The sequence below is a fragment of the Pseudomonas fluorescens group sp. genome (genome assembly GCF_020093335.1).
Taxonomy (GTDB): Bacteria; Pseudomonadota; Gammaproteobacteria; order Pseudomonadales; family Pseudomonadaceae; genus Aquipseudomonas; species Aquipseudomonas petroselini.
In genome coordinates this window covers 1-112479 of record NZ_JAIOKW010000006.1, presented here as the reverse complement: position 1 = coordinate 112479, position 112479 = coordinate 1, and the positions used below count along the sequence as shown (strand labels likewise).

Genomic DNA, 112479 nt, shown 5'->3' with positions numbered 1-112479 from the left:
GCATCATCTCACGCTTGGGCAAACAAGTTGAACGATGGCGCAGGGCGGTTTCTCTAAACCTGTGTAGACCCTTTGAGGTGAACCATCATGTCTGAATACAACCAGCCACCGCCCGGTACCCCGAACCCTGACCGCACACCCGGTGAGGAGGAGCGCGACAACGATGCGTTGCGTCCCAACGACCCGGCGGAGCGTCAGGACGACGACGTAGAACGCGTAGAGGAAGACCTGGAAAACCTCCACGACAAAGCCCGCCCGCTTTAAACAAGGCCCGTCCGTTTCTTATAAGGAGAGCACCGTGATTGATACTCCGAAAGGCCCGTCTTCAGACGAGCATTCCAGCGGTAAGGATGAGTTGGGTTTTGACCCGGATTCGCCGGACGTGGCGGATCCGCAGGTTGATCCTATCGGCCCGGCTATTGCGCCGTTGGATCAGGACAAGAAAGACAAGGATGAAAAGAAGCCGGCCTATGATCCGTTGGGCGACTTGAAGCCATAAAACCAGCGTTGTGGTGAGGGAGCTTGCTCCCTCACCACAGGTGGTGTTGCATTCTTTCCTTCTTCGTCTAGCGACATCTGATTACTTCGGCGCAACCCACGTCACTTCAGTAATCCCAAACTTCTCAGCCCACGGCCGAGTCGTTTTCTTCACCTGCTCGTGCCCCACGCGGCCCACGCGACTCACGTGAGCAATATCGGCATCGACCGCCGCCCAGTGCCAGGCCTCGGCGTTGTTCATCACTTCGGCACGCACCACAAAGGACTTCGGTTTGCCATGCAGTTGGTAGTGGATGGTGTAGATTTTTGCGGTACTCATGTTGCCTCCCTGTGTTGTTATAGATGGATACGGGAGCGTTCAAAAAGGTTCATTCAAAATGACAATCTGCATGCTGGCGCGGCATAGTGACGTCTTCATCTCGCGCCCAAGGATTGCGCCATGCCTCTGCTGACTCATAGCCGCCTGTATCTGCAACGCCTGGGCTATGACGCGCCGCCAGCGCCGACCCTGCAGACGTTGCAGGCTCTGCAACTGCGCCATGTGTGCACCTTTGCTTTCGAAAGCCTGTCGACGTTGATGCGCCAGCCGGTGCCGATCGACCTGCCCAGTGTCGAGCAAAAAGTGCTGCTGGAGGGACGGGGTGGTTATTGCTATGAGCTGAACCAGATGTTCCTGGCGCTGTTGCAGGAACTCGGCTTTGATGCACGCGGCATTACCGGCCGGGTGGTGATGGGAGGGCCGCCGGATGCGCACACGGCGCGCACCCATCGCTTGAGCCTGGTGACCCTGGACGGCGTGCGTTATATCAGCGATGTCGGCTTTGGCGGCATGGTGCCCAGCAGCCCGTTGCAGTTGGACACTGAAGCGCTGCAGGTCACGGCGCATGAACCTTATCGCCTGACCTTCGACGGGCAGGGCAGTTACACGCTGTGGGCGCAAGTGGCCGGGGAGTGGCGCGGCTTGTATGTGTTCGATCTGCAAGTACAGGCGGGCATCGACTATGAAATCGGCAACTGGTACGTCTCCACGCACCCGGGTTCGCCCTTTGTGGGCCAGCTGAAAGTCGCACGCTTGGCGCCGGGTAAACGCTATACGTTGAACAACGCCAGCTACGCGGTTCATTACCTGGATCGGCCGAGCGAAAAACGCACGCTTGGCAGTGCCGATGAGCTGCTGGATGTGCTGGGCAGGACCTTTGACATTCAAGTGCCGGTCTCGGCGTCGCTTCGCCAGATCCTTGATAGCCTCGTAGTGGCTGTTTCTTGAGAGTATTGATCCAGAGCCTTCGCTGAACCGTTTTACCTTCAAATCGGTGCAAATTAATTCGAACCTTTCGCGCCAGCAAGGGTTCGAAGCGGTTCCTGAATAATTTGCTCACCAGACAAGGAGATGTAAAACGATGTCCAAGCTATTCGGAAAATTCCTCAAGGGTTCCTCGCTGCTGGCGCTGGTCGCTGCGCCTGCCGCGGTGTTCGCCGCACCGTCCACCGACCCGATTTCCACCTTCGGGATCCTGGGCAGCTACAACGACTTCAAATTCGAAGGCGGCAGCCAAAGCGACAAGAGCCACATGCCGGAAGCGGGCCTGTTCTACAACTTTGGCAACAAGCTCACCGCCGAATCCGGTTTCATCTACCAAGCCGGTATCGAAGCCAAGTACGGCGAAAAGAGCGACAACAAACTCAAGGAAGGCCAGGCCGACCTGGATCTCGGCTGGCGCGCCGCGCTGGATGCGCGCAACTTTGTCGACGTGATCGTGGGCGGTGGCTACAGCTGGACCCGCTACGAGCCGGAAATCAACAACCTTGATGTGAAGCTCACCAATAAATCACCGTTCGCCAAGGCGGCCCTGGGCTACAACCACCAGTTCGATGACATGACCCTGCGCGTCGAAGCCGGCGCCCGTCGCACTATCGATGGCCGCACCAAGCTCAAGGTGGATGATGTTGGCAGCGACACCGTGGACCTCAAGGACCGCACCAACCCATACGCCGAAGTCAGCCTGCTGATGAATCAGAAAGGCGACTTGCCGGTGATGGCAGGCCTGTACTACACCCGCACCGAATACAAGCTCGACGGTGATTCCGACGTGGCCGACAACACCAAGCTCAAGCGTGATGAGTACGGGTTCAAGGTCGGTATCGCATTCTGACGCCGTTGTAATGGAAAACGCCCCGAATGTTCGGGGCGTTTTTATTGGGGTCATTGCAGGTCAACCCAACGCCGCAAGTTGTGCCACGGTCTCGGGAAAACGCGCCACCAGGCGAATCAGGGTGGCGGCCTGGGCATTAGGTTTGGCCCGGCCTTGCTCCCAGTTTTCCAGCGTACGCGTGTTGGTGCGCAGGTACATGGCGAAGACGGCACGGGAGAGGTTGAGCTGTTGACGCACGGCGACCACTTCCTCTGCGGTGAGCGGCTCCAGGTTGTTGAGATGAACCTTGTGGGTCCGCAGGGTGACTTTGCCTTGGCGTTCGTTTGCCAGGGCGTCGAAGCCTTCGACCAGTTCGGAAAAGATTTCACGTTTCATGATGTGTTCTCGCTTTGATTTCCCTGTCCAGCATGTGTTTTAGGGCTTTTTTGTGCTGTGGCGTCAGGTCGTCCTGTTCATGTTTGCCGTACAGGGTGAATAACCAGAATTGCGTGCCGCCCGACCACCAGTAGTCAATGACCCGCAGGCCACCGCGCTTGCCTTTGTTGCGTCGTTCGTCGACAAAGCGAACCTTGCGTAAACCGCCTGTTCCCTCGATCACGTCTCCCGCTTCCGGGTTCTTCATCAACGCCTGTTGGAAACCGTGGAAAAGCTCGTCACTCAGATAGTCCTTGCGATGCCGCTCGAAGGCCGGCAGTTCGATAAATAGAGCATCCATGTTCTGTACGTAGCCTGCGTATAGTTTGGTGTTCCACCCGCCTTGGGTCAAGTGACCCTGCTGTGGGAACTTTCCTAAAACGCAAACACCATACGGCGGCCCTCATCGGGTAGATGCCAGATAAGGAGGCAGGTGGAGGAGGAAATTTCCCTGAGTAGAGGAGGGTAAAAGCACCGGCCCCAGAAACGCAAAACGGCGCCCGAAGGCGCCGTTTTGTTTACTGCATCCCGCTAAGCGATCAAACGCCCAGCACCGCGTGCTGCACCAGGGTGAGCAACGGTTGTGGGTAAACACCCAGGAAGAACGCGAGCAGGGCGATGGCCAGCAGCATCACGCCGCCTGCCTTCTGTTCCCAATGCAGCTCGGCATCCACACGACGCAGGTTTGGCTCGATCAGGTACAGGGTGACCATCACGCGCAGGTAGTAGAACACGCCGATGGCGCTGCCCAGGACCAGCGAGGCAACCAGCCACCACTCGTGCGCTTCAACGCCGGTGGCGACGATGTAGAACTTGCCGATAAAGCCAGCAGTCAGCGGGATACCGGCCAGGGACAGCATCATCACAGTCAGTACGGCGGTCAGGTACGGACGGCGCCAGAAAAGGCCGCGGTATTCGTACAGGGCGTCGGCGTCACGGCCTTTGAACGGCGAGGACATCAGCGTGATCACGCCGAACGCGCCGAGGCTGGTGATCACGTAGGTGACCAGATACACGCCCATGGCTTCCACGGCCAGGCCTTTGCTCGCCACCAGGGCGATCAGCAGGTAGCCGAAGTGAGCGATGGACGAGTAACCCAGCAGACGCTTGAGATTGTTCTGCGTCAGGGCCAGCAGGTTGCCGAACAGGATCGACGCGATGGCGATCACGGTCAGTACGGTGCTCAGCACACCGGTGTTGGCGGCAGGGGAGATCTGGAACAGACGCACCATCACCGCAAACACAGCCACTTTCGACGCGGTGGCCAGGAACGCAGCCACCGGCGCCGGGGCGCCTTCGTACACGTCCGGGGTCCACAAGTGGAAGGGCACCAGCGACAGCTTGAACGCCAGGCCGATCAGCATCATGGCCAGGCCCAACTGGGCAATCGGCGCAGGCATGCTGGTGGCCGCCAGGGCGTGACCGATACCGGTGAAGCTCAGGTTGCCGGCTTCGGCGTAGAGCAGGGCCATACCGAACAACAGGAACGCGGAACCGGCCGCCGACAGCACCATGTACTTGATGCCGGCTTCCAGGGAGCGCTTGTTGAAGAAGGCATAGGCCACCAGGCCGTAGGTTGGGATCGACAGCAGTTCCAGGCCGATGAACAAGCCCGCCAGGTGCTGCGCGCTGACCAGCACGATGCCACCGGCCGCAGCCAGCAGGATCAGCAGGTACAGCTCTTCGCGGTTGCCTGGGTAGCCAGTGCCGCCTTCGCCGAGGTAGGCGTGGGCGAGGGTGACGCAAGCCAGGGTCGCGACCAGGATCAGCGCGATGTACAGCAACGCGAAGTCATCGACCATCATCAATGGCGTGACCGCCAGTGGTGCGACCTTGAGGGCCGGGATGATCGAGAGCAGGGCCAGGTTCAAACCGGCACAGGACAGCAGGAACGTTTGCGAGTGATTGCGGCGCCAGGCGATCGCCAGCATCACCACCACGATGGTGAGGCTGGTGATCAGCAGCGGCGCAAGCGCGATAAAGTGTTGGATCGTGAATTCCATAGCGCTCTTACCGGGCCGAAGCGAGTTGAGAGAAGGCGGTGCCGAACCACTGCTGCACGCCATGCATCGTTGCGGCAGAAGTGTCCAGGAACGGTTGCGGGTACACGCCGATGTAGATCAGCAGTACCGCCAGGCCGAGCACCATGATCAGTTCGCGCGCATCCATCCCTTGCAGGACGGTGTCGGACTTGGCCGGGCCGAAGTAGGCGCGGTGGATCATGATCAGCGAGTAGACCGAACCAAACACCAGGCCGGAGGTAGCAATCGCACTGATCCACGGCGTCTGCACGAAGGCACCCATCAGGATCAGGAACTCGCCGATGAAGTTACCGGTCCCCGGCAAGCCCAGGGATGCAGCAGCGAAGAACAGGCTGATCGCCGGCAGGTACGCGATGCGCGACCACACGCCACCCATTTCACGCATGTCACGAGTATGCAGGCGCTCGTACAGCTGACCGCTCAGGATAAACAGTGCAGCGGCCGAAACACCGTGGGCCAACATCTGGATCACCGCGCCTTGCAGCGCCAGTTGGCTGCCGGAGTAGATGCCGATCAGTACGAAACCCATGTGGGAAACGGACGAGAAGGCGATCAGACGCTTGATGTCGGTTTGTGCGAAGGCCAGGAACGCGCCGTAGAAAATCCCGATCAGACCCAGGGTCATGGCGATCGGCGCGAACTCGGCCGAAGCATTCGGGAACAGCGGCAAGGCGAAACGCAGCAGGCCGTAGGCAGCGGTTTTCAGCAGGATACCGGCCAGGTCCACGGAACCGGCGGTCGGCGCCTGGGCGTGAGCGTCAGGCAACCAGGAGTGGAACGGCACCACCGGCAGCTTCACCGCGAAGGCGATGAAGAAGCCCAGCATCAGGATGTACTCGGTGGTCAGGGACATCTTGGTCTTTAACAGGTCGGCGTAGTTGAAGGTAATCACGCCCGTGCTGTTGAAGTTGACCAGTACCAGGCCCAGGATCGCCACCAACATGATCAGGCCGGAAGCCTGGGTGAAGATGAAGAACTTGGTTGCCGCGTAGATCCGGGTTTTCTTGCCGTCCGAAGAACTGTGACCCCAGAGCGCGATGAGGAAGTACATCGGCACCAGCATCATTTCCCAGAAGAAGAAGAACATGAACAGGTCGAGGGCGAGGAACACGCCGACCACGCCGCCCAGGATCCACATCAGGTTCAGGTGGAAGAAGCCCACGTGACGCTGGATCTCTTTCCAGGAGCAGAGTACCGAGAGGATACCCAGCAGGCCGGTCAGCAGGATCATCAACAGCGACAGGCCGTCGAGGGCCAGGTGCACATTGATGCCGAAGCGCTGGATCCACACGTGCTTGAATTCAAGCGCGAAGGTCGGATCGACACCCGGTGCCGGAGCAAATGAATAGTCGCCATGGGCCCACAGCCAGAGGCCGAGTGCGAGTTCCAGGGACATGGTCAGCAACGCAATCCAGCGGGGGAGGGTGGCGCCGAAGCGTTCACCCATCCAGCAGAGCAGGCCGCCGATAAAGGGGATCAGGATTAGCCAGGGCAGAATCATGACGGGCTCGTTTCCTTTCGCAAGTTCGCAAAGTTCATAGTCATACCGCCACCACCACGATGGCGCCGATCACCAGCACGGCACCGGCCGCCATGGAAGCTGCATACCAACGCAATTGGCCGGTTTCGCTGCGGCTCAGGGCGGTGTGACCGGCCTTGGCGGCACGCGGGATCAAACCGATGGTCTGGTCGAGCGGGTCTTTACGCAGCATGTGGCTGATGGCGAGGTAGGGCTTGACGAACAGTTTGTCGTAGATCCAATCGAAGCCCCAGGCGGCGAACCACCAGGCTGACAGGAAGCGGCCAATGCCACTGTTGGCAACGGCTGTCACGAAGCGACGCTTGCCGAGGAACAGCAGGGCCGCGAGCAGGATACCGGCGATGGCGATGGCGCCCGAGGCGATTTCCAGGCTGTGCTTGGCGGCGCCACCGGCATGGCCGGCGCTTTCCGGCAGTACACCGGCCAATGGCGGGGTGATCAGCGCGCCGATGAAGGTCGACAGGATGATCAGCACCGACAATGGCAGCCAATGCGAGATGCCGTGGCCTGCGTGTGCTTCGGTCTTGGCTTCACCGTGGAAGGTGATGAAGATCAGGCGGAAGGTGTACAGCGAGGTCATGAACGCACCCACCAGGCCTGCGTACAGCAGGTTCTGGTTACCGCTGGCAAAGGCTTCCCAGAGTATTTCGTCCTTGGAGTAGAAACCGGCGGTCACCAGCGGCAGGGCTGCGAGTGCGGCGCCACCGACGATGAAGCTGGCGTAGGCCAGTGGCAGCTTCTTCCACAGGCCGCCCATCTTGAAGATGTTCTGCTCGTGGTGGCAGGCAACGATCACCGCACCGGAGGCAAGGAACAGCAAGGCCTTGAAGAAGGCGTGGGTCATCAGGTGGAAAATCGCCGCGTCCCAGGCGCCAACGCCCAGGGCCAGGAACATGTAGCCGATCTGGCTCATGGTCGAATAGGCGAGGATCCGCTTGATATCGGTCTGCACCAGCGCGGCGAAACCGGCGAGTACCAGGGTCACGCCACCGACGATGCCTACAAGATGCAGGATATCCGGTGCCAGGGTGAACAGGCCATGAGTACGGGCGATCAGGTAGACACCGGCAGTGACCATGGTTGCCGCGTGGATCAGTGCGGAAACCGGGGTAGGGCCCGCCATCGCGTCCGCCAGCCAGGTTTGCAGGGGCAGTTGCGCGGATTTACCCACGGCGCCGCCCAGCAGCATCAGGGTGGCCAGGGTGATCCAGAAGTCGCCGACCTGGAATTTCTGCGGTGCCAGCACCAGCAGTTCCTGGATGTTCAGCGTGCCCACCTGTTGGAACAGGATGAAAAGGCCGATGGCCATGAACACGTCGCCGATCCGGGTGACGATAAAGGCTTTAAGTGCCGCGTTACCGTTGTTGCGGTTGCTGTAGTAGAAACCGATCAACAGGTACGAGCACAGGCCCACGCCTTCCCAACCGAAGTACAGGAACAACAGGTTATCGCCGAGCACCAGGAACAGCATGCTGGCGATAAACAGGTTGGTGTACGAGAAGAAGCGCGAGTAACCCGCTTCACCGCGCATGTACCAGGACGCGAACAGGTGGATCAGGAAGCCCACGCCGACAACCACGCCGAGCATGGTGATCGACAGGCCGTCGACGTAGAGGGCGAAGTTAGGCTTGAAGCCTTCCACCGACATCCACTGCCACAGTACCAGGGTGTAGTGACCGCCTTCCGGCGGCGCCACGTTGAATTGCCAGATGACATAGGCGGCAACGATGGCCGACAAGCCAATGGAACCCACGCCCACCAGGGCCGAGAGGTTTTCCGACCAGCGTCCACGGGAGAACGACAGCAGCAGGAAACCGATCAGGGGGAATACGAAAGTCAGAAAGATCATGTTCATCCGCGCATCTCACTGGCAGCGTCGATATCAAGCGTGTGGAAGCGACGATACAGTTGCAGCAGGATCGCCAGGCCAATACTGGCCTCGGCGGCTGCCAGGCTGATCACCAGGATGAACATGACTTGTCCATCCGGCTGGCCCCAACGTGCACCCGCAACGATGAACGCCAGTGCGGCGGCGTTCATCATGATTTCCAGGCTCATCAACACGAACAGAATGTTACGGCGGACCATCAGGCCGACCAGGCCAAGGCAGAACAGGATGCCGGCGACCGCCAGACCATGCTCCAAAGGGATAGCAGGCATCGTCATTGCTCCTTGGCTTCGTTGCGGCCCAAGTGGAAGGCAGTGATGGCTGCGGCGAGCAGCAGCATCGACGCCAGTTCGACCACCAGCAGGTACGGGCCGAACAGGCTGATGCCCACGGCTTTCGCGTCTACGGTGGTGTGGCCGATGGCCTGGCCGCTCTGGTGAGCGAACAGCACATACAGCAGTTCACCCAGCAGCAGGGCTGCGAGGACAACCGGGCCGAGCCAGATGCCGGGCTTGAGCCAGACGCGCTCCTGGGCGACCGAAGCCGGCCCCAGGTTGAGCATCATCACCACAAACACGAACAGCACCATGATGGCGCCGGCGTAGGCGATCACTTCCAGCACACCGGCGAACGGTGCGCCGAGGCTGAAGAAGGTCATGGCCACGGCGATCAGTGAAATGATCAGGTAGAGCAGGGCGTGCACAGGGTTGGTGTTGGTGATCACGCGAAGCGTGGACACAACCGCGATACCCGATGCGAAATAGAAAGCGAATTCCATCTTTCTTCCTTAAGGCAGCAAGCTCTTCACGTTGATCGGCTCGGCTTCGTTTTGTGCGGCGCCTTTCGGCTTACCGGCAACGGCCATACCTGCAACACGATAGAAGTTGTAATCAGGGTTTTTACCGGGACCAGAGATCAGCAGATCTTCTTTCTCGTACACCAGGTCCTGACGTTTGAACTCGGCCATCTCGAAATCCGGTGTGAGCTGGATCGCGGTGGTCGGGCAAGCTTCCTCGCAGAGGCCGCAGAAAATGCAGCGCGAGAAGTTGATGCGGAAGAAGTCCGGGTACCAGCGACCGTCTTCGGTTTCAGCTTTCTGCAGGGAGATGCAACCCACCGGGCACGCCACGGCGCACAGGTTGCAGGCTACGCAACGCTCTTCGCCATCGGGGTCGCGCGTCAGCACGATGCGGCCGCGATAGCGCGGCGGCAGGTACACCGCTTCTTCCGGGTATTGCAGGGTGTCGCGTTTGCGGAAGCCGTGACCGAACACCATCACCAGGCTTCGCAACTGGGTACCGGTACCCTTAACGATGTCGCCAATATATTTGAACATGGGTCAAATCCTCACTGAACCGCGGCCGCTGGCGTGTTCAACAACACAACGGCAGCAGTCACCAGCAAATTGATCAGGGTCAGTGGCAGGCAGAAGCGCCAGCTGAAATCCATCACCTGGTCGTACCGTGGACGCGGAATGGAAGCGCGCAGCAGGATAAACAACATGATGAAGAACGCGGTCTTCAGGAAGAACCAGAAGAACGCCAACTGCGGCAGGATGCCGAATGGACCGTGCCAGCCGCCGAAGAACAGTGTGACCAGCAGGGCCGAGATCAAGATGATGCCGATGTATTCACCGACGAAGAACATGCCCCATTTCATACCGGCATATTCAATGTGGTAACCGTCGGCCAGTTCCTGTTCCGCTTCCGGCTGGTCGAACGGGTGACGGTGAGTCACGGCGACGCCAGCGATGAAGAAGGTACAGAAGCCGAAGAACTGCGGAATGATGAACCACAGGTTCTGCGCTTGGTACTCAACGATGTCGCGCATGTTGAACGAGCCGACCTGCACCACGATGCCCATCAGCGCGAGGCCCATGAACACTTCGTAGGACACGGTCTGGGCCGAGGCCCGCAAGCTGCCCAGCAGGGCGAACTTGTTGTTACTCGACCAACCGGCGAACAGCACCGCGTAGACCGACAGACCGGCCATGGCGAAGAAGAACAGCAAGCCGATGTTCAGGTCCGCCACGCCCCAGGTCGGGGTGATCGGGATAACGGCGAAGGCGATCAGCAAGGCGCTCATGGCCACGACCGGTGCCAGGGTGAAGATCACCTTGTCGGCAAACGGTGGGGTCCAGTCTTCCTTGAAGAACATTTTCAGCATGTCGGCAGCGATCTGGAACATGCCGAATGGGCCAACGCGGTTCGGACCGTAACGGTCCTGCCACCAGCCCAGCAGGCGACGTTCGACGAAGCTGAGCAGGGCGCCCGCGACGACCACGGCCAACAGGATCACGATGGCCTTGACGACCGAGATGATCACGTCGATCACTTCAGGGGTGAACCAGGTCATTGCGCTGCCTCCTGCAGACCGTCAACGGTTTTGCCAAAGATCGCCGGTGGAATGCCGGCGAGGCCTTTAGGCAGTGCAACCAAGCCGGCACCCAATGCTTCGTTGATGCGCAGCGGCAGACGCAAGGTCTGGCCGGCCACGTTCAGGCTGAGCAGGGCACCGTCGTTGACGCCCAGGCGGTCGGCTTCGGACTTGGCCAGGGACACGTAGGCTTCTGGAATGCGCTCTTGTACCGGCGCGGCTTTCGAAGAGTTCTCTTCGCTGCCGAACAGGTGGAAGAACGGCACAACCTGCCAGGTGCCCTGGGCCGGGTTGAACGGACGCGGTACGGCAGCGAACCAGTTCAGCGAGTCGCCCTGGGTCTCGATCAGGCGGGTGCCTGGGTCGCCAGCGCGGATATGACCCCCGACTTCGTCCTGGAACTTGTTCCAGGCCTGTGGCGAGTTCCAGCCCGGCGACCAGGCAAACGGCACCTGCTGACGGGGCTCGACCGAACCCGAGTAACCCTCCATGGAGAAGGCGAACGCGGTGTCGTTGTCTTGCGGGGTACGCGGTTCATGCACGCTGATGTCAGCGCGCATGGCGGTACGACCGGAGTAACGCAGCGGCTCACGGGCGAGTTTCATGCCCTTGATGCGGAACGCGGCGGACGGTGCGGCGTCGACGATCCGTGCCAGCTGCGGCGCGCTTGCGGCGGCGGCGGCGGTGACGTGGTCGAGCTGAGTCCAGTCGATTGGCTGGTTCAGCAAGGTGGCGCGCAGGGCATGCAGCCAGCGCCAGCCTTCATGGACCAGGATGCTGGCGTCCATGTACTTCGGATCGAACACCTGGAAGAAGCGCTGGGCGCGGCCTTCCTGGCTGACCAGGGTACCGTCGCCTTCGGCGAAGGTGGCGGCCGGCAGCACCAGGTCGGCGCGCTCGCTGGTGGCGGTTTTCTGGTGGTCGGCGACGATCAGGACTTTGGCGGCGTTCAGCGCAGCGTCAACCTTGGCGGCATCGGTGCGGGTGTACAGGTCGTTTTCCAGCACCACGATGGCGTCGGCGTTGCCGTCGGTCACCGCTTGCAGCGCGGCGTCCAGCGACTCGCCACCGAGCATGGCCAGGCCGAGGCTGTTGGCTTCCGGCACGACCAGGCTGATGGAACCGTTCTTGTCGCGCAGCTTCAAGGCCTTGGCGATGTTGGCGGCGGCTTCGATCAGCGCCTTGGAACCCAAGGAGGTGCCGGCAATGATCAATGGGCGCTTGGCGGCCAACAGGGCGTCGGCGATGCGCTGGGCCAGTTCACCGGCTTCAGCGTCCAGGCCTTCGACGGCCGGTGCGCTGGCGTCCAGGGCGTGGGCCACGGCAAAACCGATGCGCGCCAGGTCATCTGGAGCCGCATGGACGCATTCTTCAGCGATATCGTCGAGCTTGGTTTCAGCGAGGCTTGCGATAAACAGCGGGTTCAGCGCGTGCTGGCCGATGTTTTTCACGGCGGCATCGAGCCAAGGCTGGACGCGCATGGCGTCGGCCATGTCTTCGGCCTTGCCTTTCACCGACTGGCGCAGCGACAGCGCGATACGCGCGGCGGTCTGGGTCAGGTCTTCACCGAGCACGAAGATCGCATCGTGATCTTCGATGTCGCGCATGTTCGGAACGGGCAGCGGGCTGTCGTTCAGCACTTGCAGGACCAGGCGGATGCGCTCCAGCTCACCGGCTTCGATACCGGAGTAGAAGTGCTCGGCGCCCACCAGCTCACGCAACGCGTAGTTGCTTTCGAGGCTGGCACGCGGCGAACCGATACCGACAATGTTACGGCCGCGCAGCAGGTCGGCGGCTTTATCCAGCGCCGCGTCGAGGCTCAGCTTGCCGCCATCGGCCAGCAGCGGCTGGCGTGGGCGGTCTTCGCGGTTGACGTAGCCATAGCCGAAACGGCCCCGGTCGCACAGGAAGTACTGGTTGACCGAGCCGTTGAAGCGGTTTTCGATGCGACGCAGTTCGCCGTAGCGCTCGCCTGGGGAGATGTTGCAACCGCTGGAGCAGCCATGGCAGATGCTCGGCGAGAATTGCATGTCCCACTTACGGTTGTAGCGCTCGGAGTGAGTCTTGTCGGTGAACACACCGGTCGGGCAGACCTCGGTGAGGTTGCCGGAGAACTCGCTTTCAAGCACGCCGTCTTCAACGCGACCGAAGTACACGTTGTCGTGGGCGCCGAATACGCCGAGGTCGGTGCCGCCGGCGTAGTCCTTATAGAAGCGCACGCAGCGATAGCAGGCGATGCAGCGGTTCATTTCGTGGGAAATGAACGGGCCCAGTTGCTGGTTCTGGTGGGTACGCTTGGTGAAGCGATAGCGGCGCTCGTTGTGGCCGGTCATCACCGTCATGTCTTGCAGGTGGCAGTGACCGCCTTCCTCACAGACCGGGCAGTCGTGGGGGTGGTTGGTCATCAGCCATTCGACGACACTGGCGCGGAACGCCTTGGATTCTTCATCGTCGATGGAGATCCAGGTGTTGTCGGTGGCTGGGGTCATGCAGGACATGACGATACGACCACGCGTGTCGTTCTCGTCGGTGTACTGCTTGACCGCGCACTGGCGACAGGCACCGACGCTACCAAGCGCGGGGTGCCAGCAGAAATACGGGATGTCGAGGCCGAGTGAGAGACATGCCTGTAACAGGTTGTCCGCCCCATCGACTTCGAGCGCTTTGCCGTCTACGTGGATAGTGGCCATGGTTCAAAGTTCTTCGTTGGCCCGTTGTCAGCGGGCGTGGCTAATGGAATCTTGTTATTCATGGGCATCAACACAGCCTTTACGGCGTCAGCCCATGAGCAGGTGAAGGGCACGGACCCTTCGCCTGTTTTAAGCGTTACGCGCCGACTACGATCGGCCTCGCCAGAGGCGGGACGGCGGCGCTGGTAGGCGCGATGCCGGCTTCGAACTCCGAGCGGAAGTATTTGATTGCGCTGCCCAATGGCTCCACGGCGCCCGGTGCGTGAGCACAGAAGGTCTTGCCTGGGCCGAGGAAACCGACCAGGCCCAGCAGGGTCTCGATGTCACCCTCGCGGCCTTCGCCGTTTTCCAGGGCCATCAGCAGCTTGACGCTCCATGGCAGACCGTCGCGGCAGGGGGTGCAGAAGCCGCAGGATTCGCGGGCGAAGAACTGCTCCATGTTGCGCAGCAACGAGACCATGTTCACGGTGTTGTCGACCGCCATCGCCAGGCCGGTACCCATCCGGGTGCCCACCTTGCCGATGCCGCCGGCATACATTTGTGCGTCGAGGTGCTCGGGCAGCAGGAAACCGGTACCGGCGCCGCCTGGTTGCCAGGCCTTCAAGGTGTAGCCGTCGCGCATGCCGCCGGCGTAGTCCTCGAACAGCTCGCGGGCGGTCACGCCGAAAGGCAGCTCCCACAGGCCAGGGTTCTTGACCTTGCCGGAGAAGCCCATGAGCTTGGTGCCCATGTCTTCGCTGCCTTCGCGGGCCAACGATTTGTACCAGTCCACGCCGTCGGCGATGATCGCCGGCACGTTGCACAAGGTTTCAACGTTGTTCACGCAGGTCGGCTTGCCCCACACGCCCACGGCGGCGGGGAAGGGCGGCTTGGAGCGCGGGTTGGCGCGGCGGCCTTCGAGGGAGTTGATCAGTGCGGTTTCTTCACCGCAGATATAACGCCCGGCGCCGGTGTGCACGAACAGTTCGAAGTCAAAGCCCGAACCGAGGATGTTCTTGCCCAAGAGGCCGGCTGCCTTGGCTTCTTCCACGGCACGGTTGAGGTGCTTGGCGGCGGTGGTGTATTCGCCACGCAGGAAGATGTAGCCCCGGTAGGTTTTCAGCGCGCGGGCGCTGATCAGCATGCCTTCGATCAGCAGATGGGGCAGTTGCTCCATCAGCATGCGGTCTTTCCAGGTATTGGGCTCCATTTCATCCGCGTTGCACAGCAGGTAGCGGATGTTGATGGATTCGTCCTTGGGCATCAGGCCCCACTTCACGCCCGTGGGGAAGCCTGCACCGCCGCGGCCTTTGAGGCCGGCGTCTTTCACGGTCTGGACGATGTCGTCCTGGGCCATGTCGGCGAAGGCTTTGCGCGCAGCGGCGTAGCCGTTCTTGGCCTGGTACTCGTCGAGCCACACGGGCTCGGCATCGTCACGCAGGCGCCAGGTCAGCGGGTGGGTCTCAGGCGAACGCTTGATCAGGTTGGCCGGGCCGAAAGAAGTCAGGGTCATGGGTAGCCCTCGAGCAATTGGGTCACGCCAGCGGGCTGCACGTCACCGAATGTGTCGTCGTCGATCATCAACGCCGGCGCCTTGTCGCAGTTGCCCAGGCAGCACACCGGCAGCAGCGTGAAGCGGCCGTCCGGAGTGGTCTGGCCGAGGCCGATGCCCAGCTTGTTCTGGATCTCGCTGACCACGGACTCGTGGCCACCGATGTAGCAGACCATGCTGTCGCACACGCGAATGATGTGGCGACCCACCGGCTGGCGGAAGATCTGGCTGTAGAACGTGGCCACGCCTTCAACGTCGCTCGCGGGGATGCCGAGGATCTCGCCGATGGCGTAGAGGGCGCCGTCGGGCACCCAGCCACGTTCCTTCTGGACGATCTTCAGCGCCTCGATCGACGCCGCGCGCGGGTCTTCGTAGTGATGCAGCTCGTGCTCGATGGCCGAGCGCTCGGTTTCACTCAGGGTGAAACGGTCTGTCTGGATAAGCGTGCTGTTCATGCTTAGCGGTCCACGTCGGCCATAACGAAATCGATACTACCCAGGTACGCAATCAAGTCCGCGACCATCTCGCCTTTGATCACCGAAGGGATCTGCTGCAAGTGCGGGAAGCTTGGCGTACGAATCCGGGTGCGGTAGCTCATGGTGCCGCCATCGCTCGTCAGGTAATAACTGTTGATACCCTTGGTCGCTTCGATCATCTGGAAGGACTCGTTGGCCGGCATCACCGGGCCCCACGAAACCTGCAGGAAGTGCGTGATCAGGGTTTCGATGTGCTGCAGCGTGCGCTCTTTCGGCGGCGGCGTGGTCAGCGGGTGATCCGCCTTGTACGGGCCGGCCGGCATGTTGCGCATGCACTGCTCGATGATCTTCAGGCTCTGGCGCATTTCTTCGACGCGCACGATGCAACGGTCGTAGGCATCGCCATTGGCCGCCAGCGGCACTTCGAACTCGAAGTTCTCGTAGCCCGAGTACGGGCGCGCCTTACGCAGGTCGAAATCGCAGCCAGTCGAGCGCAGGCCGGCACCGGTGACGCCCCATTCCAGGGCCTCTTTGGTGTTGTAGGCGGCGACGCCGATGGTGCGGCCCTTGAGGATGCTGTTGTCCAACGCAGCCTTTTGGTACTCGTCCAGACGCTTGGGCATCCAGTCGATGAATTCCTTGACCAGGCGCTCCCAGCCATTCGGCAGGTCGTGGGCCACGCCGCCAATGCGGTACCAGGCCGGGTGCAGGCGGAAACCGGTGATGGCTTCGATGACCTTGTAGGCGCGCTGACGGTCGGTGAAGGTGAAGAACACCGGGGTCATGGCGCCGACGTCCTGGATATAGGTACCCAGGAACAGCAGGTGGCTGGTGATCCGGAAGAACTCGGCCATCATGATGCGGATGGTGTCGACGCGGTCCGGTACCTTGATGCCAGCCAGCTTCTCGACCGAGAGCACGTACGGCAGGTTGTTCATCACGCCGCCGAGGTAGTCGATACGGTCGGTGTACGGGATGAAGCTGTGCCACGACTGACGTTCCGCCATCTTCTCGGCACCACGGTGGTGGTAGCCGATGTCCGGTACGCAGTCGACGATTTCTTCGCCGTCCAGTTGCAGGATGATACGGAAGGCACCGTGAGCCGAAGGGTGGTTCGGGCCCAGGTTGAGGAACATGTAGTCCTCGTTGGTGCCGGAGCGCTTCATGCCCCAGTCTTCCGGACGGAAGCGCGCAGCTTCTTCTTCAAGCTGCTGCTTGGCGAGGTTGAGGCTGAAGGGGTCGAATTCGGTGGCGCGCGCAGGGAAATCCTTGCGCAGCGGGTGACCTTCCCAGGTCGGCGGCATCATGATGCGCGTCAGGTGCGGGTGGCCCGGGAAGTCGATCCCGAACATGTCCCAGACTTCGCGTTCATACCAGCTGGCGTTCGGCCAGATACCGGTGACGGTCGGCACGCTCAGATCGCTCTCGGACAGGGCGACCTTGATCATCACGTCGCTGTTACGCTCGATCGACAGCAGGTGGTAGAACACGGTGAAATCGGCGCCGCTCGGCAGCCCCTGGCGCTTGGTGCGCAGACGCTCGTCCACGCCATGCAGGTCATAGAGCATGACGTACGGCTTGGGCAGGTTGCGCAGGAAGGTCAGGACTTCGACAAGCTTGGCACGCGCCACCCACAGCACCGGCATACCGGTGCGTGTGGCCTGGGCGGTGAAGGCGTCAGGGCCAAAACGGTTATTGAGTTCGACGACCACATCCTGGTCGTCTGCCTTATAAGGCGGGATGTACAGAGCACTGCCTGTAGTCATGGTTTTTTATCGCTTTCGGTCAACGTAAAGAATGAAGCCAGGTTTTCGTTCTATAAAAGAAGCGGTGCTGGATCAGACTTCGTCGGGGCTGCGCAGGTTGGTGACTGCGATTCGCTGTTCGCGGCGTTGTTCCTTTTGCGAAGGCATCTCGGCGCGGTACACGCCTTGATCGCCGACGACCCAGGAAAGCGGGCGACGCTCCTTGCCAATCGATTCCTGCAATAGCATCAAGCCTTGCAGGAAAGCTTCAGGGCGGGGCGGGCAGCCAGGCACGTAGACGTCCACGGGCAGGAACTTGTCCACCCCTTGAACGACGGAGTAGATGTCGTACATGCCACCGGAGTTGGCGCACGAACCCATGGAGATAACCCACTTTGGCTCGAGCATTTGCTCGTAGAGACGCTGAATGATCGGCGCCATCTTGATAAAGCAGGTACCGGCGATAACCATGAAATCCGCCTGGCGCGGCGATGCCCGGATAACTTCGGCGCCAAAGCGCGCGATGTCGTGGGGCGCCGTGAAGGCGGTGGTCATTTCCACGTAGCAGCAGGACAGACCGAAGTTGTACGGCCACAGGGAGTTTTTACGCCCCCAGTTGACCGCGCCACTCAGCACGTCTTCCAGCTTGCCCATGTAGATGTTTTTGTGGACTTGGTCTTCTAACGGATCGGAGACGGTTTCCCGTTCGCCGATAGGGTACTGATCGTTAGGAGCATCCGGGTCGATCCTGGTGAGATTGTATTGCATCGCCAAAGCCTCATTGTTTCAGCTTCGCTTGCCGCTTACGACGAGCTTCCGGAGCCCAATCAAGGGCGCCCACTCGGAATAGGTAGACAAGGCCTGCCAACAGAATTGCTATGAAAACGAGAGCTTCGACGAATCCGGTCCAGCCGCTTTCGCGGACGGACACAGACCAGGCAAAGAGAAAAAGGGCTTCGATATCGAAGATTACGAAGAGCATCGCGACCAGATAGAATTTGGCTGAGAGCCGCAAGCGGGCGCCACCTGTAGGCAGCATGCCGGACTCGAACGGTTCATTTTTGCTGCGGCCCCAGGCTTTTGACCCGAGGAGGCTGGAGACACCAAGCATGAAGGCGCAAAGGCCGACAACACCGAGAAGGAAAATGGCAAAGCCCCAGTTGTGGGCCATGAGTCCTGTCGCTTCGGTCATGCTGGAAATCCTTAACAGAGAGCAAAGGTCTCTGAGCTCGAAAAAGTAACGATGCAGTGACGATATGTCGCACTGCAATCAATCGCGGTGATTTTATGGCTAAACACCGGGCAAGTAAAATTCCTATAGCGAAATTATTCGATGGAATAAGCACATAGTGCACCTTCTTGGGGCTGTAGCCCTTATGGGGCGGGCATTAGCGGGCATTTAATCAAATGTGTTTTGTTTAACCGGTAACGAAGTTTTCATGCTCCAAATGATAATGAATATTGTTTGCGTGGGGTTTAAGCGATTGTTTCTCATGCAGCGAGGGAAGTTGCCGTTACTTGCTTGATTACCGCTTAGTTGCTGACGCGGATCTTTTAACCGATTTATCCGACGCAAATACCGCTCTGGATCAATATTTTGCCCAAAATCTCCAGGCCGCATGCGTTCCCACAGTTGGATTCTCATTGGCACGGAGCAGATCGCTCAGGCAAAAAAAACGCCCCGAACCAGTCGGGGCGTGATTGTTGTGCGGCACTGCGGTTAGGTCTTCCTTGCGGCCGCAGTGGCCGTGTACGCGGTGCTTAGTGGAACTGCTCTTCTTCGGTCGAACCGGTCAGCGCGGTCACGGACGAGGTGCCGCCCTGGATCACGGTGGTCATGTCGTCGAAGTAGCCGGTGCCCACTTCCTGCTGGTGCGCCACGAAGGTGTAACCCTTGGCGGCGTCAGCGAACTCTTGCTCCTGCAGCTTCACGTAGGCGGTCATGTCGTTGCGGGCGTAGTCGTGCGCCAGGTTGAACATGCTGTGCCACATGTTGTGAATGCCGGCCAGGGTGATGAACTGATGCTTGTAGCCCATGGCTGACAGTTCGCGCTGGAACTTGGCGATGGTTGCGTCGTCCAGGTTCTTCTTCCAGTTGAAGGAAGGCGAGCAGTTGTAGGACAGCAGTTGGTCCGGGTATTCCTTTTTGATCGCTTCGGCGAAGCGACGGGCTTCGTCCAGGTCCGGTTTGGCGGTTTCGCACCAGATCAGGTCGGCGTACGGCGCATAGGCCAGGCCGCGGGCGATGGCCTGGTCGAGACCGGCGCGCACTTTATAGAAGCCTTCCTGGGTGCGTTCGCCCGTTACGAACGGCTGGTCGTACGGGTCGCAGTCCGAGGTCAGCAGGTCAGCGGCGTTAGCATCGGTACGGGCCAGGATGATGGTCGGTGTGCCGGCAACGTCAGCGGCCAGGCGGGCAGCGGTCAGCTTCTGTACAGCTTCCTGGGTCGGAACCAATACCTTGCCGCCCATGTGGCCGCATTTCTTCACCGACGCCAGTTGGTCTTCGAAGTGCACGCCGGCAGCGCCGGCCTCGATCATGCTCTTCATCAGTTCGTAGGCGTTCAGTACGCCGCCGAAACCGGCTTCAGCGTCCGCCACGATCGGCGCGAAGTAGTCGATGTAGCCTTCATCGCCCGGGCCTTTACCGGCTTTCCACTGGATCTGGTCGGCGCGGCGGAACGAGTTGTTGATGCGCTTGACCACGGTCGGCACCGAGTCCACCGGGTACAGCGATTGGTCGGGGTACATGGATTCAGCGGAGTTGTTGTCCGCTGCCACTTGCCAGCCGGACAGGTAGATCGCCTGGATACCGGCTTTTACCTGTTGGACTGCCTGGCCGCCAGTGAGGGCGCCCATGCAGTTGACGAAATCTTTCTCGGGGCGGAAGGACGGCTTGGCACCCTGGGTGACCAGCTTCCACAGTTTTTCGGCGCCGAGTTTTGCAAAGGTGTGCTCAGGTTGAACCGAGCCACGCAGGCGGACGACGTCAGCAGCGGAATAAGCGCGGGTCACGCCTTTCCAGCGTGGGTTTTCAGCCCAGTCTTTCTCGAGGGCTGCAATTTGCTGTTCGCGTGTCAGTGCCATGGGAAAAAACCTCGTCGCGTCTTGTTTGAAGTATCCGTTTGCCAGCCACGCATTCATTGCGTGGGCAGGGCTGCTCGCTGACCAGAAGCTTAGGTGGTCAAGTCAGGTTCGGCGGGGAATGCGACGGGATGAACGATGGCTCAAGGGAGAGTTGAGCAGGTAAGGGCGAACTGCGAACGGTCTTCGGGCGTCGTGGGCCTTTGTACGATCCATCAGTGTGTAGCCGGGTTACCTGGTTAGCTTCCGTCCCTCGGGACAACTTCGTTCCAGTCGCAACCTCGTCAAACACACCTTGTGGGCGGTACAGACACGAATCGGCTCAGGTGGGTAACTTGGAGCGACGATCCGAAGGCCCTTGCCAGGGCCCCTGATTAGCGGGAGCGAGGCCATCATGCCCATGCTTTTTTGGATCGTCAAATGTTTTGTAGTGCTTTTTTTCAAGCACTACATCTTTAGTCTAAGACGACTCATCAGTCAGTTTTTGGTGCTTCAGTTCAAGGTGTCGACTTTAACCCGTACCGTCAGGTCATCGCGACCCTGAGTAGAGTAGCTGCGGGTTGTAGAGGATTTGTCGGCCTGGGTCTCGCGATTGATGCCAGCCAGGGAGATCCACTCGCCCAGCCGCCCACTGACGGTTGTGTCGGTGCTTTGCACGTTCACTACATCGGGACGTTCCTGGCTCATGCGGTCACGGTTGGTGCTGATCGCTAGATGAACGGTCTCGCCGGTGACGCTGGCGGTCACGTAGAAACCCTGGGTCACGTTGCGATACTGAGTCTGGTTTTGCAGTCGGCCGTAGCTGTCCTGCTGGGTGGTGGTCAGCGGCACGCTCTGGCCGACCTGGATCAGTGCGGGTACGCCTTCGCTGGCCTGGATCTGCTGGATGCCGCCATCGCGGCTGGTGGTGCCGTAGCTGATGATGCGGGTTTGGCTATCGCCGCTGTTCTGCTGGTTGTTTTCGTTGGTGTCGACGGTGATCAGCAGGCGTTTGGCGGGTGTGTCGAGTTGAGAAAGCAGGGCACGCAGGTCCTGGATCTTGGCGGGGGCGGCATTCACGATCAACTGGTTGCCGTAAGCGCTGACGGTGCCGTCCTTACCGATGAAGTTCTGTGCCACGGGGAGCAGATCGGCGCTGGTGCGGTTGCTCAGGTTGACGACTTCGGTGTCGGCCACGGCCGAGACGCTGGCGGTCAGGAGGAGGGCGGTGAGCAGGGTGCGTAGGGACATGTCCGTTATCTCTGCGAGTCAAAGGCTGGATAGTGCCAGTTTGTCGGCCTGGCAGGTCGCAAATTGAATCGTAGACGGCAAAATGCCCTGGCATGGCAGGGCATTGTTGGTGTTGCTGAAATGGCTATCGGGGGCAAGCCCCCTCCCACTTTTTGACCGAGTAAGTCCTTTGGAATGCGGCCAAGTGTGGGAGGGGGCTTGCCCCCGATGGCAGCGACGCGGTCTCGGATCAGGCCCCGCGCACCATATCCACATGCGGAATCCCGACTTCAAGAAACTCATCGCTGACGATCTTGAAGCCCAGCCGCTCATAAAACGGCGCCGCATACACCTGCGCACTCAGGAACTGCTTGGCCTGGCCGCGCTGCTCGGCTACACCAATCACCGCAGCCATCAGCTTGTCGCCGACCTTCAGCCCGCGCCAGTCCTTGAGTACCGACACGCGGCCGATCTCGCCGCTGGGCAGCAGGCGCGCGGTGCCAATCGGAAAATCGCCTTCAAATGCGAGGAAATGCACCGCGCCGGCGTCGTCCGCGTCCCACTCCAGCTCCGGTGGGACCGATTGTTCAGCGATAAAGACCGCTTCACGAATGCGCCGAATCTCGGCGATATCCTTTTGCCAATCCGCGACACTGACGTGAATCTTATTCATCGGCAAATCCCAGGCTTCCTTGCTTGACCAGTTCGCACAGCAGATCGCGGCCGTCTTCATCCGCCAGCCATTCGCCGAGGTTCTCGCTGTGCAGCGCATCGGCCGAGCACACCAGCTTCAGCAGCTCACGCAGCTTGCCGGGCAGGTAACGGCTCTGGCCGCTGGCGAACAGCAGCACGTCGTCGTCGACTTCGGACCAGGCCAGGCGCGCGCTTGGGTTGCGCACCAGGATCGCGCCATCTTGCAGGCTGCTGATGAAGTCTTCTTCACCCAGTTCTTCACCGGCCACCAGTTCCGGGTAGCGCGGTTCGGTCATGAACTGGCCGAACCAGGTCAGCAGCATGCGCTCGTCGCTCATGTGCTCGGCCAGCAGGCTCTTGAGGCGGTCCAGCGCGTCGCTCTGGATCTGGTGGGGGTCGCTGACCGGCTGGGCGTCGGCGTCGGTGTAGCGCTCTTCGTCAGTCAGGTACTGGCTGAGGAAGTCGGTGAAGTGGGTCAGCACTTCGGCGGCGCTCGGTGCGCGGAAACCCACGGAGTAGGTCATGCAGTCGTCTTCGGCAATGCCGAAGTGCGCCAGGCGCGGTGGCAGGTAGAGCATGTCGCCCGGTTCCAGCACCCATTCGGCGCTTTCTTCGAATTCGGCGAGGATGCGCAAGTCGGCGTGCTGCAGCAGCGGGCTCTCGGAGCTGCACATTTGGCCGATCTTCCAGTTGCGCTTGCCCTGGGCTTGCAGCAGGAACACGTCGTAGTTGTCGAAGTGCGGGCCGACGCTGCCGCCGGGTGCGGCGAAGCTGATCATCACGTCGTCAATGCGCCAGCTGGGCAGGAAGCGGAACTGCTCCAGCAGCTCGGCCACTTCCGGCACGAACTGGTCGACCGCCTGCACCAGCAGGGTCCACTCGCGCTCAGGCAGGGTGCTGAAGGCATCTTCGGCGAACGGGCCGCGACGCAATTCCCACGGACGCTCGCCGTGTTCAATCACCAGGCGCGACTCGACTTCTTCTTCCAGCGCCAGGCCGGCGAGTTCGTCGGCGTCGATCGGGCTTTCGAAATCAGGGATGGCCTGACGGATCAGCAGCGGCTTTTTCTGCCAGTAGTCGCGCAGGAATTCCCGTGCCGTGATGCCGCCCAGAAGTTGAAGAGGGATATCAGGATTCATGTGTAACCTATTGAAAAAAAGCACTTTTCAGACTGGAATAAAAACGCCCGGCGCGGCCGGGCGTCTCAAAGGGGCTTGCGTGGATCAGATGCGCTTGGCTTGCTCTACAGCGTTGCCGATGTAGTTGGCCGGGGTGAGCAGTTTCAGCTCAGCCTTGGCCGCGGCTGGCATGTCCAGGCCGTCGATGAAAGTTTGCAGTGCTTCAGGGCTGATGCCCTTGCCACGGGTCAACTCTTTCAGCTTCTCGTAGGGGTTTTCGATGTTGTAGCGGCGCATCACGGTCTGGATCGGCTCAGCCAATACTTCCCAGCACGCGTCCAGGTCAGCGGCGATCTTCTGCTCATTGAGCTCAAGCTTGCTGATGCCTTTGAGGCTGGCTTCGTACGCGATCACGCTATGGGCAAAGCCCACGCCGAGGTTGCGCAGTACGGTGGAGTCGGTCAGGTCGCGCTGCCAGCGGGAGATCGGCAACTTGCTGGCCAGGTGCTGGAAGAGGGCGTTGGCGATACCGAGGTTGCCTTCGGAGTTTTCGAAGTCGATCGGGTTGACCTTGTGCGGCATGGTCGACGAGCCGATTTCACCGGCAATGGTGCGCTGCTTGAAGTAGCCCAGGGAGATGTAGCCCCAGATATCGCGATCGAAGTCGATCAGGATGGTGTTGAAGCGTGCAATGGCGTCGAACAGCTCGGCGATGTAGTCGTGCGGTTCGATCTGCGTGGTGTACGGGTTGAAGCCCAGGCCCAGCTCGTCTTCGATGAAGGCGCGGGCGTTGGCTTCCCAGTCGATCTCCGGGTAGGCCGACAGGTGGGCGTTGTAGTTGCCTACGGCGCCGTTGATCTTGCCCAGCAGCGGTACGGCGGCGACTTGAGCGATCTGGCGTTCCAGGCGGTACACCACGTTGGCCAGTTCTTTGCCCAAGGTGGTCGGCGAGGCCGGCTGGCCGTGGGTGCGCGACAGCATCGGCACCGCAGCGAAGCGAATCGCCAGTTCGCGGATGGCTTCGGCGGTCTGGCGCATCAGTGGCAGCATGACGTCATCACGGCCTTCACGCAGCATCAGGGCGTGGGACAGGTTGTTGATGTCCTCACTGGTGCAGGCAAAGTGGATGAACTCGCTGACCTGGGCCAGTTCCGGCAGCTTGGCCGCTTGCTCTTTGAGCAGGTACTCGATGGCTTTGACGTCGTGGTTGGTGGTGCGCTCAATCTCTTTCACACGCTCGGCGTGCTCCAGGGAGAAGTTTTCCGCCAGGGTGTTGAGCACAGCGTTGGCTTGCGCGGAAAACGCCGGCACTTCGCTGATGGCGGGGTGAGCGGCCAGGCGCTGGAGCCAGCGCACTTCAACCAGCACGCGAGCACGGATCAGGCCGTATTCGCTGAAAATAGGGCGCAGGGCCTGGGTTTTGCCGGCGTAGCGGCCGTCAACAGGGGAAACCGCAGTGAGCGAAGAGAGCTGCATGGGGTGTTCTCGGACAGTCGGGCAACGAAATGGGGCGCGTATCATACATGAAAAAATCCGCCGGTCCGTTGCCAACTGACCGGCGTATTACGCGTAACGGCTTGAAAAAGGCCTGCTGGTGCGACTTATTCGTTGCGCATCAACGGGTAAAGCTCTTTGAGTAATTTGCGTCGGCTGATCACCAGTTGCCAACGATGTCCGCCCAACTGGCGCCACAACCGTGCCGAGCGAATACCGGCCAGGAGCAGGGCGCGGATTTTCGAGGCGTTGTTCGGTTGCTGCAGGTTGCGCATGTCGCCGTGGACCTGGATCCGCTGGCGCAAGGTGCTCAAGGTGTCCTGGTACAGCGCACCGCAGGCGGCAACCACGTTTTCGTGGGCCGGGCCGAAGTGTTCCACTTGGGATTGGATTTGCGGCAGGCGCTTGCCGATGACCTCCAGCATGTCCTCGCGCTTGGCCAGTTGACGCTCCAGGCCGAGCATCGACAGGGCATAGCGCAACGGCTCGCGCTGCAGGGTGCTGGGGTCGCGCTCCAGGGCGCCGATCAGTGCGCGGTAGCCTTCACGCAGCGCCAGGTCGTCGCCCCCGTAGACTTCCAGGGTGTCCTTGGGGTCGCGGATCAACAGGCTGCCGAGCATGCAGGTCAAGCCTGCCTCGGTGACCTGGCCGGTCTTGGCGATCTTGTCCACCAGCACGGCGGCAAGGAAAACCCCGCCGAGTGCCGTCAATTGCTCCTGGGTCGGGCTCATGCCGGGTTGCTCCAGGCTTCGGCGACTTCAATCACGCCGCCGCCCAGGCAGATTTCGCCGTCATAGAACACCACGGACTGGCCCGGGGTGACCGCGCGTTGCGGGTCATCGAAGGTGGCACGGTAGCCGGTGGCGGTTTTTTCCAGGGTGCAAGGCTGGTCGCCCTGGCGATAGCGCACTTTGGCGGTCAGGCGGCGTGGCGTGCTCAGGTCGATCGGGTTGACCCAATAGATCTCGGAAGCCAGCAGCGCGCCGGAGAACAGCAGCGGGTGTTCGTTGCCCTGGCCGACGATCAACACGTTATTGTCCAGGTCCTTGACCAGCACGTACCACGGCTCTTCACCGGCGTCTTTCAGGCCACCGATGCCCAGGCCCTGACGCTGGCCGATGGTGTGGTACATCAGGCCGTGGTGGCGGCCGATCACTTCACCGTCGGTGGTCTTGATTTCACCCGGCTGCGCCGGCAGGTACTGCTTGAGGAAGTCGCTGAAGCGGCGTTCGCCGATAAAGCAGATCCCGGTGGAATCCTTCTTCTTGGCGGTGGCCAGGCCATGTTTCTCGGCAATCTTGCGCACTTCGGGTTTTTCCAGTTCGCCCACCGGGAACAGGGTCTTGGCGATCTGTTCACCGCCGACGGCGTGCAGGAAGTAGCTCTGGTCCTTGTTCGGGTCCAGGCCCTTGAGCAGTTCGGTGCGGCCATCGATATCGCGGCGGCGCACGTAGTGGCCAGTGGCAATCAGGTCGGCGCCGAGCATCATGGCGTAGTCGAGGAATGCCTTGAACTTGATTTCACGGTTGCACAGGATGTCCGGGTTCGGCGTGCGGCCGGCCTTGTATTCGGCCAGGAAGTGCTCGAACACATTGTCCCAGTACTCGGCGGCGAAGTTGGCGGTGTGCAGCTTGATGCCAATCTTGTCGCACACGGCCTGGGCGTCCGCCAGGTCGTCCATGGCGGTGCAGTATTCCGTTCCATCGTCTTCTTCCCAGTTCTTCATGAACAGGCCTTCCACCTCATAACCCTGCTCCATGAGCAGAACGGCGGAAACGGAAGAATCCACGCCGCCGGACATGCCGACGATAACGCGCTTCTTTTGTGTGTCAGAAGGGGCTGGATCACGCATAGGGTTTCAACGGGTGTCTTGAAAAAGGACGCGATTCTAGCAGGCCTGGGCCCGCAAGGCTAAAGAGAAGGGCGGATCAATTCCAGGCTGTGGCGCTGGCCGGCCAGATAATCATCGATACAGCGGATGATCAGCTCGCTGCGCCAGTCGTCGCGCAGTGCCATCAGCTCGTCACGGGTCAGCCAGCGGGCGCGCAGGATGCCTTCGTCGAGTTGATAGTCCGGGTGGTGCTTCAGGGCTTTGGCGGTGAAGCAGACCCGCTGGTAGGTCACGCCATTGCTGGGGGCGGTGTAGAGGTAGATGCCGACGATACCGGTGGCTTCGACGTCCCAGCCGGTTTCCTCGAGGGTTTCGCGAACCGCGGCTTGGATGAGGGTTTCATCCGGGTCGAGGTGGCCGGCAGGCTGGTTGAGCACGGCGCGACCGCCCTTGAGTTCCTCGACCATCAGGAAGCGGCCGTTGTCTTCGACGAGGGTGGCGACAGTAATGTGGGGTTGCCAGGTCATGGTTGCCTCTGGATTTAAGATGCGGTGCTGTCCTGGAACAGGATAACCGTCAGTGTGGGAGGGGGCTTGCCCCCGATGAGGGCGTGTCAGTTGATCTATCTGTGCCTGACCCACCGCTATCGGGGGCAAGCCCCCTCCCACATTTTGATTAGGTTTTTTCAGCAAAAAAGCACATAAAACAGAAACCCCGGCACAGGGCCGGGGCTTCTTTGCATCCTTACAACCTTACTTCAACTTGGCAATCGCCGCGTTGAGGGTGTTGCTTGGGCGCATGGCCTTGCTGGTCAGCTCTGGGTTCGGCGCGTAGTAGCCGCCGATGTCCACTGGCTTGCCCTGTACGGCGTTGAGCTCGGCCACGATGGTGGCTTCGTTCGCGGCCAGGGTCTTGGCCAGTTCGCCGAACTGCGCTTGCAGGGCAGTGTCTTCGGTCTGGGCGGCCAGGGCTTGAGCCCAGTACAGCGCCAGGTAGAAGTGGCTGCCGCGGTTGTCGATGTTGCCGACTTTGCGCGATGGCGACTTGTTGTTGTCAAGGAACTGGCCAGTGGCCTGGTCCAGGGTCTTGGACAGTACCAGGGCTTTCGGGTTGTTGTACGTCACACCCAAATGCTCAAGGGAGGCGGCCAGGGCCAGGAACTCACCCAGGGAGTCCCAGCGCAGGAAGTTTTCTTCCAGCAGCTGCTGCACGTGCTTCGGAGCCGAACCGCCGGCGCCGGTTTCAAACAGGCCACCGCCGTTCATCAGCGGCACGATCGACAGCATCTTGGCGCTTGTGCCCAGTTCCATGATCGGGAACAGGTCGGTCAGGTAGTCACGCAGTACGTTACCGGTCACCGAGATGGTGTCCAGGCCCTTGCGGGTACGCTCCAGGGTGAACTTCATCGCGTCGACCGGCGACATGATGCGGATGTCCAGGCCTTCGGTGTTGTGGTCTTTCAGGTAGGCCTGAACTTTCTCGACCACGACGCCATCGTGTGCACGCTTAGGGTCCAGCCAGAAAATGGCCGGGGTGTTGCTGGCGCGGGCACGGTTGACGGCCAGTTTGACCCAGTCCTGGATCGGCGCGTCTTGGGTCTGGCACATGCGGAAGATGTCGCCAGCCTCGACTTTCTGTTCCATCAGCAGGTTGCCCTTGCTGTCGGTCACGCGGACGACGCCGTCAGCCTTGACCTGGAAGGTCTTGTCGTGGGAGCCGTACTCTTCAGCTTTTTTCGCCATCAGGCCAACGTTTGGCACGCTGCCCATGGTGGTAGGGTCGAAAGCGCCGTTGGCTTTGCACTCTTCGATCACCGCCTGGTAGATGGTGGCGTAGCAGCGATCCGGGATCACGGCCTTGGTGTCGTGCAGTTGGCCGTCGGTGCCCCACATTTTGCCGGAGTCACGGATCATGGCCGGCATCGAGGCGTCGACGATGACGTCGCTCGGTACGTGCAGGTTGGTGATGCCTTTGTCGGAGTTGACCATCGCCAGGGAAGGGCGAGCGGCGTAGACCGCTTGAATGTCAGCTTCGATCTGCGCTTGCTGATCACTAGGCAAGGCCTTGATGCGCGCGTACAGGTCGCCGATGCCGTTGTTCAGGTTGAAGCCGATCTGTGCCAGCACGTCGGCGTGCTTGGCCAGGGCGTCTTTATAGAACTCGGCAACGATCTGGCCGAACATGATCGGGTCGGAGACCTTCATCATGGTGGCTTTCAGGTGAACCGACAGCAGTACGCCTTGCTTCTTGGCGTCTTCGATTTCAGCGGCGATGAAGCTGCGCAGGGCTTTTTTGCTCAGCACGGCGCTGTCGATGATTTCGCCGGCCTTGACCGTGGTCTTTTCTTTCAGGACGGTGGTAGTGCCGTCTTGAGCGACCAGCTCGATTTTGACAGCGTCAGCGGCTTCGATCTGTACGGATTTTTCGCTGCCGTAGAAGTCGCCGCTGCTCATGTGGGCAACGTGGGATTTGGAGTCGGCAGCCCAGGCGCCCATTTTGTGCGGGTGCTTGCGTGCATAGTTCTTGACCGACAGCGGAGCGCGACGGTCGGAGTTGCCTTCGCGCAGTACCGGGTTCACGGCGCTGCCCTTGACCTTGTCGTAACGTGCACGGGTTTCTTTTTCCGCGTCGGTGGTTACGGTTTCCGGGTAGTCCGGCAGGGCGTAGCCCTGGGCCTGCAATTCCTTGATCGCGGCTTGCAGCTGCGGGGTCGAGGCGCTGATGTTAGGCAGCTTGATGATGTTGGCTTCAGGTGTAACGGCCAGGTCGCCCAGTTCGGCGAGGTGGTCCGGGATAGCCTTGGTGCCCAGTTGCTCGGGGAAGCTTGCGAGGATGCGCCCTGCGAGGGAGATGTCGCGGGTTTCCACGGCAATATCAGCGGAAGCGGTGAAGGCCTCTACGATAGGCAGCAGTGAATAGGTGGCGAGGGCTGGGGCTTCGTCGGTGAAGGTATAGATGATCTTCGAGCGGGTGGGCATATTCGGATTAACTCTCTTCTTTGCTGAAAGCGTGCGCAGAAACTCGAGATGCGCCGGGTGGAGCGCGTTCGTTCAAAGTCATCCATGAGCGAAATGTCGAGGTTTCTTCGCGGTGATGTTGGGTTGCATCAGTCGAGCGTCAAGCGGGTGGACTATTGTATTAGCCCTGCTTTGTAGCGGAAGGCACTGTTCTAGAGCGGTCCGCCGTCGTGACTCTTTGGTCAGCGGCGGCATTATACATAGGTCGCTATGCTTACGCCGAGCCTTCATACAAAAGGTGTGTCGTCCATTGGTCTAAAGGTCGCAGGTGCCGGGTTACGCCTAAAGTCGCACGATGTGCTCAAGATTGGCGCTTTTCCCTTTGCTTTCAGGCTTGTAGGCGACAATTTATGCTGTTTTCGATGCAAATGAGCATGGCGCGAGGTTTCAGTCGCCATTTATCTGGAGTAGGCTCGAACGCAGCCAGATGTTCAATCCATAGATGGAGTTCAGCATGGGATACAAGAAGATTCAGGTTCCGGCAGTCGGCGACAAAATCACCGTCAATGCAGACCATTCTCTCAATGTTCCTGACCAACCGATCATCCCTTACATCGAAGGTGACGGTATTGGCGCCGACATCAGCCCGGTGATGATCAAGGTGGTCGACGCAGCTGTTGAAAAGGCCTACGGCGGCAAGCGCAAAATCTCGTGGATGGAGGTTTACGCCGGTGAGAAGGCGACCCAAGTCTACGACCAGGACACCTGGCTGCCCCAGGAAACCCTGGATGCGGTCAAGGATTACGTGGTGTCCATCAAGGGGCCGCTGACCACGCCGGTCGGTGGCGGCATCCGTTCGCTGAACGTGGCCCTGCGTCAGCAACTCGACCTGTACGTATGCCTGCGGCCGGTGCGCTGGTTCGAAGGCGTGCCCAGCCCGGTCAAGAAGCCAGGCGATGTGGACATGACCATCTTCCGCGAGAACTCCGAAGACATTTACGCCGGGATCGAATGGAAGGCCGGTTCGCCGGAGGCCACCAAGGTCATCAAGTTCCTCAAGGAAGAAATGGGCGTCACCAAGATCCGTTTCGACCAGGATTGCGGGATCGGCATCAAGCCGGTATCGCTGGAGGGCACCAAGCGTCTGGCGCGCAAGGCCCTGCAATATGTGGTGGATAATGACCGCGATTCGCTGACTATCGTGCACAAAGGCAACATCATGAAGTTCACCGAAGGGGCCTTCAAGGAGTGGGCCTACGAAGTGGCGGCGGAAGAGTTCGGCGCGACGCTGCTCGATGGTGGGCCGTGGATGCAGTTCAAGAACCCGAAGACCGGCAAGAATGTAGTGGTCAAGGATGCGATTGCCGACGCGATGCTCCAGCAAATCCTGCTGCGTCCGGCTGAGTATGACGTGATCGCCACCCTCAACCTGAACGGTGACTACCTGTCTGATGCCCTGGCGGCGGAAGTGGGCGGTATCGGTATCGCGCCGGGGGCTAACTTGTCCGACACCGTGGCGATGTTCGAGGCAACCCATGGTACTGCGCCTAAATATGCAGGCAAGGACCAGGTCAACCCTGGTTCGTTGATTCTGTCGGCAGAGATGATGTTGCGCCATATGGGCTGGACCGAGGCGGCTGACTTGATTATCAAGGGCACCAACGGTGCGATTTCGGCCAAGACCGTGACCTACGACTTCGAACGCCTGATGGAGGGCGCGAAACTGGTGTCGTCGTCGGGCTTTGGTGATGCGTTGATTTCGCATATGTAATCGCGCGGGCATAAAAAACGGCCATCCCGAGTTGATTGGGGTGGCCGTTTTTTTATCGCAAGCTACACGCTCGGCGGCGGGTCAGGCCGTTTGTTTCTTTTCTGCTTCGCTCGCACGTGCTGCTGGGCTCGCAATGACTTCTTTCACTGTGTCGATATTCACGGCGTGCAGTCCTTTAGGACCTTGAATGATCTCAAAGCTGACTGCTTGTCCCGCTTTCAGCGTTTTGTATCCGTCCATGATGATCGCTGAAAAGTGCGCAAACAGGTCCTCGGATTTACCGTCTTCAATGATAAAACCGTACCCCTTGGCATTGTTAAACCATTTGACCTTGCCACTGATCTTGACGCCAGACATACCCATATCCCTCTGCACCAGACTCCATCACTGGAGTATCATCCAGTTTATCCGTCCTAACCCGAATAAATAAGGTTGACTGCGCGGACCTTTTTTACCCACTGTGGGTTCTATTGGTTGTAACACCGTTTCGCCGATAGTCAAGGCGACCGATCGGTCAGCAGTTGAAATTCTGACAGGTCGCCCCCACCACTGTATTTGAACCACTGACGAACCTTTCTTTCCATGCATGCAATCAGCCAGATTCGACTAACATTCAATCAGGATCGACCGGATCACGAACACGATGACGACGGTTCTGCAGGCATTGCTGTTCAGGAGGCCAAGCCTGCTTTACAGGCGCCGCCGATGTACAAGGTGGTTTTGTTCAATGATGACTACACACCGATGGATTTCGTGGTCGAAGTGCTCGAGGTGTTTTTTAACCTGAACCGCGAGTTGGCGACCAAGGTAATGCTGGCCGTTCACACAGAAGGACGGGCAGTATGTGGAGTGTTTACCCGCGACATCGCCGAGACAAAGGCCATGCAGGTCAACCAGTACGCCAGGGAAAGCCAGCATCCGCTACTCTGTGAAATCGAGAAGGACGGTTAACGCCGACCACTTGGGTATGAGGTGAAGCTATGTTAAACCGCGAGCTCGAAGTCACCCTCAATCTTGCCTTCAAGGAGGCCCGTTCGAAGCGTCATGAATTCATGACCGTCGAACACCTGCTGCTGGCACTTTTGGATAACGAAGCTGCCGCCACCGTTCTACGTGCGTGCGGCGCCAACCTCGACAAACTCAAGCACGACCTGCAGGAGTTTATCGACTCCACCACGCCACTGATCCCCGTGCACGACGAGGACCGTGAAACCCAGCCAACCCTGGGCTTTCAGCGGGTATTGCAGCGCGCTGTTTTCCACGTTCAGAGCTCCGGTAAGCGTGAAGTCACGGGCGCCAATGTGCTTGTGGCCATTTTCAGCGAACAGGAAAGCCAGGCAGTGTTCCTGCTCAAACAGCAGAGCGTTGCCCGTATTGATGTCGTCAATTACATCGCCCACGGTATCTCCAAAGTGCCTGGGCACGGCGATCATTCCGAGGGTGAGCAGGAAATGCAGGACGACGAGGGCGGTGAGTCTTCTTCTTCGGGCAATCCACTGGATGCCTATGCCAGCAACCTCAACGAACTGGCGCGCCAGGGGCGGATCGATCCGCTGGTGGGGCGCGAGCTTGAGGTTGAGCGTGTAGCGCAGATCCTCGCGCGTCGTCGCAAGAACAACCCGTTGCTGGTGGGTGAGGCGGGCGTGGGTAAAACCGCGATTGCCGAAGGCCTGGCCAAGCGCATCGTCGATAACCAGGTGCCGGACCTGCTGGCAAACAGCGTCGTCTACTCCCTGGACCTGGGCGCCTTGCTCGCCGGGACCAAATACCGTGGCGATTTCGAGAAACGCTTCAAGGCGTTGCTGGGTGAACTGAAAAAACGCCCTCAGGCGATTTTGTTCATCGACGAGATCCACACCATCATCGGTGCCGGTGCGGCGTCCGGCGGGGTAATGGATGCCTCCAACCTGCTCAAACCGCTGCTCTCGTCGGGTGATATCCGCTGCATCGGTTCGACCACGTTCCAGGAATTCCGTGGCATCTTTGAGAAAGACCGTGCCTTGGCGCGTCGCTTCCAGAAGGTCGACGTGTCCGAGCCTTCAGTCGAAGACACCATCGGTATCCTGCGCGGGCTCAAGGGGCGTTTCGAAGCGCACCATGGCATCGAGTACACCGATGAGGCTCTGCGTGCGGCTGCTGAGCTCGCATCGCGCTACATCAATGACCGGCACATGCCGGACAAAGCCATCGATGTGATCGACGAGGCGGGCGCCTACCAGCGCCTGCAGCCGGTCGAGAAGCGTGTGAAGCGCATCGACGTTGCTCAGGTCGAGGACATCGTGGCCAAGATCGCGCGGATTCCGCCTAAACACGTCAACAGTTCCGATAAGGAGCTGCTGCGTAACCTGGAGCGCGACCTGAAACTCACCGTATTCGGCCAGGATGCAGCCATCGACGCGCTGTCCACCGCGATCAAGCTGTCGCGTGCGGGCCTCAAGTCGCCGGACAAGCCTGTCGGTTCGTTCCTGTTCGCAGGCCCGACCGGCGTCGGCAAGACCGAAGCGGCACGGCAGTTGGCCAAGGCCATGGGTATTGAGCTGGTGCGGTTCGACATGTCCGAGTACATGGAGCGCCACACGGTATCGCGCCTGATCGGTGCGCCTCCGGGTTATGTCGGTTTCGATCAGGGCGGCCTGTTGACCGAAGCGATCACCAAGCAGCCGCACTGCGTATTGCTGCTCGATGAAATCGAGAAGGCTCACCCCGAAGTCTTCAACCTGCTGCTGCAGGTGATGGACCACGGCACCCTGACCGACAACAACGGGCGCAAGGCGGACTTCCGCAATGTGATCGTGATCATGACCACCAACGCCGGTGCCGAAACGGCTGCGCGGGCTTCGATCGGCTTCAGTCATCAAGATCACTCTTCCGATGCCATGGAAGTGATCAAGAAGAGCTTCACGCCGGAGTTCCGCAACCGCCTGGATACCATTATCCAGTTTGGTCGCCTCAGCCATGAGGTCATCAAAAGCGTGGTGGACAAGTTCCTCACCGAGCTTCAGGCGCAGTTGGAAGACAAGCGCGTGCAACTGGAAGTCTCCGAAGCGGCGCGCAGTTGGATCGCCGAGGGTGGCTACGACGCGGCAATGGGCGCACGTCCAATGGCACGTCTGATCCAGGACAAGATCAAGCGGCCATTGGCCGAAGAGATCCTGTTCGGCGAGCTCTCCGACCATGGTGGCGTGGTGCACATCGACCTCAAGGATGGCGAGCTGACCTTCGAGTTCGAAACCACAGCTGAAATGGCCTGATCGATAGCTGCGGGCGCCAATGTGGGAGGGGGCTTGCTCCCGATAGCGGTAGATCAGTCACTCATGTAGCGACTGAAACACTGCTATCGGGAGTAAGCCCTCTCCCACATTTTGTTTTGGCGCTTGGTAAATAGCACGCACACAAAAACGCCCGGCATAACCGGGCGTCTTGTATTGACTTGCTTAGCGAGCGCGGTAAGTGATGCGCCCTTTGCTCAAGTCATAGGGCGTCAGCTCGACGCGCACTTTGTCACCGGTAAGAATACGAATGTAGTTCTTGCGCATCTTGCCGGAGATATGCGCGGTTACGACGTGCCCATTTTCCAACTCCACACGAAACATGGTGTTGGGCAGGGTGTCGACGACAGTGCCTTCCATTTCGAAGCTGTCTTCTTTCGACATGCAGTAAAGCCCTCGGTATCCAGTGAATGGCCCGGTGCAACTGCGCCAGGCAAAAGCGGCGTGCATTGTGCCCGAAAAAGGGTGTTTAAGCCAAGGGGTTCTAGTTAAGTGTTACCCATCTTTGATTAATCAGCAGTTCAATAGGCCGATATTGGGTCTTGTAATTCATCTTTTTGCAGTTCTTGATCCAGTATCCGAGGTACACCGCCTCCAGTTCCTGGCGCAGTGCCTCACCGATTTGCCAGAGGATCGCAAAGCGTCCCAGGCTGCGGCGTTCTTCGGCCGGCTCGTAGAAGGTGTAGACCGCTGACAGGCCGTTAGGCAGCAAATCGGTCACGGCAACGGCCACCAGTCGGCCGTCTGCGCGGAACTCGTAGAAGCGCGAGAAGGGCAGGTCGCGCACCAGGAAGGTAGAGAACTGGTCGCGGCTGGGTGGGAACATATCGCCATCGGCGTGTCGCTCCTCGATATAGCGCTGGTAAAGGTCGAAGTATTCTTCGGTAAACCGAGGCTTGGCCGGCATCACTGTGAGGTCGGCGTTGCGCTTGAGGATGCGTTTCTGGTTGCGGTCCGGCAGAAACTGCGCCACGGGGATGCGTGCCGGTACACAGGCATTGCAGTTCTGGCAGTGAGGCCGGTACAGATGATCGCCGCTGCGCCGAAAACCCATCTCCGACAGGTCGGCATACACATGCACGTCCATAGGCTGGCTGGGGTCGAGGAACAGCGTGGTGGCCTGCTCGTCGGGCAGATAGCTGCAAGAGTGGGGTTGAGTGGCATAAAACTTCAAACGCGCCAACTCGGTCATGATCAACCCTCGGATAAGCTTTCAAATAAGTGTAAGCCAGGAGCGCGCAAGTCGCCTAAGAAACCCACGGTCCAGTGTTGGGTTGGTCCAGATGGTCGCGCAGGAAACCTGCGAAGTCGCTGCGGGAGATGGCGCGGGCACCCAGGCTGTGCAGGTGGTCATTGGGCATCTGGCAGTCGATCAGTACAAAACCCCAGGCCTGCAATTGGCGGGTCAGGGTGGCGAAGCCGAATTTTGAGGCGTTGTCGGCGCGGCTGAACATGGATTCGCCGAAAAACAGCTGGCCCATCGCCAGGCCATACAGGCCGCCCACCAGTTCACCGTTGTCCCAAACCTCCACCGAATGCGCATAGCCGCGCTGGTGCAGTGCCAAGTAGGCGTTCTGGATGCTCTGGGTGATCCAGGTGCCGTCGGCATAGGCGCGCGGTGCTGCGCACGCTTGAATGACGGCAGCGAAGTCTTGGTCGAAGGTCACGGTGTAGCGCTGCTGGCGCAACAATTTGCCCAGGCTGCGCGATATATGCAGCTCGTCGGGGAATATCACCGTGCGGGGATCGGGCGACCACCAGAGGATCGGCTGGCCCTGCGAAAACCACGGGAAACAACCGTGGCGGTAGGCTTGGATCAGTCGCTCGGCCGATAAATCGCCACCGGCCGCGAGCAGGCCATTGGGTTCGCGCATGGCTTTGGCCAGCGGGGGGAAAGTCAGTGAGTCGCGTTGTAACCAGGTCAGCATGGCATCCAGGCTTACGGAAGGGGAGGGGAGTGGGCAGCGATGGTGTCTGCCCCAAGGGTTGATTATTGTCGACACAGCGCTCTGGGGCCAGTCCGAATCGGCCATTGACGCGCATTAGCGTGAGCGGGTGTTTCTGCAACTCTCTGCATAAGGCGTGGTCGTAATCGGGTCTGGCCCATGCAGGCATTTTGCCAAGCTTGCCTGGATTAGTAAAAACAGCTCATAAGCCTTTGTCAGCAAAGACAATGCATGCTCAAATTGGGCCTCTTGTGAGATGTCATTGGCCAGGCTGTTTGAAGAACGCCAAGCGGCGTGGCATCAGGCACACAAACCCGTACAATGCGGCCATTGTGGCGCTGCTGCCATTTCATCCAGCAATCGCCCGGTGTTAAAAGTAGATTCAACTACGCTCGTTCATTTTTCAGCTGCTCGGATTGGGCAGTATTTGCAGTCATTCAACAGATGGACGCGCTAAAGGCGCAGGAAAAGACCCGTTTTGAAGAAATCCGCCGCAACACCTAAAGCAGCAGTCGTGCCCGCTTGGCGCCAGCACCTGCATTATCGCCTCAAGGAAGGTGCGTTGATCGCCATCGGCGCGCTGTGCCTGTTCCTGATGATGGCCTTGCTGACGTACGGCAAGGACGATCCGGGCTGGAGCCATAACAGCAAGATCGAAGACGTGCAGAACTTCGGTGGGCCTGCCGGCTCCTACAGCGCCGATATCCTGTTCATGGTGCTGGGTTACTTCGCCTATATCTTCCCATTGCTGCTGGCGATCAAGACCTGGCAGATCTTCCGCCAGCGTCACGAGCCGTGGCAGTGGAGCGGCTGGCTGTTCTCCTGGCGGCTGATCGGCCTGGTGTTCCTAGTGTTGTCCGGGGCGGCATTGGCGCACATTCATTTCCATGCACCCACCGGCCTGCCGGCGGGCGCGGGCGGGGCGCTGGGCGAAAGCCTCGGCGACCTGGCGCGCAAGACCCTGAATATCCAGGGCAGCACCCTGATGTTCATCGCGCTGTTCCTGTTCGGCCTCACCGTGTTCACCGACCTATCGTGGTTCAAGGTGATGGACGTGACCGGCAAGATCACCCTCGACCTGCTGGAGCTGTTCCAGGGCGCCGCCAACCGCTGGTGGGCGGCCCGCGTCGAGCGCAAGCGCATGGTGGCGCAGCTGCGTGAAGTGGACACCCGCGTCAACGAAGTCGTGGCCCCGAGCACACCGGACCGGCGTGAGCAGGCCAAGGTCAAGGAACGCCTGATCGAACGCGAGCAGGCCCTGAGCAAGCACATGTCGGACCGCGAGAAGCAGGTGCCGCCGGTGATCGCTCCCGCGCCGCCTAAACCGGCCGAGCCGAGCCACCGCGTGCAGAAAGAGAAGCAGGCGCCGCTGTTCGTCGACAGCGCCGTCGAAGGCACCTTGCCGCCGATCTCGATCCTTGACCCGGCCGAAAAGAAACAACTCAACTATTCGCCGGAATCCCTGGCGGCCGTCGGCCATCTGCTGGAAATCAAGCTCAAGGAATTCGGCGTTGAAGTGTCGGTGGACTCCATCCACCCAGGCCCGGTGATTACCCGGTATGAAATCCAGCCAGCCGCGGGGGTGAAGGTCAGCCGTATCTCCAACCTGGCGAAGGATTTGGCCCGTTCCCTGGCCGTAACCAGCGTGCGCGTGGTGGAAGTCATCCCCGGCAAGACCACCGTGGGTATCGAGATTCCCAACGAAGACCGCCAGATCGTGCGCTTCTCCGAGGTACTGTCGACGCCGGAATACGACAACTTCAAATCGCCGGTCACCCTGGCCCTGGGTCACGACATCGGCGGCAAGCCGGTGATCACCGACCTGGCGAAAATGCCCCACCTGCTGGTGGCCGGTACCACCGGCTCGGGTAAGTCGGTGGGTGTGAACGCGATGATCCTGTCGATCCTGTTCAAGTCCGGCCCGGACGACGCCAAGCTGATCATGATCGACCCGAAGATGTTGGAATTGTCGATCTACGAAGGCATCCCGCACCTGCTGTGCCCGGTGGTGACCGACATGAAGGACGCCGCCAACGCCCTGCGCTGGAGCGTGGCCGAGATGGAGCGTCGCTACAAGCTGATGGCGAAGATGGGCGTACGGAACCTGTCGGGCTTCAACGCCAAGGTCAAGGAAGCCCAGGACGCCGGCACACCGCTGACCGATCCGCTGTACAAGCGCGAAAGCATTCACGACGAAGCGCCGTTGTTGACCAAGCTGCCGACCATCGTGGTGGTGGTCGACGAATTCGCCGACATGATGATGATCGTCGGCAAGAAGGTTGAGGAACTGATCGCGCGTATTGCCCAGAAGGCCCGTGCCGCCGGTATTCACTTGATTCTTGCGACCCAGCGTCCGTCGGTGGACGTGATCACCGGCCTGATCAAGGCCAACATTCCGACGCGCATGGCGTTCCAGGTGTCGAGCAAGATCGACTCACGGACCATCATCGACCAGGGCGGCGCCGAACAACTGCTCGGCCACGGTGACATGCTCTACATGCCACCGGGCACCAGCCTGCCAATCCGGGTTCACGGCGCCTTCGTTTCCGACGATGAAGTCCACCGTGTGGTGGAAGCCTGGAAACTGCGCGGTGCGCCGGAGTACAACGACGACATCCTCGCGGGCGTTGAAGAGGCCGGCAGTGGCTTTGACGGCGGCAGCAGTGGTGGCGACGATGATGCCGAGACCGACGCGTTGTACGACGAAGCCGTGGCCTTTGTGCTGGAAAGCCGTCGCGCCTCGATCTCGGCGGTACAGCGCAAGCTGAAAATCGGCTACAACCGCGCCGCCCGCATGATCGAAGCCATGGAAAACGCCGGCGTCGTCACCGCAATGAACACCAACGGTTCGCGCGAAGTCATTGCCCCCGGGCAGATGCGCGACTGATCCCGTGCCGCGTGGCAACACGCGGCGCGCCCTGACTACTCAATGAGGACTCCCATGCGTCTTATCCGCATGCTGTTGTTGCCGGCACTGGCCCTGACTGCTGTTTCGGCGCACGCCGACCCGGCCTCCGTCGCCAGCCTGAAGAACCTGCTGGACAAATCCCAGACCCTGACCGCGCGCTTCTCCCAGATGACCCTGGATGCCGGTGGCACCCAGTTGCAGGAAACTGCCGGCGAAATGGCCGTGCAGCGCCCTGGCCTGTTCTACTGGCACACCGAAGGCAAGGCCGAGCAAACCATCGTTTCCGACGGCCAGAAGGTCACCCTGTGGGACCCGGACCTGGAGCAAGCGACCATCAATAAGCTCGACCCGCGCTTGAACCAGACCCCGGCGCTGTTGCTGTCGGGTGATGTGTCGAAGATCAACGACAGTTTCGACATCACCTCCAAGCAAACCAGCAACGTGATCGAGTTCACCCTCAAGCCGAAATCCAAGGACACGCTGTTTGACACACTGTCCCTGTCGTTCGGCAACGGCGTGATCAATAACATGCGCCTGGTCGACAGCGTCGGCCAGCGCACCGATATCCTGTTCTCCGGGGTCAAGGCCAACCAGCCGGTGCCCGCGTCCAAGTTCAAGTTCGACATCCCCAAGGGTGCCGACGTGATCCAGGAATAATCTAGAGGTTTCAAACGCTGCCCATGGATCTGTTTCGAAGTGACCCGATTGCCCAGCCTTTGGCGGCGCGCTTGCGTTCGACCAACCTGGATGAGTACGTCGGTCAGGAACACCTGCTCGCTCGCGGCAAGCCTTTGCGCGAAGCCTTGGAGCAGGGCGCGCTGCATTCGATGATTTTCTGGGGGCCGCCGGGAGTGGGTAAGACCACCCTGGCACGGCTGCTGGCGAAAGTCTCGGATGCACACTTCGAAACGGTCTCGGCGGTGCTCGCCGGGGTCAAGGAGATCCGGCAGGCGGTGGAAGTCGCCAAGCAGCAGGCCGGGCAATACGGCAAGCGCACCATCCTGTTTGTCGATGAAGTGCACCGCTTCAACAAGTCGCAGCAGGATGCGTTCCTGCCATATGTCGAAGACGGCACGCTGATTTTTATCGGCGCCACCACCGAAAACCCTTCGTTTGAGTTGAACAACGCCTTGCTCTCGCGGGCGCGGGTCTACGTACTCAAGAGCCTGGATGAAGTGGCGATGCAGAAGCTGCTGCACCGCGCCTTGAACGAAGACAAGGGGTTGGGCAAGCGGCAACTCAGCGTGAGCGAAGAGGGTTTCAAAATCCTGCTCACCGCCGCCGATGGCGATGGCCGCCGCTTTCTCAACCTGTTGGAGAACGCCTCCGACCTGGCCGAAGACGGCGGTGAGATTGGCGTCGACCTGCTGCAAAGCTTGCTCGGTGATACGCGCCGGCGTTTCGACAAGGGCGGCGAAGCCTTCTACGATCAGATTTCGGCGCTGCACAAATCCGTACGCGGGTCTAACCCGGACGGCGCGTTGTATTGGTTTGCGCGGATGATCGACGGTGGTTGCGACCCGCTGTACCTCGCCCGCCGCGTGGTGCGCATGGCCAGCGAAGACATCGGCAACGCCGATCCGCGCGCCTTGAGCCTGTGCCTCGCCGCCTGGGACGTGCAGGAGCGCCTGGGCAGCCCGGAAGGCGAGTTGGCCGTGGCCCAGGCAATCACCTACCTGGCGTGTGCGCCAAAGAGCAATGCGGTCTACATGGGCTTCAAGTCCGCACTGCGCGCTGCCGCCGAACACGGTTCCCTCGAAGTGCCGATGCATTTGCGCAACGCGCCGACCAAGCTGATGAAACAGCTGGGTTATGGCGATGAATACCGTTATGCCCACGATGAGCCGGATGCCTACGCGGCCGGTGAAGACTACTTCCCCGATGAGCTTGAGCCGCTGCCGCTCTATCAACCCGTGCCCCGTGGCCTGGAGCTGAAAATCGGTGAAAAGCTCAATCACCTCGCGCAACTCGACCGGCTCAGCCCCAAACAACGGAGAAAGTAGTGTTTAAGACGATTCTTGCCGTGTCCGCAGCCGGCATCGCTGGTACATTATTGCGTTTCGCCGCTGGCACCTGGGTCAGCGCCAACTGGCCGAAGCATTTTTATGCGGCGACCCTGGCGGTCAACCTGGTGGGCTGCCTGATCATCGGGCTCTTGTACGGCTGGTTCCTGTTGCGCCCGGAAGTTCCGATTGAAATTCGTGCCGGCTTGATTGTCGGCTTTGTAGGCGGTCTGACGACCTTTTCATCCTTTTCACTGGATACGCTGCGCCTGCTGGAAAGCGGGCAGGCCCTGATAGCCTTCGGCTACCTGGGCATCAGCGTGTTCGGCGGGCTGCTCGCCACCTGGGCCGGCCTGTCCTTGACCAAACTTTGATAAACGAGAGACCGACATGCTCGATTCCAAACTGTTACGTAGCAACCTTCAGGACGTAGCGGACCGCCTGGCATCCCGTGGCTTTGCCTTGGATGTTGCGCGCATCGAAGCGCTGGAAGAACAGCGCAAGACCGTCCAGACCCGCACCGAAGCACTGCAGGCTGAGCGGAATGCGCGTTCCAAGTCCATCGGTCAGGCCAAGCAGCGAGGCGAAGACATTGCGCCGCTGATGGCGGATGTCGAGCGCATGGGCACCGAGCTGTCCGACGGCAAGGTCGAGCTGGAAAAAATTCAGTCCGAGCTGGATTCGATCCTGCTCGGCATCCCTAACCTCCCGCACGAATCCGTGCCGATTGGCGAAGACGAAGACGGCAACGTCGAAGTCCGCCGTTGGGGCACGCCAACAGCCTTTGATTTCGAGATCAAGGACCACGTTGCCCTGGGCGAACTGACCGGTGGCCTGGATTTCGAAACCGCCGCCAAGATGTCCGGCGCACGCTTTGCCTTGCTGCGCGGCCCGATCGCGCGCATGCACCGCGCCCTGGCGCAGTTCATGATCAACCTGCACACCGCCGAACACGGTTACGAAGAGGCCTACACCCCGTATCTGGTGCAGGCACCGGCGCTGATGGGCACCAGCCAGCTGCCGAAATTCGAAGAAGACCTGTTCAAGATCAGCCGCGACGGCGAAGCCGACCTGTACCTGATCCCTACCGCCGAAGTGTCGCTGACCAATATCGTCTCCGGCGAGATCCTCGACGCCAAGCAACTGCCGCTGAAGTTCGTGGCCCACAGCCCGTGCTTCCGCAGCGAAGCCGGTGCGTCGGGCCGTGACACCCGCGGCATGATCCGCCAGCACCAGTTCGACAAAGTCGAGATGGTGCAGGTGGTCGAGCCGTCGACCTCCATGGAGGCCCTCGAAGGCCTGACCGCCAACGCCGAACGCGTCCTGCAACTGCTGGAGCTGCCGTACCGCGTACTCGCGCTGTGCACCGGCGACATGGGTTTCAGCGCCGTTAAAACCTACGACTTGGAAGTGTGGGTGCCGAGCCAAGACAAATACCGCGAGATTTCGTCGTGCTCCAACTGCGGTGATTTCCAGGCCCGTCGCATGCAGGCGCGTTTCCGCAACCCGGAAACCGGCAAGCCGGAGCTGGTCCACACCCTCAACGGTTCCGGTCTGGCTGTAGGCCGCACCCTGGTGGCCGTGCTGGAAAACTACCAGCAGGCTGACGGTTCTATCCGCGTACCTGAAGTGCTCAAGCCGTACATGGCGGGCGTTGAGGTCATCCGCTAAATGGAATTTCTGCCGCTGTTTCATAACCTGCGCGGCAGTCGCGTGTTGGTCGTCGGTGGCGGTGAGATTGCCTTGCGCAAATCCCGGCTGCTGGCGGATGCCGGTGCGGTGCTGCGAGTGGTTGCTCCCCAGATCGAAGACCAGTTGCGTGAGCTGGTGCAGGGCAGTGGCGGGGAACTGATGTTGCGCGGTTATCAGGAGGCCGACCTCGACGGTTGCACCCTGATCATCGCGGCAACGGACGACGAGCCGCTGAACGCGCAAGTGTCCAGCGATGCCAAGCGTCGTTGCGTGCCGGTCAATGTGGTGGATGCGCCAGCCTTGTGCAGTGTGATCTTCCCGGCGATCGTCGACCGCTCACCGTTGGTGATTGCCGTGTCCAGCGGCGGCGATGCGCCGGTGCTGGCGCGCTTGATCCGCGCCAAGCTGGAAACCTGGATTCCGTCCACTTACGGCCAATTGGCCGGGTTGGCGGCGCGTTTTCGTGCCCAAGTCAAAGGGTTGTACCCGGATGTGCAGCAGCGTCGTGCGTTCTGGGAAGAGGTGTTCCAAGGCCCGATTGCCGACCGCCAGTTGGCCGGGCAGGGCGATGAAGCTGAGCGCCTGCTGATCGAAAAGGTCAATGGCGCGCCACCTTATGCGCCGGGCGAGGTCTATCTGGTCGGTGCCGGCCCGGGTGATCCCGACCTGCTGACCTTCCGCGCCCTGCGTCTGATGCAGCAAGCTGACGTGGTGCTGTATGACCGCCTGGTCGCGCCGGCGATCCTCGAACTGTGTCGCCGTGATGCCGAGCGCATCTATGTCGGCAAGCGTCGCGCCGACCACGCGGTGCCGCAAGACCAGATCAACCAGCAACTGGTGGACCTGGCCAAGCAAGGCAAGCGCGTGCTGCGCCTCAAGGGTGGCGATCCGTTCATCTTTGGTCGTGGTGGCGAAGAGATCGAAGAACTGGCGGCCCATGGCATCCCGTTCCAGGTGGTGCCGGGGATCACGGCGGCCAGCGGTTGCGCGGCATATGCCGGGATTCCGCTGACCCACCGTGATTACGCGCAGTCCGTACGCTTTATCACCGGGCATTTGAAGAATGGGACGTCGGACCTGCCTTGGCAGGACCTGGTGGGACCCTCGCAGACCCTGGTGTTCTATATGGGTTTGATCGGCTTGCCGATCATCTGCGAACAGCTGATCAAGCACGGGCGTGCGGCGGATACACCGGCGGCGTTGATCCAGCAGGGCACCACGTCCAACCAGCGCGTGTTCACCGGCACCCTGGCGGATTTGCCGCGCATGGTGGCGGAGCATGAAGTGCATGCACCGACGCTGGTGATCGTCGGTGAAGTGGTGGTGTTGCGCGAGAAGCTGAAGTGGTTCGAAGGCGCACAATCCCAGGTCTGACAGCGCTATTGTAGCTGGCAGGCTTTCTGTGGTGAGCGGGCTTGCCCCGCGCTGGGCAGCGGAGCGGCCCCAAAACCAGACGTCGAGTTCTTTCTGAAAAAACTCGGCGTTTTTACTGGGGCCGCTCCGCAGCCCAGCGCGGGGCAAGCCCGCTCACCACAGTAACTTATCAGCTGCAGACGCCTTTGCTGTTCAGTTGTGACCGATCATGCGCAGTATCAAACGCTTGCAACGGCCCCTTCGGCACAATTCCCGTCGGGTTGATCGTGCGGTGACTGGCATAGTAATGCCCTTTGATATGCTCGAAATCCACCGTCTCGGCCACCCCCGGCCACTGATACATTTCCCTCAGCCAATTCGACAGGTTCGGATAGTCCGCAATCCTGCGCAGGTTGCATTTGAAGTGGCTGTAATACACCGCATCAAAGCGAATCAGCGTGGTGAACAGCCGCACATCCGCTTCAGTCAGGTATTCGCCTGCCAGGTAACGATGGTCGCCTAAATGCTGTTCCAGGTGATCCAGCTCCGCAAACACATCATCAAACGCACTTTCATACGCCTGCTGTGAGGTGGCAAAGCCTGCGCGATACACGCCGTTGTTCACCGCTGGGTAAATACGTTCGTTCAACGTGTCGATGGTCGTGCGCAGCGGCTCGGGGTAGAAATCCAGAGTGTTGCCGGTCAATTCATTAAAGGCACTATTGAACATGCGGATGATCTCCGCCGATTCATTGCTGACGATGCGCTGCAGCTTTTTGTCCCACAGCACCGGCACGGTGACGCGTCCGGTGTAGTCCGCAGTGTCGGCGGTGTAGCGCTGGTGCATAAACGCAAAGTCGTCGAGTTTGTCGCCGGTCGAGCCATGGGCCTTGTCGAAGGTCCAGCCGTTTTCGAGCATCAACCAACTGACCACGGACACATCGATCAGGCTTTCCAGGCCCTTGAGCTTGCGCAGGATGAGGGTGCGATGCGCCCACGGGCAGGCCAGGGACACGTAAAGGTGGTAGCGACCGGCCTCGGCCTTGAAGCCGCCTTCGCCACTCGGGCCGGGCGCGCCATCGGCGGTCACCCAGTGGCGGCGTTGCGCTTGTTCGCGTTGGAAAGCGCCATCTGCGCTACTTTCGTACCACTGGTCTTTCCAGTGTCCTTCGATCAGCAAACCCATGACTGGCTCCTTGGCTAATAAGCGTTGGAGCCCAGTCTAAAGGGATGAGTTCGAACTAAAAGCGCAAATACCGGGCGTGAATAATCGATTAAATCGATTTGTCCCGTGCGGCCCAATACTGCTGGGCCAATTCAAAGGCCTGCTCCCTTGGGTGGCCCAGGCCGCGCAAGGCCAGGGCCATGGTGGCGATCAGCGCCAATTGCGGGTAGCTGTCCTCAACGTCACCGCGCCACACGGCCTTCAGGTGTTCGGGTTCGAGCGTGGCCGGCTTGACGTGGCGTTGGGCGGAGAGGGCGGGCCATTCTTCGTCCCAGCTTTCGCCAGCGGTGGTGCCGTACAGATGGCTGAGGGTGTCAGGGTTGATCTCGACCTCGCCGCCATCCCCTTTCACCACAATCACATTGTCACCCAGCAGGCCGCTGGCATCGCGGTGCACGCCCTGATAACCCGGATGGAAAATGCTTTGCAGCCCCAGGCGTGCCTGCAGCGGGTTGAGCAGGCGCGCCAATGAGTGGATTGGCGAGCGCAGGCCCAGGGTGTTGCGCAGGTCGATCATGCGCTGCAATTGCGGCGCCCAATCACCCAGTGGAATAAACGCCAGGTTGCCTTGCGCATAGGCGGACTCGACCTGCTGCCAGTTACGGCACAGCGGGATCTGCAAACCTTCGAGCAATTGCTCGGTGTACAGCCGGCCCGCCGTGTGTGCGCCACCCCCGTGCATGAGGATGCGCACGCCGTTCTGCGCCAGGCACTTGGCCGCCAGCAGGTACCACGGCAAATGGCGTTTCTTGCCGGCGTAGGTGGGCCAGTCGACATCCACGTTCAGTGCCGGGGCGTGCAGACGCTCGCGCACGGCTTCGGTGAAGCCTGCAAGTTCCTCTGGGCTTTCTTCTTTGTGGCGCAACAGCATCAGGAAGGCGCCGAGCTGGGTGTCCTCGACTTTTTCGTCGAGCAGCATGCCCATGGCCTCGCGGGCCTCTTCGCGGGTGAGGTTGCGCGCACCGCGCTTGCCTTTGCCGAGGATGCGCACGAATGGCGCAAACGGGTGCTCGGCAGGCGTTTCAAGGGTCAGTGGGGCAAAGTCGGTCATAAGCAATTCGTCGGCCTGGGCAGGCCCGCCAGCTTGGCGGCGAGTTTGGCGGGAGTGCCGTTGAACAGTTTGTTGAGGTGCAGGCTGTTGCCCTTTTCCGGGCCCAGTTTCAAGGCGGTGTACTTGATCAACGGGCGCGTGGCCGGGGACAGCTGGAATTCGGCATAGAACTGACGCAGCAGCGTGAGGATTTCCCAATGGTCCGCGGTCAATTCCAGGGTTTCGGCGGCGGCCAGGGCGTTGGCCACCTCATCGGACCATGCGTTGAGGTCAACGAGGTAGCCGTCCTTGTCCAGTTCCAGAGTGCGTGCGCCAACGGTCAGGGTGTTCATAGCCAGCTGTTGACCTTGTCGTAGTCGAGCGACAACTGCACGAAGCCTGGGTAATCCACGCTATCGGCCCAATCCGGGAGCGGCAGGTTGCGTGCCTGCATGTCCTCGGCCAGCACAAAGACTTTCACGCCTTTGGTGTGCAGGGAGGGGCTGTGGAGCCCGTAGGCGCCATCGCCGCAGAGCAGGATGGCGTCTTCGGCGCCGCAGATACGCAGGCAGCTGTCGAGGCGGCTATCGGTAAACGGGGAGTGGGAAACCACATGGAGAGTCGACATCAGAGGGTAATCACCTGGTCGTAACGGTCAATCAGCGCGGCGATCGCGGCACTGTCCAGCGGCTCGGCGCTGACGGGCATTGTGAGGCCACGCGCGGCCAAGCTGTGGCGGCAGGCGAACACCTCATCGATGCCGAACAGGCCCAGCGCCTGGAGGTTGGCGCTGAGGTCTTTTTGCTGCACGGCCTTGGCGTCCTGGTGCGGCGCCAGTTGGAACACACCGTCATCGAGGAACAGCAGGCCAATCGGCAGATCGAAGGCGCCACCGGCCAAAACGATGTCCAGCGCTTCGCGGGCGCTTGGCCCGGACCACGGCGCCTGGCGGCTGATCACCAATAGGGATTTGGACATGTCACGGCCCTCCAAAACAGATCAGGCGGTCGGCGGCCTGGGTGGCGTCGTGCAATTGCCCCAAACCCGACAGCTCCCAAGGCGCCTCGAGGTTGACCGCGCTGCGTTGATAGCGCGTGGCCTCCTCCTGGTTGAGCACGCCACGGCGCAAGGCGGCGGCGATGCACACCACGCTATCAAGCTGGTGCGCGCTGACAAACTCGCGCCATTGGTGCGCAATGTCTTGTTCGTCCTGGGGCACAACGAGGTTATTGGACGCGCTGTAGACGCCGTCCTGATAGAAAAACAGCCGCACAATCTCATGCCCGCCGGCCAGCGCCGCCTGGGCGAACAGCAGGGCGCGGCGCGAGGAGGGCGCGTGGGCGGCGGAAAACAGTGCAATCGCAAACTTCATGGAACACTCTGCAAGCAAACGTCGGCCAATGATAAAGCCGTCGCCCTGAAAAAGCCCGCCGTGATCAAAACGGTCACTGTCGATGACTGTTCCGGCGATTGCCGGTAGGCGCAAGGCTGCCTAGTCTGTGGGCATTCAAATGCCGAAATGGAGTTTCCATGTCAGGTCCCTTGGCGTCACTCAAAGTGTTGGATTTTTCCACCTTGCTGCCTGGCCCATTCGCCTCGTTGATGCTGGCGGACATGGGCGCGGAGGTGCTGCGCATCGAATCGCCCACGCGCATGGACCTGTTGCGCGTCCTGCCGCCTCACGACCAGGGCACGTCAGCCAGCCATGCCTACCTCAACCGCAACAAGCGTAGCCTGGCGCTGGACCTCAAGCAGGCCGAGGCGCTGGAGATCGTACGGGCGCTGGTGAAAGAGTACGACATTGTGCTCGAACAGTTCCGACCAGGGGTGATGGAGCGGTTGGGGCTGGGATATGAGGCATTGAAGGCGATCAACCCCCGGTTGATCTATGTGTCGATCACCGGGTACGGCCAGACCGGGCCCTACAAGGACCGCGCCGGGCACGACATCAATTACCTGGCGCTGGCCGGGGTGGCCAGCTACACCGGACGCCAGGACACCGGGCCGTTGCCGCTGGGCGTGCAGTTGGCGGATGTGGGCGGCGGTTCGCTGCATGCGGTGGTGGGGCTGCTGGCGGCGGTTATTGCCCGGCAGCAGAGCGGGGTCGGCCAATACTTGGACGTGAGCATGACCGACTGCTCGTTCAGCCTGAACGCCATGGCCGGCGCGGGTTACCTGGCGTGTGGGGTGGAACCGGAGCGGGAAGGCCACGTGCTCAATGGCGGCAGCTTCTACGACTATTACCGCTCGCGGGATGGGCGCTGGATGTCGGTGGGCAGCCTCGAACCCGCGTTCATGCAGCCATTGTGTGACGCGTTGGGGCGTCCGGATTTGGTGTCGATGGGCCTGAGGCCTGAGCAGCAGCCAGCGCTGAAGCAGGCGCTGCAGGTCGAGTTTGAGAAGCGCAGCTTTGATGAGTTGTGCGCGTTGTTCGCCGCGGTGGATGCGTGTGTGGAACCGGTGCTGAGCTTGCGTGAGGCGGTGGAGCATCCGCAGCTGAAGGCGCGGGGGTTGGTGAGCCAGGTGCCACGGGGCGATGGCTCGACCCAGGCGCAACTGGCCTGCCCGCTGAAGTTTTCCGAGGGGTTGCCTGAGCCCAGGCATATGGGCGCTGCGGTTGGGGCGCACAGTGATGAGGTGTTGGCGGAGTTGGGGTTCAGTGCCCAGCGCATAGAGGACTTGCGGCGGGCCAGGGTTGTAGGGTGACTGAGCAGACGCCATCGGGAGCAAGCCCCCTCCCACATTTTTACCCTGTTCATCCTTTGCATGTGGGAGGGGCCTGCGCCGATGAGGCCCTTACTCCACGCGGGTTTCCCCGGTAAACACCAAGGTCTGGCGACACCGCCGACACAAATACCGCCGCCCCTGAGCCACCATGCCATGGCGCTGTGACGAAAACGGAAAGTCACTGTCCGCACACGGGCATCGGTAGATATAGCGAGTCACCTGGCGGCGCTTCACTTCATAGGTGTGGCAACGGTCCGGCGGCAGTTCATAGACCCCGCGCATGATCAATTGCCATTCCTCGCCATGGGGCTGGATGCGCTCGCCGAACAATTGGTGGGCAATCAGGTGCGCCACTTCATGGGCCACGGTCTGTTTGAGGAAGTGTTGGCTGTTTTCACGGTACAACTGTGGGTTGAAACGCAGCAGGTTCTCGTGCAAATGCGCGACACCGGCCTTCTGGCCCCGCAGCTTGAGGCTGACCTGGGGGCGTTTGAAGCTTCGTTTGAAAAAGGATTCGGCTTGCAGGAAACAATCTTCGACGCGGGTATTGAGTTGCTCGGGCATGCTGTACATATCTCCAGAGACGTCCAGTATGCCGCAAAGCTGGGTGTTTCCGAATCTGTCAGGCGCCGAATGGTCATGCATAACGCACAAAGCCACCTTTCGGTGGCCTTGCCTACGGATTTATCCGCTCAGTTGGTGTAGATCGGACCCACGCCCAAGCCCCAGACGATCACGGTAAACGCCATGATCGCCACCAGTACCACCAGGCCCACGGCCAGCACCGAGCTGGAAAACAGGAAACCCTCGTCCGGGTCGATGCTCATGAACGTCGGCAGCCCCACGTACAGCAGGTACACTGTGTAACAAATGGCCGCCGTGCCCACCACCATGCCCAGCCACATATGCGGATAGAGCGCGGCCAGTCCGCCGATGAACAGCGGCGTGGCGGTGTAGGTGGCAAACGCCACGCAGCGCGCCATGCTGGGGTTGGCATCGTAGGTGCGTGCCATCCAGTGAATGAACGCCCCCATCACTGCCACGCCGCCGAGCATGGCGGCGTAGGACATGAGGGTCATCCACAGTGCGCTTTCCTGGGTCAGCATCACCGGTGCGCGGTTGCCGATGACCCAGCCGACCTGGGTAGTGCCGATAAAGGCGGATACGGCGGGGATTGCCGCGAGAATCAAGGTATGGGTGAGGTACATGTGGCCGATGCTTTCTTCTTTATCGCCACGGATTTCCCGCCATTCCTGGTCGGGATGGGTAAACAGCCCCACGACGTGATGGATCATGCCAGTCACTCCTGTCGTTGTTACCATCGCCCCCCATCGGAGCGCCCACGGGCCAAATGGCCTCAAAGGTCCTGGATACATGTGCGACCTCTAGTCGCAGTATAGGAAGGGATGACCGGAATGACTGTAAGGCCTTTAGAGCAAATTGCGCTGTAAACACGGGGGTTAATCGCGGCGGGGTCTGTAGGTGGCGATGTGATTCAAGGCGGGAGGGGTGGGCTTTCATCGCCTATCCAATGGGGCTGCTGCGCAGCCCCGCGCGGGGCAAGCCCGCTCACCACAACAAGCCCACTCCCACATTGGAACTCAGCGGGTCATGAAGGTAAAATACCCGGCTTTTCGTCACACACCTTTTGCGGATCCAAGCGCCATGGGCACTCTTACGGTCAACCAGAACAAACTGCAAAAACGCCTGCGTCGCCTGGCCGGTGAAGCGGTCGCCGATTTCAATATGATCGAGGACGGCGACAAGGTCATGGTCTGCCTCTCCGGCGGCAAAGACAGCTACACCCTGCTCGACGTGCTGCTGCATCTGCAAAAGGTCGCGCCGATCCAGTTCGAGATCGTCGCCGTCAACATGGACCAGAAACAGCCAGGTTTTCCTGAATATGTGCTGCCGGCCTATCTCAAAGAGTTGGGCGTCGAGTACCACATCGTTGAAAAAGACACCTATTCGGTGGTCAAGGAACTGATTCCGGAAGGCAAGACCACCTGCTCGCTGTGCTCGCGCCTGCGCCGTGGCACGCTCTACACCTTCGCCGATGAGATCGGTGCGACCAAGATGGCCCTGGGTCATCATCGCGATGACATCGTCGAGACCTTCTTCCTCAACATGTTCTTCAACGGCTCGCTCAAGGCTATGCCCCCCAAGCTGCGGGCCGATGACGGGCGCAACGTGGTGATCCGCCCGCTGGCGTATTGCAACGAGAAAGACATCCAGGCCTACTCCGACTTCAAGCAGTTCCCGATCATCCCGTGCAACCTGTGCGGTTCCCAAGAGAACCTGCAGCGCCAGGTGGTCAAGGAAATGCTGCTGGACTGGGAGCGCAAGACCCCAGGTCGTACCGAAAGCATCTTCCGCAGTCTGCAGAATGTGATCCCCTCGCAGTTGGCCGACCGCAACCTGTTCGACTTCGCCAGCCTGAAGATTGATGAAACCGCCGCATCGCGCTTCGTTAATGTTGTGAACCTCTGAGCTGATTCGATGCTCTGACACACGGCGCTCGCGGGCGCCGTTTTCAATTCAATTGCCAGGAGAGGGCATGCGCGATTACAAGTGGCTGCACGAATATTGTCTGAACCGCTTCGGTTCGGCGGCCGAGTTGGAAGCCCATCTGCCGGTTCCCAAGACTGCGGCGCAGTTGCGCAAGATCAGTGATGATCGCTACCTGTCGACCCTGGCGCTGCGCGTGTTTCGTGCGGGCTTGAAGCACAGCGTGGTCGATGCCAAGTGGCCGGCGTTCGAACAGGTGTTTTTTGGCTTCGACCCGGAAAAGGTCGTGCTGATGGGCGCTGAGCACCTGGAGCGGCTGATGCAGGACACGCGGATCATCCGCCACCTGGGCAAGCTCAAGAGTGTGCCGCGCAATGCGCAGATGATCCTCGACATCGAGCAGGAGAAGGGCAGCTTCGGCGCGTTTGTCGCCGACTGGCCGGTGACCGATATCGTCGGACTGTGGAAGTACCTGAGCAAGCACGGCCATCAACTCGGCGGGCTGTCAGCGCCGCGTTTCTTGCGCATGGTCGGCAAGGATACGTTTGTGCCGAGTGATGACGTGGTCGCCGCGCTGAACGCGCAGAAGATCGTCGATAAGGCGCCGACCAGCCTGCGCGACCTGGCGACGGTGCAGGGCGCGTTCAACCAGTGGCATGCCGAGAGTGGCCGGCCGATGTGCCAGTTGTCGATGATGTTGGCCTACACCGTCAACCACTGATCAGCGCTTATTGTGGCGAGGGAGCTTGCTCCCGTTGGAGTGCGAAGCGCTCCCAAACGATCTTGGGGCTGCTGCGCAGCCCAACGGGAGCAAGCTCCCTCGCCACAGGGTGTGATCAGTTGGGTTGCGAATCAACGGCCAGGCGGCGATTGAGCTGATGCCGCCACCGTACATACAACAACGCCGTACAAAACACCGCCAGGCTCGCCAGCATCTCCAGCACCCCGAACCCTTGCCGGTTCGGGTCGTACGCCGCCAGCGCGCCCTTGATGAAATACAGGTTCACCACAAAGCACATCCACGAATGCCCGCGTGCGCTGCCCAGCAGCATGCCCGGCGCCAGCACCAGCAGTGGCACCAATTCGATCAGCAGGATCACCCACGGCCGTGCGCCGTGCAGGTCAGCGACGAACAGGTAGTACACGCAGAGCAAACCCACCAGGCCAAAAAACGCCAGCAGGCTCAGTGCCCGGGCCACCTTGACCCGTGGCTCGAGCCACGCCTGGGGCGGCAGGACCTTAGGCTTTCTGGCCACGGCCGTTCTCCAGCAGCGTGGCAGTGTTGGCCAGGCGCAGGCCAAGGGCGCGGCACAGGGCGATTTCGTGTTGATCGAGCAGGCGCTTGCCGTCCGGCCCCGCATGGTGGCTGGCACCATACGGCGTGCCGCCGCCCTGCGTATCGAGCAACGCTTGTTCGCTGTAGGGCAGGCCGGTGATGAGCATGCCGTGGTGCAGCAACGGCAGCAGCATCGACATCAGCGTGGTCTCCTGGCCGCCATGCAGGCTGGCGGTGGAGGTAAACACACCGGCCGGCTTGCCGACGAGGGCGCCGGTAAGCCACAGGTTGCTGGTGCCGTCGAGGAAATACTTGAGCGGCGCAGCCATGTTGCCGAAGCGGGTCGGGCTGCCCAGGGCCAGGCCCGAGCAGTGCTTCAGGTCATCGAGGCTGGCATACAGCGCGCCTTCCTCCGGAATGCTCGGCGCCACGGCTTCGCACTCGGTGGAGATCGCCGGCACGGTGCGCAGCCGGGCTTCCATCCCGCCTTGCTCGATGCCCCGGGCAATCTGCCGGGCCATTTCGCTGACCGAGCCGTTGCGGCTGTAATACAACACCAGCACATACGGCGACGTCACGGCAGGATCTCCACTACGTTTTCCGGCGGACGGCCAATGATGGCTTTGTCGGCGGTCTCCAGGATCGGGCGTTCCATCAGCTTCGGGTGCGCGGCGATGGCAGCGATCAATTGGGCTTCGCTGAGGCTGGCGTCGGCCAGGTTGAGGGTCTTGTATTCGTCTTCACCGCTGCGCAGCAGTTGGCGCGCGCTGATCCCCAGTTTGCCTAGCAACGCCTTCAACTGTGCGGCGTCCAGCGGGGTTTCCAGGTAACGCACCACGGTAGGCGTGAGGCCGCGGGCTTCCAGCAGTTCCAGCGCACCGCGGGATTTCGAGCAGCGCGGGTTGTGATAAAGCGTCAGATCGGTCATGTGCGGGTCGCATCTTGCGTAAGGTGGCGGGTATTCTACCCGCGCAGCGACCCGTCCTTAAACCGTAAGAGGCGATAGGTCGCAGCCAACGTTCATTTTTGCGAAGGATTACCCCATGACAAGGCGACTGATCGGTGCATTGGCGATCATCACAACCCTGCTGCTCAGCGGCTGCGGTAACGATTACGGCGTTGACCAATATGGCCAGAAAGTGGCGGCCGAGCGCTTGGACAAGCAGTGGCTGGTGGTCAATTACTGGGCTGAATGGTGTGGCCCGTGCCGCACGGAAATCCCCGAGCTCAATGCCTTGGCCGAACAACTGAAGGCGCAGAACGTGGGCGTGTTCGGGGTCAACTTCGACAATGTGCAGGGCGCCGAATTGAAGGAAGCCAGTGAGAAGCTGGGCATCAAGTTCACGGTGCTGGCGCAGAACCCGGAGGGGATCTTCGATATTCCACGCAGCGAGGCGTTGCCGGTGACCTACATCATTGATGACAAGGGCAAGGTGCGCGAGCAGTTGATGGGTGAGCAGACGGCGGAAGGGGTGTTGGCCAAGCTCAAGGCCTTGCGCGGTTAAAGCCACAACTCAAAACAACTGTGGGAGGGGGCTTGCCACCTCCCACATTTAGCTTCCATCAATCCATAGATTGGGAAAATCAGCCTTCTTCGAGCCACAGGCGAATCGGCTTGCCTTCGGCCGGCCAGAACCGCGTCTGTTCGATCGGCGAGATGTCCCAGCGCTGCACGCCTTGCAGGGCCTGGAAGAAGCGGTGTTCCTGTTCCATCAGGGCTTCGCCGCAGAGTTTGCGAGTGCTGCCGATCTTGCCGAAGCTGAGCGTGTCGCCCTCCAGGGTGTACGGCGCAAACCAATGGTTGCAGCCGCCATTGCCGTAGGCGCGGCCATCGTCGCCGAGGGTGACGGTCAGGTGCGCGTAATCCATCAGCGGCCGTTCGCCAATCCATTCCACCACGTAGCTGTGATCCTGCTTGAGCTTGACCGAGCCCCCGGCACAGCCCGTCAAGGCCGCACCGACGGCGGCGAGCAGAAGCAGGCCTTTCATTGTGCGGCCTTCTGGCATTTAGGGCAGCGGTGCTTGTCGCCCTCGCTGGCCCAGCCCAACTCGACGATCCGCGCATTGGCGGCCGGTTGCAGCGGCGCTTTGGTCAGCTTGGTTTCCACCGCAAATTCGAACTCCAACACCGCCTCGCAGCTGTCGCAGTTGACCTTCCAGGTGTGAATCTCCAACTCGCCGAACTTCGGCCCCTGGGCCATCGCGACCCACTGGCCCGCCGGGCGGATGGAGTAGCGCGCGTCACCTTCGACGGTGAGGCGCATCGACAGGGTTTTACTGCCGCGCAGGGTGACGATCAGCACGTCGCCATGCTTGATCGAACCACCGTTGCCAGTCACCTGGTAACGGCCCGGCACCAGGGCGCGGCATTCGATCAGGGTGTGTTGCGGGCTCAGCAAACTGAAGCGGAAATCGTGTTCGGCCATGGATCCTCCAAATAGGCGCGGCATCCTATCACGGGTGCCGGCTCATCATGAGCCTGGTATGTGACCGCTGATCATCCTTCGACCAGGTTCTGCGCCCGGCCCTCGGCCCAGGCGACAATGTTGGCCAACGTGGTACCGGCGATGGCCGCCAGGGCTTCGCGGGTGAGAAACGCCTGGTGGGCGGTGATGATCACAGTGGGGAAGGTCAGCAGGCGCGCGAGGACGTCGTCCTGCAGGGGCAGGTCGGAGCGGTCCTCGAAAAACAGCTGCGCTTCTTCCTCATACACATCCAGCCCGAGGTAGCCGAGTTGGCCGTCCTTGAGCGCCTCGATCAGCGCCGGGGTGTCGACCAGCCCACCGCGGCCGGTGTTGATCAGCATCGCGCCGGGCTGCATCTGCGCCAGCGAGCGGGCGTTGATCACGTGTTTGCTGTCGGCGGTGAGCGGGCAGTGCAGGCTGATGATCTGCGCCTGGGCCAGCAATTCGGGCAGGGTTACGTAGCGCGCGCCCAGGGCCTCGACCTGCGGATTGGGGAAGGGGTCATAGGCGAGCAGTTGGCAACCGAAGCCGGCCATGATCTTGGCGAAGGTGGCGCCGATCTGGCCGGTACCGACCACGCCGACGGTCTTGCCCACCAGGTCGAAACCGGTGAGGCCATGCAGGCTGAAATCACCATCGCGGGTGCGGTTGTAGGCGCGGTGCAGGCGGCGGTTAAGCGCGAGGATCAGCGCGACCGCGTGTTCGGCCACCGCGTGGGGCGAATAGGCCGGCACGCGCACGACGGTCAGGCCCAGGCGCTTGGCGGCGGTCAGGTCCACATGGTTGTAGCCCGCCGAGCGCAGGGCGATCAGCCGCGTGCCGCCCTTGGCCAACAGTTCCAGCACCGGGGCGCTGAGGTCGTCGTTGATAAACGCGCACACCACTTCGTGGTGTTCGGCCAGGGCCACGGTGTCGAGGTTGAGCCGGGCGGGCTGGAACTGCAGCGCCAGGCCTGGCGGCAGCGGCTCGCCGAGAAAGCTGTCGCGGTCGTAGGTTTGGCTGCTGAAAAAAATGACGCGCATCAAAAAGCTCCCTGCAATTAATCCGTCGCAAACGCTGATCAATGGTGGGAGGGGGCTTGCTCCCACATTGACCAAAGCCCATAAAATGTATTCAGGCGTTAACCCGCGCTTCACTCGCCAGCCGGGCAATGGCCATGTCCAGCTCGTCCAGCGCGTGCTGGGCCTTGGCGTCGTCCTGCTTGAGCAGGGTTTCGGCGCGGTGGCAGGCGGCGCGCAGTTGCGGTACGCCGCAGTAACGGGTCGCGCCGTGCGGGCGGTGCACACGTTCGATCAGGGCGCTGTTGTCGTTGGCGTCGCGGGCAATGGTGATGGCCAGGCGATCGGCCTCCAGGGAGGCCAGCAACATGGCGAGCATATCCGCCGCCAGGTCAGCCTTGCCGGCGGCCAGGCGCAAGCCTTCTTCATGATCCAGCACCGGCAGTTGCACGCCGGGGCCGAGGCCGTCGGTGGAGCGTTCCGGGCCTTGATTGCGCAGGGCCAGACCGGTCCATTTCAACACCACCTGGGCCAGTTGCCGCTCGCTGATGGGTTTGGTCAGGTAATCGTCCATGCCGCTTTGCAGCAAGGCGCGTTTTTCGTTGGCCATGGCGTGGGCGGTAAGGGCAACCACCGGCAATGGCGTGCCGCTGCGCTCGCTTTCCCACTGGCGGATCGCCTCGGTGCTTTGGCGGCCGTCCATGCCGGGCATCTGCACGTCCATCAGCACCAAGTCGAAGGTGTCCTGTTTCACCGCGTCGATGGCCGCATACCCGCTTTCCACCGCACGCACCCGTGCGCCCATGTCTTCCAACAGGGTCTGCACCAGCAGCAGGTTCGCCGGGTTGTCGTCCACGCACAGCACGCGCGGCGCCCGGCTGGAGAGCGGCTCGCCCGGTTCGCTGCGCGACGGGCGTGGGCTGATCAGGTCGGACAACGCACGGCGCAGTTTGCGCGTGCACGCCGGCTTGGCCTGCAACTGGCTGTTGGGGTTGGGCACCGATTGGTTGAACAGCATCTGTTCGGTGGTGGGGCACAGCACCAGCACTTTGCAGCCCAGGTGCTCAAGGTCCCACAAGTGCTGGTTGAGGCGCTCGGGCGGGATGTCATTGGCGGTCACGCCGAGGACCGCGAGGTCAATCGCCTGGTCGGTCTGGTGGGCGCTGGTGATGCCGTTGGTCAGGCTTTCAAGGCTGGTGAACGGCGTGACTTCCAGGCCGCAGTCTTCCAGTTGATGCTGCAGCGCCTGGCGCGCCAGCTCGTGGTTTTCCAGCACGGCCACGCGATGGCCCAGCAGCGGCGCGGACGGCAGGTCTTCAACGTCGTCACGGGTCTTGGGCAGGTTCAGGCTGATCCAGAACTCCGAGCCTTCGCCCGGCGTACTGTCGACGCCGATTTCACCGCCCATCTGCTCGATCAGGCGCTTGGAGATCACCAGCCCCAACCCGGTGCCGCCGGGCTGGCGCGACAGTGAGTTGTCAGCCTGGCTGAAGGCCTGGAACAGCGCGCGCACGTCCTGGCTCGACAGGCCGATGCCGGTGTCTTGCACGCTGATGCGCAATTGCACGCTGTCTTCCTGCTCGTCCTCGATCATCGCCCGGGCGACGATGGTGCCTTCGCGGGTGAACTTGATCGCGTTGCTGATCAGGTTGGTGAGGATCTGTTTGAGGCGCAGCGGGTCGCCCACCAACGCCAGCGGCGTGTCGCGGTAGACCAGGCTCACCAGTTCCAGCTGTTTCGCATGCGCGGCGGGGGCAAGGATAGTGAGGGTGTCTTGCAGCAAGTCCCGCAGGTTGAACGGGATGCTGTCGAGCACCAGCTTGCCGGCTTCGATTTTTGAGAAATCGAGGATTTCGTTGATGATGCCCAGCAGGTTGTCGGCGGATTTTTCGATGGTGCCCAGGTAATCGAGCTGGCGCGGCGTGAGTTCGCTCTTCTGCAGCAAGTGGGTAAAGCCGAGGATGCCGTTGAGCGGCGTGCGGATCTCGTGGCTCATGTTGGCCAGGAACTCCGACTTGATGCGGCTGGCCTCCAGGGCCTCCTTGCGCGCCAGGTCCAGCTCGATGTTCTGGATCTCGATGGTTTCCAGGTTCTGGCGCACGTCTTCGGTGGCCTGGTCGATGCTGTGTTGCAGTTCTTCCTGGGCATTCTGCAGGGTCTCGGCCATGCGGTTGATGCCCGAGGCGAGTTGGTCGAGTTCCTGGCTGCCCAGCGGTGGCAAGCGGGTTTCCAGGTTGCCGTCCTTGAGTTGGGCCACGGCTTGCTTGATCTGGCCGATCGGTGAGTTGATCGTACGGCTGATGCGCAGGGCCAGCGCTGCGGTGCAGATCAGGCCGATGGCGATCAGCAGCAGGCTGGCGAACAGGCTGCGGTAGCCACGCAACAGCATGCCATTGTGGGACAGTTCCACCTCGACCCAGCCCAGCAGGCGATCGGCCTCATCCGGGATCAGGTCGCCGGCGAGGTTGCGATGGCGGCCAAACACCGGCAGCAAGTAGCGGGTGGCGTCATTGCCTGTGCGCTGCAGCAGGTGGGAACTGTTGCCGATCGGCGGCTGGTTGAGCATGGTCGGGCCGGCATGCGCGAGCGATGCGCGGTCCGGGCTGAGGAATGACACGGCGCGAACGTCCGGCTGCTCCAGGGACTGGGTGGCGATGCGCTCCAGCAGGTCGGTGTTGCGAGCGCTCAGGGCGGGCGCCACCAGCGGGGCCAACTGCTCGGCGATCATTTCGCCGCGTTGCAGCAGTTGGGTCTGCAGTTCGGAGAGCTGCATCCAGGTGAAATAGCCCCCCAGCAGTGAGGCCATCAGGCTGGTCGGTAATAACGTCAGCAACAGTACGCGGCCTTTTATCCCCATTCTTGTCAGCACGCCACTCTCCTGCTACCACATTGATATCTACGGAATTGCGCGGGCATCCGGCCCGCGCCACCTGCGCAGTGTAGCCATTTGCGCGGTGAGGAATCTTGCAAATTAATGACAGATGGCAATCTTCAAGCCAATTGGCGTCCGGCGGCGATTGGCCGCGGCGGGGGAATATTGAGTAATCAGCCATTAAGAATGACTGGCAGAGACTAATGAATCCCGCAGCAGTCCGCCTACCTGCATCGCAACAGCGAAGAAGTGCTCAGCAAAGCCTTTCTATATCAGCACGTGCTGCAACGCGGTTATGCCTCCATGACAGCAGCCTCGGCATGCACATCAGCCAGACCCGCCGTAAGCTCAAGGCCATCGGCTACACCGAGCGCGAAGTGCGCAGGGTGTGGGGCAAGGGTTGCGCGTGCAGTTGCGCTTGCGGGCCTGCTAGGCGCGGCGTTGTTTGCGCTTTTTCCACTGATGGGCAACCCACCAGCGCCAATAGCCCATGGTCAGGCAGTAGGCGAGGGCGCCCAGCACCAGCCCCAACACCACTGAACCGAGCAGGAACGGCTGCCATAAGGTGCTCAGTTGGCCGCTGATCCATTCCCAGGTCAGGTCATCGGGCAGGCTGCGGGGCGGCACATTCATCAGCCAGGCGCCGGTCATGTAGGTGCAGATAAAGACCACCGGCATGGTAATCGGGTTCGTCAGCCATACCAGGCTGACCGCGATGGGCATATTGCCGCGCACCGTGATCGCCAGGACCGCCGCCAGCAGCATCTGCAAAGGAATCGGGATAAAGGCCGCGAACAAACCCACGGCCATTGCGCGTGCGACCGAGTGGCGGTTGAGGTGCCAGAGGTTCGGGTCATGCAGCAACGTGCCGAGAAACTGTAATGACTTGTGTTCCCGGATACTGCTGGGATCAGGCATGTACCGTTTGAATAAGCGCCGGGGCATAAGGGGTCCAGGTCAGTTCGAGGGGCAAGTATGCCCGCATTCTATAAACAGAAAATTCAGACTTTGTGACAAAACATCATAGGCCGCGCTGGGTGCTCGGCTAAGACTGAGTGGATCACTTGAAAAGGATGATTCATGAGGACAGGGATGTTCGCGTTTGCGCTGGGGCTGCTGGCCTTGCGTTTTCTACCGGCATTGCCGGCAACCGGCTGGCTGATCGCCCTGCTGGTGCTGGCGTTGATGCTGTTGCCGTTTCGCACTTACCCCTTGGCGTTTTTCCTGCTGGGGCTGAGTTGGGCGTGCATCAGCGCACAGTGGGCCCTGGATGACCGCCTGCGGCCAGCGTTGGACGGCCAGACGCGTTGGGTGGAAGGGTGGGTCACCGGTCTGCCGCAACAGACGGGCGAGGGCGTGCGTTTCGTACTGACCGACAGCCGGTCACGTAACGCGCGGTTGCCTACACGCATCCGGGTGTCCTGGCGTGGCGGGCCGCCGGTGCGCAGCGGTGAACGCTGGCGCCTGGCGATTACTCTCAAACGACCGGCCGGGTTGCTGAATTTCCACGGCTTTGATCAGGAAGCCTGGCTGCTGGCCCAGCGGATTGGCGCCACCGGTACGGTGAAGGACGGCGAGCGTCTGGCACCGGCCCGCCACGCCTGGCGTGACAACGTGCGCCAGCGCCTGATGGTGGTGGATGCCCAGGGCCGGGAAGCCGGCCTGATGGCCCTGGTATTGGGCGATGGTTCCGGATTGGCCGCTACCGATTGGCAGGTGTTGCAGGACACCGGCACCGTGCATCTGCTGGTCATTTCCGGCCAGCACATCGGTTTGCTCGCGGGCTTGATCTACGGGGTGATCGCCGGGTTGGCGCGCTACGGCTGCTGGCCGCGAACCTGGCCGTGGCTGCCCTGGGCGTGCGGCCTGGCGTTCAGCGCCGCGCTGGGTTACGGCGTGCTGGCAGGGTTTGGCGTGCCGGTGCAGCGCGCCTGCGTGATGGTCGGGTTGGTGTTGTTGTGGCGCTTGCGCTTCCGGCATCTGGGGCTGTGGTGGCCATTGCTGCTGGCACTCAATGCGGTGCTGGTCCTGGAGCCGTTGGCCAGCCTGCAGCCAGGGTTCTGGCTGTCGTTTGCGGCGGTGGCGGTGCTGGTCCTGGCGTTTGGCGGACGGCTGGGACCGTGGAGCCTTTGGCAGGCGTGGACCCGCCCGCAGTGGTTGATTGCCATCGGGTTGTTTCCGGTCTTGCTGGTGCTGGGGCTGCCTATCAGCCTCAGCGCACCGTTCGCTAATCTGGTTGCGGTGCCCTGGATCAGCCTGGTGGTATTGCCGCTGGCGTTGCTGGGGACCGCGTTGCTGCCGCTGCCGTGGGTGGGTGATGGATTGCTGTGGCTGGCGGGCGGTGCGCTGGACGGCTTGTTCAACGGCTTGGCGTGGCTGGCCGGGTACATGCCTGCCTGGATCCCGGCCGAGGTGCCGCTGGGCTACTGGCTGGTGAGTCTGCTCGGTGCGGTGCTGCTCCTGCTGCCCAAGGGCGTGCCGTTTCGGCTGCTGGGCTGGCCGATGCTGTTACTGGCGGTGTTTCCGCCGCAAGAACGGGTGCCCCATGGGCAGGTGGAGGTCGTGCAGCTGGACGTCGGGCAGGGACAGTCGCTGATTTTGCGCACGCGTCACCACACTTTGCTGTATGACGCCGGTCCACGCTCCGGAACCTTTGACCTGGGCGCCCGCGTGGTGTTGCCGTCGTTGCGAAAGCTTGGGGTAGCGGCCTTGGACCTGATGCTGCTCAGCCACGCCGACGCCGATCATGCCGGTGGTGCGGCAGCGATTGCCAAGGGCCTGCCGATCAAGCGCGTGGTGGGTGGAGAAACCGACGGGCTGCCGGCGTTTCTCGGCACCCGGCCGTGCATCAGTGGCGAGCGCTGGACCTGGGACGGCGTGACGTTCGAACTCTGGCAGTGGCCTGGCGCCATCAGTGGCAATCCGAAGTCTTGCGTGTTGCAGGTGCAGGCCAATGGCGAGCGCCTGCTGCTGACCGGCGACATTGACCGCGCCGCCGAACAGGCCATGCTCGCTTCCCCGCTGGCGGTGCCCACTGAATGGTTGCAAGCGCCGCACCATGGCAGTCGCAGTTCTTCGTCGTGGGCGTTTCTGGAGCGCCTCGCCCCTGGTTCCGTGCTTATTTCACGGGGGCGGGGTAATGCGTTCGGCCATCCGCATCCCCAGGTGATGGCGCGCTACCAGCGGTTGGGCAGCCAGGTGTATGACAGTGCCGAGCAGGGTGCTGTGCGCGTGCAATTGGGCGCTTTCGCACCACCGGTTGTTGCGCGCAGTCAACGCAGGTTCTGGCGCGAGCGGTTACCTTAGGCTCTGGCAGCCGCGGCCGATGGGGTCTGTGGCCGACGAACCTATATGGTAAAGTGGCGCACTTTTTCGAGGGGACATTCACTGTGTGGGAATTGGTCAAATCCGGCGGCTGGATGATGTTGCCGATCATCATGAGCTCTATCGCCGCACTCGGCATCGTCGCCGAACGCCTGTGGACCCTGCGTGCCAGTCGCGTTACCCCCGAGCATCTGCTGGGGCAGGTCTGGTCCTGGATCAAGAACAAGCAGCTGGACAAGGACAAACTCAAGGAACTGCGCGCCAATTCGCCGTTGGGTGAAATCCTCGCCGCCGGCCTGGCCAACTCCAAGCATGGTCGCGAGATCATGAAAGAGTGCATCGAAGAGGCCGCCGCGCGCGTCATCCATGAACTGGAGCGCTACATCAACGCCCTCGGCACCATCGCCGCCATGGCGCCATTGCTCGGTTTGCTGGGTACGGTACTGGGCATGATCGATATTTTCAGCTCGTTCATGGGCTCCGGCATGACCACCAACGCGGCCGTGCTGGCCGGTGGTATTTCCAAGGCGCTGATCACCACGGCAGCAGGCCTGATGGTGGGTATTCCTTCGGTATTCTTCCACCGTTTCCTGCAACGTCGCATTGATGAACTGGTGGTGGGCATGGAACAGGAAGCCATCAAACTGGTGGAAGTGGTGCAGGGCGACCGTGACGTGGATCTGGTTGGGGGCAAAGCGTGAAATTTCGCCGCAAGCAACGGGAAAATGTCGATATCAACCTCGCGTCGCTGATCGACGTGGTGTTTATCCTGCTGCTGTTTTTTGTCGTCACCACCACCTTCACCCGACAAACCGAGCTGCGCGTCGACCTGCCGGAAGCCGTGAGCGGCTCGCCGGCCGAAGACCAGGAAGTCAAGCAACTGGACATCGCCATCAGCGCTGACGGGGTGTTTTCGGTGAACAATCAGTTGCTCGAGAAAAACGACCTCGCCAGCCTGATGGATGCGTTGCAGAAAGAGTCCGGCGGTGACACCCAGCGGCCGTTGTCCATCAGCGCCGATGGCAAGACCCAGCACCAAGCCGTGATCACTGCGATGGATGCCGCCGGCAAGCTCGGCTTCAGCCATCTGCGCATGACCACCGTCGAGGCGGCGAGCCCACCCTGATGGCCATGTCCGATCGTTTGCTCAAGGCCTGGTACGAAGGCCATCCGGCACTCGCACTGTTGCGGCCGCTGGAATCTCTGTATCGCCGGGTGGTGCAACGCAAGCGCACACGCTTTCTGGCGGGTGAGGGCGAGATCTATCAATCGCCGGTGCCGGTGGTGGTGGTCGGGAATATCACTGTGGGGGGCACGGGCAAGACGCCGTTGATCCTCTGGTTGATCGAGCACTGCCGACGCAGCGGCTTGCGCGTGGGCGTAGTCAGTCGCGGTTATGGCGCTAAGCCACCACAGTTGCCGTGGCGGGTCGAAGCCAGCCACAGCGCTGACCTGGCAGGTGACGAGCCTTTGTTGATTGTGCAGCGCTGCGGTGTACCGCTAATGATCGATCCCGATCGCAGCCGTGCGGTCAAGGCGCTGTTGGCCAGTGAAACCCTGGACCTCATTCTCTCCGACGACGGCCTGCAGCATTACCGCCTGGCCCGTGACCTTGAACTGGTGCTGATCGACGCCGCCCGTGGCCTGGGCAACCGCCGTTGCCTGCCGGCAGGGCCGTTGCGCGAACCGGTGGAGCGGCTGCAGAGTGTCGACGCGCTGCTCTATAACGGCGCCGCCAGCGACCGCGAGGACGGTTTTGCCTTTCGCTTGCAGCCCGCCGCGCTGGTCAATCTACAGACCGGCGAGCGCCAGCCGGTCGATCATTTTGCACCGGGCCAGCAAGTGCATGCGGTCGCCGGCATCGGCAACCCGCAACGTTTCTTCAATACCCTTGAAACGCTACACTGGCAGCCGATATCCCATGCGTTTGCCGACCACGCGCCATACAGTGCCGAGGTCTTGAATTTTACGCCGTCATTGCCGCTGGTCATGACCGAGAAGGACGCGGTGAAGTGCCGCGCCTTTGCCCAGCCCGACTGGTGGTACCTTGCGGTGGATGCACTGCCGTCGCCGGCGTTCGTTGCCTGGTTCGACACGCAGTTGATGCGTCTGTTGCCTGCCCGTCTTTTGCCTTAAACCGCTTCTTTCCAGGAAACACTCATGGACACCAAACTGCTCGACATCCTCGCTTGCCCGATCTGCAAAGGCCCGCTCAAGCTCAGCGCCGACAAAACCGAGCTGATCAGCAAAGGCGCCGGCCTGGCTTACCCGATCCGTGATGGCATCCCGGTGATGCTCGAAAGCGAAGCCCGCACCCTGACCACCGATGAGCGCCTGGATAAATGACCACAGCCTTTACCGTTGTCATTCCCTCCCGCTATGCGTCGACCCGGCTGCCGGGCAAGCCGCTGCAACTGATCGGCGACAAGCCGATGATCCAGCTGGTGTGGGAACAGGCCTGCAAAAGCAGCGCCGAGCGCGTGGTGGTGGCCACCGATGACCCGCGTATCATTGAAGCCTGCCAAGGCTTCGGCGCCGAAGCCGTACTGACGCGTGAAGATCACAACTCCGGCACCGATCGCCTGGCCGAAGTCGCCACAAAACTTGGCCTCGCGCCCGATGCCATCGTGGTCAATGTGCAGGGTGACGAGCCGTTGATCCCGCCGAGCGTGATCGACCAGGTAGCCGCCAACCTGGCAGCCCATGGCGAAGCCCGCATGGCGACCCTGGCCGAGCCTATCGAAGACATCGCGACCCTGTTCAACCCGAACGTGGTGAAGGTGGTCAGCGACATCAACGGCCTGGCGCTGACGTTCAGCCGTTCGACCTTGCCATGGGCCCGCGATGCGTTTGCCAAGCAACCTGATGTGTTGCCGGAAGGCGTGCCCTACCGCCGCCATATCGGCATATACGCCTACCGCGCCGGTTTCCTGCATGACTTCGTCAGCTGGGGCCCGTGCTGGTTGGAAAACACCGAATCCCTGGAGCAACTGCGGGCGCTGTGGCACGGCGTGCGCATCCACGTGGGCGATGCGCTGGAAGCGCCGCCGGCCGGTGTCGACACCCCGGAAGACCTTGAGCGCGTCCGTCGCCTGCTGGGGGCCTGATGGAGGTCCTGTTTGTCTGCCTGGGCAATATCTGTCGCTCGCCCACCGCAGAAGGCGTACTGCGCCATAAATTGCGTGAAGCGGGGCTGGCGGGGCAGGTCGACGTAGCGTCCGCCGGTACCGGCGAATGGCATATCGGCAACCCGCCGGACCCACGCAGCCAGCGTGCGGCGTTGGTGCGTGGCTACGACCTGTCGGCCCAGCGGGCCCAGCAGGTCTCGCGCGCCGACTTTGCGCGCTATGACCTGATCCTGGCCATGGACCACAGCAACCTGCGCAACCTAAAGGCCATGCAGCCGGCGCAGGGCAAGGCGGAGCTGGATCTGTTCCTGCGCCGCTACGAGGCTGAAGTGGACGAAGTCCCCGACCCGTATTACGAAGGTGAACAAGGCTTCGAACGGGTCCTGGACTTGATCGAACGTGCCTGTGATTTATTGGTGATCGAATTGAAGGGGCGGTTATGACCTTGCAGGTGCTTGCGCAGGTATCGCTCAAGCCATTCAACAGTTTTGGCATTGACGTACGTGCCCAGTTATTCGCCGAGGCCCACAGCGACGACGACGTCCGTGAGGCCCTGGCCTATTCAGCTGCGCAGGCGCTGCCGTTGCTGGTGATCGGCGGTGGCAGCAACTTGCTGCTGACCCAGGACATCCAGGCGTTGGTGCTGCGCATGGCCACCAAAGGCATCCGTGTGCTGCACGATGACGGCACGCAGGTGGTGGTCGAAGCCGAGGCGGGTGAAGCCTGGCACCCGTTCGTGCTGTGGACCCTGGAACAGGGGTTCTGCGGCCTGGAAAACCTCAGTCTGATCCCCGGCACCGTTGGCGCGGCCCCCATGCAGAACATCGGCGCCTACGGTGTGGAGATCAAGGATGTGTTCGTCGGCCTCACCGCCCTGGACCGACACACTGGCGAACTGCGCGACTTCAGCCTGGAAGAATGCAACTTCGCCTACCGTGACAGCCTGTTCAAGCACGAGACCGGGCGCTGGCTGATCCTGAGGGTGCGTTTTGCCCTGAGTCGCGCCAGCCACCTCACACTCGACTACGGCCCGGTGCAGCAGCGCCTGGCAACCCAGGGCATCACCGACGCGACGCCGAGCGATGTCAGCCGGGCCATCTGCAGCATCCGTCGGGAAAAACTCCCGGACCCGGCAGAGCTGGGCAATGCCGGGAGTTTCTTCAAAAATCCATTGGTGTCCCAGGCGCTGGCGGCTGAACTGCAGGCGCTGTATCCGGACCTGGTGGCTTACCCACAGGCCGATGGGCAGATGAAGCTCGCGGCCGGCTGGCTGATCGACAAGGCCGGCTGGAAGGGCTTTCGTGAGGGGGATGCCGGGGTGCACACGCTCCAGGCGCTGGTGCTGGTCAACTACGGCGGTGCTACCGGGCACGATATCGCCAACCTGGCCCAGCGTATCCAGCGCGACATTGCAGAGCGTTTCAAGGTCGATCTGGAAATGGAGCCCAACCAGTACTGATTGGCTGCTCTCGATACGTAAGAAACAAAAATGCCCCGTATCTTTCGATACGGGGCATTTTTTATTGCGCTAGCGATCAGTCGTCGCGGCTCATGATGCCGAAGATCTGCAACAGGCTGATGAACAGGTTGTAGATCGACACATACAGGCTGACAGTCGCCATGATGTAGTTACGCTCACCGCCGTGGATGATCGCACTGGTCTGGAACAGGATGCACACCGAGGAGAACAGCACAAAACCCGCGCTGATCGCCAGTTGCAGACCGCTGATCTGGAAGAACATGCCTGCGACCACGGCCGCCAGCAGCACGAAGAAGCCCGCGGTGATGAAGCCGCCCAGGAAGCTCATGTCCTTACGGGTGATCAACACGTAGGCCGACAGACCACCAAACACCAGGGCCGTCATGGCAAACGCCGAACTGACCACTTCCGCCCCACCGGCCATGCCGAGGTAGCGGTTGAGGATCGGGCCGAGGATAAAGCCCATGAAACCGGTCAAGGCAAACGCCGACACCAGGCCCCACGCCGAGTCACGCAGCTTGTTGGTCAGGAAGAACAGACCATAGAAGCCGATCAGCACGACAAAGATATTCGGGTAGCCGACGCGCATCTGCTGCGCCACGAACGCCATCACGCCGCTGAATGCGAGGGTAAGGGCGAGCAAGCCATAGGTGTTGCGCAACACGCGGCTGACTTCAAGCTGCTCAGCCTGCGCGTTGCCATTCACTGCGTAATTCTGTTCGCGCATGGCGACACTCCTTCGGTTTTGAAACGTTCAGTCGCAAAGATCATAACAGACGCTCTGTAACAAGCGATGGCGAGAGTTTGACAGTGTGTTTCATTCGGGTATTATGGCGCCCGCTGAGACGGGATGGGCTATTATAATCTCGTGACGCACAAGGGAAATTGGCAGAGTGGTTGAATGCACCGGTCTTGAAAACCGGCGGACGTTAATAGCGTCTCCAGGGTTCGAATCCCTGGTTTCCCGCCAAACACATAAAGAAATCCCGCGAGCCAGAGGCTTTGCGGGATTTTTTTTGCCTGCAGTTTGCTGGGCTACCTACTGATGTGTTGGCATTAAGTGGGATGTGTTGGGCCGACGGAGTAGGGTGGGTTGCTGACATTGACAGGCGAAGGGGCTTCGCCATGCTGCAAGCGTTTCGCGGGTGTTGAGGCGGGAATGCCCGCAATGAGCGGCCTAGCGGCGCCCAGTGCGTCGGCTGTGCGGCACCTTTCGGCATCATGATTTCTGAGACGGTGGCGCAGCCAGGCAGTGACATGCGCTCAGTTGAGGTTGTAGCCAAATGATCGCGTCATTAGCACGGCTTTCCAGTGGCTTTCACGTGCATCAATCTCTTGCTGCATGGCGTGAAGGTCGGCGATCTCCAGCAGAGTAAACCGGAAATCCTGCTGACGCTCCACTCCAACGCCCAACGCCTGCACCAGTGCTTTGGGCTGGTCAGACCGTCGAAAGAGCAATCGCTTTTTCTAAGACGGCCTGTAACATCTGCTCCGGTGATTGTTCCTTGTTGAAGAAGCTCGGTGACAATTTATCAGCGTCGTTTTCAGTCGATTGCCGGAGAAGGGCGAGCGGCCCCGATTGTCCTAACTGCTCTTGGTAAAGACTTTTTATACTGTCCCTAAAGCCATCAGGGTATGCCGCTTTCTCGACCCCTGGAAGGTCATCGAAATAGTCCATGATGCCTTTGAAGATTTCACTGTTGTCTCCGCCGTTCGTTATAGTGGCGTACAACTTGGAAAAATATGTTTCATCCTGCTTACTAAGCTCCCCATAAGCGGCATACCGTTCTGCATCCGTATAGGTTCCTGAATCATCATAAACAATATTGCTTAGCCCGTTTCGGGCCATGCCTTCAAATGGGTTTGGAAGCTTTTCGGGAGGGAGTTTAGAAAGCCCAATGGCGTAATCCAGTGACTGCTGACCTAACGCTAAACGGGCAGGGTCGTCTGTTTTGGGAAGTAGATCCTCATTATTAAGATTCCCGCCAGCAATCCGCTGCCCGAAATTGTACATATCGCTCTGACCTTTTGCATATTGTCCTTTTAAATCCCTATCGGACATAGAGGCTTGTTTATCATCAGCCTTACTTAATGCGTACAGTGCCCGTGCAGAATCGGAGATTGTGACGGTCTCCGTCGTCTTGGGGGCGGTATCCCCTGAAGGTAAATTTACAGGGTTGGACGAAGGAAGCTTCTCTTGTGTAGAAACTTTTGCCTGTGTACTTGCTTGATACGATTTAATCGAAATGTCCATGGTGATACTCCATACGCTGGAGATAGCTCGAGAGCTATCTTCAGCTAAGGTTCCTATACAAATGTCGGATTATTTGATTTCAAATTCGACAGTGTAGTTATAGGGAGGCGCCGATTGAATTGCTGTGATATTTGCATTGCAAGTAGCGTTATCGAAACCAGTGCTAGTGCCCATTTTAGTCCAGCTAGGGGCTTTAGTCGTTGGATTGACCTGGTGACTTGCTGCAAAACGACATTTCTTATTACCTGACGTATAGACAAACCGCATTCCTGAAACCGTATCCGCGACACTGGTCAGGGCAAATGTTGTCATTGCAGACGGCAGAATCGTACTTGGAGTGGGGGCTACACTCCCTGAAAAATACTCGAAAGTGTACGCGGCTGGACCGGTCGTAGAGTTCTTCACCTTCACGGTGACGATGGTGCCTGCTTGGGCAGATGCAATCATAGAGGCGAATAGAGTTGCTGCCCCGAACAGTTTAGCGAATCTCATAAATATCCCTTTAATTTTGATAATCACTATAACTCTTGTCCTTCCGCGTTTCGGTAAGCACTTTAACTACAAGTGCCTTCTTGATGCAGAAGGATAGTGGCTTTAGGTCATACATCCATGATGCGAAAGCATTTTCCCTCGTCTTGTATAGAAAAGACAGCAAGACTCAACCTCTATAGCGGCAGGTGACCAGAATTCTTTAAGCCAAGGGTTGCCGTTTTTGACACATCGGATGGATAAAGATTTCACAACCTGCAGGAACTAACACATATCCAGCCTGCAACCCTTCAATTTCAATAGCTTGCGCAGTGGTCCTGGTTGTCGCTACCGGCTATCACTCTAGTCATAGTACATAGGTTGAGTTACTCATTTTCGCCACTGCCTGTGGCGGCACCGCTATGCTCTGCTAGTTTCGGTAGAAAGATGACCGCCTGTCGATGCGCAGAGGTCAGGCCGTCGCTAACCCGCCAAGAGCGGAGGTAATGGCGATTGTGTAGTATCTGCCTCCATTCCCACGTATATGAGGTACTCGATGCCTGGTCGCCACTCCTCATCCCCAGCAAGATCTGGCCGATACCTGCAAAACGCCCGTTCGCTTTTGGGAAAGCGACTGAGCGTGCTGCTGCACGACCAATACTATTTCAACGACGAGAAATATCTGGGAGACATAGGTTCTCTAGAATGGCGGTTTGGCGAGCGAGAAACTCTATCGATGTATCTCTTCAGTGATGGCGAAAGAGTAGGGGCGGACTTGTTGCCCTCTGATACGCCGGTGTCCGTTGGCCTCGAAACCCGCTTCGTTACCTCAATTTGATGAACGCCTTGGTGTCGATAGCAGCCTCGGGGGAGAAGATGAACGAAGAATTCAGCTATGTCTGGCTATTGCCGCTGCTTGAGAAACCTTTCGAAACAGCTGCACTCGATTTGCCTGATGCGGTAAGAGCCCTTAGCAAAAAATATACGCTACCTGCCAACATAGCGTTGCAGCCGCTGGTGATCACAGCTTTGATGTCGCATTCCGAATATTGGTCGGGACTAGCGCTTAAATGGCTGGAGGATGGCTTTCCTATAGACATTCCGCTGACCGCGCTCTTGGCTCATTGCGCCGAGGACAAAACGTTGTCTCAGTCTCGCCGTCATAGAGCACGCAGGCTTGTCGGCCGGAAAAAATTATGGGGCTGAATCCGATGTCTGGCTGTTATCGACTCCAGTCGCTTCAGAAAGGGATGTGAATTACGCGCAGGGGCTTAGTAGAGTCGCAGGGATGTATATAGCGCTAAGATTAAAGTGGTTGAATGGAACCAAGCACCGAGCAGAAAATATTTGCCAAGATGGGAAATTACTCAGAAGCTTTCGAGGGAAATGTTCCTCAGTCTGCGCTGATAGGTTAGGGTTGAATGGATGAAAAGTTATCAAGGTAATATTTCTAAAGAATCATTGAATCTGTTTGTTACAGATATTGGGTCCGAAGAGTTTTTTTCATATGTGGGAAGCTACGTGTCATTAGAACAAGCAGTTGCGGTTCTAGGTCTGCTTTCTCCTGATTTTATTGAGTCTGACGGCCACGTTTTCTGGCTGCCTAACGCTCAGCAATACGATCCGCAAAAGTTTCCTTTAATGGGGTTGGTCGAAACTAGAGCTGGCGTGTGTGAAAAAAGTGCGTCGCGTAGAGATGTTGAGCGATATAGAAATATTTTTCCTATAAATCAATTTTTTACAAAATGGGAAGATGCATCGAGTCGGCCTATATTGAAAGTTGGTTTGTCGGAGGAAGATTATCGTCTGTGTCATTTATTTGCTGAGCAGATAGTCAGATATTGGGCGCGCGCATTATCAGAATGCTTTCCAGAGAAGGTGTTTCAGTTTGAAGTTGCCGATGATCTTCTCGATGAATATGGTGTTTGCCTGACATTCTGGCAGTCGTAGCAGCAAACTCCGAGCCAAGGTGGGGTAGAAAGGCTTCACAAGACACTCCAAGCATTGAAACTAGACGGATCGACGCATCTACATCTTGAGACTGTAGATGTGCGCTCGCGCAGGGGATCAGACCAAACTTCTGTGACTAGGCGTCTTTTGCTATTCGACGTAGCCGCCGAAATTGTGGGGACTAAATCAAGTGACAGTCCCCATGCCAGTGCCAATCGACGCCGGAGTTAGGCTCATCAATGGAATGGCTGACGGTCTACTTTTGGCCAATTACAGCTTTTCACAAAAAGCTGTCCCCCTGAACGGAAACTCGCCAACGTCAGCCACGCTCAACAAGCAGCTCGACCCGTTACTGCAACGGAACATACACATCCGTTTTCCATTGATCCTGTGGTGTTTGCGGATACACGCTCAGGTAATGGAAGAACAGTAGCTGATCACGCAGTTCTTCGCCACTGGTAGGCAGCCAATCGCGGTAGATCGGATAGATCGATTCGCCGATGTGGTCCGGTGACCCCACGTGCCGCACTACGACGCAGCGACCGCCAGCAATAACTAGTTCGCGCACGCCGAACGCATTCGGTTCCACCGCCTCGTGAATCTCGCCGCAAATGGCGAAGCGGAATGCTTCTGCTGGCGTGGTGTCGGGGTTGCCGTAGGGAATGCCAAAGCTGCGACTCGATGCCACCGGCGACTGCCCGCTCTGCATGCGCCACTCGATGAACCTGCTCACGCTCTCATTGACGAGCCCGGGGGGGCCGCAATGTTCAAGTGCTGCGACCCGGACTTCGGGGAACTCCACGATTCGTACTTGCATGATGATAGTCCTGGAAAAATGAGGGATGGTGAACACCGCATGCCAGACCTGCCAGTTCGGCGCCTTCCTGAACGCACTCGGCGTCATACCGACCGCTCGCTTGAACGCCCTGCAAAACGCCTCGGGACTGTCGAAACCGGCACCGAGTGCCGCCTCCAGTACCGAGTGATCCGCAACGGCGGCCAAGCGATGGGCGGCGCGTCGTAGCCGCATCAGTTGCACATAACGTGAAACCGGCACGCCGACGAACGCGGTGAATTGGCGATGGAAGTGAAACGTCGAAAAATTCGCCACATGGCTCAACGTCTTCACCGACAGATCATCTTCGAGATGCTCATCAATGTAGGCGAGTACGGCGTTGAAGCGCTTTGTGTAAGCGACGTTGATCGGCGTGTCGGACACTGGTACAAGCTCCTGGAAGTACGGTCGGCAATAGCGTCGACTATAGCGAAGGTAGCCTGCCTAGCCGGGTTTGCTCAACGCGGGTTGTGGAGGGAACACCCGTAGATGAGTGACCACCCCTTTTACCCTCGCGACGTCTTCCATTGAGCGTGCGTAAGTCTGTGACACGTCGCCAAGGCAGGCGCGGCGGATAGTTTCAGTTCGGCGTCATACAAGTGCACTGCACCCCACTTCATCGTGGCCGTTTGCGAAAGCGATTGTCCGCTTGCGACGCGGCACAATCAGGGTATGTGCGCAGCTTGGCTTCCCAGTAATTGCCCCATTAAATTTGTGGCTTTTCTGACGAGCTTTTACTCGTCATCTCTTTGTTTTTTTACTATTATCGTTCACCTGCGCACTCAAGGAAGAGAGGCTGAGCGCCTTGAGGCTGGTAGAAAATTCATACTCGATCACTGAACGAGTTATTGCTTTTACCCAGAACCTAACGACTCAGCCAACCATAAATACCTCTTGGTGAAACCGATGGATAAAATGTGTGGCATCGTTGTAGTGGTAGGACTTGCCCTCGCGGGATGCGCTACGAAAACCCCAGAAAAACCTGAAGTGGCTCCTCCACCTGCCGTCGTTCAGCAATCACCCTCTGAAGTCGAACCTTCGACACCAGCACACTCGCCTGCGGGATATGAGGCTGTACCTTCGAGCGCCAGCACTGACGCCCCAATCGCCACCTCTGCGAAGGCCGCTCAGGCAGAATCAGAAACAAACCTTAACCAAAATCGCGCTGAGCAATGCCGTAAAGAAATCGATGTTTTAAAGCTTTATAACAAAGCGTCTTACGCTAAATACGAGGCGGAATACCAAGCCATTGCGGTCAAGACTGCCAAGTACATGGAAGTCAAAGACTCATTAGGTCCTGATTTGAACTACATGGTTATGCCCGCTTATCAATTTCAAATTCGCGAATTCTGCTTCCGGGTTAAAACTCGTCTGTCGGAGCTTGTGCTTCGCCAAGCCAAATAATGATTCCACGTCAGGGTAGGTCTTTTGCCGGTTAAGAAGCGCTGAAAAGACTTCCCTCTCTGGTGAAATACTTGCCTCACGCGAATCGAACGGTTAAGCGCCGATGAAGCAGGCTGCCTTCGCCGATGTCGGCTAGGCAGGCAAACATCAGCAGGCCCGCCGCGAGCGCTTCTTGGTCTAGAAATTGGTCTAGAAAGGTCAGGTGGTGCCCCGGAAGGGTTTGATTGCCTTGAGGGTGCTGCAGTATCCGAAAGGTGGAGATGATCTGCGGCGTATCGGTTTATGGATCAGTCGGGAAGGCAGTCGACCTCGATTAACTGCGCCCCTCAGTCGCAAATCGTTGCCGCTTTATCCGGTACATCTCCCCATCTGCATGACTCAGCAATGTATCCGCATCCTCCCCATCCCCCGGATAAAACGCCACGCCAACACTGCAGGTTGGCATCTTCACCCCGCCAAACTCAGCCCCCAGCGGCTCAGACATGACCGCAAGTATCTGCGCCACCTTCCCGGCAACCGCATCCGGTGATTGGATATCCGTGATCATCACCGTGAATTCATCGCCGCCCATCCGGGCCACCAAGTCGTTCTCGCGCACGCAGCGCTCCAGTCGTCGTGCAATCACGCAGAGCACGCGATCACCCATGGCATGTCCATGCACGTCATTGATGCCCTTGAAGTCATTGATGTCCAGGAACAGTAACGCGAGCGTGTGGTTGTGACTGCGTGCGGTTTGCAGGGCGTGGTCCAGCCGAGCATTGAACAGTGAGCGGTTGGTGAGGGCGGTCAGCGGATCATGGTGGGCGAGGAAGCGTAGTTCCTCCTCGGCCTGGGTGAGCGCGGTGATGTCTCGCGCGACACCAATTCGCGCACCCACCTCTTGGGACCAGAAGGCCGCCCACAGGATGTGCACGACGCTGCCATCCTTGCGGAGGTAACGGTTGCGGAAGTCGACATGGGGTTGCCCGTTCATGACCCGGACAATGGAGGCGCGGGTGCGCGCCAGGTCTTCAGGGTGCATGTAGTGAGTGATCAGGGTGCCTGTCAGCTCTTGCGCACGGTAGCCGAGCAGTGCCTCGCAGGCATCGCTCACGAAGACAATCTGGTTTTCGCCATCGACGACGAAGACCGTATCCAGCATCAAGTGGATCAGTTTTGGATACAGAGCTTGCAGGTCAACGGGCATGGGGCGTCGGACGTCCGGTTCAGATGGCCTGATCATAGCCCTATCATGAAGGGGGCGGCGGGCAGTCCGGCAAATTTTAATGCCGTTCATGCCCGTCGAGCCCCGGTTTATCAATGGCGCTTGTTCTTATGTTTGTGCTTATTGTTGCCTCTGTGCTTTTTGCCGTCCGATCGATGACCGCTCTCATCATCCGCCAGGTTGTTGCCGAGCGCGCCACCTGCAGCACCGCCGAGACCAGCACCGATAGTTGAGCCGGTAGTGCCGCCGAGGCGATTGCCTATGAGCGATCCACCAGCAGACCCAACCCCACCCCCTATAGCGGCTTCTGCCCTATTGCCTTTCTGAGCACCGACGGCTCCACCGGCGGCACCCCCCAAGCCTGCGCCTACGGCAGCGCCCGTCGAGCCGCCAAGCTGCTGGCCTACGATATTGCCAAGTGCACCACCAACGCCGCCTCCGAGAGCGGCTGTACCGTCTCCGGCAGCCATCGCTCCTTGCGAAATCATCACGCCTAAAACCAGGGCGGGTAGTGTCATTTTCATTTTTGAACCTCTATGGGTTGTCAGCAGGCGCTCATGGGTTAAAGCACGCCTGGCATTAGGATTGAAACAAACGGTCGAAGTTCTTAAGGGGGCAATGTCCAGGCTCAAATGGTTGTAACAAGGTGTGCCGCAATAAATTTAGTTGTCATAAGGGTCGTTTGGTCGAGAGATCGAGCCGCGAGCCTCTACAAACACGCCAAAACAATCAGGCGTCTGCGGTGCTTTTGGGGGGCTGGTTGTTCACCGTGATTGTCGGAACGTATGATCACCACGTGCGCCTTACCTGGGCGCTGAGATTCACCCCCTTTTGAAGGACATGAGCATGCAAAAGCACTTCGGTCATTCAGGCCTGTTCAAGGCTGCTTCGTATCTGTGCAGCGAAACCCTCAGCAATGGCATCGCCAGCTGGGAGTTGAAAAACAGTGCGTTGAATACGAAGGAGTTTTTGATATGTCCAAAGAATTACTCGGAGTTTCTGCTCTAGGGTTGATGGTTATCGGCGAGTTTTGTGCAATCTACAGTGAGGTGGTAACCGCCAGGCTGGCTCAAGCCGGTGACGGCTCGTGGCAGGGGTTCGTTATGCCGGTGGCCGTGATGTGCTTCGCCGGGCTTTGCCTGTTGGGTGCTTATTGGCTGGGGTATCTGGCGGTCGGTGACATCTGGGTGGTCACGGTGGTTTCAGTCACCTCGTTATTGTTGCTGGAGCCTGTGGTGATCTGGGCGCTGTTCCATGAAATCCCCGGGCGAGGCGCATTGATCGGCTTTTGCCTGGGCGCCTTGGGCATGCTCGCCACGGTCTTGCTGTAGATGCACGTTCTGGCCCGACAGAAAGGATGTCGGGCCGGTTCACCCGTGTGTCACAGGCAATACCCTCCACCGCCGCGCCTGCGGTTGAGTTTTAAAGCGGTAATACCTAGCTCAGCAAAAAAGCTGTGCCACCGAAAGCAGGCAAATTACCTGAACAACCATTTGTGCTCGAATTGGATGTTTCATTGCCGTCACCCTCAAGTACAGTTGCTGGTGAGTATGCCGGGGGCGATGTAGGCAACCGTGTCAGGCCGTTAAAAGGTTGAAATGCCACCCTGAATCGCCGACAACACACGCAACTGTTACAAGCAGTATAGACCCTGGAAAAAATATTCGTCACGGATACGTCTTTTCGCCGTCCCGGCGGTCTCTGCTTACAACTATCTCCCCACCAGCATTGCACTTTTTGGGATTTCTCGGCTCTATCCTTGTCCCAGCCCCGCCGATCCCCGCGTGGGCAGATGAACCAGATCGGGTGCCGATGGATCGCACGTTTACTTGTTTGCACATTCGACGGATGCGCCGCCCCTTGCTGCTGGCCGCCGCGTTAATGCTCTGTGCCAGCGGTTGCAGCCAGCAACAGGGCCGGGATATCGCCAAGCAGTTCAGCAATGGCAAACCCGATGAGTTCTTCCAGACCAGTGTCGATCGCATGGCAACGCTGGGCATGCGTGACAATCTGCAAAGCCTGTATTTGCTGATGAATAAGCTCTATCTGCGAAACCCCAGCCAGTGGCGTCAGTCGGGTTACCCGGACGCTGTGAGCGCGGCCCGCGAGATTCGCCAGGCTATCGAGCAGCGTCGAACCCTTCCGGCGCTGGGGGAGCGTCGTAACCTGGCGGCACTGAGTTACTCCTTGAGCCCTGAATTCAAAGGTGACCGGGTCGGGGCGTTTATCTATGCCATCGGCAGCATGATCGTGACCGCTCACGGTGGCCGTACCGAGTTCTACATCACTGACGCGATCAATCCTGAATTCGTCAGCAACGCCGCGCGTAACATCGAGAAGGCCACCTGGCTGCTGAGCAAGCGCCAGGATGCGAATGGCGTGCTGTTGTTGTTTTCCAATGAGATCTCGGAGGAGGGCAGCAACCTCAGTTTCGCGGTGGAGTTCGGCAAGATTGTTGCGCGCCTTGACTTGCTGACCCAGATGCTCGATGAGCGCTATCGACGCATAGGCCTCAACTACGCCCAGAGTTTATTGCTGATGAATTTCCTGCCCGTGCAATGACCGTTTGACGGGCACGCGACAACGTCAGCACAACGCTTGAACCTGTGGCCTCATTGAGTGATCGGTGCGGTATTTCTCTTTCTTCTGTAGGACGCGGCCTATCTTGCTTCCCTGTGCTTGAAACACCCTGCGGTCATCAATAGCCTCGGATTTTTCCGAAAAATGGAGGCCATGCACCATGGGTAAGCTAAAAACGGTTTGGCCTACGGATCGCGAAATACGTTTGCGCTTTATCCTGTTTGCCGTGATCGATGTAGCGAGTGTCCAGGGTGTTTCCTCCGAGTTATTACTGCCCGCACACAAACTGCTGCGTGAATCGCCGACGCAGATGCAACTGCTCGATGCGTTGAGCGAGATCCTGGCGGCGGATGAGATGTACGGTTTCCGCCTCCCGCCAGGGTCGGAAGCGGAGGAACTGATGCAAACGTTGAAGGAAACTGAACGCTAGGTACGCCCGGTTAGATCGTTTATTTCCATAAGATAGGTCGAGATTGCGCAATCGAATATCCATCGCGTCGGTCTGTCTCGTTTGACAGTCATGACATACGTAATAGCGCCGAAATACTCGTTATCACAACGTTTGCAGCTGTTTTCTTCAACTAAGTTTCCCTGCGAACATCCATTCCTGCTGCTCTGCCGCCGTCTTGCGCCACCGCCTGGCGTCTCTAGAATCGGCCCCAGAACTTACTCATTTCCTGTCGATTACGGAGTTTCGAAGATGATGAACGCCATGCAGATGCCGATGAACACCGCCATGCCAATGATGCCGATGATGGGCATGCCGATGATGATGGCCACCATGAAATGCGAAATGGCTGCGGACGCCATGATGTGCACCATGAAGCCGGCTACCGGCATGGACATGGCTCAGTTCAAGACCAACGCCGAAATGATGGCGATGATGATGAACTGTGGCATGCCGATGATGATGCAGTGCGCCAACATGTCGATGATGTGCATGTCAGCCGACGCCATGGCCATGATGACCGGCATGAACATGATGCCCATGATGGGCATGCCGATGCCGATGATGAAGTGTGTGATGGAATGCACCCTGATGGGCGACAGTATGATGTGCAAAATGATGCCGATGCCGATGCCGATGCCGATGCCGATGCCGGGCATGAGCATGGCCATGATGGAAAACTGCTGCATGCTCATGAACAAAATGATGAACGACTGCGCCATGCCGATGATGATGAGCTGCAACGGCATGCCGATGATGTGCTGCACCTGCTGATAGGTCCCGCACAAAAAAACGCCCCGATTATTCGGGGCGTTTTGCATGTCAATCCAGGCGTTCCGGGTAGGTGATCACCAGAAACGCCACGGCCTCGCTGTCTGCCGGGTTGCGGTAGCGGTGGGGCTGGTCGGCGTAGAACAGGATCGAGTCGCCGGTGGAAAGCAGGTAACGCTCGTCGTTGACGCTGACTTCCAACACGCCTTGAGCCACCACCAGGTTTTCCTGGATGCCGGGGCCGTGGCCTTCGGAAATCTCCTCGCCCAGCGCTCGCAGGCGGATCTCGTAGAACTCGGATTGACGCGCGGTATCGTAGGGGAACAAGGCACGGCTGATAAACCCGCCATCGGCACTGACCAGGCGCTTACTTTGTCGCGCCGGCAACACTTCCACCCCCTCAAAGGCACGGTCTTCCAGGAACGCCGCCACTGACACCTTCAAGCCCTTGGCAATCTTGCACAGTACCTTGATCGACGGCACGCTGCGCCCGGATTCGATCTGCGCGAGCATCGCCCGGCTCACGCCGCAGACCCGCGCCAATCCATCCAGGGACAAGTGCCGTTTGCTGCGCAAGCGTTGCAGGTTGTGGGCCACGCACAGGCTGATCACATCATCATCAGGGCTGGGCTTGGGCAGCGGTTCAGGCGGTTCGGGGAGCACGTGCAGGAAATTCATCGGCCTTACGCCCGGCGAGTATCGCTGGACGGAGCGGCTTGAGCGGTAAACACCGCCAGCCCGGCACGCGCGGCGTACATCGCCCACATCAACTCGGCCGCTGCACGCGCCTGGCGGCGTTTACGGTGGAGCGTGAAGTCGATGAGGGTGGCGGATGTCTGCATGGGGGTGGTCTCGTGGTACGTGGGTGACTCAGTGGTTCCACAGTAATGCTTGGCGGTTATTTCGTTAAATACTGAGTTTGCATGTGGTAATTCGATTTCGGACTTAGCAAATAATCCACATCTGACGCTGTTGTGGGAAAGGTCTGGTCCGTTAATAAGGAGTGACCTGGCGGGCGTCCCTGTCTTCCCACCACGTGCCCCCCCGAATTCCAAGGACCCGCCTCATGCTGTTGCGCCACCCGCCGTTCCTGTTTGCCGCCCTGACGTTGAGCTCAATGGTGCACGCCGAAGGCCTGCAATTGGCCCCGGTCGAAGTCACCAGCAGCGAAGCCAGCGCCGGCGAAGGGGCCCAGGCGCAGCTCAAGAGCGTGCCCGGTGCGACCAACTACATTGACATGGACAGCGTGCAGCAGGGACGGGTGAGCACCAACGAAGACGTGTTCAAGTACCAGGCCGGGGTGTACGCCAAGGCGGCGAATAACGAAGGGGTGAAACTCTCGATTCGCGGCTCGGGCCTGAACCGCAGCCCGGGTTCCCATGCCTCCGGCTTGTACGAAATGTTCGATGGCCTGCCGCTGACCGGCCCCGGCGGCACGCCCTATGAGCTGAAAGACCCGCTGTGGCAAAGCCGGGTCGAAGTGCTGCGCGGCGCCAACGGTTTCGACCAGGGCGCCCTGGCTCTTGGTGGCGCGGTCAACTATGTGACGCGCACGGGTTACGACGCGCCCAAGCTGCAATTACGCTATGAAGCGGGCAGCAAAGGTTATATGCAGCGCGAGATCAGTTCGGGCCAGGTGCTGGGGGATGCCGATTACTACATCAGCCTCACTGACTCCGAGTCCGACGGCTACCAGCACCAGAGCGCCGGCACCGGCAAAGGTGTAGCGGCCAACTTCGGCTACCGTTTCAACCCGGACCTGGAAACCCGCTTTTATTTCCGCTACCGCGAAACCACCAACGACACCCCCGGCAAACTCACGCGCCACCAGATCAGCCACGACCCGCGCGCGGCCAACAGCCTCAACGCCGCGCGCGATTCCAAGCGCCTGCAACCGGGCTCTACCTGGATCGCCAACAAGACCACGTTGCAGCTGGATGACAATGCCCGTGTCGAAGTCGGGCTCGCCTACCACGACTACCCGATGGACCTGCGCGAAGGCACCAACCGCCTGAAAGTCGCCTACACCGATATCAGCAGCACCCTCAACTACATCCGCCAGGACACGCTGTTCGGTCACGACAGCAACACCACGGTGGGTCTGCGCACCACCCAGGCGATGCCCAACAACGGCGCCTCGGAATATGTGCGTACGCCGGCAGGCAACACGGCAACCTACGCACCCGGCACCAAGACTCGCGACTACAGTTACCTGGGCTCCGATACCGTGTTGCATATCGGCAACGACCTGGAACTGATCCCCGACCTGTGGCTGACCACCGGCCTGGCCGCGATCTACACCCGTCGCGAAACCCAGGTCACCTATCCCGAAGGCCAGGCACCGCTGAGCCAGCATGATTGGGACTACGCGCCGCGTGTCGGCCTGCGTTACGACGTCACCCCGCAACTGCAGGTGTACGGCAACCTGAGCCGTTCGGTCGAACCGCCGCACGCCTGGTCGATGATCTGGGGTTCCAACAAATACTTCCCCGCCGGCAGTGGAGCGGCCACCGGCTTGCAGCGCGAAGGCGTGAGCCTGAAAAACCAGACCGCCACCACCCTGGAAATCGGCGGGCGCGGTGAAGCGTGGCTCGGCCAGTGGGACCTGGCGCTGTACCGTTCGCAAGTGCGCCACGAATTGCTCACCGTGGAAACCCAGGCCCAGACCTCCACCAGCAATGCCATCGTTGCCGAATCCAACGCCAGCCCCACCGTGCACCAGGGCGTGGAACTCAGCCTGCTCAGCCCGGTGTGGGAGGGCGGCCGCAGCGGCCAGCTCGCCCTGCGCCAGGCTTACACCTTCAGCGACTTCCACTACCGTGACGATGACCGCTTTGGCGACAACACCTTGCCGGGCATCCCCAAGCACTACTACCAGGCGCAACTGCGCTACAGCCACCCGACGGGCTTCTACACCAGCCTTAACACCGAGCATTCCTCAAAGGTGGCGGTGGACTACGCCAACTCCTACTACGCTGCGTCCTACACACTCCTCGGCGCCACCTTCGGCTACGACGCGCCCAAGCAGGACTGGCAAGCCTGGGTCGACCTGCGCAACCTGACCAACCGGCGCTACGCCAATACCGTCACACCGGGTTATGACGACAAGGGGCTGGATGTTGCACGCTCCACACCGGCGGATGGCCGTGGCATCTACACCGGCGTGTCCTGGAGCTGGCGCTGACAGTCCCCCGATATCCCCTGTGGGAGATGTCGAGCTTCAGCGAGGCTTCGAAGGCGGTGGCACTGCTGGCAGATGGGCTGGCAGATCCACCGCCATCGGGAGCAAGCCCCCTCCCACAGTAGACCTGAGTCAGCAGGCAGAAAGTGTTCGGCTACAGCTCTACCAAACACCCCCATTCCCTGTGGGAGATGTCGAGCTTCAGCGAGGCTTCGAAAGCGTTGGCACTGCTGGTAGATGGGCTGGCAGACCCACCGCCATCGGGAGCAAGCCCCCTCCCACAGTAGACCTGAGTCAGCAGGCAGAAAGTGTTCGGCTACAGCTCTACCTAACACCCCCATTCCCTGTGGGAGATGTCGAGCTTCAGCGAGGCTTCGAAGGCGGTGGCACTGCTGGTAAATGGGCTGGCAGACCCACCGCCATCGGGGGCAAGCCCCCTCCCACAGTAGACCTGAGTCAGCAGGCAGAAAGTGTTCGGCTACAGCTCTACCAAACACCTCCATTCCCTGTGGGAGATGTCGAGCTTCAGCGAGGCTTCGAAAGCGTTGGCACTGCTGGTAGATGGGCTGGCAGACCCACCGCCATCGGGGGCAAGCCCCCTCCCACAGTAGACCTGAGTCAGCAGGCAGAAAGTGTTCGGCTACAGCTCTACCAAACACCCCCATTCCCTGTGGGAGATGTCGAGCTTCAGCGAGGCTTCGAAAGCGTTGGCACTGCTGGTAGATGGGCTGGCAGACCCACCGCCATCGGGGGCAAGCCCCCTCCCACAGTAGATCTGAGTCAGCAGGCAGAAAGTGTTCGGCTACAGCTCTACCAAACACCCCCATCCCCCTGTGGGAGATGTCGAGCTCTAGCGAGGCTTCGAAAGCGGCGGCACTGCTGGTAGATGGGCTGGCAGACCCACCGCCATCGGGAGCAAGCCCCCTCCCACAGTAGACCTGAGTCAGCAGGCAGAAAGTGTTCGGCTACAGCTCTACCAAACACCCCCATCCCCTGTGGGAGATGTCGAGCTTCAGCGAGGCTTCGAAGGCGGTGGCACTGCTGGTAGATGGGCTGGCAGACCCACCGCCATCGGGAGCAAGCCCCCTCCCACAGTAGACCTGAGTCAGCAGGCAGAAAGTGTTCGGCTACAGCTCTACCAAACACCCCCATCCCCTGTGGGAGATGTCGAGCTTCAGCGAGGCTTCGAAGGCGGTGGCACTGCTGGTAGATGGGCTGGCAGACCCACCGCCATCGGGAGCAAGCCCCCTCCCACAGTAGACCTGAGTCAGCAGGCAGAAAGTGTTCGGCTACAGCTCTACCAAACACCCCCATCCCCTGTGGGAGATGTCGAGCTTCAGCGAGGCTTCGAAAGCGGCGGCACTGCTGGCAGATATACCGACTGACCCACCTCCATCAGCGGTAAGCCCCTTGCCCCCTCTCTGTTTTACTGGCATTGTTCGCGCAATTGGTAACACTTCCCATTTGAGAAATTTTTGCGCATGCATGACATTCCGGCCGCGCTGGGCGACTCCGTCCGGCAGCAGACCCTTACGGCGATGTACAGCGAGCACCACGGCTGGTTGCACGGCTGGCTGCGCAAGAAACTCGGGTGCTCCCAGCATGCCGCCGACCTGGCCCACGACGCGTTCATCCGCGTACTGATGCTGGCCGAACCGCAAAACATCAAGGAACCTCGCGCCTTCCTCGCCACCACGGCAGGGCGGTTGTTGATCGACGGCGCTCGTCGCCGCCGCATCGAAAAAGCCTACCTGGAAGCCCTGGTGATCCAGTGCGCAGACGCCGGCATGCCCGACCCAGCCGCGATTCATGTGGCGTTGCAAGCCCTGGAACGCATCGCCGAGATGCTCGCCGGCCTGCCTGCCAACGCCCGCGAAGCGTTCCTGCTGAGTCGCCTTGATGGCCTGACCTACAGCGAAATCGCCACGCGCCTGGACGTGTCCTCCAGCACCGTCAAAAACTATATCTCCAGCGCCCTGGTGCATTGCTACCACAGCCTGCACCCGGCAGACCCGCTGGTATGAGCACCGAACAGATCATCCAGCAAGCGGCGCAGTGGCTCACCCGCCTGCACGACGAAGACGTCACCGACGCTGACCGCCAGGCGTTCAACGCCTGGTGCCAGGCCGACCCACGTCACACCGTGGCCATCGAACGTATGAGTGCGTTGTGGGGCAGCTTAGATACATTGCCGGCCAAGCCCGCGCGCATTGCCCTAAGCCGTGCATTCACCCCGCACCGCCCGCGTGGCGCACGGGCGGTGGGCTTGCTGGGCATCGTGCTATGTGGTTGGCTGGGCCTGCAACACCTGCCTATCTGGATGGCCGACCAGCGCACCGGTGTCGGCGAGCGCCGACAGATCGCCCTTGAGGACGGCAGCCAGTTGCAGCTCAACAGCAATTCGGCGGTGGACGTGAAATTCGACGGCCATCAACGCGTGATCGAACTGCTGCAAGGCGAGCTCTGGGTAGACGTGGCGAAGGATGCGCAACGGCCCTTTGTGGTCCGCACCGACCAAGGCACGGCCACTGCGCTGGGCACGCGTTATCTGGTCAAACGTGCGGCAGATGGCACCACGATGGTCACGGTGATCGAGTCCACGGTAGCGGTCAAAGGCGACGCCACCGATGGGGTCAAGGTCATGGCTGGCCAGCGCTCGGTCCTCGACCACGGCCGCGCCCAGCCACCGCAAGCCATCAACGATGCCGATCCCGACGCCTGGACCCGTGGCCTGCTCAAGGTCAACGACCAACCCCTGAGCGACGTGCTGCAAACCCTCGCCAGTTACCGTCACGGCATGCTGCGCTTTGACCCCCAGGCCCTGCAAAACCTGCGGGTTTCCGGCGTGTTCAAGCTCGACGACACAGCAGCGGCGCTGTCGTCCCTGGCGGATAACCTGCCGATCCAGGTGGAGTACTTCACCGACCTGCTGGTGGTGGTCAAGCCGCGTTAGTGCTGGCGCAGGCGCTTGTACAGGGTATTGCGGCTTACCCCCAGCTCCCGCGCCAGGTGGGAAATATTCCCGCCGACGGCCTTCAAACGCTGGTTCAGGTCGATGCTGGCATCCAGGTATTCACTGGCAGGCAGCGGCGATTCCACGTTCAAATCCACAAAAAAATCATCCGGCAGATGCTCCGGGCGGATCGGCTGTTCTTCAGCCATCGCCAGCGCGACCTGCAACACGCTGCTCACTTGGCGTAAATTCCCCGGCCACGGATGCTGTTCGAACAGCGCCAGCACCTCGGCGCTCAGGCCCGCCCACTGGGTCGGCTCACGGTGTTGCTGCCACAGTTGCTGGAACAGCGCCCGTTTGTCGGTGCGCTCGCGCAACGGCGGCAGCTCCAGGGTCAGGCCGCCGATGCGGTAGTACAAATCCTCACGAAAACGCCCGGCCTGCACCAGCTCGCGCAGCGCGCGGTTGGTGGCCGAGATGATGCGCAAATCCACCGGGAACAACTCGCTGCTGCCCACCGGCTGCACGCAACGTTCCTGCAATACCCGCAGCAAGCGGGCCTGGGTAGGCAGCGGCATATCGCCGATCTCGTCGAGAAACAGCGTGCCTTTATCGGCCTTGCGGATCAGGCCGATGCTGCCTTTTTGATTGGCGCCGGTGAACGCGCCTTTTTCGTAGCCGAACAGTTCCGACTCCACCAGCTCGGCCGGAATCGCCGCACAGTTCACCGCGATAAACGCCTTCTGGCTGCGCGAGCTGGCCTGGTGCAGGGCCTTGACGAACACTTCCTTGCCCACGCCGGTTTCACCGTGGATCAGCAGCGGGATGTCCTTCTCCAGCAGGCGTTCAGCCTGGCGCACGGCTTTTTCCACGCGCACATCGCCGAAGTGCAAGGTCTTCAGGCCAATGGAGGCGGGCTTAGGCGGTGTCGGCTCCGTGAACACGCGCGCCTGCACTGGCACCTGCTTGGGTCGCCGCAACAGGCACTGGAACCGATTACGTCCCGCCGCTTGCAGGGAAAAGGGCAGCCCTTCCGGCTGGTTCAACAACTCCAGCAGCGACACCTTGAACAAACTGTCGATCATCACCCGCGACAGGCTGATGCCCAGCAGGTTGTCGGCACGCCGGTTGGCCGACAGCACTTGGCCGCTTTCATCAAAGATCAGCAGGCCGGCCCACTGGCTGTCGAGGTTGCTCAGGCCGGTGTTGAAGGTCAGTTGGAAGTGTTCGCCGCGAAACAGGTTGAGGATCAGCCGGTTCTCCACGGTCTGGCTCATCATCTTGACCATGCCCAGGGTGTGGGAGGGCGGCAGGTAGCTGTCGCTGGACACGTCCAGCACCGCGATGATCTCGCGCTGGGCATCAAAGATCGGCGCCGCCGAGCCGGTCATGAAGCGGTTGGCCTTCAGAAAGTGTTCATCGTGTTCGATATGCACCGCCTGGGCACACGCCAGTGCGGTGCCGATGGCATTGGTGCCGCTGGAGCGTTCTCTCCAGCTGGCGCCGGGGTTGAAGCCCCGCGCCAGCTTGGGTTCGATAAACCGCTGGGTGCCCCAACTGGTCAGCACCTGGCCCTGATTGTCGGCCAGCATGATCAGGCAGTTTGAATTGCTGAGGATATTTTCGTAGTAGGGCAGCACTTCCTGGTGCGTGGTCTGCACCAGCGAGTGCTGGCTCTCCAGCAATTGGCTGATGCCCTCGGCGGGGAGCTGGTCGAAGCTGGGCGTGCTCTGGTGGTCCAGGCCAAAGGCGCGACAACGGCGCCAGGATTCCTGGATAAGGGTGTCGTGAGCCAGTGGTTCGGCCATGGGGTGACCTTCGTTTTTATTGTTATGGGGGCTTGCGCAATTGACTGCTGGAAATCATTCAATGTGGGAGGGGCGGTCGTCAGAGTGTTGTTCAGAACTGTTCATTGTCAAGGCCCTGACTGTTCAGTTGTTCAGCCAAATTGTTCACTCCTGAACATCCCATTTACGCCATTTCCTTGCGCATCAAGCACTTGCCGTTTTGGCACGAAACTCGCTCTGACACCTGGCCAGATTCATTCCAATAATAAAAAGGTCGTGTCATGTCATTGACCCTGGAACATGTCTCCCGCGTTGTCGAAGGCCAGACCTGGATCGACGACGCCAACCTGCGTTTCGAAGCCGGTTCTTTCAACGTCTTGCTCGGCCGCACGCTGTCCGGCAAGACCAGCCTGATGCGTCTGATGGCCGGGCTGGACAAGCCCGACAGCGGCCGCATCCTGATGAACGGCGTGGATGTCACGCAAAAGCCGGTGCGCCTGCGCAATGTGTCGATGGTCTATCAGCAGTTCATCAACTACCCGACCATGACCGTATTCGAGAACATCGCCTCGCCGTTGCGCCAGGCCGGGGTGTCCAACGAGCTGATCCAGAGCAAGGTGCTGGAAACCGCGAAGATGCTGCGCATCGAGAAATTCCTCCAGCGCCACCCGTTGGAACTCTCCGGCGGCCAGCAGCAACGCACGGCCATGGCGCGTGCGCTGGTCAAGGACGCCGAACTGATCCTGTTCGATGAGCCGCTGGTGAACCTGGACTACAAACTGCGCGAAGAGCTGCGTCAGGAAATGCGCGAGCTGTTCGCCGCGCGCCACACCATCGCCATCTACGCCACCACCGAACCCAACGAAGCCCTGGCGCTCGGTGGCACCACCACCATCCTGCACGAAGGCCGGGTGATTCAGAGCGGCAAGGCGGCCGAGGTCTATCACCAGCCGCAGACGGTGCTGGCCGCCGAGCTGTTTTCCGAGCCGCCGATCAACCTGATGCCGGGGCGCATCAGCGGTAACGAAGTGAGCTTCGCCAATTTCGTGCATTTCCCGCTGAACGTCGACCTGCGCCCCATCGGCGAAGGCGAATTCCGTTTCGGCGTACGCCCCAGCCACATCAGCCTGGTGCCCAGCAACGACGACGACCTGGAGTTGGCGGTGACGGTGGAAGTCGCCGAGATCAGCGGTTCGGAAACCTTCCTGCATGTGCGCAGCGAACACTTCCTGCTGGTGCTGCACCTGCCGGGCGTGCACGAGTATGACGTCGACGCGCCGATCCGCGTGTATATCCCCACCCATAAACTGTTTGTGTTCGATGGCCAGGGCCGTTTGGTCCAGGCCCCCGGGCGCCGTGTCGCGAGGGTTGCCTGATGGCCGAGATCCATTTGCAGAACCTGGCGCATAGCTACAGCCCTACGCCGAGCGGCCCCGAGGACTACGCCATTCGGGAAATGAACCACGTGTGGGAGCAGGGCGGAGCCTACGCCTTGCTCGGGCCGTCGGGCTGCGGCAAATCGACGTTGCTCAACATCATCTCCGGCCTGCTCAGCCCGTCCGAAGGCCAGGTGTTGTTTGACAGCAAAGTGGTCAACGACCTGACCCCGGAAAAGCGCAACATCGCCCAGGTGTTCCAGTTCCCGGTGGTGTACGACACCATGACGGTGTTCGACAACCTGGCGTTCCCGCTGCGTAATCAGGGCATGGCCGAGGCGAAAATTCACAGCAAGGTGCAGGAAATCGCCGAGGTCCTCGACCTGCAAAACCTGCTGAGCAAAAAAGCCCGCAACCTCACCGCCGACGAAAAGCAGAAAGTCTCCATGGGCCGCGGCCTGGTGCGCGACGACGTGTCGGCGATCCTGTTCGATGAACCGCTGACGGTGATCGACCCGCACCTCAAGTGGAAGCTGCGGCGCAAACTCAAGCAGATCCACGAGCAGTTCAACATCACCATGGTCTACGTGACCCACGATCAGTTGGAAGCCTCGACCTTCGCCGACAAGATCGCGGTGATGTACGGCGGCCAGATCGTGCAGTTCGGCACTCCCCGTGACCTGTTCGAACGGCCAAGCCACACCTTTGTCGGGTATTTCATCGGCAGCCCTGGGATGAATCTGATCGACGTGCAGGCCGAGGCGGGTGGGGTGCGGTTTGCCGGCACCCACCTGCCAGTGTCCGAGGCCCTGCAGCAACGCCTGGCCAAAACCGATTACAAGAGATTGCAGGTCGGCATCCGCCCGGAATTCATCCATGTGTGGGACGAGTACAACCCTGACGCCCTGCAGGCCGACGTCTCTCATCTCGAAGACCTCGGCACCTACAAAATCATGACCCTCAACCTCGACGGCGCGCTGCTCAAGGTGCGCCTGGCCGAAGACAAACCCGTGCCTGAAGGCAAGGCCTCCATCAGCTTTCCCGCGCAGTGGCTGATGGTGTACGCCGACGACTACCTGCTGGAGGTGCTGCCATGAACAAGCTGCAGAACAACAAGGCCTGGTGGCTGGTGCTGCCGGTGTTCCTGCTGGTGGCGTTCAGTGCGGTGATCCCGATGATGACCGTGGTCAACTACTCGGTGCAGGACATCTTCGACCAATCCAGCCGCTACTTCGTCGGCGCCGACTGGTACAAGCAGGTGCTGCTTGACCCACGCCTGCATGACTCGCTGCTGCGCCAGTTCATCTACTCGGCCTGCGTGTTGCTGATCGAAATCCCGCTGGGCATCGCCATCGCCCTGACCATGCCGACCAAGGGTCGCTGGTCGTCGCTGGTGCTGATCATCCTCGCGATTCCGCTGCTGATTCCGTGGAACGTGGTGGGCACCATCTGGCAGATATTCGGCCGCGCCGATATCGGCTTGCTGGGGTACAGCCTCAATGCCCTGGGCATCAGCTACAACTACGCAGCCAACACCATGGATGCCTGGGTCACCGTGCTGGTGATGGATGTGTGGCACTGGACGTCCCTGGTGGCGCTGCTGTGCTACTCCGGCCTACGGGCGATTCCGGATGTGTACTACCAGGCCGCCCGTATTGATCGTGCCTCAGCGTGGGCGGTGTTCCGACATATCCAGTTGCCGAAGATGAAAAGCGTGCTGCTGATCGCGGTGATGCTGCGGTTCATGGACAGCTTCATGATCTACACCGAACCCTTCGTCCTCACTGGCGGCGGGCCGGGTAACGCCACTACGTTCTTGAGTCAGACCCTGACCCAGATGGCCGTAGGCCAATTCGACCTGGGCCCGGCCGCGGCGTTTTCCCTGGTGTACTTCCTGATCATCCTGTTGGTGTCCTGGCTGTTCTACACCGCCATGACCCACTCCGACGCCAACCGCTGAGGCCGCCAACATGAGCAAGCGCAAGCTAATTCCGTTGCTGATCTACATCCTGTTCCTGCTGGTGCCGATCTACTGGCTGCTGAACATGTCCTTCAAGAGCAACACCGAAATCCTCGGTGGGCTGACGTTGTTTCCGCAGGATTTCACCCTGGCCAACTACAAGGTGATCTTCACCGACCCGAGCTGGTACACCGGTTACCTCAACTCGCTGTACTACGTGAGCCTGAACACGGTGATCTCCCTGAGCGTGGCGCTGCCGGCGGCCTATGCGTTTTCACGCTACCGTTTCCTCGGCGACAAGCACCTGTTCTTCTGGCTGCTGACCAACCGCATGGCGCCACCGGCGGTGTTTCTGCTGCCGTTCTTCCAGCTGTATTCGTCCATCGGCCTGTTCGATACGCACATTGCCGTGGCCCTGGCGCACTGCCTGTTCAACGTGCCGTTGGCGGTGTGGATCCTGGAGGGGTTCATGTCCGGCGTGCCCAAGGAAATCGACGAAACCGCCTACATCGACGGCTACTCGTTTCCTAAGTTTTTCGTGAAGATTTTTATCCCGTTGATCGGCTCCGGCATCGGTGTGACCGCGTTTTTCTGCTTCATGTTCTCTTGGGTCGAACTGCTGCTGGCGCGCACCCTGACCTCGGTCAACGCCAAGCCCATCGCGGCGGTGATGACGCGCACGGTCTCGGCGTCGGGTATCGATTGGGGCGTGCTGGCGGCGGCGGGGGTGTTGACTATCCTTCCCGGCATGCTGGTGATCTGGTTTGTTCGCAACCACGTGGCCAAGGGCTTTGCCCTGGGCCGGGTCTGAGGAGTCGATGATGGAATGGATGGCCTGGACCACCCCCACCGCGCTGTTCTTTGGCGGCATAGCCCTGATTCTGGCGGGCATGACCACCTGGGAGCTGCGTTCGCCGAGCATCCCGCGGCGCGGTTTGTTACCGATCAGCACCACCCGTGGTGATCGTTTGTTTATCGGTCTTCTCGGCAGCGCCTACCTGCATTTGCTGGTCATTGGCGTTACCGACTGGAGCATCTGGGTGGCGTCCGCGCTCTCCCTGGTATGGCTGTTGAGTGTGATGCGTTGGGGCTAATGCCCTTATGAATAAACAACCAGGAGGTCTCTATGTTGAATAAAAACAATAAGCTGCGACATAGCATTTCATTGGCCGCCGTACTGGCCCTCAGCGGTTTGAGCGCTTCGGCGTGGGCCGATGCGTATGAAGATGCCGCAAAAAAATGGATCGGCAGCGAGTTCAAACCGTCCACCCTCACGGCTGACCAGCAGCTCGAGGAACTCAAGTGGTTTATCAAGGCCGCCGAACCGTTCCGTGGGATGAAGATCAACGTGGTGTCGGAAACCCTCACCACCCACGAGTACGAATCCAAGGTGCTGGCCAAGGCGTTCAGTGAAATCACCGGGATCAAGCTGACCCACGACCTGCTGCAGGAAGGCGACGTGGTGGAGAAGCTGCAAACCCAGATGCAGTCCGACAAGAATATCTATGACGGCTGGGTCAACGACTCGGACCTGATCGGTACACACTTTCGCTACGGCAAGACCGAATCCATCACCGACCTGATGGCCAATGAAGGCAAGGCCTTCACTTCGCCGACCCTGGATATCAAGGACTTCATCGGCATCTCCTTCACCACCGCGCCGGACGGCAAGATCTACCAACTGCCCGACCAGCAGTTCGCCAACCTCTACTGGTTCCGCGCAGACTGGTTCGAGCGCCCGGAGCTGAAAGCCAAGTTCAAGGAAAAGTACGGCTATGACCTCGGCGTGCCGGTGAACTGGTCGGCCTATGAAGACATTGCCAAGTTCTTCAGCGAAGACGTCAAGGAGATCGACGGCAAGCGTATCTATGGGCACATGGACTACGGCAAGAAAGACCCGTCCCTGGGCTGGCGCTTCACCGATGCGTGGTTCTCCATGGCCGGTGGCGGCGACAAGGGCCTGCCCAATGGTTTGCCGGTGGACGAGTGGGGCATTCGTGTGGAGGACTGTCACCCGGTGGGCTCCAGCGTGACCCGTGGCGGCGACACCAACGGCCCAGCCGCCGTGTTCGCCACCCAGAAATACGTGGATTGGATGAAAGCCTACGCGCCACCGGAAGCGGCGGGCATGACCTTCTCCGAATCCGGCCCGGTGCCGTCCCAAGGCAACATCGCCCAGCAGATCTTCTGGTACACCGCGTTTACCGCCGACATGACCAAGCCGGGCCTGCCGGTGGTAAACGCCGACGGCACGCCGAAATGGCGCATGGCCCCGTCGCCGGTCGGGCCTTATTGGGAAAAGGGCATGAAGAAGGGCTATCAGGACGTGGGTTCCTGGACCTTCCTCAAATCCACCCCAGAGAAACAGAAACTCGCGGCCTGGCTCTACGCGCAGTTCGTGACCTCGAAAACCGTCTCGTTGAAGAAAACCATCGTCGGCCTGACGCCGATTCGTGAGTCGGACATCAACTCCCAGGCCATGACCGACCTGGCGCCGAAACTCGGTGGTTTGGTGGAGTTCTATCGCAGCCCGGCCCGTGTGGAATGGACCCCGACCGGCACCAACGTGCCGGACTACCCACGCCTGGCGCAACTGTGGTGGAGCAACATCGCCGCTGCAGCGAGCGGCGAGAAAACCCCACAACAAGCGTTGGATAACCTGGCCAAGGAACAGGACGCGATCATGACGCGCCTGGAGCGCTCCAAGGTGCAACCGGTCTGCGGCCCGAAAATGAACCCCGAGCGTGATGCGCAATACTGGTTCGACCAACCGGGCGCACCGAAACCGAAACTGGCGAATGAGAAGCCGAAAGGCGAAACCGTGAGCTACAACGACTTGCTTAAACAGTGGGAGGCCGCACGCAAGTAAACCCAACAGGGTGCACGCTGTACCTGTGGCGAGGGCGCTTGCTCCCGTTGGCCTGCGTAGCAGTCCCAGTCTTTTTAAACAAAGCGCTGGGGCCGCTTCGCGACCCAACGGGAGCAAGCGCCCTCGCCACGTTTTACGGTGTTTTCACTGCCAGAATCTGCGGCGCCGCCTTCCTCGCCATCCGCAACAGCGCCCACAGGGGGTAGTCGGTATTACGCCGCCTGCGGCTGAATCTGCAACTCACCGTCCACGTCCTTGACCAACCCACTGGCCAAAAACAGCGGTGTCAGGCGTTTATGTAATTGCGGCTCGACAAATTCCTTCACCGTATCCAGCGCCAGCACACCGCTCAGCGGCAGCTCGGCCTTGGTGTACGACAACCAGGCTTTCTTCAACACCTGCAACACATCACTGCCCGCCGTGGTGGCGAAGCGGCGCTGGGTGGGCTTGCCGTCGAAGGTGAAGCTGTGTTGGAACGCATAGCCGCTTTCATCGCCGTTACCGGTGGTGCAGCGGATGCAGGTGCACGGGCCGTCGCCGAATGCGCTGCGCAGGTAGGTGTTGAAGTCCACCACGGGCTTGAGTGACAGGCGTTTATCAACCTCGAACAGGTCCCCGGTCATTTTTTCGTCAGTGTTCAACGTCCATTTCCTCGCTGGTTCGGCAGTTTTTCAAAGCGCGGCACAATAGCAGCCAGGCGCTTGTTTGTGGGCCATTTGCATAACAATAGATCCCGATATTCTTTTCCAGTCTTAAAAAACGTCGCTAGGCTCCATCACCTTCTTAAAACGCGGCAGACTCCCATGACTTTCAAGCGCTCCTCCCTGACCCTGATGGCGGCTGCGACAGCCTTGATCAGTATCGGCGCACAGGCCGAAGGCAAGATCAGCATCGCCCAGCAATTCGGTATCGGCTACCTGATCCTCGATGTGGTGCGCGACCAGCACCTGATCGAAAAGCACGGCAAGGAGCAGGGCCTGGACATCCAGGTGGAGTGGAACAGCATTTCCGGCGCCACCGCAATGAACGAATCGCTGCTGGCCGGCGCGCTCGACGTAGTCTCCGCTGGTGTGCCGCCGATGCTGACGCTGTGGGACCGCACCAAGGGCAAGCAGAACGTCAAGGCCATCGCCTCCCTGGGCTCGATGCCCAACTACCTGTTGACCAACAATCCCAACGTCAAGACCCTCAAGGACTTCAGCGAAAAAGACCGTATCGCCGTGCCCGCCGCCGGCGTGGGTTTCCAGTCGCGCACCTTGCAGATCGAGACCGCCAAGCAGTTCGGCGATGCCCATTACAAGAAGTTCGACGACATCTCCATCAGCCTGGCGCACCCCGACGCGACCGCCGCCTTGATTGCCGGTGGCTCGGAGATCAACGCGCACTTCTCCAGCCCGCCGTTCCAGTACCAGGAGTTGCTCAATCCGAATGTGCACAAGGTGTTGAGTTCCTACGACATCCTCGGTGGCCAGGCGACGTTCAACGTGCTGTACACCACGCAAAAATTCCACGACGAGAACCCCAAGACCTACAAAGCGTTCTATGACGCGCTGGCCGAAGCCGAGAAGATCATCAAGGCCGACAAGCCCGCCGCCGCCAAGGCGTATATCCGCGTAGAGCAGTCGAAGCTGCCATTGGACCTGGTGGAGAAGATCGTCCAGGACCCGGAGATTGACTTCACCATCGTGCCGCAGCGTACCTACATCTACGCCGAGAAATTGCAGGAACTGGGTGTGTTGAAAAACAAAGCCGCGAGTTGGAAGGATTACTTCTTCGAAGAGGCGCATGGCGGCAACGGCAGCTGAGGTTGCCTGGTTAAAGTGAGGGCTCAGTAAGCGGTCGTTCTGCATGGGCGCCTGGCCGCGCCGCGATAGAAGGTAAGAATCGCCAGCAGTTGAACGGTGACGGCCACCATCACCACGGCAACGATCGCCTCTTCCGGGTCGGCAAGGGCAGCGCGTACAAGGCCGAAGCAGGCAGGTGCGAAAGCGTAGATTGCCTGGCTGAGGGCAACCATCAGCGCAATGACCTTCGCGGTATTCTCGTGGCTGAACTCGGTCTGCGCGATTAGCGGTGGGAGCGATGTGGCATTGCCGATCCCGGAACCGATCAGTACGACGGCTATCCAGGCGGCCGCAGGGTGCAAATGCAGGCCAAGCAGCATCAAGGTGCCCAGCAACTGAACCCCATAAGCCAGACAAGCCAAATGGCGACGATTGATGTCTTGGGTCATCCAGTGCGCGGCGATGTATCGCCCGCCCATGGCGCTGGCGGTGGCCAAGCCCATGGCGAATGAGGCAGGGCGGGCGCCCAGGTATACGACCAGGATCGAATACAGATGGGCAATCAATCCAATCTGTGCAAACAGACCAAGGGACATGCCGGCGGCCAGCGTGCGGAATTGTGCTGATCGGAATGTCTGCGCGGTTGTCCAGGGGGTGGCGGGGGCATGGAGCGGCGGTGCTGGCGGCGCGGCGAGATTGTCTGGTTGCTGTCCCACGCTCTGCGGCGTTTTGCCAAACACCCACAAAGCAAACCCGGCAGTCAGCGTAATGGTTGCCAGGGTGATTACCAGGGCCGCGATGGCAAAGCCGAACCGCTCGATCAACAGTACCCACAGCGGTGAGAAGATCACGCCACCCAGGCTGGCACCGTTGTAGGCCTTGCCCAGCGCCTTCGGCCTCCCTTTGATGTACCAGGGCGCGATCAGCGTGTTGACGGCCGCAGCGCCCAAGGTCACCCAGCCGATACCCGAGCACATGGCGCCGAAATACAACACCCACAGCGCGTCGGCTTGAGCCCAGATATTGACCCCGATGCCCAGGATCAGGCTCCCCAGCCAAGTAACCGCGGGCACACCCCAACGCCCGTACAGCCGCGGCAGATTGGCGATGACCAGGGTGCCGCTGAGAAAATGCAGTGTCACCGCCGCTGAAACTTGGGTAATCGGCCACCCGGTGCGATCCATGACGGCCTGCATATAAATCGGCGGGCCGTAGAACCCGACGCCCCAACCAATGATTGCCAGCACGAACGTACACCTGAGTACGGTCTGGCCAAAAAAACGTGTGTTATTCATCGGCATCTCTCCTGGGTTGGCGTGTAGAGTATTCTGCCGATATCGCTGTCACTTCGAGGAGCATCGAACAATGGATGTTGAGTCATCCGAATGGGTGGCTGACGCGAACGCTCGATTCGCGCGCTGACAGTGACTGCCAAAGGGCGCAGGCGCTTGGCCAACGTCCTGTACGGGGATGGTCAGCGGAAAAACTCACCGGGTGTGGCCTCGAACTGTTGCCGAAACGCATTGATAAACGCCGACGTCGATTCATACCCACACCCCAGCGCCACGTCCGTCACCCGCTCGCCTTGCTCCAGGGCGGGCAGGGCGCTCAACAACCGCAGGCGCTGGCGCCAGGCACGAAAGGTCAGCCCGGTATCACTCAAGAACAACCGGCTGAGTGTCTTCTCACTCACCCCCAGCTTCTGGCTCCATTGCCCCAACGTGGTCTGCTGCTCCGGGTGCAGGTTCAGGCTGCGATAGATCTGCCGCAAGCGCGGGTCCAGGGGCAACGGCAACATCAAGTCGATTTGCGCCGCCGCCGCCAACTGATCCAGCAGCACCTGGGCCAAGCGTCCATCCGGGCCGTCCTCGGCATATTCCACCGGCACTGCGCTGAAGCTGCGGATCAACTCGCGCAGCAAACTGCTCACCTCCAACACATGGCAGCGCTGCGTCGCCCACGTGGTGACGCTGCAATCCAGGTACAGGCTGCGCATTTCGGTATGCGGCGAACTGAACACCCGGTGCGGCACTCCCGCCGGAATCCACACTGCACGCTGGGGCGGCGCGACGAAGCGGCCGACGCTGGTCTGGATCTCCAGCACCCCGGAAATCGCGTAGGACAATTGCACCCACGGGTGGCTGTGCCGGCGGGTCAGCGCACGATTAGGCAAGGATTCAGTGCGCCCATACACCGGTCGTGGCAGGCTGGAAAGCCCGGGCACGCTGCGGCGGACGGTCTTGTCATGTCCTTTAGGCGGCATTTGTTGGCTCATTGGCGTTAGTCGGTAACAGGTGGTTACGTTAGAGTCGCGATGACGCTCTTGGCAACCCCCGGAAGATCCTGCTTATGACTCGCCCCCGTTTTCTGCCCGACAACTTCACCCTGACGCTGATCGCCACGGTGATCCTCGCCTCCCTGCTGCCCGCCAGCGGCCAGACCGCCGTGGCATTCGGCTGGGTGACCAACCTGGCCATCGCGCTGCTGTTTTTCCTGCACGGCGCCAAGCTGTCGCGCCAGGCTATCGTCGCCGGCGCCGGCCACTGGCGCCTGCATCTGCTGGTGTTCAGCCTGACCTTTGTGCTCTTCCCGCTGCTGGGCCTAGCGCTCAAGCCGGTGTTGTCGCCGCTGATCGGCAAAGACCTGTACATGGGCATGCTCTACCTCTGCGCCTTGCCGGCCACGGTGCAATCGGCGATTGCCTTCACGTCGCTGGCGCGGGGCAATATCCCGGCGGCGATTTGCAGTGCGGCGGCGTCCAGCCTGTTCGGCATCTTCCTCACGCCACTGCTGGTGACCCTGCTGCTCAACGTGCACGGCGAGGGTGGCTCGACCGTCGACGCGATCCTGAAAATCAGCGTGCAGCTGCTGCTGCCGTTCATCGCCGGGCAGATCGCCCGCCGTTGGATCGGCGAGTGGGTGGGGCGCAATAAATCCTGGCTGAAGTTCGTCGACCAAGGCTCGATCCTGCTGGTGGTGTACGGCGCGTTCAGCGAGGCGGTCAACGAAGGCATCTGGCACCAGATTCCGTTGTGGGAACTCGGCGGCCTGGTGGTGGCGTGCTGCGTGTTGCTGGCCTTGGTGTTGGTGGCCTCCACAGTGCTGGGCAAGGCTTTTGGTTTTAACCAGGAAGACCGCATCACCATTTTGTTCTGCGGTTCGAAGAAGAGCCTGGCCACTGGTGTGCCGATGGCCCAGGTGCTGTTCGCCGGGGCGACCATGGGGGTGCTGATCCTGCCATTGATGCTGTTTCACCAGATCCAGTTGATGGTCTGCGCGGCGTTGGCCCAGCGTTATGCCAAGCGACCGGAGAGCATTCCAGAGCTGATGGGGCAGGTGGATCCTTGATCAATGTCGCAGCCGTTACCGAATAACCTCAAGTAAATGCTCGGCCAGACGACTTAGTGGGTAAGCGCCCAGTCAGGAGTGTCGCCATGAGCAGTAAAGGTATTTCGATGTTTACCAGCCTGCTGTGCCTATGGGCGGGGGTAAGCGATGCGGCGCAAACCGTGGGGCAGGGCACGATTGAATTCAGGGGCAGTATTGTTGAGCCGGGGTGTGCGACAAATGCGCGCAGCGGCTCCGTCGTGGAGTTGAAAGGCTGCGTCCAGGCCAACCGCGGCAGTCGCCTGGAGGTGCGCGAGATGGCGCCGGTTGCCAGTGTCAACGCAGCCCATGTGCGGCTGGTGGCGGACAGCGTCAGCGGGCGTTACTACGACCAGCAGTATGTGCTGGTGGATGGCGCCGGTAAGCGGGTTCAGTCGGGTAACTACGTGATCACGCTGACGGTGCTTTGAGCCCTCGGGCGACGATCCGCATCAACAGCGGGGCCAGAAACCTATAGAATACTCGGCGGCGGCGCTGGTCCCGGGTGGCCGCTTGATCACCGCCCCCGCGTCATCACCGCCAGAGTACCGCGCCGTTCAATGAGCATTTCAGCCGCAACGCCCCAAGCCAATTGGCAACCGGTCATCGCTCTCGCGTTGGCCGCGTTTGTATTCAACACCACTGAATTCGTGCCCGTCGGGCTGCTCAGCGCCATCGGCGCCAGCTTCGACATGCCGGTGTCCAGCGTCGGGCTGATGCTCACCATCTACGCCTGGATCGTGTCCCTGACCTCGTTGCCGGTGATGCTGCTGACCCGTAACGTCGAACGGCGCAAGCTGCTGATCGTGTTGTTCTGCATGTTTATCGTCAGTCACATCCTCTCCAGCGTCGCCACCAGCTTCGGGCTGCTGATGGTCAGCCGTATCGGCATTGCCTTGTCCCACGCCTTGTTCTGGTCAATCACCGCGTCCCTGGCGGTACGCCTGGCGCCGGAAGGCAAGCAGGTGCAAGCCCTCGGCCTGTTGGCCACCGGCACCTCCCTGGCGATGGTCCTGGGTATTCCGCTCGGCCGCCTGCTGGGCGAAGCCATGGGCTGGCGCACCACCTTCCTGGTCATCGGCGCCTTTGCCGCCGCACTGGTGTTCTGGCTGGCGCGCACCTTGCCGCTGTTGCCGAGCCAGAACTCCGGTTCCCTGCGCAGCCTGCCGCTGCTGTTCAAGCGCCCGGCGCTGGTGGCGCTTTACGTGCTCACCGCCATGACCGTCACCGCGCAATTCACCGCCTACAGCTACATCGAACCCTTCGTCGAGGGCGTGGCCGGCATGAGCGGCAGCGCCGTGACCCTGATCCTGCTGGTGTTCGGCGGCGCTGGCATCATCGGCTCGTTGCTGTTCAGCCTGGTGCACCGCTTCAACCCCCACCTGTTCGTGGTCGGCGCCGTGTTTATCCTGGCCGCGTGCCTGGCGCTGATGCTGCCGTTGAGCGGCGCCGAGTCGTACCTGGTGACCCTGAGCATTTTCTGGGGCATGGCAATCATGGGCTTCGGCCTGGCCATGCAATCCAAGGTGCTGGTGCTGGCGCCGGATGCCACCGACGTGGCCATGGCGATGTTCTCCGGCATCTACAACATCGGCATCGGCGGCGGCGCCCTGATGGGCAGCTGGGTCGGCAGCCAGTTCGGCTTCGCCTGGATCGGCGCAGCGGGCGGTTTGCTGGCAGCGGTGGCGTTGATTGGGTATTGCCTGGCGATCAGGAAATTTGGCCAGGGCGTTGTAAACGGTTGATACAGGATAAGTCTTACACAACATTTTGATACCCATTGCTACCGTCGCCCGCGACCGCCCACTTCCCGTGGCGACGGCACTTGAACAGCAATGGAGTCGATTGTGCAAAAGCGTTTGACCGCAGAGTTTATCGGTACGTTCTGGCTGACGTTCGGCGGCTGTGGCAGCGCCATCCTGGCGGCTGCATTCCCGGGTTTGGGTATTGGTTTTGTGGGTGTTTCGCTGGCGTTTGGTCTCACTGTTCTGACCATGGCCTATGCGGTAGGCGGTATTTCCGGTGGGCATTTCAACCCGGCAGTGACCATTGGCCTGTGGGCGGGGCGGCGCATTGACGGCGCAGACGTGCTGCCGTACATCGCGGCGCAGGTCTGCGGCGCGATAGTGGCCGCAGCGGCGCTGTACTTGATCGCCAACGGGCAGCCTGACTTCGCGGTAGGTGGTTTTGCCGCCAACGGTTACGGCCCATTGAGCCCTGGGCTCTTCGACGTGAAGGCCGCGCTGTTGGCCGAGCTGATCGCCACGTTTTTCTTCGTATTCATCATCATGCGCGTGACCGCACCGGGCGCGGTGCCGGGCTTTGCACCGATCGCCATCGGCCTGGCGCTGACCTTGATCCACTTGGTGCTGATCCCGGTGACCAATACGTCGGTGAACCCCGCTCGTAGCACCGGGCCGGCGTTGTTTGCCGGTGGGGAGTACATTGCGCAGCTCTGGATGTTCTGGCTGGCGCCGGTGGTGGGTGGGGTGATGGGCGCCTGGGCGGCGCGGTCGTTAGGTGACGGCGACAAACCAACGCCCGCCTGACGATCATCGGCGGGCGCTCGGGATTGATCGGGGCAGGGCGGGGCTTACAGTGCCGCGAGGACCGCCTCGAGTTTTTCCTGGTCGCGGGCAAACTGGCGAATGCCTTCAGCCAGTTTTTCGGTGGCCATCGCGTCTTCATTGGAACCCCAGCGAAACTGCGCTTCGGTGAGGGTCTGGCGCGACTCGCCGGCCGCCCCCGGATTCAATTGACGTTCCAGCAGGCCCTGGTCTTCATCGAGCTTTTGCAGCAGCTCGGGGCTGATGGTCAGGCGATCACAGCCCGCCAGTTGCTCGATCTGGCTCAGGGTGCGGAAGCTGGCGCCCATGACCACGGTCTTGATGGCGTTGGCTTTGTAGTAGTTGTAGATCCGCGTCACGGACTGCACGCCTGGGTCTTCGGCGCCGGTGTAATCGAGGCCGGTGTTCTTGCGGTACCAGTCATAGATGCGGCCTACGAACGGCGAAATCAGGAACACCCCGGCGTCGGCACAGGCGGCGGCCTGGACGAACGAAAACAGCAGGGTCAGGTTGGTCTGGATGCCGGCCTTTTCCAGGCGTTCCGCGGTGCGGATGCCTTCCCAGGTGGAGGCCAGTTTGATCAGCACGCGGTCGCGGCCGACGCCGGCCTGGTCGTACAACGCGATCAACTGGTTGGCCTTGGCCCACAGCGCGTCTTCGTCGAAGGACAGCCGCGCATCGACTTCGGTGGAGATGCGCCCCGGAATCACTTTAAGAATGCCGCAGCCCACCGACACCGCAAAGCGATCACAGGCCAGGTCCACATCACCCTTGGACAGGCTCACCGCACTGCGCAGCAGCTCGGCGTACTCCGGGATGGCGGCGGCCTTGAGCAGCAGGGACGGGTTGGTAGTGGCATCCACCGGGCGCAGGCGGCTGATGGCTTCCAGGTCGCCGGTGTCGCAGACCACGGTGGTGAATTGCTTGAGTTGTTCGAGCTTGGACGTCATGAGCGGCGGTCTCCAAAAAAGTTATTGGTTAAGGGCCTGTGCGGTGTCCAGGTCGGTGATCAGGATGTCCAGGTAGCCGCCCGTGAGCGCGCCACGAATGGCCTGGACCTTGTTCAACCCACCGGCCAGGCCAAGCACACGGTGGATGGCGCGCAGCTTGGGCAGCGCCACTGACACGACGAATTCTTCATCTTCCTCCAGCACCGGTTTGCCCTGGGCATCGAAGTAGCGCAGGCAGATATCGCCCACCGCGCCGCGTTCGGCGAGCAGGCGCAGCATGTCCTCGGTGTAGTAGTTACCGCTGTTGCGCAGCAGTTGCGAGGGCTCCAGGTCGCCGATGCCAACAATCGCCAGGGTGATGCTGTCAAAGCGCTGCAGCACTTCCTTGACCTCTTCCATCTGCACGATGCGCTGCTTGCTCTGCACCGATTGCTCGATGCTCTGCGACGGCAGCAAAAACGCCGGGCAGTTGAGCAGGGTCGCCAGGCGCTGGGTGAGCAAGGTGGCTTCAAACGCCCCCTTGTGGCCGACGCCGCCCAACAGTTGTACCACCTCCTGGGCGGCCTGTTTGCCGGGTTGCGCATGCAAGTGGCCAACCATGGCGCGAATGGTGCTGCTCCATGACGAAATACCGATATGGTCCTGGGGCGACAGACTGGTTTCCAGGTAGTGGGCGGCAGCCGAACCGATGGCCTGCTTGATGCTCTCGTCATTGCCGGGCTCGGTGGCTTCCACCACGATCACCCGGCGTACGCCGTAGCGGCGCTGCAATTGGGTTTCCAGTTCCAGGTGCAGGCCTTGCAGGCGCATCACCGTGATCTTCACCACGCCTTCCTGCAGCGCCCGGCGCAGGGCGCGGCTGATAAAGGATTGGGACAGGTCCAGTTGCGCGGAAATCTCGGACTGCTTGAGCCCTTCTTCGTAATAGAGGCTCGCGATCTTGGTGATCAGGCGCTGTTCTTCGATCTGGCTCATGAAGGCCTCAGGGCTCTTTATAGTAAAAGGCATGACACAATGGCCGTGAGGATACCAAACCCTTACGACATGATCAGGCCGCCGTCGATATTGATCGCCTGGCCGGTCAGGTACGCCGCATCGTCCGAGGCGAGAAACGCCACCAAACCCGCCACATCCGAGGGTTTGCCGGCGCGGCGCAGAGGAATGTTCTTGACCCATTCGGCCATCAATTCACCCTTGCCGTAGCGTTTTTCGTCGGTGCTGAGGATCTCGCCCCATACCCGGTCGTTGTAGTCCCACATCTCGCTTTCGATGATGCCGGGGCAGAACGCATTCACCGTGATGTTATGCCGCGCCAGCTCCAGCGCCAGGCTCTGGGTGATGCCGATCACGCCCATCTTGCTCGCGGCGTAGTGCGGCGTGTAGATGAACCCCTGGCGGCCCTGGCCGGAGGAAGTATTGATCAGCCGCCCACTGCCTTGCTTGACCATGTACTTGGCCGCCTCCCGGCAGCCGAGCCAGACGCCGGTGGTGTTCACCTGCAGCACCTTGTCGAAATCGGCGCGGGGCATCTTGTCGTAGTGGTCGATGGTGATGATGCCGGCGTTCTGCACCGACACGTCGATGCTGCCAAAGCGCGCGTGACCTTCGCGGTAGAGCTTTTCGATGTCGTCTTCACGGGTGACGTCGATGCCCAGGGCGAGGGTGTCTACCTTGTATTCCTGGGCCAGTTGGTCGGCGGTGAAGGTCACGCGCTCCAGGTCATTGGAGGCCAGGACCAGGTTGGCGCCTTCCTGGGCGAAGCGCTCGGCAATGCCGGCGCCGATGCCCCGGCAGGCGCCGGTGATCACCACAGTTTTACCGCTGAATCGTTGCGACATGACAAGGGTTCCCATGGTTACCAGCACACAAAGCCGCCATCGACCAACAGGTCGACACCGGTGCAGAAAGACGAAGCCTGGCTGACCAGGAAAATCGCCGGGCCGACCATTTCTTCGACGCTGGCCATGCGGCCCATGGGCGTGGTCTGTTCAAAAATCTTCACCTGGTCGGCGACTTCCGGGCGCGAATTCATCGGCGTGGCGGTGTAGCCGGGGCTGATGCAATTGACCCGCAAGCCCTTGTCGGCCCATTCCATCGCCAGGCTTTTGCTCAGGTGAATCACGCCGGCCTTGGAGGTGTTGTAGTGCGCTTGAAGCAAGCCACGGTTGACGATGCTGCCGGACATCGAGGCGATATTGACGATGGCGCCTTTGCCCCGGGGCAACATCACCGCCGCCTGGGCCTGGCAACTGAGGAAGATGCCGGTGAGGTTGATGTCCAGGGTGGTTTGCCAGCGTTGCAGTTCGAGGTCTTCGGCGGCCTGGGCATTGGCGATGCCGGCGCAGTTGACCGCGACGCTCAATGCGCCGAGTTCGGATTCGGTGCGCGCGACCGCGGCATCCAGTGCGGCGCGTTCGGTGACGGTGCCGCTCAAGGCCAGGGCGCGACGGCCAAGGGCTTGGATGCGTTCGACGGTGCTGGCGATGCCGGGGCTGCCTGGTAGATCGAAGCAGGCGACATCGGCACCGGCTTCGGCGAGCCCGACGGCAATCGCCTGGCCAATGCCGCTGCCGGCGCCGGTGACAAAGGCCACTTGGCCCTGAAGACTGAAAAGTTGCATGAATCACTCCATTCTTGAATCACAGTGGATCCCCTGTGGGAGGGGGCTTGCTCCCGATAGCGGTGTATCAGTCATACTTTTTCAACTGAACCACCGCCATCGGGAGCAAGCCCCCTCCCACATTGGATCTTCATTGTTTGTGGGTTATGCAGTAGCCATTTCCATCACCGACACCGGGGTGGCCTCGCCACGCTCCAGGATCCCCATCTGCCGCCCCCGGCTCATCACCATCACCCGATGGGACAGGCCGAGCACTTCATCCAGGTCGGAACTGACCACGATCACCGCCATGCCTTTGGCCGCCAGGTCCGCGATCACTTCATAGATCGCCGCCCGTGCGCCCACGTCAATGCCGCGTGTCGGCTCGTCAAGGATGAACACCTTGGGATTGCGCGCCAGCCATTTGGCAATGATCACCTTCTGCTGGTTACCGCCCGACAAGCTGGAAATTCGCGACTGCGGCGCACCTTTCACCCCCAGCCGCGCCACCGCCGTGCGGGCGAATTCGCGCAGCGGGGCAGGGAACACCCAGCCGCGTTTATCCAGCAGGTCGGTGTTGCCGTAGATCAGGTTGTCTTCGATGCGATGTTCCACCACCACGCCTTGCTGCTTACGGTCTTCGGGCACCAGCACCACGCCGGCCTGGATCGCCTCAAAGGGCGAGCGCAAGTGGCGCACTTCGCCATCCAGCACTAAATGTCCTTGGATGTCCTGGGCCGCGCCAGCGATGGTGCGTACCAGTTCAGTCCGCCCGGCACCGACGACACCGGCAATGCCGAACACTTCACCGGCACGCACGCTGAAGTCGATGCCGTGCAAGGCGAATTCGCGGCAACTCAAATCCTTGACCTGCAACATCACCTGCTCTTGTGGCGCTTGCAGGGCAGGGAAAATCCGCTCCAGGCTGCGCCCGACCATCTGCTCCACCAGTTCGCGCACCGGCACTTGCGCGGTGGCGTGCAAGGCGATCTGGCGACCGTCGCGCAGCACCAGCACGCGGTCGGCGATGCGCGCGATTTCTTCCAGGCGGTGGCTGATATAGATAAACGACACGCCTTCGGCCTTGAGCCGTTCCACCTGCTTGAACAGCAACTCGGTTTCTTCCCCGCCCAAGGCAGCGGTGGGTTCGTCGAGAATCAACAGGCTGGCCTTGAGGGTCAGCGCCTTGGCGATTTCAACCAATTGCTGGGCCGCCACGCTCAGGCCTTCGACCTTGCGCGACGCCGGCACCTTGAGCCCCAGGCGCTCCAACTGGATCTGCGCCTGGGCCTCCATGTACTCGCGGTCCACCCGCCCGTGACGCATGGGCAGGCGGCCGACGAAGATGTTCTCGGCAATCGACAATTGCGGCAGCAGGCGGATTTCCTGGTGGATCAGGCCGATCCCGGCACCCAGTGCCGCACCCGGTGAAGCCGGTGCGTAAGGCGCGCCGAGCCAGGTCATGCTGCCCCCGGCTTCAGGCTGTACCAGCCCGGCGATGATCGACGACAAGGTCGACTTGCCCGCACCGTTCTCGCCGAGCAGGGCCAACACTTCGCCGGGGCGAATGTCCACGTTGACCTGCGACAGTACCTGCACCGGCCCGTAGGCCTTGCTGATATTGCGCAGGCACAGCACCGCGTCGGCGCGGGCGGTGTCCAGGGCTGCTGCTTGCATGACGACCTCCAAGGCTTACGGGTGCTGTTGCAGGAACGGCGCGACGTTTTCTTTGGTGGTCAGCACGGTGGGCAGCAGTTGTTCCCTAGGCACGTCTTTACCGGCTTTGAGGTCGATGGCGGACGCCACGGCCAGACGCCCCATTTTCTGGGTCTGCTGGGTCATGGTCGCGTTCAGCACGCCGCTTTGCACCGCCTTGAGCCCGGCCACATCGCCGTCGAAACCGACCACCACCACCTTGTGATCGAGGTTGCCGACCTTCACCGCCTGGGCGGCGCCCAAGGCCATGGCATCGGCGCGGCCGAAGAACACCGTGATGTTCGGGTCACGCTGGAGCAGGTCCTGGGCCACGGCGAAGCCTTTGTCCTGGGCCCATTCAGCGGGTTGCTGGGCGACGATTTTGAGGTCCGGGAAGGCTTTCAAGCCTTCTTCGAAACCCTTGGCGCGATCATTCTCGGGGGTGGTGCCGAGCTGGCCTTGCAGGATCGCGATGCGGCCCTTGCCGTCGGTGAGCTTGCCGACGTATTCGGCCAGGGTCTTGGCACCGGCCACGCTGTCGCTGGCGATGAAGGTATCGCCCGGTGCATCGGGGGCGTTGCGGTCGACGGCGATCACCGGGATCCCGGCGGCCTTGGCGGCTTTCACCGGCACACCGGCGGCGGTGGCGCCGGCCGGAATGTAGATCAGCACATCGATCTGGCGGGTGATCAGGTCTTCAATCTGGCTGACCTGGGTGGAGGAGTTGCCCTGGGCATCCACGGTGATCACCTTGATGCCCTTGGCCTTGCCCTCGGCTTCCACCGATTGCTTGATCTGGTTGAAGAAGTCGGCCTGCAGGTTGGCCACGGCGAGGCCGATGGTCAGGTCCTTGGCCCAGGTGGTGCCGGCAGCGGTGAGGGTGGCGGCCGCGAGGGCGGTGGCCAACAGCAGTTTCTTGGGGCTGAACATGTCGGTGACTCCTGGTTTTATTGTTGGAGGGTGTCAACTGTCGAACAGGTTTAACGGGCAGTGCTGGAGCGGCGTCGCAGGGTATCGATGGTGACGGCGAGGGCGATGACCACGCCGATCACCACTTGTTGAATAAAGGGCGAAACACCGAGCAGGTTCAGACCATTGCGCAACACGCCAATGATCAGCACACCGACCAGGGTGCCGCCGATGCTGCCGACGCCGCCGCTGAGGCTGGCGCCGCCAATCACTACGGCGGCGATGGCGTCCAGTTCCAGGCTCAGCCCGGCGCTGGGTTGCGAAGAGTCCAGGCGTGCCGCCAGGGTCACGGCGGCGATACCGGCCAGCGCACCGCTGATGGCGTACACCCACAGGGTGATCGCGCGCACCTTGATGCCGGACAGGCGCGCCACTTCCGGGCTGCCGCCCATGGCATACAGGTTACGGCCGCCAGCGCGAAAGCGCAGGAACACCCAGGCCACCACCAGCATCACCAGGAACAGCCCGACGGTTGCCGACAGAAACCCAAAGTGACGCACCGTGGCCAGGCTGGTGAACCAGTCCGGGTAGCCGACGATCTGCCGGCCTTCGGTGAGGATGTTCGCCAGGCCACGCGCCACCGACATCATGGTTAGCGTGGCAATGAAGGGGGGCAGCTTGGCGTAGGTGATCAAGCCGCCGGACACCAGCCCCGCAAGCATGCCGCTGGCAATCGAGATGGGAATCGCAAAGCCCAGCGGCACCGCCTGATCCTGGTAAAGCCAACCGAGCATCATCATCGAGAAGGCCAGCACCGAGCCGACCGACAGGTCGATGCCGCCGATCACGATCACGGCGGTCATGCCGATCGCAAGGATGCCCAGCACCGTGACCTGATCAAGAATGTTCAGGCCATTGCGCAGCGAGAAGAAGAATTCGGAACTGAAGGAGAAGACCAGCACCAGCAGCACCAGGCCGATCAGCGGGCCGCCGATATTGCTGGGGAGCAGTTTCACCAACCGTGGGCGGTGGGGCGGCTTGAGTTCGGCCGGGTGCTGGACAATAGCTTTGGCGTCCACAGTGTTCTCCTGATTTATTTTTTTTGGAGTGCTTTCAAGCGCGTTGAATATTTATGCGTGCTTGACTGTTAATTCAGATTCCAGTGACACCGTGTCAAAGTCAAGCGCTTAATTTTTCCAATATGCCTCTAGGGCGCCACTTTCACCCCGCGCAAAGCCACGGGATAGATAAGCGCGCGTGGGATTTTGGCCGTTTGTCCGAGGGGTATTTCCCGTTTTTATTTCATTTTTCCACCGGTCATTCACTTGACCTGCTGAACGTTCGGCGTCTAAATAGAAATATATTGTCATTGCTGAATAAATATTCAAACACAGCTTTGCACACGTTCACCCCCGCGTGGTCAGCCTCAAAGGAGCCGCTGCATGAATGCCTTCCAGTACGACGCCCACCAGATCAAAGAACAGGCCCGCCTGATCCGGCGCCATGTGATCCGCCTGAATGCCGACTCACCGGCCGGTGGCCACACCGGGGCCGATCTTTCGGAAACCGATATCCTCGCCACCCTGTATTTCCGCATTCTCAATACCGGGCCGGAGCGTATCGAAGACCCTGAGCGCGATATCTATATCCAGAGCAAGGGCCACGGTGTCGGCGGCTTGTACTGCTGCCTGGCGCAGGCGGGCTACATTCCCGTGGACTGGCTGCCCACCTACCAACACTTCAACTCCCACCTGCCGGGCCACCCGGTGCGGCAGAAAACCCCCGGCATCGAACTGAACACCGGTGCCCTCGGCCACGGCTTGCCGGTGGCGGTAGGGCTGGCGTTGGCGGCGAAGATGTCCGGCAGCAAAAAACGCATCTACGTGCTGACCGGCGACGGAGAACTGGCCGAAGGCTCCAACTGGGAAGCGGCGATGGCTGCCGCCAAATACGGCCTGGATAACCTGTTCGTGATCGTCGACAAGAACAAGCTGCAACTGGCGGGGTTGACGGCCGAGATCATGCCCCTCGACCCGTTGGATGTGAAATGGGCGGCCTTCGGCTTCCGTGTCAGCGAGTGCGACGGCAACGACGTGGGCCAGTTGATCGAAGCCTTGGAAAGCATGCAGGCCAAGACCGGCGTGCCCCAGGTGCTGATCGCACACACCATCAAAGGCAAGGGCGTGTCGTTTATCGAAGCCCGTCCCGAATGGCACCACCGCGTGCCCAAGGGTGATGAAATCAACGCGGCACTGGAGGAGTTGAGTCATGGCGAGTGAACATCTGGCGAGCGTCATGGTGGAGGCCTTTATTGCCGCCGTCGATGCCGGACTGGACGTGGTGCCGGTGGTCAGCGACTCCACCTCCACGGCCAAGATCGGCCCGTTTGCGCAGCGTTTTCCCGAGCGGTTGATCAATGTCGGCATTGCCGAGCAGTCGCTGGTCAGCGTCGCCGCCGGCCTGGCCCTGGGCGGCAAGATCGCCGCGACCTGCAACGCGGCGCCGTTCCTGATTTCGCGCGCCAACGAGCAGATCAAAGTCGACGTTTGCTACAACCAGGCCAACGTCAAAATGTTCGGCCTGAATGCCGGCGCCAGTTATGGCCCGTTGGCCAGCACGCACCACAGCCTCGACGATATCTCGGTGATGCGCGGCTTTGGCAATGTGCAGATTTTCGCCCCGGCCGACGCGATTGAATGCCGGCAGATCGTCGACTATGCGCTGCGCTACCACGGCCCGGTGTATATCCGTCTCGACGGCAAGGCCTTGCCGGACGTGCATACGGGCGACTATCAATTCGTGCCGGGGCAGGTGGATATCCTGCGCCAGGGCGCGGACGTGAGCATCGTCGCCCTGGGCTCGGTGGTGCATGAAGCGGTGGACGCGGCACGGGTTCTCGCGGAGCAGGGCATCCAGGCGCAGGTGATCAACCTGTCGTCGATCCGGCCGTTGCAGCGTGACGTCTTGCTTAGCGCCCTGAGTGGCACGCGGGCGGTTATCACCGTCGAGGAACACAATATCAACGGTGGCGTCGGCAGCCTGGTCGCCGAAGTGCTGGCCGAAGCCGGGCTGGGCATTGCCCTGGTGCGCCTGGGTATTGGTGATGGCGAATATGCCGCCGCCGGCGCCCGCGAACCGACCCGCGCCTTGCATAACATCGACGCGGCTGGGATTGTGGCGGCTGCCACTCGGTTGCGGTGAAGGCGATGACGAATAACACTCCGCTGATCCTGGCGATAGATGAAGGCACCAGCAACGCCAAGGCGGTGCTGGTCAACGAACGCGGGCAGGTGATTGCGCGGGGCTCGCGGCCGCTGAGCATCACCCATCCGCAGCCGGGGTTTTCCGAGCAGGACCCGCTGCTGATCTGGTACAGCACCCTGGCCGCCATCGAAGAATGCCTGGCCCAAGTGGACCGGCCGATCACCGCGCTGGCGATCAGCAACCAGCGTGAATCGGTGGTGGCCTGGGACCGGCATACCGGCGAAGTACTGTCGCCGTGCATCAGTTGGCAATGCCGACGCTCCACCGCGTTGTGTGCCCAGTTGCATGAGCAGGGGCATGAGGCACTGATTCTGGACAAAACCGGCTTGGCGTTGGACCCGATGTTCTCGGCAGGCAAGTTCCGCTGGATTCTCGACCACCTTGAGGATGGCCACGCACGCGCCGCCGCCGGCGATATCTGCCTGGGCACGGTGGACAGCTGGCTGCTGTGGAAGCTCAGCGGCGGTCAGGTGTTCGCCACCGACTACTCCAACGCGGCGCGCACTCAACTGTTCAACCTGCACACCTGTGCCTGGGACCCGGTGCTGTTGGACCTGTTCCAGATTCCACTGGCCGCATTGGCGCCCATCCAGCCGAGCGCCGGCTTTTTTGCGGAAACCGTCGCGGCGGGTGGTTTGCCCGCCGGCATCCCGGTGATGTCGATGATCGGTGACTCCAACGCTGCGCTGTACGGGCAGGGCGGTTTTGCGCCGGGGCTGGTGAAAGCGACACTCGGCACCGGCTCGTCGTTGATGACGCCCATGGGCGGCCCGATTGCCTCGACGCACGGGCTGTCCACCACCCTGGCCTGGCATGACGGCGGCCAACCGACGTTCGGTATGGAAGGCAACATCGTCCACACCGGCGCCGCCGTGCAGTGGGCTTCGCGCCTGGTGGCGGGGGAATCCCTGGATGTGCTCACCGAGCAGGCCGCGCAACTACCCGACAACGGTGGCGTGTATTTTGTGCCGGCGCTGTCCGGGCTGGGCGCGCCACACTGGCAGGCGGATGCACGTGGCTTGATCTGCGGGCTGACCGAGGTCACTTCCGGCGCGCATATCCTGCGGGCGTCGCTGGAGTCGATTGGGTATCAGATCCGGGATGTCTTCGAGGCCATGCAGCAGGACATCGGCAGCCCGTTGAAGGAGCTGTGGGTGGACGGCGGCGCGACGCGCAACCGTTGGTTGATGCAGTTTTTGGCTAACCTGTTGCAACGCCCGGTGGTGCGCAGCCTGTCGCCGGAGGTCTCGGCGCTGGGCGCGGCGCACCTGGCGGGGAGGGCGTTGGGGGTGTGGGTGAGTGATGAAGCGCTGGGCGCGCTGGAGCGGCAGCGGGAGCGGTTTGAGCCGCAGGATGATTGCGCGATGGCGGGGCGTTATTCAGCGTGGAAAAAGACGCTGGCTCGGACACTGTTGTGACGTGTAGGCGTTTGCTCCCGCTCCATCTAACGGTTAGACCGCGATGCAAATGTGGGAGGGGGCTTGCCCCCGATAGCGGTGTGTCAGTCGATTCATCAGGTGACTGATTCAGCGCCATCGGGCATCGGTATCTACACAATTCTGGCTATAGCGCGGGACCTGTGGCGAGGGAG

113 protein-coding genes, 1 tRNA gene and 1 pseudogene are annotated in these 112479 nt (G+C 60.6%); 51 read left to right on the top strand and 64 right to left on the bottom strand.

Annotated features, from left to right (window positions below):
* The first annotated feature begins 87 nt into the window (after nt 1-87).
* Both K7431_RS09275 and K7431_RS09270 read left to right on the top strand, forming a co-directional pair.
* Complete coding sequence (locus K7431_RS09275; RefSeq protein WP_163825853.1) at nt 88-264, top strand: hypothetical protein; 177 nt, start codon at nt 88-90, stop codon at nt 262-264.
* 34 nt (nt 265-298) lie between these two features.
* The gene (locus K7431_RS09270; RefSeq protein ID WP_012724961.1) at nt 299-499 is read left to right on the top strand and encodes a DUF6021 family protein; all 201 of its coding nucleotides are present in this window, start codon (nt 299-301) and stop codon (nt 497-499) included.
* Nucleotides 500-580: 81 nt separating this feature from the next.
* On the opposite strand, the gene K7431_RS09265 is transcribed toward K7431_RS09270, so the two are convergent.
* Nucleotides 581-817 carry a DUF6555 family protein gene (locus K7431_RS09265; RefSeq protein WP_012724960.1) on the bottom strand — a complete coding sequence of 79 codons (237 nt, stop codon included), beginning with the start codon at nt 815-817 and terminating at the stop codon, nt 581-583.
* Nucleotides 818-937: 120 nt separating this feature from the next.
* Here K7431_RS09265 and K7431_RS09260 point away from each other — a divergent pair, with 120 nt between their 5' ends.
* Together K7431_RS09260 and K7431_RS09255 are read left to right on the top strand one after the other, a co-directional pair.
* On the top strand, nt 938-1765 hold the full coding sequence (locus K7431_RS09260) for an arylamine N-acetyltransferase family protein (RefSeq protein WP_012724959.1): 828 nt from the start codon (nt 938-940) through the stop codon (nt 1763-1765).
* A gap of 133 nt (nt 1766-1898) precedes the next feature.
* Nucleotides 1899-2651 carry an outer membrane beta-barrel protein gene (locus K7431_RS09255; protein WP_012724958.1) on the top strand — a complete coding sequence of 251 codons (753 nt, stop codon included), beginning with the start codon at nt 1899-1901 and terminating at the stop codon, nt 2649-2651.
* A 60-nt stretch (nt 2652-2711) separates the two neighbouring features.
* Here the strand turns inward: K7431_RS09255 and K7431_RS09250 are convergent, their stop codons facing one another.
* The 24 genes from K7431_RS09250 to K7431_RS09135 form a co-directional block, all read right to left on the bottom strand.
* Nucleotides 2712-3026, bottom strand: coding sequence for a helix-turn-helix domain-containing protein (locus K7431_RS09250; RefSeq protein WP_010209571.1), 315 nt, complete (start codon nt 3024-3026; stop codon nt 2712-2714).
* Nucleotides 3016-3366 (bottom strand): toxin, encoded by a 351-nt coding sequence (locus tag K7431_RS09245; protein WP_043205540.1) that lies wholly within the window; start codon nt 3364-3366, stop codon nt 3016-3018. The genes K7431_RS09250 and K7431_RS09245 overlap by 11 nt, the downstream gene beginning before the upstream one ends.
* A gap of 238 nt (nt 3367-3604) precedes the next feature.
* Nucleotides 3605-5068 (bottom strand): NADH-quinone oxidoreductase subunit NuoN, encoded by a 1464-nt coding sequence (gene nuoN / locus K7431_RS09240; RefSeq protein ID WP_012724956.1) that lies wholly within the window; start codon nt 5066-5068, stop codon nt 3605-3607.
* Nucleotides 5069-5075: 7 nt separating this feature from the next.
* Nucleotides 5076-6608, bottom strand: a complete 1533-nt coding sequence (nuoM, locus tag K7431_RS09235; RefSeq protein WP_003232072.1) for an NADH-quinone oxidoreductase subunit M — start codon at nt 6606-6608, stop codon at nt 5076-5078.
* A 40-nt stretch (nt 6609-6648) separates the two neighbouring features.
* Nucleotides 6649-8502: an NADH-quinone oxidoreductase subunit L gene (gene nuoL, locus K7431_RS09230; protein ID WP_012724955.1), complete on the bottom strand. Its 1854-nt coding sequence runs from the start codon at nt 8500-8502 to the stop codon at nt 6649-6651.
* On the bottom strand, nt 8499-8807 hold the full coding sequence (gene nuoK, locus K7431_RS09225) for an NADH-quinone oxidoreductase subunit NuoK (protein ID WP_003174727.1): 309 nt from the start codon (nt 8805-8807) through the stop codon (nt 8499-8501). Before nuoK ends, nuoL begins: the two co-directional genes overlap by 4 nt.
* Nucleotides 8808-8809: 2 nt before the next feature.
* Nucleotides 8810-9313 carry an NADH-quinone oxidoreductase subunit J gene (gene nuoJ / locus K7431_RS09220; protein WP_003174726.1) on the bottom strand — a complete coding sequence of 168 codons (504 nt, stop codon included), beginning with the start codon at nt 9311-9313 and terminating at the stop codon, nt 8810-8812.
* Nucleotides 9314-9322: 9 nt separating this feature from the next.
* Nucleotides 9323-9871, bottom strand: a complete 549-nt coding sequence (gene nuoI, locus K7431_RS09215) for an NADH-quinone oxidoreductase subunit NuoI (RefSeq protein ID WP_003174725.1) — start codon at nt 9869-9871, stop codon at nt 9323-9325.
* Between the two features lie 11 nt (nt 9872-9882).
* A complete protein-coding gene (nuoH, locus tag K7431_RS09210) occupies nt 9883-10890 on the bottom strand; it encodes an NADH-quinone oxidoreductase subunit NuoH (RefSeq protein ID WP_012724954.1) in 1008 nt (335 codons plus the stop codon).
* Nucleotides 10887-13601 (bottom strand): NADH-quinone oxidoreductase subunit NuoG, encoded by a 2715-nt coding sequence (gene nuoG / locus K7431_RS09205; protein WP_012724953.1) that lies wholly within the window; start codon nt 13599-13601, stop codon nt 10887-10889. Before nuoG ends, nuoH begins: the two co-directional genes overlap by 4 nt.
* 136 nt (nt 13602-13737) lie before the next feature.
* A complete protein-coding gene (gene nuoF / locus K7431_RS09200; RefSeq protein WP_003174722.1) occupies nt 13738-15093 on the bottom strand; it encodes an NADH-quinone oxidoreductase subunit NuoF in 1356 nt (451 codons plus the stop codon).
* A complete protein-coding gene (gene nuoE, locus K7431_RS09195; protein ID WP_003174721.1) occupies nt 15090-15587 on the bottom strand; it encodes an NADH-quinone oxidoreductase subunit NuoE in 498 nt (165 codons plus the stop codon). Before nuoE ends, nuoF begins: the two co-directional genes overlap by 4 nt.
* 2 nt (nt 15588-15589) lie before the next feature.
* Nucleotides 15590-17374, bottom strand: coding sequence for an NADH-quinone oxidoreductase subunit C/D (nuoC, locus tag K7431_RS09190; protein ID WP_012724952.1), 1785 nt, complete (start codon nt 17372-17374; stop codon nt 15590-15592).
* A 72-nt stretch (nt 17375-17446) separates the two neighbouring features.
* Entirely contained in the window at nt 17447-18121 is a 675-nt protein-coding gene (locus K7431_RS09185; protein WP_012724951.1) for a NuoB/complex I 20 kDa subunit family protein, read from the bottom strand.
* A 10-nt stretch (nt 18122-18131) separates the two neighbouring features.
* The gene (locus K7431_RS09180) at nt 18132-18545 is read right to left on the bottom strand and encodes an NADH-quinone oxidoreductase subunit A (protein ID WP_003219575.1); all 414 of its coding nucleotides are present in this window, start codon (nt 18543-18545) and stop codon (nt 18132-18134) included.
* A gap of 569 nt (nt 18546-19114) precedes the next feature.
* Entirely contained in the window at nt 19115-20440 is a 1326-nt protein-coding gene (gene aceA, locus K7431_RS09175; RefSeq protein WP_003219577.1) for an isocitrate lyase, read from the bottom strand.
* Nucleotides 20441-20929: 489 nt separating this feature from the next.
* On the bottom strand, nt 20930-21667 hold the full coding sequence (locus tag K7431_RS09170) for a secretin N-terminal domain-containing protein (protein WP_012724950.1): 738 nt from the start codon (nt 21665-21667) through the stop codon (nt 20930-20932).
* A gap of 229 nt (nt 21668-21896) precedes the next feature.
* On the bottom strand, nt 21897-22319 hold the full coding sequence (locus K7431_RS09165; RefSeq protein WP_043205539.1) for a GNAT family N-acetyltransferase: 423 nt from the start codon (nt 22317-22319) through the stop codon (nt 21897-21899).
* Nucleotides 22312-23478 (bottom strand): ribosomal protein uL16 3-hydroxylase, encoded by a 1167-nt coding sequence (locus tag K7431_RS09160; RefSeq protein ID WP_012724948.1) that lies wholly within the window; start codon nt 23476-23478, stop codon nt 22312-22314. The genes K7431_RS09165 and K7431_RS09160 overlap by 8 nt, the downstream gene beginning before the upstream one ends.
* Nucleotides 23479-23562: 84 nt before the next feature.
* Nucleotides 23563-24933, bottom strand: coding sequence for an adenylosuccinate lyase (gene purB, locus K7431_RS09155; protein WP_012724947.1), 1371 nt, complete (start codon nt 24931-24933; stop codon nt 23563-23565).
* Nucleotides 24934-25058: 125 nt separating this feature from the next.
* Complete coding sequence (gene hflD, locus K7431_RS09150) at nt 25059-25682, bottom strand: high frequency lysogenization protein HflD (RefSeq protein WP_012724946.1); 624 nt, start codon at nt 25680-25682, stop codon at nt 25059-25061.
* Nucleotides 25679-26803 (bottom strand): tRNA 2-thiouridine(34) synthase MnmA, encoded by a 1125-nt coding sequence (gene mnmA / locus K7431_RS09145; protein WP_012724945.1) that lies wholly within the window; start codon nt 26801-26803, stop codon nt 25679-25681. The genes hflD and mnmA overlap by 4 nt, the downstream gene beginning before the upstream one ends.
* A 59-nt stretch (nt 26804-26862) precedes the next feature.
* Nucleotides 26863-27309 (bottom strand): NUDIX hydrolase, encoded by a 447-nt coding sequence (locus K7431_RS09140; protein ID WP_012724944.1) that lies wholly within the window; start codon nt 27307-27309, stop codon nt 26863-26865.
* Nucleotides 27310-27534: 225 nt separating this feature from the next.
* Nucleotides 27535-29760, bottom strand: a complete 2226-nt coding sequence (locus tag K7431_RS09135; protein ID WP_012724943.1) for an NADP-dependent isocitrate dehydrogenase — start codon at nt 29758-29760, stop codon at nt 27535-27537.
* A gap of 493 nt (nt 29761-30253) precedes the next feature.
* Here K7431_RS09135 and icd point away from each other — a divergent pair, with 493 nt between their 5' ends.
* The gene (icd, locus tag K7431_RS09130; protein WP_012724942.1) at nt 30254-31510 is read left to right on the top strand and encodes an NADP-dependent isocitrate dehydrogenase; all 1257 of its coding nucleotides are present in this window, start codon (nt 30254-30256) and stop codon (nt 31508-31510) included.
* Between the two features lie 81 nt (nt 31511-31591).
* Here the strand turns inward: icd and cspD are convergent, their stop codons facing one another.
* Nucleotides 31592-31867: a cold shock domain-containing protein CspD gene (gene cspD / locus K7431_RS09125; RefSeq protein ID WP_012724941.1), complete on the bottom strand. Its 276-nt coding sequence runs from the start codon at nt 31865-31867 to the stop codon at nt 31592-31594.
* A 225-nt stretch (nt 31868-32092) separates the two neighbouring features.
* Between cspD and clpS the strand changes: the two genes are divergently transcribed.
* Both clpS and clpA read left to right on the top strand, forming a co-directional pair.
* Nucleotides 32093-32461, top strand: a complete 369-nt coding sequence (gene clpS / locus K7431_RS09120; RefSeq protein ID WP_010567912.1) for an ATP-dependent Clp protease adapter ClpS — start codon at nt 32093-32095, stop codon at nt 32459-32461.
* 29 nt (nt 32462-32490) lie between these two features.
* The gene (gene clpA, locus K7431_RS09115; protein ID WP_012724940.1) at nt 32491-34761 is read left to right on the top strand and encodes an ATP-dependent Clp protease ATP-binding subunit ClpA; all 2271 of its coding nucleotides are present in this window, start codon (nt 32491-32493) and stop codon (nt 34759-34761) included.
* Between the two features lie 183 nt (nt 34762-34944).
* Here the strand turns inward: clpA and infA are convergent, their stop codons facing one another.
* The 3 genes from infA to aat form a co-directional block, all read right to left on the bottom strand.
* Nucleotides 34945-35163 carry a translation initiation factor IF-1 gene (infA, locus tag K7431_RS09110; protein ID WP_002553999.1) on the bottom strand — a complete coding sequence of 73 codons (219 nt, stop codon included), beginning with the start codon at nt 35161-35163 and terminating at the stop codon, nt 34945-34947.
* Nucleotides 35164-35263: 100 nt separating this feature from the next.
* The gene (locus K7431_RS09105) at nt 35264-35971 is read right to left on the bottom strand and encodes an arginyltransferase (RefSeq protein ID WP_012724939.1); all 708 of its coding nucleotides are present in this window, start codon (nt 35969-35971) and stop codon (nt 35264-35266) included.
* A gap of 55 nt (nt 35972-36026) precedes the next feature.
* On the bottom strand, nt 36027-36707 hold the full coding sequence (aat, locus tag K7431_RS09100; protein WP_012724938.1) for a leucyl/phenylalanyl-tRNA--protein transferase: 681 nt from the start codon (nt 36705-36707) through the stop codon (nt 36027-36029).
* Nucleotides 36708-37203: 496 nt separating this feature from the next.
* Between aat and K7431_RS09095 the strand changes: the two genes are divergently transcribed.
* The 6 genes from K7431_RS09095 to cysG are packed head-to-tail and all read left to right on the top strand — an operon-like array spanning nt 37204 to nt 44702.
* Nucleotides 37204-39612 (top strand): DNA translocase FtsK, encoded by a 2409-nt coding sequence (locus K7431_RS09095; protein ID WP_012724937.1) that lies wholly within the window; start codon nt 37204-37206, stop codon nt 39610-39612.
* A gap of 54 nt (nt 39613-39666) precedes the next feature.
* Nucleotides 39667-40290: an outer membrane lipoprotein chaperone LolA gene (gene lolA, locus K7431_RS09090; RefSeq protein ID WP_012724936.1), complete on the top strand. Its 624-nt coding sequence runs from the start codon at nt 39667-39669 to the stop codon at nt 40288-40290.
* A 23-nt stretch (nt 40291-40313) separates the two neighbouring features.
* On the top strand, nt 40314-41636 hold the full coding sequence (locus K7431_RS09085; protein WP_012724935.1) for a replication-associated recombination protein A: 1323 nt from the start codon (nt 40314-40316) through the stop codon (nt 41634-41636).
* The gene (gene crcB / locus K7431_RS09080) at nt 41636-42010 is read left to right on the top strand and encodes a fluoride efflux transporter CrcB (RefSeq protein ID WP_012724934.1); all 375 of its coding nucleotides are present in this window, start codon (nt 41636-41638) and stop codon (nt 42008-42010) included. The genes K7431_RS09085 and crcB overlap by 1 nt, the downstream gene beginning before the upstream one ends.
* 16 nt (nt 42011-42026) lie before the next feature.
* On the top strand, nt 42027-43307 hold the full coding sequence (serS, locus tag K7431_RS09075) for a serine--tRNA ligase (RefSeq protein WP_012724933.1): 1281 nt from the start codon (nt 42027-42029) through the stop codon (nt 43305-43307).
* Complete coding sequence (gene cysG, locus K7431_RS09070; protein WP_012724932.1) at nt 43308-44702, top strand: siroheme synthase CysG; 1395 nt, start codon at nt 43308-43310, stop codon at nt 44700-44702.
* Between the two features lie 169 nt (nt 44703-44871).
* On the opposite strand, the gene K7431_RS09065 is transcribed toward cysG, so the two are convergent.
* From K7431_RS09065 to tusD, 6 genes are all read right to left on the bottom strand, one after another.
* Nucleotides 44872-45867 carry a glutathione S-transferase family protein gene (locus tag K7431_RS09065; protein ID WP_012724931.1) on the bottom strand — a complete coding sequence of 332 codons (996 nt, stop codon included), beginning with the start codon at nt 45865-45867 and terminating at the stop codon, nt 44872-44874.
* An 88-nt stretch (nt 45868-45955) separates the two neighbouring features.
* A complete protein-coding gene (locus K7431_RS09060) occupies nt 45956-46957 on the bottom strand; it encodes a glycosyl transferase family protein (protein ID WP_012724930.1) in 1002 nt (333 codons plus the stop codon).
* Nucleotides 46954-47289: a TusE/DsrC/DsvC family sulfur relay protein gene (locus K7431_RS09055; protein ID WP_012724929.1), complete on the bottom strand. Its 336-nt coding sequence runs from the start codon at nt 47287-47289 to the stop codon at nt 46954-46956. Before K7431_RS09055 ends, K7431_RS09060 begins: the two co-directional genes overlap by 4 nt.
* Nucleotides 47286-47564, bottom strand: a complete 279-nt coding sequence (gene tusB, locus K7431_RS09050; RefSeq protein WP_012724928.1) for a sulfurtransferase complex subunit TusB — start codon at nt 47562-47564, stop codon at nt 47286-47288. The genes K7431_RS09055 and tusB overlap by 4 nt, the downstream gene beginning before the upstream one ends.
* A complete protein-coding gene (gene tusC / locus K7431_RS09045; protein WP_012724927.1) occupies nt 47564-47914 on the bottom strand; it encodes a sulfurtransferase complex subunit TusC in 351 nt (116 codons plus the stop codon). The genes tusB and tusC overlap by 1 nt, the downstream gene beginning before the upstream one ends.
* 1 nt (nt 47915) lies before the next feature.
* On the bottom strand, nt 47916-48308 hold the full coding sequence (gene tusD, locus K7431_RS09040; RefSeq protein WP_012724926.1) for a sulfurtransferase complex subunit TusD: 393 nt from the start codon (nt 48306-48308) through the stop codon (nt 47916-47918).
* A gap of 158 nt (nt 48309-48466) precedes the next feature.
* On the opposite strand from tusD, the gene K7431_RS09035 reads away from it, so the two are divergent.
* The gene (locus K7431_RS09035) at nt 48467-49642 is read left to right on the top strand and encodes a CaiB/BaiF CoA transferase family protein (RefSeq protein ID WP_012724925.1); all 1176 of its coding nucleotides are present in this window, start codon (nt 48467-48469) and stop codon (nt 49640-49642) included.
* Between the two features lie 90 nt (nt 49643-49732).
* Here K7431_RS09035 and K7431_RS09030 read toward each other — a convergent pair whose 3' ends face one another.
* Both K7431_RS09030 and K7431_RS09025 read right to left on the bottom strand, forming a co-directional pair.
* A complete protein-coding gene (locus tag K7431_RS09030; RefSeq protein WP_010209629.1) occupies nt 49733-50227 on the bottom strand; it encodes a SprT family zinc-dependent metalloprotease in 495 nt (164 codons plus the stop codon).
* Nucleotides 50228-50355: 128 nt separating this feature from the next.
* Nucleotides 50356-50958: a Yip1 family protein gene (locus tag K7431_RS09025; protein ID WP_012724924.1), complete on the bottom strand. Its 603-nt coding sequence runs from the start codon at nt 50956-50958 to the stop codon at nt 50356-50358.
* A 370-nt stretch (nt 50959-51328) separates the two neighbouring features.
* On the opposite strand from K7431_RS09025, the gene ttcA reads away from it, so the two are divergent.
* Both ttcA and K7431_RS09015 read left to right on the top strand, forming a co-directional pair.
* Nucleotides 51329-52153: a tRNA 2-thiocytidine(32) synthetase TtcA gene (gene ttcA, locus K7431_RS09020; protein WP_012724923.1), complete on the top strand. Its 825-nt coding sequence runs from the start codon at nt 51329-51331 to the stop codon at nt 52151-52153.
* A gap of 67 nt (nt 52154-52220) precedes the next feature.
* Nucleotides 52221-52892 (top strand): DNA-3-methyladenine glycosylase I, encoded by a 672-nt coding sequence (locus tag K7431_RS09015; RefSeq protein ID WP_012724922.1) that lies wholly within the window; start codon nt 52221-52223, stop codon nt 52890-52892.
* Between the two features lie 115 nt (nt 52893-53007).
* Here the strand turns inward: K7431_RS09015 and K7431_RS09010 are convergent, their stop codons facing one another.
* The 3 genes from K7431_RS09010 to arsC are packed head-to-tail and all read right to left on the bottom strand — an operon-like array spanning nt 53008 to nt 54375.
* Nucleotides 53008-53427, bottom strand: coding sequence for a DUF2069 domain-containing protein (locus K7431_RS09010; protein ID WP_012724921.1), 420 nt, complete (start codon nt 53425-53427; stop codon nt 53008-53010).
* Nucleotides 53411-54025, bottom strand: a complete 615-nt coding sequence (wrbA, locus tag K7431_RS09005; protein WP_012724920.1) for an NAD(P)H:quinone oxidoreductase — start codon at nt 54023-54025, stop codon at nt 53411-53413. Before wrbA ends, K7431_RS09010 begins: the two co-directional genes overlap by 17 nt.
* A complete protein-coding gene (gene arsC, locus K7431_RS09000) occupies nt 54022-54375 on the bottom strand; it encodes an arsenate reductase (glutaredoxin) (RefSeq protein ID WP_012724919.1) in 354 nt (117 codons plus the stop codon). Before arsC ends, wrbA begins: the two co-directional genes overlap by 4 nt.
* A gap of 115 nt (nt 54376-54490) precedes the next feature.
* On the opposite strand from arsC, the gene K7431_RS08995 reads away from it, so the two are divergent.
* A complete protein-coding gene (locus K7431_RS08995) occupies nt 54491-54952 on the top strand; it encodes a TlpA disulfide reductase family protein (RefSeq protein WP_012724918.1) in 462 nt (153 codons plus the stop codon).
* A gap of 79 nt (nt 54953-55031) precedes the next feature.
* On the opposite strand, the gene K7431_RS08990 is transcribed toward K7431_RS08995, so the two are convergent.
* The 4 genes from K7431_RS08990 to K7431_RS08975 all read right to left on the bottom strand — a co-directional run bounded on the left by K7431_RS08990 (nt 55032) and on the right by K7431_RS08975 (nt 59779).
* Nucleotides 55032-55436 (bottom strand): META domain-containing protein, encoded by a 405-nt coding sequence (locus K7431_RS08990; RefSeq protein WP_012724917.1) that lies wholly within the window; start codon nt 55434-55436, stop codon nt 55032-55034.
* On the bottom strand, nt 55433-55873 hold the full coding sequence (locus K7431_RS08985; RefSeq protein WP_012724916.1) for a hypothetical protein: 441 nt from the start codon (nt 55871-55873) through the stop codon (nt 55433-55435). Before K7431_RS08985 ends, K7431_RS08990 begins: the two co-directional genes overlap by 4 nt.
* A gap of 71 nt (nt 55874-55944) precedes the next feature.
* On the bottom strand, nt 55945-56934 hold the full coding sequence (locus K7431_RS08980) for a 2-hydroxyacid dehydrogenase (RefSeq protein WP_012724915.1): 990 nt from the start codon (nt 56932-56934) through the stop codon (nt 55945-55947).
* Between the two features lie 91 nt (nt 56935-57025).
* Nucleotides 57026-59779, bottom strand: coding sequence for a response regulator (locus tag K7431_RS08975; RefSeq protein ID WP_012724914.1), 2754 nt, complete (start codon nt 59777-59779; stop codon nt 57026-57028).
* Nucleotides 59780-60010: 231 nt separating this feature from the next.
* Between K7431_RS08975 and K7431_RS08970 the strand changes: the two are divergent.
* Nucleotides 60011-60195 (top strand): annotated as a pseudogene (locus tag K7431_RS08970) (winged helix-turn-helix domain-containing protein); the annotation flags it as partial.
* Between the two features lie 16 nt (nt 60196-60211).
* On the opposite strand, the gene K7431_RS08965 reads toward K7431_RS08970, so the two are convergent.
* Entirely contained in the window at nt 60212-60727 is a 516-nt protein-coding gene (locus tag K7431_RS08965) for a DUF2062 domain-containing protein (protein WP_012724913.1), read from the bottom strand.
* Nucleotides 60728-60862: 135 nt separating this feature from the next.
* Here K7431_RS08965 and K7431_RS08960 point away from each other — a divergent pair, with 135 nt between their 5' ends.
* The 8 genes from K7431_RS08960 (at nt 60863) to murB (ending at nt 67693) form a co-directional block, all read left to right on the top strand.
* On the top strand, nt 60863-63088 hold the full coding sequence (locus tag K7431_RS08960) for a DNA internalization-related competence protein ComEC/Rec2 (protein WP_012724912.1): 2226 nt from the start codon (nt 60863-60865) through the stop codon (nt 63086-63088).
* An 83-nt stretch (nt 63089-63171) separates the two neighbouring features.
* Nucleotides 63172-63807: a MotA/TolQ/ExbB proton channel family protein gene (locus K7431_RS08955; RefSeq protein ID WP_012724911.1), complete on the top strand. Its 636-nt coding sequence runs from the start codon at nt 63172-63174 to the stop codon at nt 63805-63807.
* The gene (locus K7431_RS08950) at nt 63804-64232 is read left to right on the top strand and encodes an ExbD/TolR family protein (protein WP_012724910.1); all 429 of its coding nucleotides are present in this window, start codon (nt 63804-63806) and stop codon (nt 64230-64232) included. The genes K7431_RS08955 and K7431_RS08950 overlap by 4 nt, the downstream gene beginning before the upstream one ends.
* The gene (lpxK, locus tag K7431_RS08945; protein ID WP_012724909.1) at nt 64232-65242 is read left to right on the top strand and encodes a tetraacyldisaccharide 4'-kinase; all 1011 of its coding nucleotides are present in this window, start codon (nt 64232-64234) and stop codon (nt 65240-65242) included. Before K7431_RS08950 ends, lpxK begins: the two co-directional genes overlap by 1 nt.
* Before the next feature lie 24 nt (nt 65243-65266).
* Nucleotides 65267-65452 carry a Trm112 family protein gene (locus K7431_RS08940; RefSeq protein ID WP_003174668.1) on the top strand — a complete coding sequence of 62 codons (186 nt, stop codon included), beginning with the start codon at nt 65267-65269 and terminating at the stop codon, nt 65450-65452.
* Complete coding sequence (gene kdsB, locus K7431_RS08935; RefSeq protein WP_012724908.1) at nt 65449-66213, top strand: 3-deoxy-manno-octulosonate cytidylyltransferase; 765 nt, start codon at nt 65449-65451, stop codon at nt 66211-66213. The genes K7431_RS08940 and kdsB overlap by 4 nt, the downstream gene beginning before the upstream one ends.
* Nucleotides 66213-66677 (top strand): low molecular weight protein-tyrosine-phosphatase, encoded by a 465-nt coding sequence (locus K7431_RS08930; RefSeq protein ID WP_012724907.1) that lies wholly within the window; start codon nt 66213-66215, stop codon nt 66675-66677. Before kdsB ends, K7431_RS08930 begins: the two co-directional genes overlap by 1 nt.
* The gene (murB, locus tag K7431_RS08925; RefSeq protein WP_012724906.1) at nt 66674-67693 is read left to right on the top strand and encodes a UDP-N-acetylmuramate dehydrogenase; all 1020 of its coding nucleotides are present in this window, start codon (nt 66674-66676) and stop codon (nt 67691-67693) included. Before K7431_RS08930 ends, murB begins: the two co-directional genes overlap by 4 nt.
* A gap of 76 nt (nt 67694-67769) precedes the next feature.
* Here murB and K7431_RS08920 read toward each other — a convergent pair whose 3' ends face one another.
* On the bottom strand, nt 67770-68441 hold the full coding sequence (locus tag K7431_RS08920) for a Bax inhibitor-1/YccA family protein (RefSeq protein WP_003174664.1): 672 nt from the start codon (nt 68439-68441) through the stop codon (nt 67770-67772).
* A gap of 152 nt (nt 68442-68593) precedes the next feature.
* Between K7431_RS08920 and K7431_RS08915 the strand changes: the two genes are divergently transcribed.
* Nucleotides 68594-68684: transfer RNA gene (locus K7431_RS08915), tRNA-Ser, on the top strand.
* Between the two features lie 468 nt (nt 68685-69152).
* On the opposite strand, the gene K7431_RS08910 is transcribed toward K7431_RS08915, so the two are convergent.
* Together K7431_RS08910 and K7431_RS08905 are read right to left on the bottom strand one after the other, a co-directional pair.
* Nucleotides 69153-69968 (bottom strand): hypothetical protein, encoded by an 816-nt coding sequence (locus K7431_RS08910; protein ID WP_012724904.1) that lies wholly within the window; start codon nt 69966-69968, stop codon nt 69153-69155.
* A 69-nt stretch (nt 69969-70037) separates the two neighbouring features.
* Nucleotides 70038-70487, bottom strand: coding sequence for a hypothetical protein (locus K7431_RS08905; protein ID WP_012724903.1), 450 nt, complete (start codon nt 70485-70487; stop codon nt 70038-70040).
* An 825-nt stretch (nt 70488-71312) separates the two neighbouring features.
* Here K7431_RS08905 and K7431_RS08900 point away from each other — a divergent pair.
* Entirely contained in the window at nt 71313-71642 is a 330-nt protein-coding gene (locus tag K7431_RS08900; protein ID WP_148270925.1) for a hypothetical protein, read from the top strand.
* Between the two features lie 219 nt (nt 71643-71861).
* Nucleotides 71862-72386 (top strand): hypothetical protein, encoded by a 525-nt coding sequence (locus K7431_RS08895; RefSeq protein WP_012724901.1) that lies wholly within the window; start codon nt 71862-71864, stop codon nt 72384-72386.
* A gap of 349 nt (nt 72387-72735) precedes the next feature.
* On the opposite strand, the gene K7431_RS08890 is transcribed toward K7431_RS08895, so the two are convergent.
* The gene (locus K7431_RS08890; RefSeq protein WP_012724900.1) at nt 72736-73605 is read right to left on the bottom strand and encodes an AraC family transcriptional regulator; all 870 of its coding nucleotides are present in this window, start codon (nt 73603-73605) and stop codon (nt 72736-72738) included.
* 522 nt (nt 73606-74127) lie between these two features.
* Between K7431_RS08890 and K7431_RS08885 the strand changes: the two genes are divergently transcribed.
* The gene (locus tag K7431_RS08885) at nt 74128-74625 is read left to right on the top strand and encodes a hypothetical protein (RefSeq protein ID WP_224265965.1); all 498 of its coding nucleotides are present in this window, start codon (nt 74128-74130) and stop codon (nt 74623-74625) included.
* Between the two features lie 313 nt (nt 74626-74938).
* On the opposite strand, the gene K7431_RS08880 is transcribed toward K7431_RS08885, so the two are convergent.
* Together K7431_RS08880 and K7431_RS08875 are read right to left on the bottom strand one after the other, a co-directional pair.
* On the bottom strand, nt 74939-75811 hold the full coding sequence (locus tag K7431_RS08880; RefSeq protein ID WP_043205535.1) for a sensor domain-containing diguanylate cyclase: 873 nt from the start codon (nt 75809-75811) through the stop codon (nt 74939-74941).
* Nucleotides 75812-75921: 110 nt separating this feature from the next.
* Complete coding sequence (locus tag K7431_RS08875) at nt 75922-76353, bottom strand: glycine zipper domain-containing protein (RefSeq protein WP_043205533.1); 432 nt, start codon at nt 76351-76353, stop codon at nt 75922-75924.
* 489 nt (nt 76354-76842) lie between these two features.
* Here K7431_RS08875 and K7431_RS08870 point away from each other — a divergent pair, with 489 nt between their 5' ends.
* The 4 genes from K7431_RS08870 (at nt 76843) to K7431_RS08855 (ending at nt 79631) form a co-directional block, all read left to right on the top strand.
* Entirely contained in the window at nt 76843-77160 is a 318-nt protein-coding gene (locus K7431_RS08870) for a hypothetical protein (protein WP_043205531.1), read from the top strand.
* A 517-nt stretch (nt 77161-77677) separates the two neighbouring features.
* Nucleotides 77678-78391 carry a hypothetical protein gene (locus K7431_RS08865; protein ID WP_012724894.1) on the top strand — a complete coding sequence of 238 codons (714 nt, stop codon included), beginning with the start codon at nt 77678-77680 and terminating at the stop codon, nt 78389-78391.
* Between the two features lie 178 nt (nt 78392-78569).
* A complete protein-coding gene (locus K7431_RS08860; protein WP_012724893.1) occupies nt 78570-78839 on the top strand; it encodes a hypothetical protein in 270 nt (89 codons plus the stop codon).
* Nucleotides 78840-79109: 270 nt separating this feature from the next.
* Nucleotides 79110-79631 (top strand): hypothetical protein, encoded by a 522-nt coding sequence (locus K7431_RS08855; protein WP_080567200.1) that lies wholly within the window; start codon nt 79110-79112, stop codon nt 79629-79631.
* Nucleotides 79632-79679: 48 nt separating this feature from the next.
* Here the strand turns inward: K7431_RS08855 and K7431_RS08850 are convergent, their stop codons facing one another.
* Both K7431_RS08850 and K7431_RS08845 read right to left on the bottom strand, forming a co-directional pair.
* Entirely contained in the window at nt 79680-80306 is a 627-nt protein-coding gene (locus K7431_RS08850) for a helix-turn-helix domain-containing protein (RefSeq protein WP_012724892.1), read from the bottom strand.
* A gap of 5 nt (nt 80307-80311) precedes the next feature.
* Nucleotides 80312-80470: a hypothetical protein gene (locus tag K7431_RS08845; RefSeq protein ID WP_012724891.1), complete on the bottom strand. Its 159-nt coding sequence runs from the start codon at nt 80468-80470 to the stop codon at nt 80312-80314.
* 224 nt (nt 80471-80694) lie between these two features.
* On the opposite strand from K7431_RS08845, the gene K7431_RS08840 reads away from it, so the two are divergent.
* From K7431_RS08840 to K7431_RS08830, 3 genes are all read left to right on the top strand, one after another.
* Nucleotides 80695-82812 carry a TonB-dependent receptor family protein gene (locus K7431_RS08840; RefSeq protein WP_043205528.1) on the top strand — a complete coding sequence of 706 codons (2118 nt, stop codon included), beginning with the start codon at nt 80695-80697 and terminating at the stop codon, nt 82810-82812.
* Nucleotides 82813-84290: 1478 nt separating this feature from the next.
* The gene (locus K7431_RS08835) at nt 84291-84833 is read left to right on the top strand and encodes a sigma-70 family RNA polymerase sigma factor (RefSeq protein WP_012724889.1); all 543 of its coding nucleotides are present in this window, start codon (nt 84291-84293) and stop codon (nt 84831-84833) included.
* On the top strand, nt 84830-85762 hold the full coding sequence (locus tag K7431_RS08830) for a FecR family protein (RefSeq protein ID WP_012724888.1): 933 nt from the start codon (nt 84830-84832) through the stop codon (nt 85760-85762). Before K7431_RS08835 ends, K7431_RS08830 begins: the two co-directional genes overlap by 4 nt.
* Here K7431_RS08830 and K7431_RS08825 read toward each other — a convergent pair.
* Entirely contained in the window at nt 85759-87570 is a 1812-nt protein-coding gene (locus K7431_RS08825; RefSeq protein ID WP_012724887.1) for a sigma-54-dependent Fis family transcriptional regulator, read from the bottom strand. The two genes, K7431_RS08830 and K7431_RS08825, sit on opposite strands and share 4 nt — an antisense overlap.
* Nucleotides 87571-87830: 260 nt before the next feature.
* Between K7431_RS08825 and K7431_RS08820 the strand changes: the two genes are divergently transcribed.
* From K7431_RS08820 to K7431_RS08795, 6 genes are read left to right on the top strand one after another with little or no spacing between them, the layout of a single operon-like run.
* Entirely contained in the window at nt 87831-88925 is a 1095-nt protein-coding gene (locus K7431_RS08820; RefSeq protein WP_012724886.1) for an ABC transporter ATP-binding protein, read from the top strand.
* Nucleotides 88925-90022: an ABC transporter ATP-binding protein gene (locus K7431_RS08815; protein WP_012724885.1), complete on the top strand. Its 1098-nt coding sequence runs from the start codon at nt 88925-88927 to the stop codon at nt 90020-90022. Before K7431_RS08820 ends, K7431_RS08815 begins: the two co-directional genes overlap by 1 nt.
* On the top strand, nt 90019-90885 hold the full coding sequence (locus K7431_RS08810) for a carbohydrate ABC transporter permease (protein ID WP_012724884.1): 867 nt from the start codon (nt 90019-90021) through the stop codon (nt 90883-90885). The genes K7431_RS08815 and K7431_RS08810 overlap by 4 nt, the downstream gene beginning before the upstream one ends.
* Nucleotides 90886-90895: 10 nt before the next feature.
* Nucleotides 90896-91696: a carbohydrate ABC transporter permease gene (locus tag K7431_RS08805; protein WP_003232361.1), complete on the top strand. Its 801-nt coding sequence runs from the start codon at nt 90896-90898 to the stop codon at nt 91694-91696.
* 10 nt (nt 91697-91706) lie between these two features.
* Entirely contained in the window at nt 91707-91979 is a 273-nt protein-coding gene (locus tag K7431_RS08800; protein WP_014718862.1) for a DUF2160 domain-containing protein, read from the top strand.
* 32 nt (nt 91980-92011) lie between these two features.
* Nucleotides 92012-93754, top strand: a complete 1743-nt coding sequence (locus K7431_RS08795; protein ID WP_012724882.1) for an ABC transporter substrate-binding protein — start codon at nt 92012-92014, stop codon at nt 93752-93754.
* Nucleotides 93755-93966: 212 nt separating this feature from the next.
* Here the strand turns inward: K7431_RS08795 and K7431_RS08790 are convergent, their stop codons facing one another.
* On the bottom strand, nt 93967-94395 hold the full coding sequence (locus tag K7431_RS08790; RefSeq protein WP_012724881.1) for a hypothetical protein: 429 nt from the start codon (nt 94393-94395) through the stop codon (nt 93967-93969).
* A gap of 162 nt (nt 94396-94557) precedes the next feature.
* On the opposite strand from K7431_RS08790, the gene K7431_RS08785 reads away from it, so the two are divergent.
* Nucleotides 94558-95559 (top strand): ABC transporter substrate-binding protein, encoded by a 1002-nt coding sequence (locus K7431_RS08785; protein WP_012724880.1) that lies wholly within the window; start codon nt 94558-94560, stop codon nt 95557-95559.
* A 23-nt stretch (nt 95560-95582) separates the two neighbouring features.
* Here K7431_RS08785 and K7431_RS08780 read toward each other — a convergent pair whose 3' ends face one another.
* Both K7431_RS08780 and K7431_RS08775 read right to left on the bottom strand, forming a co-directional pair.
* Nucleotides 95583-96833: an MFS transporter gene (locus K7431_RS08780; RefSeq protein ID WP_043205519.1), complete on the bottom strand. Its 1251-nt coding sequence runs from the start codon at nt 96831-96833 to the stop codon at nt 95583-95585.
* 179 nt (nt 96834-97012) lie between these two features.
* Nucleotides 97013-97801, bottom strand: coding sequence for an AraC family transcriptional regulator (locus K7431_RS08775; protein WP_043205518.1), 789 nt, complete (start codon nt 97799-97801; stop codon nt 97013-97015).
* Between the two features lie 86 nt (nt 97802-97887).
* On the opposite strand from K7431_RS08775, the gene K7431_RS08770 reads away from it, so the two are divergent.
* The 4 genes from K7431_RS08770 (at nt 97888) to aqpZ (ending at nt 101453) form a co-directional block, all read left to right on the top strand.
* A complete protein-coding gene (locus K7431_RS08770; RefSeq protein ID WP_012724877.1) occupies nt 97888-98886 on the top strand; it encodes a bile acid:sodium symporter family protein in 999 nt (332 codons plus the stop codon).
* A gap of 86 nt (nt 98887-98972) precedes the next feature.
* A complete protein-coding gene (locus K7431_RS08765) occupies nt 98973-99335 on the top strand; it encodes a hypothetical protein (RefSeq protein WP_012724876.1) in 363 nt (120 codons plus the stop codon).
* A gap of 129 nt (nt 99336-99464) precedes the next feature.
* A complete protein-coding gene (locus K7431_RS08760; protein ID WP_012724875.1) occupies nt 99465-100649 on the top strand; it encodes a sugar transporter in 1185 nt (394 codons plus the stop codon).
* Between the two features lie 90 nt (nt 100650-100739).
* Nucleotides 100740-101453, top strand: coding sequence for an aquaporin Z (gene aqpZ, locus K7431_RS08755; RefSeq protein ID WP_043205517.1), 714 nt, complete (start codon nt 100740-100742; stop codon nt 101451-101453).
* Between the two features lie 44 nt (nt 101454-101497).
* Here aqpZ and tal read toward each other — a convergent pair whose 3' ends face one another.
* From tal to K7431_RS08720, 7 genes are all read right to left on the bottom strand, one after another.
* Entirely contained in the window at nt 101498-102421 is a 924-nt protein-coding gene (tal, locus tag K7431_RS08750) for a transaldolase (RefSeq protein ID WP_012724873.1), read from the bottom strand.
* Nucleotides 102422-102442: 21 nt separating this feature from the next.
* Nucleotides 102443-103396 (bottom strand): sugar-binding transcriptional regulator, encoded by a 954-nt coding sequence (locus tag K7431_RS08745; RefSeq protein ID WP_012724872.1) that lies wholly within the window; start codon nt 103394-103396, stop codon nt 102443-102445.
* 62 nt (nt 103397-103458) lie between these two features.
* Entirely contained in the window at nt 103459-104259 is an 801-nt protein-coding gene (locus K7431_RS08740; protein ID WP_012724871.1) for an SDR family oxidoreductase, read from the bottom strand.
* A gap of 17 nt (nt 104260-104276) precedes the next feature.
* On the bottom strand, nt 104277-105041 hold the full coding sequence (locus K7431_RS08735; protein ID WP_012724870.1) for an SDR family oxidoreductase: 765 nt from the start codon (nt 105039-105041) through the stop codon (nt 104277-104279).
* Nucleotides 105042-105185: 144 nt separating this feature from the next.
* Nucleotides 105186-106697: a sugar ABC transporter ATP-binding protein gene (locus K7431_RS08730; protein WP_052308672.1), complete on the bottom strand. Its 1512-nt coding sequence runs from the start codon at nt 106695-106697 to the stop codon at nt 105186-105188.
* Nucleotides 106698-106712: 15 nt separating this feature from the next.
* The gene (locus K7431_RS08725) at nt 106713-107645 is read right to left on the bottom strand and encodes a sugar ABC transporter substrate-binding protein (RefSeq protein WP_012724868.1); all 933 of its coding nucleotides are present in this window, start codon (nt 107643-107645) and stop codon (nt 106713-106715) included.
* 50 nt (nt 107646-107695) lie between these two features.
* Nucleotides 107696-108703: an ABC transporter permease gene (locus tag K7431_RS08720; RefSeq protein ID WP_012724867.1), complete on the bottom strand. Its 1008-nt coding sequence runs from the start codon at nt 108701-108703 to the stop codon at nt 107696-107698.
* A 363-nt stretch (nt 108704-109066) separates the two neighbouring features.
* Here K7431_RS08720 and K7431_RS08715 point away from each other — a divergent pair, with 363 nt between their 5' ends.
* Genes K7431_RS08715 through K7431_RS08705 form a run of 3 tightly spaced genes read left to right on the top strand, consistent with a single transcriptional unit; the run spans nt 109067 to nt 112306 of the window.
* Nucleotides 109067-109903, top strand: a complete 837-nt coding sequence (locus K7431_RS08715) for a transketolase (RefSeq protein ID WP_012724866.1) — start codon at nt 109067-109069, stop codon at nt 109901-109903.
* Entirely contained in the window at nt 109893-110825 is a 933-nt protein-coding gene (locus K7431_RS08710; protein WP_012724865.1) for a transketolase family protein, read from the top strand. The genes K7431_RS08715 and K7431_RS08710 overlap by 11 nt, the downstream gene beginning before the upstream one ends.
* 5 nt (nt 110826-110830) lie before the next feature.
* Nucleotides 110831-112306, top strand: a complete 1476-nt coding sequence (locus K7431_RS08705) for an FGGY family carbohydrate kinase (RefSeq protein WP_012724864.1) — start codon at nt 110831-110833, stop codon at nt 112304-112306.
* The last annotated feature ends 173 nt before the right edge of the window (nt 112307-112479 follow it).

Excerpts from the sequence above, each read along its gene's own strand:
- K7431_RS09275 (WP_163825853.1), top strand. The coding sequence starts at position 88 with ATGTCTGAATACAACCAGCCACCGCCCGGTACCCCGAACCCTGACCGC.
- K7431_RS09265 (WP_012724960.1), bottom strand. The coding sequence starts at position 817 with ATGAGTACCGCAAAAATCTACACCATCCACTACCAACTGCATGGCAAA.
- K7431_RS09260 (WP_012724959.1), top strand. The coding sequence starts at position 938 with ATGCCTCTGCTGACTCATAGCCGCCTGTATCTGCAACGCCTGGGCTAT.
- K7431_RS09255 (WP_012724958.1), top strand. The coding sequence starts at position 1,899 with ATGTCCAAGCTATTCGGAAAATTCCTCAAGGGTTCCTCGCTGCTGGCG.
- K7431_RS09250 (WP_010209571.1), bottom strand. The coding sequence starts at position 3,026 with ATGAAACGTGAAATCTTTTCCGAACTGGTCGAAGGCTTCGACGCCCTG.
- K7431_RS09245 (WP_043205540.1), bottom strand. The coding sequence starts at position 3,366 with ATGGATGCTCTATTTATCGAACTGCCGGCCTTCGAGCGGCATCGCAAG.
- nuoN (WP_012724956.1), bottom strand. The coding sequence starts at position 5,068 with ATGGAATTCACGATCCAACACTTTATCGCGCTTGCGCCGCTGCTGATC.
- nuoM (WP_003232072.1), bottom strand. The coding sequence starts at position 6,608 with ATGATTCTGCCCTGGCTAATCCTGATCCCCTTTATCGGCGGCCTGCTC.
- nuoL (WP_012724955.1), bottom strand. The coding sequence starts at position 8,502 with ATGAACATGATCTTTCTGACTTTCGTATTCCCCCTGATCGGTTTCCTG.
- nuoK (WP_003174727.1), bottom strand. The coding sequence starts at position 8,807 with ATGCCTGCTATCCCTTTGGAGCATGGTCTGGCGGTCGCCGGCATCCTG.
- nuoJ (WP_003174726.1), bottom strand. The coding sequence starts at position 9,313 with ATGGAATTCGCTTTCTATTTCGCATCGGGTATCGCGGTTGTGTCCACG.
- nuoI (WP_003174725.1), bottom strand. The coding sequence starts at position 9,871 with ATGTTCAAATATATTGGCGACATCGTTAAGGGTACCGGTACCCAGTTG.
- nuoH (WP_012724954.1), bottom strand. The coding sequence starts at position 10,890 with ATGACCTGGTTCACCCCTGAAGTGATCGACGTGATCATCTCGGTCGTC.
- nuoG (WP_012724953.1), bottom strand. The coding sequence starts at position 13,601 with ATGGCCACTATCCACGTAGACGGCAAAGCGCTCGAAGTCGATGGGGCG.
- nuoF (WP_003174722.1), bottom strand. The coding sequence starts at position 15,093 with ATGACCCTGACTTCTTTCGGCCCGGCCAACCTGATCAAGCGTTCGCCT.
- nuoE (WP_003174721.1), bottom strand. The coding sequence starts at position 15,587 with ATGAACAGCACGCTTATCCAGACAGACCGTTTCACCCTGAGTGAAACC.
- nuoC (WP_012724952.1), bottom strand. The coding sequence starts at position 17,374 with ATGACTACAGGCAGTGCTCTGTACATCCCGCCTTATAAGGCAGACGAC.
- K7431_RS09185 (WP_012724951.1), bottom strand. The coding sequence starts at position 18,121 with ATGCAATACAATCTCACCAGGATCGACCCGGATGCTCCTAACGATCAG.
- K7431_RS09180 (WP_003219575.1), bottom strand. The coding sequence starts at position 18,545 with ATGACCGAAGCGACAGGACTCATGGCCCACAACTGGGGCTTTGCCATT.
- aceA (WP_003219577.1), bottom strand. The coding sequence starts at position 20,440 with ATGGCACTGACACGCGAACAGCAAATTGCAGCCCTCGAGAAAGACTGG.
- K7431_RS09170 (WP_012724950.1), bottom strand. The coding sequence starts at position 21,667 with ATGTCCCTACGCACCCTGCTCACCGCCCTCCTCCTGACCGCCAGCGTC.
- K7431_RS09165 (WP_043205539.1), bottom strand. The coding sequence starts at position 22,319 with ATGAATAAGATTCACGTCAGTGTCGCGGATTGGCAAAAGGATATCGCC.
- K7431_RS09160 (WP_012724948.1), bottom strand. The coding sequence starts at position 23,478 with ATGAATCCTGATATCCCTCTTCAACTTCTGGGCGGCATCACGGCACGG.
- purB (WP_012724947.1), bottom strand. The coding sequence starts at position 24,933 with ATGCAGCTCTCTTCGCTCACTGCGGTTTCCCCTGTTGACGGCCGCTAC.
- hflD (WP_012724946.1), bottom strand. The coding sequence starts at position 25,682 with ATGAGCCCGACCCAGGAGCAATTGACGGCACTCGGCGGGGTTTTCCTT.
- mnmA (WP_012724945.1), bottom strand. The coding sequence starts at position 26,803 with ATGCGTGATCCAGCCCCTTCTGACACACAAAAGAAGCGCGTTATCGTC.
- K7431_RS09140 (WP_012724944.1), bottom strand. The coding sequence starts at position 27,309 with ATGACCTGGCAACCCCACATTACTGTCGCCACCCTCGTCGAAGACAAC.
- K7431_RS09135 (WP_012724943.1), bottom strand. The coding sequence starts at position 29,760 with ATGCCCACCCGCTCGAAGATCATCTATACCTTCACCGACGAAGCCCCA.
- icd (WP_012724942.1), top strand. The coding sequence starts at position 30,254 with ATGGGATACAAGAAGATTCAGGTTCCGGCAGTCGGCGACAAAATCACC.
- cspD (WP_012724941.1), bottom strand. The coding sequence starts at position 31,867 with ATGTCTGGCGTCAAGATCAGTGGCAAGGTCAAATGGTTTAACAATGCC.
- clpS (WP_010567912.1), top strand. The coding sequence starts at position 32,093 with ATGCATGCAATCAGCCAGATTCGACTAACATTCAATCAGGATCGACCG.
- clpA (WP_012724940.1), top strand. The coding sequence starts at position 32,491 with ATGTTAAACCGCGAGCTCGAAGTCACCCTCAATCTTGCCTTCAAGGAG.
- infA (WP_002553999.1), bottom strand. The coding sequence starts at position 35,163 with ATGTCGAAAGAAGACAGCTTCGAAATGGAAGGCACTGTCGTCGACACC.
- K7431_RS09105 (WP_012724939.1), bottom strand. The coding sequence starts at position 35,971 with ATGACCGAGTTGGCGCGTTTGAAGTTTTATGCCACTCAACCCCACTCT.
- aat (WP_012724938.1), bottom strand. The coding sequence starts at position 36,707 with ATGCTGACCTGGTTACAACGCGACTCACTGACTTTCCCCCCGCTGGCC.
- lolA (WP_012724936.1), top strand. The coding sequence starts at position 39,667 with ATGCGTCTTATCCGCATGCTGTTGTTGCCGGCACTGGCCCTGACTGCT.
- K7431_RS09085 (WP_012724935.1), top strand. The coding sequence starts at position 40,314 with ATGGATCTGTTTCGAAGTGACCCGATTGCCCAGCCTTTGGCGGCGCGC.
- serS (WP_012724933.1), top strand. The coding sequence starts at position 42,027 with ATGCTCGATTCCAAACTGTTACGTAGCAACCTTCAGGACGTAGCGGAC.
- cysG (WP_012724932.1), top strand. The coding sequence starts at position 43,308 with ATGGAATTTCTGCCGCTGTTTCATAACCTGCGCGGCAGTCGCGTGTTG.
- K7431_RS09065 (WP_012724931.1), bottom strand. The coding sequence starts at position 45,867 with ATGGGTTTGCTGATCGAAGGACACTGGAAAGACCAGTGGTACGAAAGT.
- K7431_RS09060 (WP_012724930.1), bottom strand. The coding sequence starts at position 46,957 with ATGACCGACTTTGCCCCACTGACCCTTGAAACGCCTGCCGAGCACCCG.
- K7431_RS09055 (WP_012724929.1), bottom strand. The coding sequence starts at position 47,289 with ATGAACACCCTGACCGTTGGCGCACGCACTCTGGAACTGGACAAGGAC.
- tusB (WP_012724928.1), bottom strand. The coding sequence starts at position 47,564 with ATGTCGACTCTCCATGTGGTTTCCCACTCCCCGTTTACCGATAGCCGC.
- tusC (WP_012724927.1), bottom strand. The coding sequence starts at position 47,914 with ATGTCCAAATCCCTATTGGTGATCAGCCGCCAGGCGCCGTGGTCCGGG.
- tusD (WP_012724926.1), bottom strand. The coding sequence starts at position 48,308 with ATGAAGTTTGCGATTGCACTGTTTTCCGCCGCCCACGCGCCCTCCTCG.
- K7431_RS09035 (WP_012724925.1), top strand. The coding sequence starts at position 48,467 with ATGTCAGGTCCCTTGGCGTCACTCAAAGTGTTGGATTTTTCCACCTTG.
- K7431_RS09030 (WP_010209629.1), bottom strand. The coding sequence starts at position 50,227 with ATGCCCGAGCAACTCAATACCCGCGTCGAAGATTGTTTCCTGCAAGCC.
- K7431_RS09025 (WP_012724924.1), bottom strand. The coding sequence starts at position 50,958 with ATGATCCATCACGTCGTGGGGCTGTTTACCCATCCCGACCAGGAATGG.
- ttcA (WP_012724923.1), top strand. The coding sequence starts at position 51,329 with ATGGGCACTCTTACGGTCAACCAGAACAAACTGCAAAAACGCCTGCGT.
- K7431_RS09015 (WP_012724922.1), top strand. The coding sequence starts at position 52,221 with ATGCGCGATTACAAGTGGCTGCACGAATATTGTCTGAACCGCTTCGGT.
- arsC (WP_012724919.1), bottom strand. The coding sequence starts at position 54,375 with ATGACCGATCTGACGCTTTATCACAACCCGCGCTGCTCGAAATCCCGC.
- K7431_RS08995 (WP_012724918.1), top strand. The coding sequence starts at position 54,491 with ATGACAAGGCGACTGATCGGTGCATTGGCGATCATCACAACCCTGCTG.
- K7431_RS08990 (WP_012724917.1), bottom strand. The coding sequence starts at position 55,436 with ATGAAAGGCCTGCTTCTGCTCGCCGCCGTCGGTGCGGCCTTGACGGGC.
- K7431_RS08985 (WP_012724916.1), bottom strand. The coding sequence starts at position 55,873 with ATGGCCGAACACGATTTCCGCTTCAGTTTGCTGAGCCCGCAACACACC.
- K7431_RS08980 (WP_012724915.1), bottom strand. The coding sequence starts at position 56,934 with ATGCGCGTCATTTTTTTCAGCAGCCAAACCTACGACCGCGACAGCTTT.
- K7431_RS08965 (WP_012724913.1), bottom strand. The coding sequence starts at position 60,727 with ATGCCCCGGCGCTTATTCAAACGGTACATGCCTGATCCCAGCAGTATC.
- K7431_RS08960 (WP_012724912.1), top strand. The coding sequence starts at position 60,863 with ATGAGGACAGGGATGTTCGCGTTTGCGCTGGGGCTGCTGGCCTTGCGT.
- lpxK (WP_012724909.1), top strand. The coding sequence starts at position 64,232 with ATGGCCATGTCCGATCGTTTGCTCAAGGCCTGGTACGAAGGCCATCCG.
- K7431_RS08940 (WP_003174668.1), top strand. The coding sequence starts at position 65,267 with ATGGACACCAAACTGCTCGACATCCTCGCTTGCCCGATCTGCAAAGGC.
- kdsB (WP_012724908.1), top strand. The coding sequence starts at position 65,449 with ATGACCACAGCCTTTACCGTTGTCATTCCCTCCCGCTATGCGTCGACC.
- K7431_RS08930 (WP_012724907.1), top strand. The coding sequence starts at position 66,213 with ATGGAGGTCCTGTTTGTCTGCCTGGGCAATATCTGTCGCTCGCCCACC.
- murB (WP_012724906.1), top strand. The coding sequence starts at position 66,674 with ATGACCTTGCAGGTGCTTGCGCAGGTATCGCTCAAGCCATTCAACAGT.
- K7431_RS08920 (WP_003174664.1), bottom strand. The coding sequence starts at position 68,441 with ATGCGCGAACAGAATTACGCAGTGAATGGCAACGCGCAGGCTGAGCAG.
- K7431_RS08910 (WP_012724904.1), bottom strand. The coding sequence starts at position 69,968 with ATGGACATTTCGATTAAATCGTATCAAGCAAGTACACAGGCAAAAGTT.
- K7431_RS08900 (WP_148270925.1), top strand. The coding sequence starts at position 71,313 with ATGAACGAAGAATTCAGCTATGTCTGGCTATTGCCGCTGCTTGAGAAA.
- K7431_RS08895 (WP_012724901.1), top strand. The coding sequence starts at position 71,862 with ATGAAAAGTTATCAAGGTAATATTTCTAAAGAATCATTGAATCTGTTT.
- K7431_RS08885 (WP_224265965.1), top strand. The coding sequence starts at position 74,128 with ATGGATAAAATGTGTGGCATCGTTGTAGTGGTAGGACTTGCCCTCGCG.
- K7431_RS08880 (WP_043205535.1), bottom strand. The coding sequence starts at position 75,811 with ATGCCCGTTGACCTGCAAGCTCTGTATCCAAAACTGATCCACTTGATG.
- K7431_RS08875 (WP_043205533.1), bottom strand. The coding sequence starts at position 76,353 with ATGAAAATGACACTACCCGCCCTGGTTTTAGGCGTGATGATTTCGCAA.
- K7431_RS08870 (WP_043205531.1), top strand. The coding sequence starts at position 76,843 with ATGGTTATCGGCGAGTTTTGTGCAATCTACAGTGAGGTGGTAACCGCC.
- K7431_RS08865 (WP_012724894.1), top strand. The coding sequence starts at position 77,678 with ATGCGCCGCCCCTTGCTGCTGGCCGCCGCGTTAATGCTCTGTGCCAGC.
- K7431_RS08860 (WP_012724893.1), top strand. The coding sequence starts at position 78,570 with ATGGGTAAGCTAAAAACGGTTTGGCCTACGGATCGCGAAATACGTTTG.
- K7431_RS08855 (WP_080567200.1), top strand. The coding sequence starts at position 79,110 with ATGATGAACGCCATGCAGATGCCGATGAACACCGCCATGCCAATGATG.
- K7431_RS08850 (WP_012724892.1), bottom strand. The coding sequence starts at position 80,306 with ATGAATTTCCTGCACGTGCTCCCCGAACCGCCTGAACCGCTGCCCAAG.
- K7431_RS08845 (WP_012724891.1), bottom strand. The coding sequence starts at position 80,470 with ATGCAGACATCCGCCACCCTCATCGACTTCACGCTCCACCGTAAACGC.
- K7431_RS08840 (WP_043205528.1), top strand. The coding sequence starts at position 80,695 with ATGCTGTTGCGCCACCCGCCGTTCCTGTTTGCCGCCCTGACGTTGAGC.
- K7431_RS08835 (WP_012724889.1), top strand. The coding sequence starts at position 84,291 with ATGCATGACATTCCGGCCGCGCTGGGCGACTCCGTCCGGCAGCAGACC.
- K7431_RS08830 (WP_012724888.1), top strand. The coding sequence starts at position 84,830 with ATGAGCACCGAACAGATCATCCAGCAAGCGGCGCAGTGGCTCACCCGC.
- K7431_RS08825 (WP_012724887.1), bottom strand. The coding sequence starts at position 87,570 with ATGGCCGAACCACTGGCTCACGACACCCTTATCCAGGAATCCTGGCGC.
- K7431_RS08820 (WP_012724886.1), top strand. The coding sequence starts at position 87,831 with ATGTCATTGACCCTGGAACATGTCTCCCGCGTTGTCGAAGGCCAGACC.
- K7431_RS08815 (WP_012724885.1), top strand. The coding sequence starts at position 88,925 with ATGGCCGAGATCCATTTGCAGAACCTGGCGCATAGCTACAGCCCTACG.
- K7431_RS08810 (WP_012724884.1), top strand. The coding sequence starts at position 90,019 with ATGAACAAGCTGCAGAACAACAAGGCCTGGTGGCTGGTGCTGCCGGTG.
- K7431_RS08805 (WP_003232361.1), top strand. The coding sequence starts at position 90,896 with ATGAGCAAGCGCAAGCTAATTCCGTTGCTGATCTACATCCTGTTCCTG.
- K7431_RS08800 (WP_014718862.1), top strand. The coding sequence starts at position 91,707 with ATGGAATGGATGGCCTGGACCACCCCCACCGCGCTGTTCTTTGGCGGC.
- K7431_RS08795 (WP_012724882.1), top strand. The coding sequence starts at position 92,012 with ATGTTGAATAAAAACAATAAGCTGCGACATAGCATTTCATTGGCCGCC.
- K7431_RS08785 (WP_012724880.1), top strand. The coding sequence starts at position 94,558 with ATGACTTTCAAGCGCTCCTCCCTGACCCTGATGGCGGCTGCGACAGCC.
- K7431_RS08780 (WP_043205519.1), bottom strand. The coding sequence starts at position 96,833 with ATGAATAACACACGTTTTTTTGGCCAGACCGTACTCAGGTGTACGTTC.
- K7431_RS08775 (WP_043205518.1), bottom strand. The coding sequence starts at position 97,801 with ATGCCGCCTAAAGGACATGACAAGACCGTCCGCCGCAGCGTGCCCGGG.
- K7431_RS08770 (WP_012724877.1), top strand. The coding sequence starts at position 97,888 with ATGACTCGCCCCCGTTTTCTGCCCGACAACTTCACCCTGACGCTGATC.
- K7431_RS08765 (WP_012724876.1), top strand. The coding sequence starts at position 98,973 with ATGAGCAGTAAAGGTATTTCGATGTTTACCAGCCTGCTGTGCCTATGG.
- K7431_RS08760 (WP_012724875.1), top strand. The coding sequence starts at position 99,465 with ATGAGCATTTCAGCCGCAACGCCCCAAGCCAATTGGCAACCGGTCATC.
- aqpZ (WP_043205517.1), top strand. The coding sequence starts at position 100,740 with ATGGAGTCGATTGTGCAAAAGCGTTTGACCGCAGAGTTTATCGGTACG.
- tal (WP_012724873.1), bottom strand. The coding sequence starts at position 102,421 with ATGACGTCCAAGCTCGAACAACTCAAGCAATTCACCACCGTGGTCTGC.
- K7431_RS08745 (WP_012724872.1), bottom strand. The coding sequence starts at position 103,396 with ATGAGCCAGATCGAAGAACAGCGCCTGATCACCAAGATCGCGAGCCTC.
- K7431_RS08740 (WP_012724871.1), bottom strand. The coding sequence starts at position 104,259 with ATGTCGCAACGATTCAGCGGTAAAACTGTGGTGATCACCGGCGCCTGC.
- K7431_RS08735 (WP_012724870.1), bottom strand. The coding sequence starts at position 105,041 with ATGCAACTTTTCAGTCTTCAGGGCCAAGTGGCCTTTGTCACCGGCGCC.
- K7431_RS08730 (WP_052308672.1), bottom strand. The coding sequence starts at position 106,697 with ATGCAAGCAGCAGCCCTGGACACCGCCCGCGCCGACGCGGTGCTGTGC.
- K7431_RS08725 (WP_012724868.1), bottom strand. The coding sequence starts at position 107,645 with ATGTTCAGCCCCAAGAAACTGCTGTTGGCCACCGCCCTCGCGGCCGCC.
- K7431_RS08715 (WP_012724866.1), top strand. The coding sequence starts at position 109,067 with ATGAATGCCTTCCAGTACGACGCCCACCAGATCAAAGAACAGGCCCGC.
- K7431_RS08710 (WP_012724865.1), top strand. The coding sequence starts at position 109,893 with ATGGCGAGTGAACATCTGGCGAGCGTCATGGTGGAGGCCTTTATTGCC.
- K7431_RS08705 (WP_012724864.1), top strand. The coding sequence starts at position 110,831 with ATGACGAATAACACTCCGCTGATCCTGGCGATAGATGAAGGCACCAGC.